The sequence below is a fragment of the Aquimarina sp. AU119 genome, assembly GCF_900312735.1.
Taxonomy (GTDB): Bacteria; Bacteroidota; Bacteroidia; order Flavobacteriales; family Flavobacteriaceae; genus Aquimarina; species Aquimarina algiphila.
Genome location: NZ_OMPF01000014.1, coordinates 346,028 through 461,370 on the forward strand (window position 1 = coordinate 346,028; position 115,343 = coordinate 461,370).

A 115,343-nucleotide genomic window follows, 5' to 3' on the forward strand; every position below is an offset into this window, starting at 1 on the left:
AAATTTAATCTGCCTAGACAGAAAAAAACTAGCTATAATTGCAAAATTGATAAGGTTAAAGTAGCCTATTACCAACCCATAATTTTCCCAGCTTTGATAAGGAATTAATACATAATCAAACACCAAACCCTGTTTAAAAACTATACTACCAAACAAGAAATTTAGATTTATATATGATACAGCTATAAAAGATGGAGAAAGAAGAAAAATATTTCGTTTTTCTTCTTTTAGACAAAAAAGAATACCAAAAATTAATATCTGGATCGTAGCGTAGTTATAAAAAGAATAGGAAAGTGCAAAACTATGACTTAAAAACAAAGGCACAATACTTACCAAAAGATAAATCCCTAATAAACTTAAAACGTTTTTATTTAATAAGTATGTTTTCAAATTTGTTTTTTTCTTAAATATAGTATCATCTACATTAATGTCGGTTACTACTATTGTAGCATAATTTAGTCAAATGTTTTATTAAAATTAACATCTTTAATAACCAAATATTTTAAATCATTTGTTGTTTGATTGTGAATCTCAATTTTAATAGTTTTAAAAGAGTTCATCTTAGTTTTTAAAGAACGTAATGCAATATAAATATTATTCCCAGATGACATTGGTATACTGTGATCCCCTATGGATGTGTATTTCCTTTTTAAGTCTTTCTTCGTTTCTAAAAATTGAACATGACTATCAATAGGATAAAAATAATATCCTATCCCAAATTCAGAAATCAAATCAGGATTTAATCCTTTATTCATTTTTACAACTACAGAATACTCATCCTTTCTAATATTAAAAACTTTAACCTCTTTTATTTTTAAACTATCATTAATCAAAAAATTTCCTTTGAAAATGGTTTGTCCTTGATTTGCAATAGCATTTGAATATATGTAATCCTCTGGCTCATTATATTTAGTAATTGTTTTCTCACCCGTTATACCTTTATTTTTAAGATCTTTAACCAGCGATTCAGACACCTTTGTAGCCCCCTTGTAATTAAGATGTTTTGGATCCCAAAAACATGTCATGTCTAAACCTAAATCATCAAACTTCTGATTGTAATCAATATAAATTAGATCATTTGCCTTACAAACTTCATTTGTATTCTTATATGCTTGTAAATAATAATCTTTGTTATATTTATAGAAAAGCGTAGGAGCTCTTGTAACAATTATTCTTATTTTGTTAAGCTTACATAACTCTACAAATTTCTTGAAATACTTTAAATTTTCATCGTCAAAAGAATGTGTTAAAGGAAGTCTTTTTATTCCTTCTTTTACTTCTTCTGAAGTTACTTTTGTTTTCACAAGCTTATACCCTAAAAACCTATTTTTGATATGAGTATATTCTAGATTTTTTTCTATTAATTCTATATTACCCCAATTATTATGATTTCTTACGAAAGGAAGCAATGCATTTATTTTATTCTTAAAAGATTTAAATTGTTGATTGGTAGCTTTTAGTTTTCCTAAAGATAGTTTTTGACCATCTAGATTTTCAAATTTAAACCCCAATCTATTTTCTTCAGACAAATCAGGTATGTCTAAAGTATATGCTTCTAAAACAATAGTCTTTGGGGATTGATATTTCAAGATTTCTAATAAATTATAATAACTTTGTTTAATGTTCTGTAACGCAGTTGCAAGATTATATGACTTTATTTTTAAAGAACCGTTTATTACTAATGGATTAAAACTACTGTAACTTAAAGAACTTCCCATAAAAACGAGATCTAAAGTGTTTTTAGGTTCTTTATAAAAATCATTCCACACTCCAACTCCTCTTCTGGTTTCAGAAAAAATTGGTCCTAAATGATTTGCGAAAAAACAAATGATAATCGTAAAGAAAACACACTTAAAAAAGATTTTTCTTATCATACTCAAAATTGAAAATAAATAAACTGAGAGTCATCATATTCTCCATAAACGCCAAAAATCAAAATTGCTAAAACAGCAAGAATATATGTTCCCCACCTAAAGACAAACCCTTGTTTTTGTAATACTTTATATAAATTCTTTCTATTATGTATGAATTCAATAATTACCAATATGAAAATACAGATAAAAGTCGTTTTTATATTAAAAAAATCGATCTCAGAATTTTTAAAATCGAAACTATATTCTTTAATAATTAATGCCTTCTTAAAAATTAACAATGCATCATTAAAGGAATTAGCTCTAAAAAAAACCCAAGAAACACAAACAATAAAAAAAGTAACAAATACAAAAAATAGTTTATTAGCAAAGTTCATAACTCCAAGTCCTAATTTCAGAAAAAAGATTTTTCTGAAATTGGAAGATAGTTTTTCTAAGACTATAATTACTCCATGGATAATTCCCCAAGAAACAAAGGTCCATGCAGCGCCATGCCATATTCCACTAATTAAAAACACCAGAAAAAGGTTAAAATACATTCTTTTATTACCTTTTTTACTCCCTCCTAAAGGAATATATACATAATCTCTGAACCACGTGGATAATGATATATGCCAACGCCTCCAAAATTCTGTGAGCGATTTGGAAAAATATGGTGTCTTAAAATTCTTCATTAAATCAAAGCCCATTGTCCTAGATATACCAATTGCAATGTCAGAATATGCAGAAAAATCGCAATAAATCTGAAAAGCAAAAAGTATTGTGGCATATACATAATAAAGACTATTATAGTTTTCAACGTTATTATATACTTCATTTACAACTATTGCAGCTCTATCCGCAATAATCATCTTCTTTATTAAACCCCAACAAATAAGTAATAAACCACTTTTGAATTTACTGTAATCAAAGTAATGCTTTTCTGAAAATTGAGGAAGTAAATTAGAAGCTCTTTCAATTGGACCAGCTACTAATTGCGGAAAAAAAGAAACAAAGGCAAAAAAGTTTATTACATTTTTTGTGGGTTTTATTTTATCTCGATAAATATCAATTGTATAACTTAAAGTTTGAAATGTATAAAAACTAATTCCAACCGGTAGAACGATATGTAAAGTAGAAACTTCAAGATTTGTCCCAAAAAGCTTAAAGGCGTCTACAAAAGATATTACAAAAAAATTAAAATACTTAAAAAAAAACAAAAACCCTAGATTAACAAATATACTAGTCGAAACTAATATTTTTTTCTGCTTTTCTAGCTTAGTTTTTGAAATAGCAAGGCCCAAAATATAATCTATTAAAGAACTAAAAACTATAAGTCCAAGAAATCTCCAATCCCACCAAGCATAGAAAAAATAACTAGAAAACAATAAAAATAGGTTTCTAACTTTTAAGTTAGATGAAAGTGTCCAATAAGTAATAATAACTATCGGGAAAAAAATTGCAAAATCTAACGAATTAAAGAGCATATTTTTAGTAAAATTTTAAAGAAGCTTTACTATATAATCAGTTCTAACTATTATTGATTTATATTAGGCTACTTTATAATTCCACAAAAATCCAATACGACTTTACTTTTGTCAGACGTTATTGTTTTAAACTCTTTATGGGCCACTAAGTATACTATAATATCAGCATTTTCTGCTGCTTCCATATAATTTGTTAGCTTAAAAACCTTATGTTCAGAGATATTAGGTTCAACAATAAAATATTCTTCATTATTAGCATTCTGTAATACTTTTTGCGCTATATATTTTGCAGGTGATTCTCTTAAATCATCAATATTTGGTTTAAATGCTAACCCCATCAATGCGATACTTGGTTTTCGTCCATGCTCAATCTCAAACTCGAGTTTAGCCGTTTTTACTTTTTCTGCACACCAAAATGACTTATAATTATTTATTTCTCTAGCTTTTCCTATAATCTGAGACTCCATTGGGTAGTCTGCTACTATAAAATATGGATCAACCGCTATACAATGTCCTCCTACTCCACATCCAGGTTGTAAAATATTTACTCTGGGATGCTTATTTGCTAATTCTATCAATTCCCAAACATTAATGTCTGCTTTGTCACAAATAAGCGATAATTCATTTGCAAATGCAATCTGAACATCTCTGGAAGAATTCTCTACCAACTTACACATTTCTGCAGTTCTTGCATTGGTTTCGTGTAAATCTCCTTGAATAAACTGTCTATAAAAGGCTAATGCTTTTGTAGTTGATTTCTCATCAACACCTCCAATAACCCTATCATTATGCACTAACTCATACATCACATTTCCTGGAAGAACACGCTCTGGGCAATATGCTATATTTAATTTACCTTTTAAATCCGGACGCTCTTCATAAATCAAATTCATCATTTTCTCAGTAGTACCAATAGGAGAGGTAGATTCGATAATATATAAATCATCATCTTTTAATAATGGAATTACTCCTCTGGTAGCGGCTTCCACAAACGAAATATCAGGTTCGTTTTTTCCTTTAAACGGAGTTGGAACTACGATTAAATATGTATCAGCAACAACTGGAGATGTTGCTGCTTTCAAATATCCTTCTTTTACAGCATTTGCAACCGCTTCATCCAGATCAGGCTCTACAATGTGAATCTTACCTTCGTTTATAGTTTCTACAACTTTAGGATTAATGTCAACCCCATGAACATATGTATTATTTTTTGCAATTAACGCAGCTGTTGGGAGACCAATATACCCCAAACCAATCATCACTACACTTGGTTTATTATCCATTATTAATTTTTTGAAATATATTCTACTATTCTTTTACATGCTTTTCCATCTCCATATGGGTTATGAAGTTTACTCATACCTTCATATGAATTTTTATCCTGTAAAAGCTTCTTTGCTTCTGATATTATGCTATTCTTATTTGTTCCTACTAAAATTACCGTTCCCGCTTCAACTGCTTCTGGTCTTTCAGTAGTGTCTCTCATAACTAAAACCGGTTTTCCCAAACTTGGAGCCTCTTCCTGTACGCCTCCACTGTCAGTAATAATTAAATATGATTGATTCATCAACCATACAAACGCCGGGTAAGAAAGTGGTGCAATTAATTTAATGTTATCCACTTTATCCAAAAGTTCATATACTGGCTTTTGAACATTTGGATTTAAATGTACAGGGTAAATAATTTGTGTTTCTGGATGATCCGCGGCAATTTGTTTTAAAGCTTCACAAATATTAATAAATCCTTGACCATGATTTTCTCTTCTATGCCCTGTAACGAGAATCAGTTTTTTATCAACCTCAACAATCTTTTTAAGTTGTTCTACTTCCTTATCTTCAAATCTATCTTTATTAACCTTCTCAACACTAAATTTTAGTGCATCTATAACTGTATTACCCGTTATCAATATTGAATCAGAAGATTTATTCTCATTAATCAAATTCTGTCTTGACGTTTCTGTAGGAGAAAAATGAATATCAGAAACTACTCCCGTAACACACCTATTCATTTCTTCTGGAAATGGAGATTTCATATTAAACGTTCTTAAGCCAGCTTCAACATGACAAACTTTAGCACCAGAATAAAAGGCGGCTAAGCTAGAAGCCATCGTGGTTGTTGTGTCTCCATGAACATATACATAATCAGGTTGAAACTCTTCAAGAATTGGTTTCAGATCAATAATAATGTCTGCAGTGAGTGTATACAAGTTCTGGTTAGGTTTCATCAAATTAAGATCATAATCAGGAGTGATCTCAAAAAATGATAACACTTGATCTAACATTTCCCGATGTTGTGCCGTAATACAGACTCTTGTTTCAAAAATATCTGAATGTTTTTGAAACTCTTTAACTAATGGAGCCATCTTGATAGCTTCGGGTCTTGTTCCAAAAACAATTAAGTTTTTTTTCATCGAATACTTGAATATAAATTTATTAAAGAATTCTTCCAATCCAGAATATCTAAATCAAAAGCGCTATTTAATTTTTGCTTACTCAAAATACTATATTTTGGTCTTCGTGCAAAAGTAGGGTAATTATCGGTTTTTTTAAGTATTATAGTATCAAGTTTCCCTGATACTCTTAAAATTTCCTTAGCAAAATCATACCAAGTAGCTTCACTAAGGTTACTGAAATGATAAATACCATACTTTTGATTGTTATTAATAATCAAATCCAGGACAAACTTAGCAAGATCATTTGCATTCGTTGGCGTTCCCATCTCTGAAGTAACAATAGTTAATTGTTTTTCTGTTTCAGATTTTTTCAAAATCGTTTTAAAAAAATTATGCCCAAATTCAGAATACAACCACGAGGTTCTAATAATAAAATACTTTTCTGCAATTTGTTGAATGCTTTGTTCTCCTGCCAATTTTGATTTTCCATATTCATTAATAGGATTCGGAATATCCTCCTCTGTATATGGCATTTTTTTCTCACCATCAAAAATATAATCCGTAGATATGTGAATCAGAGTACTTTTTTTTTCTTCACATATAAAAGCCAAGTTTTTTACCCCTTCTGCATTTACTAAGAATGCTTTATCAGGTTCCTTTTCTGCCTGTTCAACATTGGTATAGGCAGCACAATTAATTACAAAATCAAATGATTTATCCTCAAAGAAATCACTAACCCTATCTTTTTTTGTAATATCTAATATGGTAGAGTTAGCAAAAAACAATGTTAATTTTGGGTATTCATTTTTAATTTTATCTATACATTGCCCTAGTTGACCTCCAGATCCAGTTACTAAAACATTAATTATATTAGATGATGTATTCATTTATTATCCCTGTAATTGTGTTTTTATTATTTATCATAATTCATCAAATATTTATTTAATGAAATCATAACCAATGTCAAAAATAAAACACTCACTAATAAGATTGGTGTCAAAACAATTTTTTTACTAAAAAAGTCACTTACCAATGCTCCTTTGTTAGGGAATTCAGAAATGATATTAACAGTATTCTTTGTATTTGCTTTCTCCTTATTTAATTTAATTTTTTCATTCTTCAATTTTTGTGCTTGATTAAGCAATTCAATTTCTGAAGATTGATAAGGTTTATTTTCAGCCAAGTTAATACTTGTTGCACCATCAGGCTTTTTAGCTTCTAAAATTTTTATCTTTTTATAGAATTCTTGTAAATCATCAATCTCTTTTTTTTGTTGTTCTATAATTGAGTCTCCAAGAGCAATATTGTAATCATTAATCTCCTTCTGAAGTTTGAAATATTCATTGTTTTCTATAGATGTAACAATTGCTTTTTGACATTTTTTTGCAATTTCTGGGGATGTCGTTTCTATTTCAATCTTATGAAATTTAGCATTGATGTCATTAAAGTTTTTTAAATAATATTCATAATCCACTTGTTGTTGAGATATTGAATCTAATTCGCCAATAAATTCACTGAATTGTTTTATTCTCTGTGTTTCGTCAGAAAATGATTCTATAGTCACTTTATTAATATATAATGCTTCTTTTTCATCAATATGAAAAGCTTCTGCCAAAGCTTTATTTTCTTGCTGTATTGCCAATTGATTGTAAAATTCAATATTATTGTATAATTGTTGAACACTATTAAAATTAGGTTCTATAATCATCGAAGATCTATATGTTGGTTGAGCAATATGATCTAAATATCCTCCTATTGCTAAGCCTATAAATCCAACCGTAATAAATTTTAAAAAATGTCCTCTTATAAATTTGAGGAACAAAATTGATAGGTGAAAAATACTTTTAAATATGTCTCCAATAAGCTTAAAGAATCTATTAATCATAGTTCCTATAAGGTGAAATAATTGCCCCAAATCAATTTCTTCCGAAGTATGTTCTTTCATCGTCGTAGGTTAACTTTATTTTAGGAATTAAACCATTCCTTAATTGATAAATTTTTAAAAACCAAAACTGAAAATCCAATAGATTCAAAATACACAGAGATACTCTAAAAAGAGTTCTTAGCTTTTGAGAATTAATTGAAAAAAGTGACGATAGGGTAGGAAAAACGTCAACTATAAAATACAATTACTTGTATCTATTTTAACTGTTATTTAGTCTGTTTCTTTTCACTTAAAAAAGAAAGCGGCGGCAATTTAATGAAAGAAAAATGGTTCTGAAACGTTTTTATAAAACTTAACATTTCACTAACAAATACCAATTATTCTCTTAATAATTTAAGATTATGCATTTTTTAAATCTGTTAAAAACGGTAGACAACCATCTTTTTCTGACAATTGAATTATTGAGGAATCTAATCTCCAATCAATATTAAGATCCGGGTCATTATACATAATCCCAGATTCTGAAGATTTATGATAGTAATTATCACATTTATAAGCAAATATTGCACTTTCACTCAATGTTACAAATCCGTGAGCAAATCCTCTTGGAACAAATAATTGAAAATTATTTTGATCATTTAATAGGATTGCAAAGTGTTTTTTATAGGTTTTGGAATCTGGTCTTAGGTCCACAGCAACATCCAACACTTCACCCCTGATCACTCTAACCAATTTTGCCTGTGCATAGGCACCTGTCTGAAAATGTAATCCTCTAAGAGTTCCTTTTCTAGAAATCGACTGATTATCCTGAACAAAATTTACATTATATCCAGAGATTTCCTCGAATTTTTTTTTATTAAAGCTTTCAAAAAAAGACCCTCTGCTGTCCTCAAAAACATTAGGTTTAATTACAAAACACCCCTCAATAAAAGTTGATTGAATTTCCATATTTAATCTAATTGTAATAGGTATTTACCATAACCGCTTTTGATAAGAGGTTTTGCCAAACGATGAAGTTGTTCTTTATCAATAAAACCTTTTTTGTACGCAATTTCTTCTATAGCTCCAATTTTAAGGCCTTGTCTTTCTTCTATTACCTGAACAAATTGACTGGCTTGCATAAGAGAGTTAAATGTTCCTGTATCCAGCCATGCTGTACCTTTATCCAGGATACTTACTTTTAACTTCCCTTTCTGCAAATATGCATTGTTAATATCTGTAATTTCTAGTTCACCACGAGAACTAGGAGTTATAGCTTTGGCAATTTTTACAACTTCATTATCATAGAAATAAATTCCTGGCACTGCATAATTAGATTTTGGAGCTTCAGGTTTTTCTTCTATAGAAGTGGCATTACCTTGGGCATCAAAATCAACAACACCATATCGTTCTGGATCTTGTACGTGATATGCATATATAATTCCTCCATCCGGATCATTATTTCTTTCTAATAATGCTTCTAAACCAGAACCATAGAATATATTGTCTCCCAGTATTAGAGCAACTTTATCCTGACCTATAAATTTTTCCCCAATAATAAAAGCTTCAGCTAATCCATTGGGGTGTTCTTGTATTGCATATTCGAATCGACATCCATAAGTAGTACCATCTCCTAATAATTTTTCGAATAACGGTAAATCTTGTGGAGTGGATATAATTAATATTTCTCTAATTCCTGCCGAAATTAATGTAGAGACCGGATAATAAATCATCGGCTTATCATAAACGGGCATCAACTGTTTACTAATTGCCAATGTAAGTGGATGTAAACGCGTTCCTGAACCTCCTGCTAGTATTATTCCTTTCATTATTGTATTTATTATCCTAAATGGATTTCTGTCTTCAATAAAAGTTGAAAGTCCAAAATAGTATTAGTTTTTATACTTTTTTAAATACCACTTAATAGTTTTCTCAATCCCCGTTTCAAAATTCTCCTCTGCTGCCCACTTTAATTCGTTTTCGATTTTAGATGCATCAATTGCGTACCTAAAGTCATGACCTGGACGATCGGTAACAAAAGTAATAAGATCTTTATAAGATGTTCCTTTACTTCTTGGTACGACTCTATCCAAAATTTTACAAATTGTAGTGGCTATATATAGATTTTCTCTTTCGTTTTTGCCTCCAATATTATAGGTTTCTCCTAATTTTCCAGTCTTTAATACCAAGTCTATGCCTTTACAATGATCTAAAACATATAACCAATCTCGTACATTTTTACCATCACCATAAATAGGAATATTTTCTTCATTAACTGCTTTTCTGATAATAGTTGGGATTAATTTTTCATCATGTTGTCTCGGTCCATAGTTGTTTGAACAGTTTGTCGTAACCACAGGCAATCCATAGGTATGAAAATAGCTTCTAACCAGCATATCTGAAGATGCTTTTGAAGCACTATATGGACTGTTAGGTGCATAGGGTGTGTTCTCATTAAAAAGACCCGTTTCACCTAATGTTCCATATACCTCATCTGTAGAAACATGCAAAAAACGAGCATGTTTATATTCTGGATCAAATTCATTTGGTGATTTCATCCAGGTTTGATAAGCGGCCTGCAATAGATTAAATGTTCCTACAATATTAGTTTCGATAAACGCTTTTGGACCAGTGATAGAATTATCAACATGGGATTCTGCGGCAAAATGGACAACGGTATCAATTTGATATTCCTTAAAAATTGTCTTAACTGTATCCCAGTCACAGATATCTCCTTCAATAAAAGCATAATCTGCCTCTTTTTTAATCTCAATATTTTTAAGATCTGCAGCATATGTTAGTTTATCAAGATTAACGATTTTTGATGTTGTATCTTTTGCGATAAGGTTTATATAATTTGACCCTATAAATCCTGCACCACCTGTTATTAAGATATTCCTCTTCATGTTATATTTAGATATACACTTCTAACAATTTCATTTCATTATTATCGCTTTCTATAGATATATTTTCAATCGTGCGAGGAATGAGTATTGTTTCACCAAATGAAATTTTTTCAGAATAGTCTATAGTACTTATTGTCCCGCTTCCTTCTACGCACATTAAAATTTTAAATGAATCTAAGCCATTATACTCTCTTTTTAGAGTGCCATCCACCTCTATTGCACCTGTCGTAAAATAAGTTCCAGAAATAAGATTATTCACCTTATTTTTATCCTTATCATACTCTAATTTAAAAGACCGATCTCCTTTAAAATCTAAGGCGTCCAATGCTAGATCAGTATGTAATTCTCTTTCATTTCCTTCACTGTCTTTTCGATCCCAATCATAAACTCTATAAGTAATATCAGATGTTTGTTGAATCTCTGCAATCAAAGATCCACCTCCTATGGCATGTATTCTTCCTGCTTTTATAAAATAGCTATCTCCTTTTGTAATAGTTTCGAAATTGAGTAATTCTGTAATTTTTCCATCTTTTAGAAACGTTTCATACTCTTCTTTGTTAGTGTCTTTGTTAAATCCAACAATTAACTTAGCATCAGCATCGGCCTGAACTACATACCACATTTCTGTTTTACCAAAAGAATCATGTCTTTTTTTTGCTAATGTATCATCTGGATGGAGTTGGATCGATAAGTCTTCTCTAGCGTCGATAAACTTAATTAATAATGGAAATTGATCTCCAAACTCTTTATATACCTTTTCTCCTAATAGTTGCGTTGGATACTCTTTGATAAGATCATCTAATCTTCTCCCTGCATATATTCCATTTGAGATCACTGAAACATTGTCATTTACAGTAGAAATCTCCCAGCTTTCACCAATATTATCGTCTATTGCAGGCTTATTAAGAATTGTTTTTAGTTTATTTCCCCCCCAAATTTTTTCTTTTAGAATAGGGTGAAATTTTAACGGGTATAGCATAAATATATTTTTTACAAAACTGTAATTATTCTTCTTCCTCAACAAAATTCTTTATAGTTCTTGATAGATATTTTAAAAAGAAAAATAACGAAACTAATAGAAAGAATAGTACTGGAACAGTAAATAACATATTATTTACCAATTTTTTCTTCCTTGAAATCACATCTCCATAATCTACAAATGAGAATATTTCCTTATCCAAAACCAAAGCCTGTTCTTGCTCGTTAATCAACTCCATTAAAAGTTCTTTCTTCTGTAATAACGAAGCAACAGAAAGCATAGGGATTTCTTGACTTGGAGAATATAAAACAACAGCTTCTCTTTCTACTTTCAAAGGAGTTTTTTTAATATTTTCCAGATAGGTATCAATAAATTCTAATGATGTTTTGTTTCTTTCTAGATCAATTTTATTTTGCTTAATAAAGAGGTTTGACACATCCCTATAATATTGATTTGATTTGATATACTTCAAAATAGAGGATACTAATTTCTCATTCTCAACGCTAACACTATTAAATTCAATACTTATTTTATGGTGTTTATAAAAATCTCTGAATTTCTCTTCTTCTATCTGATCCTCATCATATGCATTCATTATATCTTTAAAAAATTCTCTATTCTCATATCTTTTTTCAAGATTATCTAATACATCTGTTCCTTTTATAATAGGCTCTATTTTAATGTTTTTAATGTTTTTGGCATTATCAACAGTAATTCCCAATTTATCAACAAAAACATCATCTCTTAAATTGATTTTTAACTCATCGATAAAATCATATATGTATTTTGTACTATTATATTTAGGTTCAATTATTATCTCTTGTACAATATCAAATTTTGCATCTTTCCTTTGCTCTAAAAAATATCCAGCAATACCTCCCAAAATCAACAAAACTAGAAATAAAATTGCTTTTTTCTTATAAAATGTAATTACCGAAATGATCAACCTAAGAAAGTTCCTAAAACCTCCTTTTATCATGCTAAAAATCTGCATCATATCTATTTCGTCACTGTAATTTTCATTACTCATAATTGTTATCCTTCTTTAAATATTTGTTCTATTATTTTTTCAGTAATGAGGTATGTAGGTTTTACACCTGTTGTTCCTAATCCTCCTGAAGCTAATGTACTTCCTGTTTCTAATGGATTATCAGAGGCATAATATGCATATCTCACTTTAACTTTTGGGCTTATACTTCCTCTAAGTTTTGAAGCAGATTGTATTGCTTTTTGATAATGAGCTCCTTCCATTTCTAATCCGATCACATTCCAGGTTGAGTCATGAAAAAACTTTAATATATCTCTGTTCTGTAATGATGTTCCTAAAACGGTAATCATAGCTCCATCATAAATATCAATACCATGACCTTCTAATTCTTTCTTTTTTAGCTGATTTTTAAACGGGTAATTATCTGCTGTCCCTTCAAAAACGTGAGCAGAAGGTATCATAATATCTCCTTTTCCTCCCTCAAGAATACCAGCTTTACCCATAATAGAAACAGACTTGACATCCAGATGTACTTTATCACCTTCAATATTTATATAAGGTTTTAATAATTCATCCATAGTTTCATACGCTTGTTCTCCAAACGCATAGTCCATAACAACAATTACAGGTTTATTCTCATTTTCTAAATCAGCAATATGGTTTTTGTATTCACCTTCCGGGGATTGAATAGTATCAAAAATCTGAACATTAATATTTGCTCCACTTTGATCTTCGATATATGTCATTCCTTTCTGTAAAGCTAATTTCTCTACTCTAGCTCTTAATTTATCATTTTTGCTTTCGCTTAATGATTCATAAATATCAAATGTACTCTTGTTTTTTAATTCGGTCTTTAGAGCAATTGGTGCATACAATGCATTCATTACACTGTGCATGTTTGCACTTATAACATGAATCGGACGTTGAAGTAATTTAAGTTCTTCTAATTTCTTTTTTATTGAATTGGCCCAAATCTCTCCATGAATATGGTGTCCTAGCCTTTCTCTTAATACTGGACTAAAAGTGACTATTCGCTTATTGTCTTCTATCGATTCTTCTATCGCTAATTTACCTAACCAGTAAATAATCTCTAAAAAACGTTCTTTGCTTTCAGGACAAGAAAAATCATTATAAACAGAAGAAACTTCTTCAAAAGTTCTTCCTAAAATATTTGCTGTATGTGTAAGTGCTACTTCTCTTTCGGCTTTAGTTAAGTCTTTTTTTGATAGCACCGCTTTTTCTAACTTTTGCCAATCTCTGGTTACTTTTCCTTGTTCATTAATCACGACTCGATTCATAATCTTATGTGACTCTATAAACAGGAATGTAAGATGCGTAAGTATATCATAAATTTCAGACCTTCCTCTGGTAATTTCAATATTCATCTGCTCCTCATCAATACGATAGCAATTTCTTCTTCTTTTTGGAGGAACAATTGCCTTAAAATGAGAGTTTTTATACCCTTCTTCACTAGTAAGATTAATATATCGACATTCTTCAATACCAAAGGGTAAACGATCTATTACATAAAGAAGTCCATTAAGTTCTACTTTTTCTTCTGCTACAGAACCATAAATTTCGGGGCGTAGAATAAGAAGTGCTTCTCTTAATGTATCTCCAGAAACACCCATAGGCTTATAGAAACCTCTATTAAAAAGATGACGCATAGTAATGTACATGCGTTCGATCGCGCTTGAGCTTTCCTGAGCCCTTGTCCTACCTTGTAATATTAGATTTGCCATAAATTTTTCCTAGCAAATATAAGTATACTAACCGAACATTGAAATGTCATGTATAATTATGTTTCTTTTTCGTTCAAATAATGATTTAAACTATTTATCAATCATAGCGGTAAGTTTGTCTGCAATATTTCTATCATTAGACAATCTGGGAAGCTTATTTTGTCCTCCTAATTTACCAACTGATCTCATGTAGTCTTTAAAACCATCTTTAGGGACTGGGGTTATTTTTAGAGTTCTTAATATCTTCCCTTCGATCAAATCATCATAGTACGAGTTTTGCCTTCTTAGTGAATTTTCTATTTCTAATGCCAGTGCCTCGATATCAACTGGAGTTTCTTTAAACTCTATAAACCATTCATGGTATGGTAATTCAGAATTATCTGGATTAACCTGTGGTGCAACGGTAAAGTCATTAATCATTGCTCCTATGGTGTCTGCACCTTCTTTAAGGGCTTGATCTACTTCTTTTCCGATTACATGCTCTCCAAAAGCCGAAATAAAATGTTTTATTCTTCCAGAAACGATTAGCCTGTAGGGTGTCGTACAGGTAAACATTACAGTATCTCCAATATTATAAGACCATAATCCTGCAGTAGTAGAAACAAGCATTACATAATTAACACCTTTTTCGACCTCACCAATAGTTAATCTTTTAGGTTTCTCTTCAAAAAACTCTTCTGCCTTTACAAATTCATAAAACATCCCAGAATCTAACTGCAGTAGCATACCTTTTTCATTTTGCTTATCCTGAAAAGCAAAGAATCCTTCTGATGCAGGGTATAGTTCGATACCTGCAACTTTTCTTCCTATCAATTTTTCAAATGTAGCTTTATAGGGTTCAAAATTAACTCCGCCATATATGAATAATTCAAATCCTTTAAACAGGTCTCCTATAGTTTTATTCGTTTTCTGCTGTAGTTTTTCAAAATACATTTGTACCCATGGTGGTATACCACTAATCACAGTCATATTTTGATGTATTGTTTCTTCAACAATTGCATCTACCTTTTCTTCCCAATCTTCGATACAATTTGTTTCCCAGCTTGGCAATCTATTTTTTTGTAAGTACTTAGGTACATAATGTGCCACGATCCCAGAAAGTCTACCCAGCATTACTCCATTTTTTTCTTCCATCTCTGGGCTTCCCTGAAGAAATATCATTTTACCATCAACAAAATCAACTTTTCCGGTCTCTTCTATATAGCATAAAATTGCATTACGTGCTGCTCTAATATGAGTAGGCATCGAATCTTTGGTTAATGGAATATACTTGGCTCCACTTGTAGTTCCTGATGTTTTTGCAAAATATAAAGGTTTCCCCGGCCAAAGCACATCTTTTTCTCCATCTACAACTCGATTAACATATGATTTTAATTGCTCATAATCTCGTATAGGAACATTCTTTACAAAATCCGAATGTGTTTTAATATTCTGAAAATTATGATCCTTACCAAACGCAGTATTCCCAGCCACTTTTATTAAATCTTTAAAAACCTTCTCTTGGGTTTTTATCGGATTTGATGACCATTTATTAATTTTCTTGCGAATGCGCTTAGCAAATATTTTAGCTCCTAATGATTTTAAGGACATAGATAATTATTGTTCAAAATCAATAAAATTAGACGGATCAGTAGGGTATCCATCTCTCCATAATTCAAAATGTAAGTGAGGCCCTGTTGATAGTTCTCCTGTAGAACCAGCAGTAGCAATTACTTCACCGGCTTTAACTTGTTCTCCTTGTTGTTTTGTCAACGAGGCGTTATGCTTATATACTGTAAGCAAATTGTTACCGTGCTTAAGTATAATCACATGGCCCGTTTCTGCCGTCCATTCAGCAAAAATTACAGTACCAGAAGATGCTGCTTTTACTGGAGTATCTTTTAGAACTGCAACATCCACTCCATAGTGTTTTTCTGTCGCATTATACTCAGAAGTGATATTACCTTTTACCGGCGGAAATAGTGAAAAGTCTAAACTCGATTTTTCACTTTCGAACAGGCTATATCTATCTTCTTTAGATACTTCTTCACGAAGTTTAATATCTTGCTCAGAAGGTTTTAAATCAATTTCTTGTGGGTTTATTTTTTGAGACTGTATTGCAGAATCAATATCAAATTCTACTGTTTTTACATCTCCAGTCAATACTTTTTTAATTGATTTATAGTATTCTTGATTTATCATAATTCTGGATTCCAAAGAATCGGTGGTAGCAACTAATTGAGTTGCTCTTAAGTTTAATGAAGTAGAAGAATACCCGGGAATATATTCTCGAAGTGGTGTAAAAGCGATTAAAAAAGTTGTTCCTGCTACCAGAACTATCGACGTTATGGTAACCATTACAAAAACATTAAGTCTGTTAAGCTTAAAAGATATACGTTCCTCAAAAGTATCCTCATTAAGGATAACTAAGCGATACTTATTAAGCAGCTTTTTAGTAATCTTCTTCTGTTCTTTGTTCTTTTTTGCCATGGATTACATCTTCCGTAAAGAATGTTATCAAATAGGTATTATTCGCAAATATACATAATCTACAAATATCAAAATATAAGCTTTTTGATATATAAATGTTTCTTAAATAACGTATCATCAAGAACGTTTTCTCTGCTCCAAAAATTATCTAAAACACAATACAATTTAAGGAATCATCATTCTTTAATGGTTAAAGATTATATAAATTGCATCAGTTTCATCATTTCTTGCTAACTTTGTCATCTAATAGTTAAGATCATGATATTATCTAGTATAGTTTTAGGAATGATAGGTCCATGGCAAATTGCTTTAATCGTAGGAATTGTACTCCTTTTATTTGGAGGAAAAAAAATTCCCGAATTAATGAGAGGCCTAGGGAGTGGTATAAAAGAATTTAAGGATGCTTCGAAAGAAGAAGAGGAAGAAGATCCAAAAATTGATGAGAAAAAATAATTTTTCTCATCATCAAATACATACAAAAAAACCAACTCTTTTTGAGTTGGTTTTTTTGTACACACTAATCATTATCATTTATGCAACGTTGAAAAACATAAAGTCCTTATTATAGCTACATGCCAATAAATTAAGTGTTTACAAATAATTTTATATGTTTGTATCTAACACTAAACAACAATCGAATGAAAAAAATAGGTTCGTACATAGCTATTGCAGGAGCTATATCAATTCTTTTAAATTTTTTTAATTACAATCTTAAAATTCTCATATGGATTGATTCCTGGGGACTAACAACAGGATGGATAATCAGAGTTGGAATACTTGTTTTGGGATTGATTTTATTTTTTATGGGCTCTAAACAAACGAGCGAAGAACAACCTGAATAAAATATCAAGCCTTATAGATATTAGATATTTCTATAAGGCTTTTTTTTAATCCACAAGAGATAACTGTATCCTCTTTCTATTCATATCTACATCTACTACAGTAACCATTAGATGTTGATGTAATTGCACAACGGCATTTACATCGCTTATATATTCATTCGCCAGTTTTGAAATATGAATTAATCCACTTTCTTTAACTCCTATATCTACAAAACATCCAAAATTCGTAATATTATTTACAATTCCTGGTAGTTTCATTCCTGCTTTTATATCTGCTATAGTTTTTACGTTTGGATCAAATTCAAAAACTGTAACTTTCTTTCTGGGATCTACACCAGGTTTCTCTAATTCTTTAACAATATCGGTTAACGTAGGAAGCCCCACTTCGTCGGTGATATAACCCTGAAGTTTGATTTTTGAAATAGCTTCTTTATTTCCTATTAACTCAGTTACAGGAACCCCAGCGTCCTTAGCCATTTTAGAAACCAATTGATATCGTTCGGGATGAACTGCAGAGTTATCTAGTGGGTTTTTAGGACTTGTAATTCTTAAGAATGCAGCAGCTTGTTCATAAGCTTTTCCTCCTAATCTAGGCACTTTTTTTAATTCTTCGCGAGACTGTAATGCGCCATTTTCTGATCGATAAGCCACAATATTTTCTGCTAGTTTTTCTCCAATCCCTGAAACATAACTTAATAATGGAACACTAGCTGTATTTACATTAATTCCTACACTATTCACACAACTCATTACTACAGTGTCCAATTCATTTTTAAGCTTGGTTTGATCTACATCGTGCTGGTATTGTCCCACTCCAATAGATTTTGCATCAATTTTCACTAATTCTGCTAGTGGGTCTGCCAGTCGTCTGCCAATAGAAACCGCTCCACGTACAGTCACATCATAATTAGGAAATTCTGCTCGTGCTATTTTGGAGGCAGAGTATATAGAGGCGCCACTTTCATTTACCATAAAAACTTGTATAGGGTTTTCGAATGGTATTTTTTTAATAAAAGCTTCAGTTTCTCTTGCGGCAGTACCATTTCCTATTGCAATTGCTTCTATCTTATACGCATTTACAAGGGATCGTATCTTTTTAATTGCTCCTGTGACTTCTCTTTGTGGAGGATGAGGATAGATATTCTCGTTATGTAATAAATCTCCTTGCTTGTCAAGACAAACGAGTTTACAACCTGATTTAAAACCAGGGTCTAATGCTAATATCTTCTTCTGCCCTAAAGGTGATGCCAGTAATAACTGTTTTAAGTTTTGTGCAAAAACTTTAATCGCATTATCATCTGCTTTTTCTTTTGATTGATTTAATATTTCTGTAGAAATTGCAGGAGCTAATAGACGTTTATACGCATCAGAAATTGCTAAAAATACATGATCGGTACAAGCTTCAACATTGGTTCTAATCATCACATCATCTATAATATCCAATGCATCATTTTCGGGAACGGTAATTTTTACTCTTACAATTTTTTCGTTTTCAGCCCTTAGAATTGCCAGTAATCGATGTGACGGACATTTATGAAGTGGTTCCTCCCAATCAAAATACTGTTGATATTTCTGAGCTTCGTCGTCGTCTTTTTTTGCCTTGATCACGGTAGAAGCTATGGTCGCTTTACGTTGGTATAATCTTCGTAATCTATTTCGAATTTTTTCGTCCTCATTAATCCATTCTGCAATAATATCCCTAGCTCCCTGTAGTGCCAATTCTTCTGTAGAAATTTCATCGTTTAAGTATTGTGATGCTACAAAAAGAATTTCTTCTTCTTTCTGTTCTATAACAATCTTTGCTAACGGTTCTAATCCTTGTTCTTTGGCAACAGAAGCTTTAGTTTTTCTTTTTTTCTTATACGGTAAATACAGATCTTCTACTTGAGTAAGTGTATCTGCTAATAGAATTCTCTTCTCTAATTCTGGAGTTAAAGCCTCTTGTTCCCGAATTGCGGTAAGGACACTTTCTTTTCTTTTTTGAAGTACTTCAAAAGCCGTTTTATATTTTACTATTTCGCCAATAGCTACTTCATCCAGATCACCTGTCATTTCCTTACGATATCTGGAAATGAAGGGAATGGTAGCTCCATCATCTAAAAGAGAAATGGTTTTGGCAATTTGTTTTTCTGAAATAGGGATTTGTTTAGCAACAAAAGAAACAACACTCATAAAAATCATTTTTTAGCATCGCTAAATATATTATAAACCACAAAGAATTCAAAGGTGAATTAAATTCTTACCCTTACTCCTTATAAGCACTTAATTTGCATCAGGATAGAGGCCAAATTTATTCTAGTTCTATCATTTCCATTTTGGAAATCAAACTTCCATCAGTACCCATTCCTTCAATAAAAAGTCTAATGTTTTTTGTAAATGTATCTGGTATTTTAAGCGTAGCAACTCCTTTTGAGTCGAAATTTATATATGGTTGCCAATGAATTGTACCAAAATCTCTAAAAAAAGGATCCTGATAACTGGTATAGATGGGGTTGTAAAACTCTTTAATCGGTTGAAATCCTTTTTTAGTAGTATACTCAGAAAGTTTTGTTGCTAGTCCACTTGATACAGAGTTCGTATTTGAAAATGTTTTTTTACTATAAATTCTAATCACACCGTTACCGCCAACACCTCCTCCTATTCCTGAACCAAATCTATCGTAATATACATTTTCTACATCTCTGGTACGAATACTAAGTAAAACACTAATGTCTATAAGTTGTATATCATCTACATACACTACAGGTGCATTTGGATTTGAAGGAATTCCTGAAAACTCATCTGGTGGTAATCCCGAGGTTGTTCTTGTATCTGTATTAAGATTTAATCTTATTCCCACAACCTGAGTTAAATAATCTGTTATGTTGATGAAAATATCCCTTTCTTTTTCACTAATTTGTATGGGTTTTCCTTTTAAGAAATCAAAATCAACTTCTTCTTGCCTTTTTCTCCCTTGTATAATTACCTCATCTAATAATTCTGCATCATCAAAAAAATATTCTGGAATCAAAACATCTAATGCTCCTCTTTCGTTTATATTTATATTAGAAGCAGTTAAAATCAGTGGTTTTTTTAATCGATTAGATTGTATTTGAATATATGTTCCTTCCTTTACAAATTTGCCATTAGATTTTACTGCAGAAATACTAATCACTTCACCCTTCTCAGGATAAAAGTTTTTAATTGTAAATGCCCCTTCGCTGTCAACATCAATTAATCTGGAAGTATTTTTTTTGGTTGGATACAGATATACTTGTTTGATATCTTTATTCTTTGTGTTCTGAAGTTTTCCTTTTAATGTCAAGCCATTATTAAAATCATACATTTTCTTTGGCTTTTGATTAAAAATCGTATTCCAATTATACCTGCTCCACCCCTGGGTAATCAATAACAAATCCAAATCATATGCTTTTCTCCTGGTACTGTTATTAGGAAAATAATATTTTGGGTTTTCAACAAATCCTTTAATGTATGGATTAAGCAACATGGCTGAGTGTATATTATCCTGATGCATATATGATTTTGTTCCTCCCGGCAATACAGAAACACTTAGATTATATGCGATATTATCTCTTTGAGGAGCTTTTATATTAAGTAACAATGAATCATTGATGGTTTTAAGGTACGTCACTTTTATATCTGTATATGTTTCATCGATACGATTAAAAAGCAAACGCTCTAAAACAGGAGTGTTATCTTCAAAAAGCGTAACCGTATTTATACCTGAATATAATTCTTCTCTTTGTATGGATATGGCTTTACTTATTTGACCAGGAGAGAAGTTGATTGCTATCCTTTTTGAAGCATTGTTCTTATGAATCAATAAATAATAATTGTTATCTTTTAATGCATCTACCGTATTTGCATTTGTATTAAATTCTATGATTACATTATCTTTATAAAGATTATTAATACGTATTGCTATCCCTTTACTCTCTGCTTGAGGGAAAGGTACTTTTATTTCACTTTTATTATCTAATACTAAAACAGCAGTATATTTTATACCAGAGCGTGGTTTAAACTTAAATTTACCGATACCAAATTGATTAGATTTAAAAGATCCAACAACAATACCTTGGTCATCAAGTATACTACCATTATCAAAAGAAACTCCATACCCTCGATTATTAATCAATTTGAAGCCTATAGTATTTTCTGTATCAGAAACCATATACCCCCCTTCTGGTAGTAATTGAAAATCATATCCTTCTTCTTGCTGATTTGTGGTTTCATTTATAGACTTATTTACAATACTTATTTTTTGAACATAAGAGTCATCCTCTATAAAATTATTCATCCAATTTGTAGAAGCTCTTAAGTAATAGTTTCCGCTTGCCCAGGTAGAATCTATTTTTATATTTCCTTGTGTACTGCCATAATATCCCAAAAACAAACCGCTATATACTTCGTTTCCTTTATCGTCAAAGAGTTCTACATTTAGGTTTGTTGTAAATCGTGACGGAAGGTTATTTTTTCGATCATATGTATATTCTTTAAACCATATTTCTTCTCCATGAAGATATGTGCTTTTATTAAGGTGAACGTATACCGTTTCTCTTGGAATATCAAAGTATTGTGCGTTAGCTTCTTCTGGAGAAATCTGAAGGGTTTCTTGTGCTGACAATGATACTACAAACAAGAAAGAGATTACGGTAAACAACTGTCTCTTCATAATGATGATTGTGTGAAATAAACGGTACTTATTACCCAATAAGTATCAATTATCCTTTAAACCAACCGATCCAATATAATCTTAACAACACAATCTGTTTTGTTGAAATAAACAGTCACAAATTTTGACAACATATATGATGTATCCGGCATTCTAAATTCAAACAAGATACTTTAAGGGTTTACTCAAACTTTATAGATTTCATTATAGCCTCCAACTCAAACATATTGTCTCTTTTATTGATTGAAGGAGCAAATACGAAGCCTTCTAATACTACTAATCTATTATTTACTTTATCTTCTATTGCATAATTAACAAATGGGCCCGCCATAAACCTATCCTTAATCTCCCATGTTCCTTTGGTTTCAAAAGTGAATCTACCATCCAGGGTTGTCTCATATAAATATGGAGCATATGCTTCTTCCGTAATAAAATGACCCACCTCTGAAGTTGGTATTTTTATGGCGCCTATAGAATCTCTCATTTTTATAATACTAGAAACGGTGTTCGAATCTTTAGTTACAATTCCTAATGGAAGTTCGTATAGCATTAAATTCATACTTCCATTAGTCAAATCTTTACGTATCCAGAAAAAATCTTCTTCTTCTATTGCAATACGATAAGCTGTAGGAATCTTAAGTGTAATTCCTAGTTTTTCCTTTAATTGAGGGATTTTCTCAAGTGATTTCTGTATTCTACTCTGTTTTTCTAGAGTTTCTGTGGATTTAAATCTTGAAACGATCGTTTCTTGATGTTCTCTAATCAATGAAATAATATCAGCATCACTCGAACCAGAAATCACAACACCCAGTTGAGGAGTTGCAAATTTATTGTTCAATACTCCGTACTTTCTTTCTTCTCCTTTTCCTTTTTTGATCCATAAAAAGGTACGATTTTTTCTTGCTAAACCAGAAAATGCAGCCATTGGCATTTGTCTCATCGAAAATAAAGGTTCCTGTTGAGGTAATCCAGGTACTTCTGCACCCAAATATTTACGTATTGTATCCCCAACATTACTTTTCCATAAATCATTCTCAATAACAACAGAGAGTTCATTTATTTTTCCTACAGAGTGAGCCATGGCTCCCTGATTCTTTGTTTTTTTGTCTTTTTTGGTCTCTGTACAACTAATGATACAAAGCAGGCAAATAATTGCAAGCGATAATTTCCTCATAAAGTGATGATATTTGCGGTTATGATTTCGAAAGTTTCAATGTCATACCTGGTTTTATACCACTACCGCTAATATCGTTCCAATTTTTAAGATTTTCTACAGAAATACCTTTAAATTTTTGTGAAATACTCCATAAGGTATCTCCAGTCTTTACCGTATAAGATGCCGAACTGCTACTTACTGCCCTGGTTGTGGGCTTAGAAGTTGTTGTTTTGGTTCGACTTACAACTGGTCTTCGAGGGTAAACAGTAAGACGTTGCCCAATTCTTAGATTATTGCTACGTAAACCATTCCATTTTTTTAACTGACTTACTCTAACTCCGTATCTCCTTGCAATTTTTCCTAAATAATCACCACTACGAACTCTGTATCGAATTCTATCACTAGCTTCAGAGTATTTTGGAAGCGGTTTTTCACGTTTATCAAAGTCAGCTTTGGCTAATGCATAGATTTGATCTTCATTAGATACAAAAGGGCCTATTTTATCCAAAGGTAAACGTAATACATAATCTTCATCTTTGATATACGGAATAATGTCCAACTTATATGAAGGGTTTAAAAACTGTAATTCTTCGATATCAATATTTACATATTCAGAAACCTGATCCAGGGTAATCATATGTTTTACTTTAATTGTATCGGTTTCAAAATAGGTTACTTCTGGTTTTCTTGGTTTAAAACCGTGTTTGTCTGCATATTCAAAAATATACATGGTAGCTAAAAAGGCCGGTAGGTAACCTGCGGTCTCTCTAGGAAGGTTATGTCTAATATTCCAGTAATTTTTATATCCTCCACTACGTCTAATTGCTTTGGTAACATTACCTGGTCCAGAGTTATATGATGCTAAAGCAAGATCCCAATCTCCAAAAACTTTATATAGATTAGCAAGATATTTACATGCAGCTTTGGTCGACATAATAGGGTCCATACGTTCATCTACATAAGAGCTAACTTCTAAACCAAACATTTTACCTGTACCAAACATAAATTGCCATAAACCTGTTGCTCCAACTCTCGATTTTGCTCTTGGTTTTAAAGCCGATTCTACAATAGCCAGGTATTTTATTTCTAATGGAATATTTTGATTGTCTAATTCCTGTTCAAAAAGAGGAAAATAAAATTCGCTCAAGGCCATTAAACGTCCTAAATGCTCATGACGGTTTTTTAAATATCTTTTAATTACACTTTCTAAAGAAGGATTATATTCTACATTAAAAGGGGTCCTGGCATTTAATTCTGCCAATCTCGCTTTTAATGTATCTGTAGGCAGGTCTACATATTCTACTGGCTCATATGCTAACTCTGTAACTGATTTATAAATAGTATCAAAAAGACTTGAGTTATACAATTCTTGTTTCCAGATAGAATCCAACTCTGACATTCTGGGGTGATCCTTCGCTGCGTAGATTACACTATCCTTTGCACTGGTCGATGTTAGGGTAGTTATTTGCATCTCTCCACTCGTTTTGATCACTTTGGTGGTATCTACCACTCTAATTGTATCTTGTTTCAAAGTCAGATTTTCTTTCAGCAAAATCTCCTTAGCATTTTCAGATTTTGACTGTTCCTGAGGTGGTGTTTCTTGTCCAAATATTGAAACTGAAACCAATAGAAAAGAAAGAAATAATGTGCGATAGTTGTTCATTTTACAAATTCGTTTATTGAAATTGTTTAAAGTTTATAGTTCTTAGAAATTTTGGGGCTATCAATATTGTTACTCATCTTAATTAATGACTATAATAAACATTAATTAACATGTTATCAACAATTACTGCAGCGAAAATCGTATTTTTTTTCTAAACCGCAAAAAATCAGAGCGTTAAAAACACAAAAAAACCGGTTAAAATGTCCGGTTTTTCATAATTTTTTCAAAAAATAAGTGTTTTCTTACACGTTTAGTGGATTTTTCTTATTTTTCTATTGCAGCTATTCCTGGCAATGTTTTTCCTTCTAAACTTTCTAACATTGCTCCTCCTCCTGTAGAAACATAGCTTACTTTATCGCCAAAACCAAACTGTTTTACAGCAGCAACAGAATCACCACCTCCTACAAGAGAGAATGCTCCTTTTTCTGTAGCTTCTGCTATAGAATGTCCTAAGGCAATCGTTCCCTTGGCAAAATTTTCCATCTCAAAAACACCTAATGGTCCATTCCATAAAATAGTTTTCGATTGTAATATTACCTCATGAAAATTCTTCATCGTTTCTGGACCTGCATCAAGCCCTTGCCATCCGTTAGGTATCATATCCACATCCATTACTGCAGTATTTGCATTGTTGTCAAAGGCATCTGCTCCTAATACATCTACGGGTAAATGAATCTGAACTCCTTTTTCTTTTGCTTTTTTTAGAATTTCTAGAGCAAGCTCTTGCTTATCATCCTCACATATAGAATCTCCTATTTGCCCTCCTTTTGCTTTAATAAATGTATATGTCATTCCACCGCCAACGATAAGGTGATCTACTTTATCGAGGATATTTTCGATAATTGTAATCTTTGAAGATACTTTTGACCCTCCTAGAACAGCAGTTACCGGTTTTTCTCCACTTCTTAACACTTTATCAATACTTTCTATCTCTTTTGCCAATAAGCTACCAAAGCATTTGTTTTCTGGAAAAAACTGTGCTACGATAGTAGTTGACGCATGTGCTCTATGAGCAGTCCCAAACGCATCATTAACATAAATATCACCTAACTTAGATAATTGTTCTGCAAAACCAACATCTCCTTGTGTTTCGTTTGGATGAAATCTTAAATTTTCTAGCAATAATACTTCTCCAGAGTTTAGTGCAGCAACTGCATCCTCTGCTTCTTGTCCAACACAATTCGCTACGTACTTAACCTGAACCCCTAAAACATCTGCTACCTCATCTACGATATGTCGCAAAGAAAATTCGTCTTGTACTCCTTTAGGTCTCCCCAGATGAGACATAAGAATTGCGCTACCACCATCTTCCAATACTTTAATTATTGTAGGTTTTGCTGCTTGAATCCTTGTATCGTCTGTTACTTCAAATTTTTCATTAAGGGGTACATTAAAATCTACTCGAATTAATGCTTTTTTATCTTCAAAATTAAAATCGTTGATTGTCTTCATCTTACTGGATTGGTATTAAGCAAACGAAAATAATTCTATTTCGTTAAAAACATCAAAATCTAACAGAAAAATTACGCTAAACCGAATACAAACTTTCACTTTTATCATTTTTTTACAAAAAGGGCTTTTTAAATAAAAAAATCGTATTGTTTTTGGCTATTAAACTTAAAGCAGATTTGAAAACTCTACTTATTGAAAAACTACAATGTTGAGAATAGTTATTTTATTTCAAATGCTGAAGATATCTTAATATTTCCAGCATTTGAAACTTTGTTAAAACCTCAAACTACTTATTTTCAGTTTACATTCTTTTTAAACATGTTCTAATTTTGAATTCATACTTGTCAAATCGTACTTCTTTTTTTCTTATCCACTATATTTGCCTATGCTTTTCTCTAAAATATTAGGATTAAAACATGTCAAAAGCTATTTGACTACAAGTGCTGATCGCAGCAGGATTCCTCATGCACAGCTTTTTGTAGGCCCTAATGGCAGTGGCACTCTACCCATGGCTATTGCATATGCACAATATGTATTATGTCAAAATCAGAATGGAGAAAATACAGAGGGTAACCCTGCATGTAATATAAAATTTGATCATCTTGCACACCCAGATCTTCATTTTGTATATCCAGTAGCTGTAAATGATAAGGTAAAAAAGCACCCCGTATCAGATCATTTTGCCGAAGAATGGAGAAGTTTTGTAAACGAGAATCCTTATGGAAGTATTTTTGATTGGTATCTTTCTTTGGGAATAGAAAAAAAGCAAGGGCAAATAGGTGTTGATGAAGCTTTGGAAGTTGTAAAGAAACTTTCGCTAAAAAGCTACGAAGGAGGATATAAGATTATGCTTATCTGGATGGCGGATAAAATGAATATTGCTGCTTCTAATAAACTCCTTAAATTAATAGAGGAGCCTCCAGAAAAAACAATATTTATTCTCATTACCGAAGATGAAGAACAACTGATACAGACCATTCGATCAAGATGTCAGGTAGTACACTTTCCTCCTTTGGGAGAACAAGTGATCAAAGATGCTCTTCTGGAAAATGAAAATATCTCTGATAGTGATGCTCTAAAAATCGCACACCAAGCTAATGGAGACTATAGTAAAGCATTACATCTACTACATCACGATGGTGGAGATGATCAGTTTGAAGAGTGGTTTATACAATGGGTTCGTACTGCTTTTAAAGCCAAAGGAAACAAATCTGCAGTTAATGACCTCATCACTTGGAGTGAGTCTATCGCAGGAACCGGAAGAGAAACACAAAAGAAATTTCTGAAGTATTGTATTGATTTTTTTAGGCAAGCTATGCTTTTAAATTATGGTGCAGAAGATCTTGTATTCTTAGAACCCAATACCAGCGGTTTTAAATTAAAGAATTTTGCTCCTTTTATACATGGATCAAATATAATGGATATCTGTAATGAGTTACAGGATGCTGCATATCATATAGAGCGAAATGGGAATGCAAAAATTATTCTCACAGACCTCTCTATAAAACTTACTCGATTGCTTCACAAAAAAGCTAGCTAACACAAATAATGTAAAGTATTAAACATGGATAATTTTGTTTCGAATATTGTTGCTATAACTATTTTATTATTTCTATTGATCACTTTTTTACAATCTGGAGTGGATAAAATTCTGGATTGGAAAGGAAATTTAGGTTGGTTAAAAGAACATTTTGCAAAAACATTTATGGGCAATATGGTTCCTCTTCTATTATCTGTTGTTTTAGTTATTGAAGTTGTGACTGCACTTTGTTGTATTATAGGAATTTATTATCTCGTTGCTGATAACGAGAATTGTTTTGCTCTTTTGGCTATGTTTTTAGCCTGCATAACGCTTTTAATGCTTCTTTTTGGACAAAGGGTAGCAAAAGACTACGCTGGAGCTTTAACCATCACTTGTTACTTTATAGTAGCTGTTTTTGGGTTGTATATTGTTTCTTTATAAAAAGAATTGTCTTAAAAAATCCGTCAAATTGAATGGTTTTTTGAAGTAACCTCTCGACTCCGCTCGAGGTGACAGAAGAAAAATTGTATCGAAATTAGGCTTTTTGAGTCGAAAACAACTATTCTCGATACAATCTTCCTTTGTCGGATCACTCGAATTAATATAGTTTTCTAACATTGAATTCACGTTAAAAAACTATATTGAATTACTTTATAATTTCGAAAGCCAAAATGGCTTTTATACTTAACTTCGATCCTTTACCCGCGGTAAGACTATTTTGATTATTGTCATTTACTTGTACCAGGTCGCTATTATTAGCTTTTAATGTAAACTGTATGTCTCCTATCTTTTGCCAAGTAAATTTCTCCCAATCTTTAGGTTCTCCTTTATGAGATGCAATAACAGGAATCCCATCTTGATTTAATCGTGCAGAAAAAAGTTTGTTTGTAGCCATTGATTTGATAGCTACTATATTCTCTCTGACACTCAATATTGCAAAACGTTCTTGCTCTCCCACGGTATCTGCAGATGCTGTTATATTTTCTCCTTGAACAGAAAGATACTTTCCTACACCAGATTTTATGGCTACAATTTGCCCTAATGGCACACCTATTTTTTTTCCTTTAGCAATATCTCTTAAACGTCTTGCTCGATCTTTAGGGGTTTCTATATTTCCAGAAGGCGTTGATGTATTAACACTCTTTACTTTTTCTAAAGGATGTGGCTTTTTACTAGAAGAAACATGATCACTAGAGAAACGAAGCCAATTAAGGTTATATAAGTTTTTACCATTTCCTTTAAAAAGACAATATATATCTTTTATTCCTTTAGTTTTTCCTGTAATTGGAGCAGAAACTACTTTCCAACTTTTCCATCCACCTGTATTTGGTATTTTAATACTTGTTAATACTGGACCTGTCAGAGAGTCTATACGTATTTCTAATATTCCTTCTTGAGATGCTGCACTACTCACCATAGCTTTCATGGTTTTTAATTTTCCTTTTCCGAAATCAACACCTTCATACTTTAGCCACCCACCATCATTAATATATCCTACTTGGTTTCCAGGAGGTTGATCTCCTTCTGTTGGGGTAATACGTGCATTATCAATACCACTATGTTTATCAATTTGAATAATGTCACCAGCTTTAACAATCGAGTTTTCTTTTGTATTGGAAACTGCAATATTCTTTGGTTTTTTTTGTGGACTATCAACAATAGTATATCCTTTTTCTAATGGGTGTTCTTTAAGACTATTAGGTACTGAACTTGAGGTGATCCGAATCCAATTTACATTATATAAATTAGCACCATCTCCTTTGAATGTGCAAACAATATTCTTTACTCCTTTGGTTTGCTTACTAAATGGAACACTCATTAATTTCCATTTATTCCAACCTCCGGTGTTTTGAATATCTATAGAAGCCAAAATAGGACCGTCTTTAGTATCTAGACGTAGCTCTAGAGTTCCTCCGCGTTCTCCTGCTGATACCATGGCTTTAAAATCCTTTAAGTTACCTTCTCCAAAATCTACACGATCATATTTAATCCACCCTTTATCGTTAATATGTCCAACTTGAAATCCTTTTGGTTGTGGTTTTTGTGTTGGGCTTATTCGTGCTTTTTCTATACCATTATGCTCATCAATCTGAATGATACCCCCAATTTTAGTAATTCCTTCTCCACGCTTTTTAGGAACTTTTGCCAAATCTTCGGCTGAAAGTTTATTTTTTACTGATGGTGCTGGCGCTTCTTCTGTCTCATAGGCTAATATTTTATCACTTTCTGGCACATCCTTGGCTGAGAACTTGATCCAATTTACATTAAAGAGATAAGGGTCTTTTCCTTTAAAAACACAAACAATATCTTTAATACCTTTGGTTGTTCCGGTAAACTTGGCAGCAAATGTTTTCCATGTTTTCCAACTACCCGTGTTTTCTATGGTCACCGTAGCAAGCAACGGACCGTCTTGAGTACCTGTTCTAAGCTCTAGGGTACCACCATTACTACCACTGGCAGCACGTACTTTTAGTTCTTGTAAGGTTCCATCACCAAAATTAACTCTATCAAATTTTACCCATGCATTATTTTCTATATAATGAAGTTGAAATCCCCGCGGTTGATTTCCTTCAACGCTACTAACTTTTGCTTTTTCGATACCACTATGCCTGTCTATCTGGATAATATCTCCTGCTTTAGGAGTTCCTATACCTCGCAATGTTGGTTTTACCTGAATAATAGTTCCATCTTCGTTAAATTCCATCTTATCCGCGCACATAGAACGTAATCGATTATTACCACTAACCGACCAATCATGATAAAACAGATACCACTCGCCTTTATACTCTACAAAAGAATGATGATTTGTGCCATTTCCAATATTCTCCATAGCAATCCCTTTATATTCAAAAGGTCCCATAGGATTATCAGCGGTTGCATACTCTATTTGGTAATTATTTTTACCGATTCTAGCGTATGTAAAATAATAAGTATCATTACGTTTAAATAGAAAAGAAGCTTCTCTATATCCTTCATATATAATACCTTCTACATCTTTTGGTTGGCCTTTAATTTCAACCATGTTATCTTTAAGTTCTACTACTTTAAGAGCACCTTTACCATTACCTCCTCCATAGTACAAATACGCCTTACCATCATCATCAATAAACAACCCCGGGTCAATCCCCTGTATACCCTTAATATAATGGTCTACTTGTTTAAAAGGACCTGTAGGATTTTTAGAAGTCGCTACTCCTATTCGTCTAAACGCACTTTTATCTGCCGGGACACCTGGATAGTAGTAGTAATACGTGCCATCTTTATAAATACAATCAGGAGCCCACATCCCATATTGATCTTTTGCTCCCCAAGGCACTTCATTTTGATCCATAATCACTCCATGGTCTTTCCAATTTACCATATCTTCTGTAGAAAACATATGATAGTCTGGCATACAAAACCCATTAGAACCTTGCAATTCATTACAAACATCAACATCATGAGAAGGGTATACATAAAGTCTTCCATCAAAAACACGGGCAGTAGGGTCTGCAGTGTATATATGAGTTACAATTGGATTTTGTCCTAATGCCAAATTACAATAGATGAAAAAACATAATGTAATATGCAGCATTTTAAAAAAGGATAATTTCATAATGCATTTTTTTATAAAAATAATATCTTTCGAAACGTCTGTTTAAAATGAATATGCTAATCTATATAATAAATGGTTAATTGAACATCTATCAATGCAGTGGTTAGTATTGGATAAGAGCAGTTTAAAAATATATAAGCAAACCTTGTTGAAGTTATATTTTTTGATTTGGTATAAAAACAATGTTTTTCAAGAATGAAGCACTTCTTAAATTGATATAAATGATTTTGTAAAGTAGTTTCCACCAAAAATTAAAAAGAGCACCAAAAAAAGGTGCTCTTCTCGTTTTTAATATGATTGATTTTATTTTTTAACCACTCTAACAATAACTTCTTTATTGTCTTTGGTTTCAATCTTTGCAAAATAGATTCCATTGCGAAGATTAGAAATACTGTATGAATTCTGAGTAGTTTCTAAAACAAGCTTACCCATCACATCAAAAACTCTTATGTTTTTGACATCAGCATTTACATTTACTATATCTTCTGATGGATTAGGATACATCATAAAACTATCTGCAATATTGGGCAGGTTATTTTCTGCTTTAAAATAGTAGATTTCTGTATTGTTTGTTGTTCTATTTGCAAATGTGATCACAATACGATACTCTCCTTCTTCTTTAACATTGAATTTTCCTCCAGTATTGATATCAAACCAACCAGAGCTACAACTAGAATCTGTTGTAGGGCAATCATTCTCTAGCGTAATGGCACATGAAATATCATCTAGTTTCTGCCAAACAATAGACGCTCCTTCATTAAACGAAACTTCTAATGCTTCTCCATTTTGATCTTCTATAGAAATAACAGGATAGCTTCGTCCCGTAATTGCACAAAAAAGAATTTCATCTGCATATTCTAAAAGAGGCACCTCTTCTATTGCTTCAATAGTGACCTCTTGTGTCACTTCACAACCATTACTGTCTCCTACAATAACAGAATAATTACCTGGAATCAAATTTGTAAAAACATTAGTTGACACGGGCGAAGCATTATTTATAGAATAGCTATACGGTGGTACTCCTCCTATGGTGTTTATTGCAATTTCACCCAAATCCTGATGGCTTGTTGGTTGTGTAACAGTAATATCGACTATGAGCTCATCTGCCTCTTCTAAAACTATACTTGTCTGGAAAACACATAATGTTGGTAAACCTCCTGCTTTGCGTGCATTTACGGTGTACGTTCCTGCTTCAGTTAATCCTGTAAATTCTGGTGAAGCCTGATATGGTAAAGCAACTCCGCTTCCAGGAACTAATTGATATTCGTACTGATTTGAAGCATTTTCTACTCTTAGAGTTCCTGGATTACCACATGCTATTTGCTCAACCACGACAAGATTTACATCAAAGTTGTTTTGAAATACATTAAAATAAAATGGAGAGGTACAGCCACTATCAAAAGTAGCTCTAATTCTATATTCACCAGCTTGCTCTACTGTATAATTGCCAATATCTGTACTTACCTGTATCCAATCTCCTTCACAAGCACCAAAGTCAACAACTGGTGTAGGACAATTAGGGTCTCTCGTTACAGAAGGACATGCAGCTGGATCTAATCGTTCCCAAATCACTGTTGTACCAGCTGGGAAATTTATTGGGATATTAAGCGTAGTACCTGCACCGCATAAAACTATCTCAGGTAATGGGTCACCTGTAATAGGGCAAGTTCGTATGTTACCATTAACAATAGGGTTAGATCCCAAACTAGATATTAAACCTACCACTGGGTTGATAACAGTAGTAAAACCATCTACAACAAAAATTTGTTGAGCATCCTGACAACCTGGAGCTCCAGTTTTCAAAACAGTATACGTTCCCGGAAGGGTTACTGTAATAGTTTGAGTATTTGGAAACACAACTGATGGATCTTCTTCATAGGTCCAGGTATAATTGGTAAAACCATTATCAGCTATAAGGTCTAAGGAGCCAGTGCAAATAAAAGCTACTTCGCTATCTGTAAAGCAAACACCTTCATTAATCAAAGTATTAACAGAACTACTAATATCAAATCCGCAAGCATCTTGATCCAAAATACTTTCTCCTATATTTGTAACACCAGAATCAATACCTGTATATGTGTATGTAGCTAAGTTGTTAATTTCATTAGAGCATGCATCTCTTAAATCTGCACATGTAGGGACAACCTGCACTCCAAAACGAACTGTATGAACTCCTCCATTTTGAACTAAAAGGTTATCAGCAACTGTAATATTGATTTCTCGACTCGTTCCGTTAAAAGTAGCAACAATACCCGGGTTGCTCGTAGTAATGCTACCTATTGTAAAATCTACATTATCAGGAAGTACATCTCGAACTGTAGTTGCAGTAATATCTTCATTACCTCTATTTTCTATCATTAACTCATAAAATAACTGATCTGCAAAATTTACAGATTCCCCTGTGATATCAATTCCATTAGCATCCAATACGCGTTCGGTTACTATAAGTTCTGGTTCTATAACTTCTACCTGGATAGAATTAAAAAATATACTATATCCATCTCCGGCCGATGAAGTAAAAAAAGTTGAAGAGGTTTGATTATTGCCTATAACAGTATTATTTGGGTTGGGAATATCAAAAATATCAAGGTCAAAGCCTAAAGTATTCTCAGAACTAGGAGTTCGATTGGTTACATAGCTACCATCCACAGATATTGAGCTATCAAAAAAGTTTCCATTTGGATTTGCAGGAGCAGTAAATATATCTTGTCTTATCAAATCTGGTCTTTCTATTTGAAATATATCTCCGGCAAACGGTCTATCTCCTTCTAAAGTTGCAACTGCATATCTTGCACGTACGGGACTTGGAGCAGGTGCTGTCTGAAAACCACTATATGTAAAGCTTTTTAAGCATCCAGGGTCTACTATACTACAAGGTTGATTATTAATATATCCTTGCTGACTACTTATGTATTTTTTGGATAATGAATTATCTTCATATGCAATTACCAAAACCCATCCTCCTGATATACCATTAGTATTAAAACCAGAAAAACCAGTTGAGGCCCTTATATTAGCAACTGTATAGGTCCCGTCTGGTGTAGGTAAATCTTTTATAATATTAGTTACATCGGTATAACATACATATGGAATATCAAATACTGCTGTATTACTAGGGTTGGTAGGAGTATTACGATATCCATCAAAGATTACCTGTGTATCGGCAGATGGGATATCAATATAATCAACAACTCCTGGCGGCTTAAATTTTAATGTTCTAAAATCAGGCCTATTATCAGGGAAAGGCAAGTTATCATATAATACATTGTCACTATTAGTAGCACTTCGATCTACAAAATAAGTAGCTGCCCAATACAGACCAGCATAAGCAACTTTTGCACAAGACCCACTGCTAGTAAATACTGCACTACTGGAGCTAAAAGTACTTTGATCATTATCAACATCGATATAATCAAATATTTTCTGATTGTTTGATGTATTTCCGTTGTAATTATCACTTGGTGTATATATAACACCGTCTAATACTTGGTTAAGACCAACAATAGTGTTTCCTATCGTTTTTAATTCTCCGTTTATCGTTATTGTGCTATTTTGAACCGGTGAAAAAGGTACTTGGGAGAAAGATTGAATACAGAAAAAAATAAAGGCAGCCCATATGACTCCTTTAAAATGTAAAGGTTTTTTCATTTGTGTGTTTGATTAAATTGGTTAATATTGATTATGCTTTATTACCAATAAATATAGGATAAAAACACTATGTAAATCCCTAAAGCAGGTCACAAAAATTAGTTAATTTTTTCTACCAAATTGATTAGGTTTTACACTTTGTTTTCTGATAAATACAAGCTTAGTTCGATGTAAGAAAATTATGTCAAAAAAATTACATTTTTAATAAGAAGAAGAGATTGGTTTATATGATGTAATCAAAAAAGTCCCGCTCAAAAATTGAGCGGGACTTTTTTGATTATACTTATTTTATGCGTTTCTACTAGTAAGTACATCCACACTTACTTTGTCTACATCCAAAATCAAACCCTAAGGTGATCATATGAGATCCTGCTGCTGTAGTAGGCTCTAAGACCTCATTAACGTTTACCTGGTATCCATAAGCCACATAAAAATTAGCCTTTTTAATTCCCAACATAGGAGATACAGAAAGCGGTTTAAAATCCTGATCTACTAAAGATCTAACACTCACCCCCACCCAGTAATAATCTCCTCTATGCAGTTTACGAACTTTCAAATTAAGATCGGTAGTAGAACGACCATCTCCAGAAAAGTTTTGATACAAAACAGAAGGTTCTATCTCTATATCGCTAAATCTATGATAAAAGGTATACCCAGAATATAGATAATAGTTTTGTATCTGCGAAGGTTCTGTTGGATTGAAATCATCGATCTCTTTCTGTAACAAATTAACTGCATTCGCACTCAAAAAGAACCTCCCTATACGATATAACAATCCTATGTCAAAGTTAGAATCGTTAACTGATATATCTGCTAAACCTGGATTAAATGGGTTATCAGGGTTTCCGTTATTGAACTCAGAAGTATCAATACCAAACTGAGTAAACTTATAACTAATACCAAATGAAAGATATTGGTTGTTATATTCACTTAATGTTAAATGGTGGGCAAAAGATAATTGAACTCCTTTTTGTGTCGTAAATCCATTTTGATCATTGAAAAGAATTGCTCCTACTCCAGAACGATCAGATATCCTACCATCTATGGATAGGGATTGTGTTCCGGGAGAATCTTCAATACTCACCCATTGCTCAAAACCAGAAGCTCTGATCTGCCAACAATCTCCAATACCCGCATACGCAGAGGATATCAAATATGGGTTATCTGCGATGTACTGGTTTTGAACAGGAGCCGAAAACTCCTGGGCAAAAATGCAATAACTTGCAAATAGACTAAATATTACAATATACTTCTTCATCTAACATTAAAAATTACAGATCGTTAACTTTTTTCTCTTTCTATTTCCTTTGGTTCTATCCATATGGTCTTATAACTCACTTACCTTCTATATATTATCTATATAGTGTAAAGTGACCCGTAAACTCTCTATTGTCTACATCGTTCAAGATGATAGTGTACCAATAATCACCAGATGGAAGCATCTTCCCTTGATACGTTCCAGACCATCCTTGTTGATCTCCTTTAAACTCTTTTAACATACGACCGTATCTATCAAATATGGTTACTTCCATGTTTTCAAAGAAGAATGGGTCATCTATATTAGGAGTAATTTGTCTAGGGTACCAAAAACGTTCTTCTATAGAAGTATTTGGATTATTTGGTGTAAAGTAATTTGGAATACGAATATTGATATATGTCAAATTCACAACTACACGCACTTCACAACCATCTGCATCTACAACTCTTAAAACATAATCTGCAGTCTCACGAATTACAAAGATATTTCCATCTAACTCAGTAAAGTCGGAAGGTTCTAATTCCTCTAAAGTTGTTCCTTCATCTAACATAGTGAAAGAGAACGCGTAGAATGGATCGTTTTCAAATTGTCTTCCTCCAGATGCCAAAATTCTATATTCATTAGGATCCTGAGGGTTATTGGTCATCTCAGCAACAGGTATCGCTAATGGTGTATACTCAATAATCTCTATCGTTCCGATAGTTCTTGTACATAATTGAGATTCCATCACACCTTCATACTCTCCAGGAGCTACTTCAAAAGTTCCTGTCAAATTCGAGTTACTAGGAGGGTTAGGTGTACCATTTATACCATTTAAGGTATAAATAATATCTAATCCTTCTGACTCGGCAATGATATTAAAGTCAATAAAGTATTGCTCTTCACTAGTCATAACAGGATTCATTGGATCGGTATAATCATAGATAGGACATACTAATCTTGGCTCTAACGTTGCGTCAAGGTTAACCCCAGGCACAATATCAATAGCCACTGCACCCTGGCAATTAGGATTGTTCTGCGAATCTCTAATAAACACAGTACTCACTCCTCCAGGAAGATTATCAACAAATAACGCGGTTGGATCTGGTACTGGTAGATATGTTACTCCATCAATACTCCAGAAATACACCGGACTTGCAGGTGGAACTGGTTGTAAACCTCCGGTAATAGATATCGTCGCTGTACCGTTCATATCTCCAGCACATTCTTCGGGTGTTTGTGCAGTTACAGTACCTAGAATCGGATCTGGCTCGATAATTAAAATATCTATAACTTCTCTTGGACATCCATTATTATCTTCTACCTCTACTCTATATGTATCTGCTGGTAAATCTGTAAATGTATGTTCTCCTATTGGTAATTCAGAATCATCTTCTATAAAGGTAAATACAGCATCTCCAGCACTATTATATAATGAGAAGAAATATTGAGGAGAAGTACCTCCTACAGCTGTTACTCGTATCGTACCATCAGTTTCTCCATTACACGAAATTGGCGTTTCAAAAGCTTCTACTATAAACTCATCAGGTTGAATAATTGTAAACGGTCGAACAACATCAACACAATCTCCACTAGTTACCGTATAAGTATACGTTCCTGCAAGTAAGTCTCCAAAGAAACTTGTCGTCTGCGTATCAGTAGCTGTAGGTCCTGGTAAGTTTACAGGATTCCCTAAATAATCCGTACCATTAACTCTATATCCATAATTACCTAATCCTCCTGTTGCCACAGCATCTACAGAACCTGTTGGCTCTCCAAAACAAACAATATTAAAATTGTTCATATCTAATGTAGCATCCAATGGATCAGGGTTTCTAACCTGAATTCTGGTAGAGGCAGGAGATTCACATAAATTACCATCACGGACATAGAAATCATAATCACCTTCTGGTAAATTAAGGAAAGTATCACCAGCCTGATACACTATTGGAGCTGCTACGCCAGTAGTTATATTAGTGAAAATATAACCATACGTATAGCCTCCAACTCCGCCACCACCTGTAACTAGTATATTGTTAGGATTAGCCGTTAAACAACTTATTCCTGTAGGAGTTACATCAACTGTAACTGCAGGGGGAGCAGTAATCACTACTGGATTCTGAATTGCCTCACAAGTCAAGTTATCAGAAACCGTAACAATATAGTTTCCTGGCTTTAGATCTATCCACTGGAACGTATCTGTACCATTATTTACTCTTGCAGATACCGATCCATCAGGTAATGTTAAGGAGAAGAAATATGTACCTACTCCCTGACCACCTGTTGCTGTAGCTGTAATTACACCATCTTCGCTATCTGCACAATCTAATGTGGTCGGCGCGATTGGGTTGAGTACAAGTGGCACCGGTGGCTGAATATTAATGGTATCCGTTTGCTCACATCCTCTGGAGTCTCTAACTCTTACTACATAATCTATTCCAGCAGGAGCAACGCCTCCATCCAATCCGAAATCTCCGAATCTTGGATCACTACCAAAGGCAACTAATATACCTCCTACTGCATCTTCTAACTGATACTCTAAGGTTCCTGTACCTCCACTAGCAACAGCTTCTATTAAAGCATCATCACCTCCCGGAGCAGGTGGATTACAACTCTCGTTTCGTATTTGATTTGCTGTCACCAAAATAGCAGGGGGTTGTGTAATTGCTACTACATTCGAAGTAGCATCACAGAATGGGGTATTTGTTGCTGTAACCACAACTGTTATGTCTCCTGCTAGTAATCCTGGGATATTTAACCCCGTAGCTGGATCTGTCGTGGTATTACCACTTCCAGAAACCGTAGTCACCGGTACTGTACTACTATTGGTAGCAACATATGTATATGGACCTGTGTATCCAGTAACAATTAGGTTAACTGAACCATCTGGTGGACTCGTATTAAAACATGTAATATCATTTCCTAAGGTTATCGCAGCCTCTATTGTATCAAATTGAGCAATAGGATAAGCTGGAGTATCTATAGTACATGTAGTCGTCTGATCTGAAATCTGAAATACATAATTACCAACACTTGGTAATGTAAATACTGCTCTGGTTTCTATCTCTGGTGTACCTACATCATCTAATGTTCCTGCAGCTACAACTATTGGTGGTGCAGGTAAAATACCAGTTCCACTTAGGGCTGTAAAGGTAAATGGACCTGTTCCTCCTGTAATCGATACAATCACAGTCTCTGGATTAGTACATGAAATGACTCCATTATTAACAGCACTCGTATCTCTAGTAATCGTTGGATCTGTCATGATCGCAAATGGTGGAACAATAACATCAAAAGTCGTGAACACACAATTATTCTCATCTGTCACAGTAATACTATAGGTACCAGCAACAGGAGCAGTAATATCATATTGAACATCGGCTGCCACTGCATCAGCATCAGCAACATCAGTCTCTGATCCTGACGATGATGGACCAGTATAAGCAACATCATATGGTGCTGTACCTCCACTAATCGTTAAGGTAATCACTGGGAAAACATCATCATTTGTCGCATTACACGCATATGGTGTTTGTGAAGGAACTACATTTAAAGCAGCCGTAGGACCCACAATAGTAATAGGCTCCAACGTCACAGGACAACCTCTTGATGAAGTTACTACAACTTCATATTGACCCGCAGTAATAGGAGCAATCGTATTATTAAATAATGGACTCGCCTGAGGACCAGCTACTGAAGCTCCCGCTGCTGTAGGTGATGGATCATATACAAATAGTTCATATGTATATGGAGTGTCATCATCTGCAGAAGGATCTAAACTTATTAAAATACTACCATCATTGCCTCCAAAACAAGATACCGGAGTAACTGCCGCTGAAGGTATTGGATCTACAAAAGTAGGAACCGTAATATCAAAAGTGTCCGTACAACCAGGTGCCACATTAATAGCACTATCGGTAACCTCTACTCGATAATCTCCAGGGAAAATACCATCCGTACCAGGGGTAGTACTACTAAACGTTATCTGATTAGCTCCCGGACCTGGTGTCTGAGTAACGCCCGGTATAGTAACACTCGTACCAGCATTAACTAAATCAAAAGTAAAATTACCCGGATTAGCCGTAATGTCAGAACCTCCTGTAACCGTAGCTACAATAGTCGCATCGTTTGCCCTACATGTAGGATCAGTAAAGACAGCTGTAACTTGTAACTCTGGAAATACCTCAATAGTTCGTGGTAAAGATGGACATCCATTCTCATCAAAAGCAACAACTGAATATGTGCCAGGACCACTTAATGGAAAATCTATCGTAGCCGTATTAGGACCTGTAGCTGTACCAGCAACTCGAGCGCCGCCATCTAAAGAGAACGTTAACGCTCCCGTTCCTGGTGGAATAGGAACATTACTCGTCGCCGTTACTGTAAAAGTATAAGCATTATCAAAGGTACAGGCATCATCAACAAAAGCATCAATAGTATCAATTACTGGTGCAGGAGTAACTGGAGGGATTGCAATTTGCCTTGGTGTAATACAACCATTGGCATCTCTTACAAAAATTACCCAGTTTAAACTTGTTGCCGGATCTAAAGTAAATGTATCTGTTAGTGGGAATACTGCCGGATCTGCCGGTACTTGTGGTGGACCAGCAACCAATATTCCTGCAACCGCTGCATACTCATAAGGACCATTACCTCCATCAGCGTCCATCACTACAGTAGACATTTCCATATTACTACAATTAGGTGCAGTAGCACTTACTATATCCAAAGTCAATGGATCTGGTTCAGTAATCGTAACTACATTAGAAGTATCATCACAGAACGGTGTTTGAGTTGCTGTAACTAAAACAGTTATATCTCCTGCTTCTAATCCACTTATCGTTATTGGTCCTGTAGCGGTATCATCAGAACCACTAACCGTAGTCACCGGTACTGTACTACTATTCGTAGCAACATAATTATAAGTACCTGTATATCCTGTAACTGTTAAAGTAATTTCTCCTGTATCATCTCCAGCACATAAAACATTTGTTAATGGAGTTATTGTTGCTTCTATTGTATCAAATTGAGCAATAGGATAAGCTGGAGTATCTATAGTACATGTAGTCGTCTGATCTGAAATCTGAAATACATAATTACCAACACTTGGTAATGTAAATACTGCTCTGGTTTCTATCTCTGGTGTACCTACATCATCTAATGTTCCTGCAGCTACAACTATTGGTGGTGCAGGTAAAATACCAGTTCCACTTAGGGCTGTAAAGGTAAATGGACCTGTTCCTCCTGTAATCGATACAATCACAGTCTCTGGATTAGTACATGAAATGACTCCATTATTAACAGCACTCGTATCTCTAGTAATCGTTGGATCTGTCATGATCGCAAATGGTGGAACAATAACATCAAAAGTCGTGAACACACAATTATTCTCATCTGTCACAGTAATACTATAGGTACCAGCAACAGGAGCAGTAATATCATATTGAACATCGGCTGCCACTGCATCAGCATCAGCAACATCAGTCTCTGATCCTGACGATGATGGACCAGTATAAGCAACATCATATGGTGCTGTACCTCCACTAATCGTTAAGGTAATCACTGGGAAAACATCATCATTTGTCGCATTACACGCATATGGTGTTTGTGAAGGAACTACATTTAAAGCAGCCGTAGGACCCACAATAGTAATAGGCTCCAACGTCACAGGACAACCTCTTGATGAAGTTACTACAACTTCATATTGACCCGCAGTAATAGGAGCAATCGTATTATTAAATAATGGACTCGCCTGAGGACCAGCTACTGAAGCTCCCGCTGCTGTAGGTGATGGATCATATACAAATAGTTCATATGTATATGGAGTGTCATCATCTGCAGAAGGATCTAAACTTATTAAAATACTACCATCATTGCCTCCAAAACAAGATACCGGAGTAACTGCCGCTGAAGGTATTGGATCTACAAAAGTAGGAACCGTAATATCAAAAGTGTCCGTACAACCAGGTGCCACATTAATAGCACTATCGGTAACCTCTACTCGATAATCTCCAGGGAAAATACCATCCGTACCAGGGGTAGTACTACTAAACGTTATCTGATTAGCTCCCGGACCTGGTGTCTGAGTAACGCCCGGTATAGTAACACTCGTACCAGCATTAACTAAATCAAAAGTAAAATTACCCGGATTAGCCGTAATGTCAGAACCTCCTGTAACCGTAGCTACAATAGTCGCATCGTTTGCCCTACATGTAGGATCAGTAAAGACAGCTGTAACTTGTAACTCTGGAAATACCTCAATAGTTCGTGGTAAAGATGGACATCCATTCTCATCAAAAGCAACAACTGAATATGTGCCAGGACCACTTAATGGAAAATCTATCGTAGCCGTATTAGGACCTGTAGCTGTACCAGCAACTCGAGCGCCGCCATCTAAAGAGAACGTTAACGCTCCCGTTCCTGGTGGAATAGGAACATTACTCGTCGCCGTTACTGTAAAAGTATAAGCATTATCAAAGGTACAGGCATCATCAACAAAAGCATCAATAGTATCAATTACTGGCGCAGGAGTAAACGGTGGTATTGTTATTTCTCTTGGGACAATACAATTATTGGCATCTCTTACAAAAATTACCCAAGCCGTACTCGTTGTAGGATCTAAAGTAAATGTATTTGTTAATGGGAACGCTATAGGGTCAGGTTGAGGAAGTGTCCCTGCAACCGCAGCAAACTCATAAGGACCAACACCACCATTGGCATCCATAGTAACTGTAGATAATGCAGTATTACAATCCGTAGGGGTTGCACTTACAAATGCTAAAGTTAATGGACTTGCTGGTTGAGTAATTGTAAATGGTGCGGCATCAGTACATGGTATTGCAGCACCAGCAGTTTCTACAACTCTAACAAAGTAATTTCCTTCTCCTAAACCTCCAGCGGTATCTGTAAATGTTGGTGATGTCAATGTTCCTGTAATACCTGTTGTGAGTCCTGTATCAGCATCAAACACTTCCCAATCTACTGTAGTAGCTAAAGTAGTGACAGTAAAGGTTACTGTACCGTTAGTATCTCCAAAACAATCTGCAGGATCTGTACTATCAATCACAACATCAAATCCTGGGGGATCTACTACTGGAACAGCTTCAAAATATCTACATCCAGAAGAGGTGTCAATAATTTCAAATACATAAGGAGTACCATAATCTAAACCTATAAATTCATGTCGTGTTTCATTTCCAAAAGCATTTGGCAATGGAGTATTTACTCCACCTAAATTTCCATTTAAAGTTTCGTATGGCGGTATTGTAGATATGGGAGGGGTAGTTCTAAATTCATTAATTAAAAATGGCCCTTCTCCTCCTGTTACTGTGATTTGATACGTTGCACCAGAAGAACAATCTGTTGGAACTGGAGTAACATCAAAATTCAAATCAAAAGGTGGTTGTGTTACCACAAATGGCCCTACACGATTACTACATCCATCAGAACCTATAATATCAACAAAATATGAATCTGGATCAAGAAGATCAAATGTTGGCCCGACTCCTACCAATAAATTTTGGGGATTAGTCGTTGTTCTTGTATTTTGAGTTAAATCACTATTCAATAACACATAAGTATAATCTGTTATACCTGCAGAACCTCCTGTAGCAGGATTCAATACAATGGTTCCTGTTACGTTCGTAGAACAATCTATATTGGTAATCGTGTTAATTGTAGCCGTTATTTCTGGTGACTCTGTTATCGTAACCGGTATATTGGCACTAACACATTCTTTTGAATCTCTGATTTCAAAAACATAATTTCCAGCAGCCAAACCAGTAAAGGTAAGATCCGGCCCAAATACTCCTGCAGGTCCTGGAGAGAGTATTCTTGCTTCAAAAGGACCTTCACCAGCTGTTGGAGTAATCGTAACAGCTCCTGTAGATTCACCAAAACAAAGCACTGGAACAGTAGCTGTAGTGGCAGTTGGGGTAACCGTAGGATTAACAATGATATCTGCTGAAGTAGCTACACAACCAAGACCATCAGTTACTCTAATCTGATATGTTCCTGCCGTATTTACTGATGCCGGAGAAGTAACTCCCGTCTGTGCATCTGGACCTAGAACATCAAAGGTATAGGTAGTATCTCCACCTGTAGCTGTAAATGCTATCGTAGCGTCAGCGGTTGGAGCGCAAGTTAAATCTTTAGTTAAGTTAGCTGTAATAGTCAACTCTGGATTAATCGTGAAGTTAACCGTGTTAGATGAACAAGTACTTCCCGTATTCGTTACTGTAACCGTATGAGCACCTGGTGCCAAATTAGGAATCTCAAAAGTATTCGCCGGTGCCGGACCTGGTAAAAAAGTAACCGCTAAAGGACCACCACCATCTAAACTATACGTAAATGGACCTATTGGTAATGGAACTCCTAGCGTAATAGTAACCCACTGGGTAGCAGGATCTGCAGGGGTATAACACGCATCTCCGCCTGTAGCCAAAGCAATACTTGGAACAACCGTAACCGGAACAATTACCGGCTGACTAACCTCACATGCTAAGGTAGGATCACTATCGTCTCTTACAAAAACAGTATACGTCGCAGCTGCTAAACCACTAAATACATTACTCGATTGATATGCTGTAATAGCAGGAAGAGTACCTGCAGCATTTCGTAATTCATATTGATATCCTCCTCGTCCGCCAACTGCATTCACAGTAATCGTTCCCGTTGGATTACCACAGTCCGCAGCATCTACAACAGGAGTGAAACTTAAGGCAACCGCTGGCTCTGTAATCTCAACAGTAGTACTCGTAGAACAATTTACAGAAGGTGCAGTAAGATTCGTGTCTGTAACCGTAATCGTATATGTACCTGCAGCTAGTGAATTAATAGTTACTGGAGTAACTCCTGCTCCCGCTCCTGGGGGAACAGCTGTAGGACCACCGGTAACAGTATATGTATATGAAGCACTATTACCAACAGTGAAAGATAAAATACCATCACTAGCACCAACACAATTTACAGGTTTATCCTGGGTAGCACTCGTAATCTGTATTTCTGGAATAGTAACTCCTGTAAAGTTACCTGTATTTATACATTGTGTATCACTTCTTCTTGCTCTAACCGTATATGATACTCCATTAGTAAAGGTATAATTTGTCGCTACATCAAAAGCTACCGTACCTGTACCAGCTGCTCCACTAGCAGGGTCTGGGGTAACCTCAAACTCATAAAAAGCAGCGCCTGGAAGAGGAAAAGGTGAAGCCGAAAGTACAACATCAACCGTTTGGTTAGAACAATCCTGGTCTCCAGGAGTAATCGTAACACTATCAACCTCTAATAATGGATCGATAACTATTGGGAAACTCTCAACACAACTATCTGTAGGGGGAGTAACCTGATTTCTTATATAAATCGTATACGAACCTGCAGCTGCAAAATCAACCTCAAAAGGAGTAAACGGAACAGTAGTCACAATTGGTGTAAAAGGACCCGCTGGATTTAAACTCCACTCATACGTACCTGAACCACCAGTAATATCAGTAACCTGGGCCTGAGCACCAGGAGTAGCTGTACAACTCAATAATCGAAAATCATCATTGATCGTAGCAACAATTGGATTAGGTGGGGTTAATGTTAATGGACCTAATACTAAATCACAACCAAACTGATCTTCGACAGTAATATTATGCGGTACTGAAGGAGTAACTCCATTAAAAGTATGCGTTACACCTGCAATAGGTCCAAAAATAACTTCTGATGCAGTTCCCTGATCTAATATGTAAGTAAATGGACCTTCTCCTGCTGTCAAAGTAACTGTAATTCCACCATTATCAGATGGACACTCTGGAGCTATTGGGGTTAAGCCTCCAGCTAATGCCTCATAAGGAGTCACTATTATATCTGCTGAAGTAGCTACACAACCAAGACCATCAGTTACTCTAATCTGATATGTTCCTGCCGTATTTACTGATGCCGGAGAAGTAACTCCCGTCTGTGCATCTGGACCTAGAACATCAAAGGTATAGGTAGTATCTCCACCTGTAGCCGTAAATTCTATCGTAGCGTCAGCGGTTGGAGCGCAAGTTAAATCTTTAGTTAAGTTAGCTGTAATAGTCAACTCTGGATTAATCGTGAAGTTAACCGTGTTAGATGAACAAGTACTTCCCGTATTCGTTACTGTAACCGTATGAGCACCTGGTGCCAAATTAGGAATCTCAAAAGTATTCGCCGGTGCCGGACCTGGTAAAAAAGTAACCGCTAAAGGACCACCACCATCTAAACTATACGTAAATGGACCTATTGGTAATGGAACTCCTAGCGTAATAGTAACCCACTGGGTAGCAGGATCTGCAGGGGTATAACACGCATCTCCGCCTGTAGCCAAAGCAATACTTGGAACAACCGTAACCGGAACAATTACCGGCTGACTAACCTCACATGCTAAGGTAGGATCACTATCGTCTCTTACAAAAACAGTATACGTCGCAGCTGCTAAACCACTAAATACATTACTCGATTGATATGCTGTAATAGCAGGAAGAGTACCTGCAGCATTTCGTAATTCATATTGATATCCTCCTCGTCCGCCAACTGCATTCACAGTAATCGTTCCCGTTGGATTACCACAGTCCGCAGCATCTACAACAGGAGTGAAACTTAAGGCAACCGCTGGCTCTGTAATCTCAACAGTAGTACTCGTAGAACAATTTACAGAAGGTGCAGTAAGATTCGTGTCTGTAACCGTAATCGTATATGTACCTGCAGCTAGTGAATTAATAGTTACTGGAGTAACTCCTGCTCCCGCTCCTGGGGGAACAGCTGTAGGACCACCGGTAACAGTATATGTATATGAAGCACTATTACCAACAGTGAAAGATAAAATACCATCACTAGCACCAACACAATTTACAGGTTTATCCTGGGTAGCACTCGTAATCTGTATTTCTGGAATAGTAACTCCTGTAAAGTTACCTGTATTTATACATTGTGTATCACTTCTTCTTGCTCTAACCGTATATGATACTCCATTAGTAAAGGTATAATTTGTCGCTACATCAAAAGCTACCGTACCTGTACCAGCTGCTCCACTAGCAGGGTCTGGGGTAACCTCAAACTCATAAAAAGCAGCGCCTGGAAGAGGAAAAGGTGAAGCCGAAAGTACAACATCAACCGTTTGGTTAGAACAATCCTGGTCTCCAGGAGTAATCGTAACACTATCAACCTCTAATAATGGATCGATAACTATTGGGAAACTCTCAACACAACTATCTGTAGGGGGAGTAACCTGATTTCTTATATAAATCGTATACGAACCTGCAGCTGCAAAATCAACCTCAAAAGGAGTAAACGGAACAGTAGTCACAATTGGTGTAAAAGGACCCGCTGGATTTAAACTCCACTCATACGTACCTGAACCACCAGTAATATCAGTAACCTGGGCCTGAGCACCAGGAGTAGCTGTACAACTCAATAATCGAAAATCATCATTGATCGTAGCTGTGATACCAGCTGGTGAAGTAAAAGTAATATCTGGGGTAATGACAAAATCACAACCAAACTGATCTTCGACGGTAACCGTATGGGAAACCGTTGGATCTACATTATTAAATCTTTCTGTAGTATTATTACTTGGACCAATTCTTACTTCTGAGGCTGTACCTGCATCCAAAATATAAGTAAATGGATTCTCTGCAAGACCTGCCGTAATGGTAACGTCAATTGCTCCTAAACTACCACTACAATCTGGGTTGATTGGTGTAGCCGTAGCCTCAATTGCTTCATATGGTGTTACATCAACGCTACCTGCGCTAATCGTACAACTATTATCTAAATCATTAACAAAAACAGGATAATTACCCGGAGCTGTAGCTCTAAACTGGTATGTTGTTCCTGTTAACGGTACTAGTGTCGTGCCTAAGAAATCTAATTGATTATTAAATGCCAAATTAGTAGACCCTCCTGTTACCGTAACCTCATAAATCGCTATTAATTCATCTGGATCGAATGGCAATGCCGTTGGATCATAATTAGGATGTGATGGATCATTAAGCGTTGGATCTGGTTGATATGCTGGGTTACAATGCAAATCTTCAAGTAATACCACCGTAGCTGTAAATGGTGCCGCAGGCGCTACGACTCTTGTAAACGTTTCTGAACAACTTCCATCAGCAGATAATACCTGTACCTCATATGTATCAGGAACCAAACCTGTAAATGTATGACTCGGTGTTGTAGTAGGCCCTTCAGAATCTGTAAAAGCCGTTGTTGTGCTATTAATCGTATATGTATAATTAATCTGAGAATCTGTAACTGAAATCGAGATTGTTCCTCTACCATCCGGACAAGTAGGTGATGTTACATCAACCACTTCATTCGCATCTAATTCATCTAAAAATACAGAATCCTGAAAAACACAAGCTGTAGGCAGACCTCCTGTTTGACGAACATTTACTGTATAGTTACCTACTGTAGTTAATCCTGAAAATTCAGGAGAAGTCTGGTATGCTGTTGTTGCACCTCCAGGAGCTACTAATTGATATTCATATTCTAGAGAAGAGTTCTGAACACGTAATGTTCCAGGAGTACCACATATAATTTGACGAACGACAACAAGATCGGGATCAAAATTATTTTGAAATACATTAAAATAAAATGGAATCGTACAACTACTATCAAAAGTAGCTCTTATTCTATATTCACCTGCTTGAGTAACCGTATAACTACCAATATCTGTACTTACCTGTACCCAGTCGCCATCACAACCACCAGAGTCAATAACAGGAGTTGGACAGTTAGGATCTCTTGTTACTGTAGGACAAGCTGAAGGGTCCAATCGCTCCCAAACTACTGTTGTACCAGCAGGGAAATTTATTGGAATATTTAGTGTTGTACCTGCACCACATAAAAATATCTCAGGCAAAGGATCTCCTGTAATAGGACAGGTTCTCACATTACCATTTACATTAGGATTAGACCCTAAGTTGTTAGCTATATCCACCACTGGATTTGTAACTGTAGTAAAACCATCCACAACAAAAGTTTGTTGAGAATCCTGACATCCTGGAGCACCAGTATTTAAAACAGTATATGTTCCTGGAAGGGTTACTGTAATAGTTTGAGAGTTTGGAAATACAACCGTTGGGTCATCTACATAGGTCCAGTCATAATTGGTAAAACCATTACCTGCAGTAAGCTCTAAAGAACCTGTACAAATAAAAGCGGGAGTGCTTTCTGTAAAACATATCCCATCATTAATCAAAACGTTGGATGAACCTACAATATCAAATCGACAGGCATCCTGTTCTAAAATACTGGTTTCACCTGTACGAGTAGTCCCTGAATCAACTCCTGTATATGTCGAGATAGCAACATTATTAATCTGATTAGAACATGCATCCCGTAAATCAGCACAGGTCGCAACAACCTGAACTCCAAAACGGACTGTATGCACTCCTCCGCCACGAACAATAAGGTCATCCGTAATCGTAATATCGATTTCTCGATTTGTTCCATTAGGAGTTGCAACTATGCCGGGATTACTAGTAGTAATACTACCTATAGTAAAATCTACATTGTCGGGAAGTACATCTCTAATTGTAGCCGCAGTAATATCTTCATTTCCCTGATTTTCTATAGTTAACTCATAAAACAACTGATCTGCAAAATTTACCGGATCACCAGTAATGTCCGTTCCAATATCATCTAGTACTCTTTTGGTAACAGTAAGCCTTGGTTCTATAATTTCAATTTGAAATGAATTAAAAAATACACTATAAGCATCACCAGAAGAAGTTGTGGCAAATTCGGCATTAGTTTGATTATTCCCTATAATTGTATTTCCTGGGTTATCAATATTAAATATGTCTGCATCAAAACCGAGAGTATTTTGTGAAGCCGGGGTTCTATTTGTTACATAATTACCATCTATGGTTATAGAACTATCAAAAAAGTTTCCTGAGGGGTTTGCCGGAGTTGTAAAAACGTCTCGAAATGTTCCCCCTGTATCTCGTACCTGGAATATATCTCCTGCAAAAGGTCTGTCTCCTTCTAGAGTAGCAACTGCATATCGAGCACGCACTGGAAGAGGTGCTGGTAACGTTTCAAAGTTTGTATAATTAAACGTTTGAAGTGGGTCACCAGGTGCAATTACTAAATATCCTTGTCTTGTACTTATAAATTTAGCTGATAATGTTGGATCTTCATAAGCCACTACTAATACCCAACCACCAGATATACCATTAGAATTAAAACCTGCAAAACCAGTAGATGCGCGCATGTCAGCAATGGTATATGTTCCGTTAGCGTTTCCTGCTCCAAGTCCTTGTACAAAACTTGTAACATCAGCATAACATACGTAAGGAATATCAATTACCGCAGCATCACTTGGATTCCCAGCTGTATTACGATATCCATCATATATCACCTGTGTTTGTGCTGGTGTAATGGTTGTGTAACCGGCCTGACTTTGATGCCTAATTTTAATACTCCTAAACTCTGGTCTATTATCAGGAAACGGTAATCCTGTATATTGTACATTATTACCACTAGGTGTTCTATCAACAAAATATGAGGCCGCCCAATATAGCCCAGCATAGGCTATTCGTTCACAACCAGAAGTCAGATCCAGGTCTGCTGAACTGGAACTAAATGTACTCCCGTCACCATCTATATCAATATATCCAAATGTTCTTTGGTTGTTAAATGTGGTTCCATTATAATTATCATTAGGAGTAAACGTAGTACCTCCCAACGTCTGATTTAATCCGACTATGGCATTACCAATGATTTTTAGTTCTCCATTAATTCTCAGGGTACTTCCAGGAACCTCTCCAAAAGGAACCTGAGCAAATAATTGCGAGCCTATCATTAAAAAAACTAAAATGATGGCAGATTTCAGTCTAAGTTTCATAAGCAGTGTTGTGTTTGTGTTGGGGTATTTAGTCATCATAGTCTCTTCTTACATTTATTGAATTTTCAATATATAAAGATCTCCACCATACGAGTTGTTTACATTAGAGAACAGACTTTGTTTTGCATCATCAAGATTGTCATATCTCTTTAAGTATACGTATATATAGTTATCTTTTGGGTTCCTGAAATATTGAGGCTCCAATCCTTGAGATCGAAGTTTCGCCATTCCTCTCTCGAAATAATTTTCTCTTTTGAAAATATTCGTAATCAAGTAATATCCATTTTCGATATTATGTCCTCCAATAAAGGATAAACTTTCTGTTAATACCGTGTCATCCTTGACTGTATCTTTTATTAATCTTGTTTCTTGTAATAGTTTCTTATAGGATTCTACTCTACTCTTTGCAATATGTAATATCCACATATCTCCAAAGAATCTATTATCTATACTACTTAAGTATTTCTCTACCGCTTCATCTTTATCAGTATAACTTTCGATAGCAACATATTGGAATTGATTTTCAGGATTAAGAATAATCGTTGAGTTATCAAATCCTAAGTCTTTAAGGGTACTTGAGAATTTCTCTGCATATGCACCACCCTTAAACACATTACCAATTAAGTAATATCCTTCAGCATATCCTGGTATAAACTTAGTAGCAATCTGAGCTTCTGGTCTTGAAGTTTCAGCAAATTTTACAAATCTATTGTTTGCCGTAAGTCTTTTTGAACTAGCTGGGTTATTTTTAGCCTCACCTGCATCATCATCCATATTTACAAGAGATTCTAAAAGTTTATTAAACTCACGCTTATCTACATTTAGACTTGTAGTTAATAATGAATCTCTACGTGCATATATTTTGCTTGTAATTCGACTACTATTATCTAATTCTTTCTTAATCTCATCTAAACCTTCTTCATTTTGATTTTGAGCTGCCGCTGCTGCTGCATCTGCCAATCGCTTCTCTTCTGCTAATCGTGCTGCCTCTGCTGCTGCTTCATCTGCCAATCGCTTCTCTTCTGCTAATCGTGCTGCTTCTGCTGCTGCTTCATCTGCCAATCGCTTCTCTTCTGCTAATCGTGCTGCCTCTGCTGCTGCCTCATCTGCCAATCGCTTCTCTTCTGCTAATCGTGCTGCTGCTGCTGCCTCATCTGCCAATCGTTTCTCTTCTGCTAATCGTGCTGCTTCTGCTGCTGCCTCATCTGCCAATCGTTTCTCTTCTGCTAATCGTGCCGCCTCTGCTGCTGCTTCATCTGCCAATCGCTTCTCTTCTGCTAATCGTGCCGCCTCTGCTGCTGCTTCATCTGCCAATCGCTTCTCTTCTGCTAATCGTGCCGCTTCTGCTGCTGCTTCATCTGCCAATCGCTTCTCTTCTGCTAATCGTGCCGCCTCTGCCGCTGCTTCATCTGCCAATCGCTTCTCTTCTGCTAATCGTGCCGCTTCTGCTGCTGCTTCATCTGCTAATCGCTTCTCTTCTGCTAATCGTGCCGCCTCTGCTGCTGCTTCATCTGCCAATCGCTTCTCTTCTGCTAATCGTACTGCTTCTACACGTTCAATTTCTCTTTGTGCAGCTAATCGCTCTTCCTCTTCTTTTTCCTCTGCCACTACACGCTCAATTTCTTTTTGTGCCGCTAATCGCTCTTCTTCAGCTTTCTGTTCTGCTTCTACACGTTCAATTTCTCTTTGCGCAGCTAATCGCTCTTCTTCAGCTTTCTGTTCTGCTTCTACACGTTCAATTTCTCTTTGCGCAGCTAATCGCTCTTCCTCGGCTTTCCGTTCTGCTTCTACGCGTTCAGTTTCTCTTTGTGCAGCTAATCGCTCTTCCTCGGCTTTCTGTTCTGCCTCTTCTATTTCTAACTGCTTCGCTGCAGCAAGGCGTTCTTCTTCTTCTTCTTGTTTAGCAGCTTCTGCTTCTCTTGCAGCTTCTTCTGCTGCTATTCTTTCTTCTTCTGCTCTTTCGGCAGAAACTTCGCGTTCTACTTCTCTTTGTGCCGCTAATCGTTCTTCTTCGGCTTTCTGTTGTGCCTCTTCTCTTTCTAATCTTCTTTCTGCTGCTAGACGTTCTTCTTCTTCTGCCTTCTTCTTATTAAGTAGTTTTACCTCTTCTTCTCTCTGTAATTCTAATTGTCTTGCTGCTTCAGCTTCTTTTTCCCGAGCTTCTGCAATCGATCTTTCAAGTTCATTCATCGCCTTTTGCTCCTGACTTCGGGAATCGCCTTTTTGCTCTTGTAGTTCTCTTATTAATTTATTTTGTTCTAAAATTTCTTTTTTCAATCTTCTTATCTCAGAATCCCTTGCTTCATATGCTTTTTGAGTACCTGTTTTAGATCGACTATTTCTTCTTCTTGGTTTTTCTCTTTCAAAATTATAAGCCAGACCTACTTCATGAGTAGCTCCAAAATTACTTGTGTCACCAAAACCTGTTTCATAAGTATATCCTACAGAAACATTTGAAGTGATATTACCTCCAATTCCAACTGAGGCGCCATAAAAACTATTATATCCCGCTTGAGCCCATCCTAATGCCGGTAATTCTACAATCACATTACCTCCATACCTTAAATTCGAATCTCCACCCGTATCAGACAGCATATTAACATACCCCATCCCTCTTATAAGCTTATCTGATCTTCTTTCTAAAGGTCTTGTATACATAACATGACCTCTAATAGCCATATTGTCTGTAAGTAGTTCACTAGATGTAAGATTGTATGCAACAAGATTCGCTGCAGAAACTCCAACATCAAAGTCTAAGTAATTAAAGTTAACACCTGGAGTCAATTGAAAAACAGAGCTGTTTTCAAAATTAAGAATGACAGGATCACTCACTTGGACACCATTATTTAATATTGTACTGGTAGCAGAATCAATATTAGATTTAATCCCGCTTTGAGAAAAACCGAGATTCATACCAAAAGTAAGATTCATATCTCTATCTAACTCTACATTATACGCAAAGTTGGCAATACCTCCAAAGTATCTATAAATACCTTCATTTTGCTGATGTAATCCAATAGAAACTCCTATTCTTTCATCAAAATTTGCGGTATAATTGATAAGATATGTTTGTGGGTTATCATTAAATGATGCCCATTGTGTCTTGTTATATATATTTATTGATTTTTTATTTTCACGCACCAAAGAAAAGGTAGGGTTAAAATAAAATCGATTATATTTCACGAGATTATTGGTAGGAATATCTGTAGGAAGTACACCGTAGGTAATAGTATTTTCATCCTGTCCTTTAAGAAGATTAAAGGATATACATATAATTATTAAAAGTAATTTTCTGACCATAAAACTATCTCATTACCGTTATTGATCCTTTTCTGACTACGGAATTATTTTTTGTTATTATATAATAATAAATAGGATCTTGACCTGAGGATTTTGAATTTTCTGCCGGCCAGTTATTCTGATAACTTACCGAATTAAAATCAACCTCTCCTCTAGAACTATAAATAATAACTTCTACATCTTGTTGATTAAAAAGTGAACTTGGTAATAACCAATTATCGTTAATACCATCACTGTTTGGGGTAACTATATTGGGTATGATCTCTGAACTACCCGCTACATCAGAAATTGTAATTATCTCAGAATCTATAACACAATCTAACAATGTAATTCTCACAAAATATTGTCCTCTGATATCTGTTACTATTTCACTGGTTCCTTGTCCAGTTATAGTCCCGTCACTTGTAGTACCATCTATTATTGACTGATTTTCTCCATCCACAACTCTAAACCATTCATACATATAGTTATTACTTTGCTGCACACTCAATGTAGTTGTTTCACCAAAAGGAATAAATGCCGGTGAAGCATCAATTACAACTACATCTGACAAGAATTCTACTGTTAGTTCATTTGATCGAGCTGTATCAAAAGAAGTACCTCTTAGTGTTGCTTCTAATGCATATACTTCTCCAATGTTATCTTGGTCTACTGTTAGCGTTGTTTCAGTTACTCCTGTTGATTGAGTTCCTAAGAACCATTCAAAGTCAAATAGAGCATATTGTTCTGTAGTAATAGGAACTTCTAATCCTGTAGCAGTAATACCAAATAAATTTTCTAATCCTAAAGTACCCGTGTCTGCATCACAATCTAACAAAGTTGAAATCTGAGTTCGAAAACCAACTGGTTCGAAAACCTCGGTGGTGGCATCCAAAGTATCCATACAAACATCATTTGCAAATACGCTAGCAACATAAACTCCTGGATTAGTTACATCAATAGACAAAGCTCCCGGATCTGTAATCGGAAGCGTGGGTTGAAAAACAATTCCATTCCTAAACCATTGGACTGTACTACCTGCATCTGGAGCATTAGTTGTAATCGACAACGTTAGCGTAGGTTGTGTAGGCAATAACATGATCAAGGGAGGCGGTTGGGTCAAAATATCCGAACCTAAATTAATTACTTCGACAGGATCTGTAGTTACCGAACACGTTTCTGTACCAATTACATTAACTGTATATATACCTGCAAAATTACTCTGCGGTAAATTCAATAAAAAATTATCACTATTAGGAATCAAAACGCCGTCTTTAAACCATTCATAGGTAAATCCGGGATCAGTTACACTTGTACTTAATACCTTAACATCACTAGGGCAGAATTCTTGCGGCGAAGTTTCATTAATTCTAACCGTTGTAGTATTAAAATCTATAACTTCTACAGTGGCAGTATCAAAATTAAAAGCAGGATTACAACTTCCAAAATTTACTTGCACCATGTAGGTACCTGTTTGGGTTACGTTTTCTAAATTTGGCCCTGATTCTCCAGCAATTACAGAACCATTAAACGTCCAAATATATTCTGGAAAATCATTTGGTAATGTAGTTAGAGTAGCAGATTCGCCATCACACAAAGCAACCGTATTAGCTTCAATATTAGAGCCAGTCAAGGTAACTCCTACAGAAAAATCAAAATAATAAATAGGAATATTTTCTCTAACCGCACTCAATGTACCTGTTGCTGGTACGCTAACTCTTAAACTATAATTCTCTCCTCTAGATTCTGTTGGAATTGGAAATGAAGGAAATTCAATATCTCCACCAGGGGGAATACCAATAGGGGTAGTGAATCTAGCCAAAACTGCAGCTGGATCTGCAAAAACACCATCTTCATCAGATAATTCTAATACAAATTCGGTCCCAGCATTAAATAAAATATTGGCTTGCGCCACCGCTTCTCGATTGGGTGTATTTTGATTAACACAAAGTATATTTGCCGTAGCTCCACTAATTGAAAATAAGGGTGCAGAGATATCCTGAGCGTCAGCTTTCAGTGAAGAAAATAGAAAGCTGGTCACAATAGCAATTACTGATATTAGGTTAAGTTTTTTTTTCATGACATCACACTTATAATTTAAGGTGAATATGCAATATTAACTTTGCGATTTGGGGCGCTTGTTAATAATATTGTTAATATATTTTTTACCAAGACATAAAATTATAAATTAAATGTTTATATCAAACTAAAATTTCATTTTTTTTTGTAATAATTTTCTGACCTTTAGATTGTTGCTTAATATTACCCAAAGTTAACATCATCTTAAAAGACACTTCAATATACATAAAAAATTGTTAATCAAAGCATTGGGTCAATATAAAAAATCGTTTTGTAGCGATAGAAAAGGTTAAAATATCCCCTCTTTTGGGGTTAAAAAACAGCAAAAATTCAAAAATAATGAGACAAATTCCCGTTGTTTTGATACATTTTACACAAATAAAATACACCGAAAAAGGCAACTTTTTTCGATGAAGTGTAAAAAAACTATTGAAGTTGATTTGTTAAAAAGACGTCATATTCCCTTAAAAAAAGATTTATAATTCAAGGAAAAACAATATCATTTTAACACTTTATATCCCCATAATTTCACATATAAAAATTTATCTCATTACGGTTATCGATCCTTTTCTGACTACGGTTTTATTTTTTGTAATCATGAAATAATAAATAGGATTCTGACCCAAAGAACTCGAGTTTTCTGATGGCCAGTTATTCTGATAATTCTTTGAAGTAAAATCAACTTGTCCTTTTAAATTATAAATAATAACTTCAACATCTTGTTGGTTAAAAAGTGAGCTTGGTAATAACCAATTATCATTAATGCCATCCCCATTAGGGGTCACTATGTTGGGTATAATTTCAGACGTTCCTCTCTCATTAGAAATTATCATTGGTCTAGAGTCTATTACACAATCCGACAGTGTTATTCTTACAAAATACTCTCCTGTAGTATTAATTTCTATAGAATTTGTCCCCTGTCCACTTACAATATTGTCGCCATTAACTACTATTTGATTTTCTCCATCAATAATAATAAACCATTCGTAAATATAAGAGGTACTTTGTGGGGCGCTTAAAGTAATTGTACTTCCGGGAGGAAGAAATGACATTGAAGGTGTAATTTCAACAACTTCGGATAAAAATTCTACTATCAATTCATTTGATCTTGCTGTATCAAAAGAAGTCCCTGTTAGAGTAGCTTCTAGTGCGTATATCTCTCCTATATTGTCTTGATTAACACTTAACGTCGTTTCTGTAATTCCCGTGCTCTGGACGTCTAAAAACCACTCAAAATCAAAAAAAGGATATTGTTGTATAGTAATAGGAACTTCTAATCCTGTAGCAGTTATACCAAACAAGTTTTCTAAACTTAATATTCCTGTATTATCATCACAATCCAACAAGGTCGAAATTTCTGTTCGAAAACCAACAGGCTCAAAAACTTCTGTAGTTGCTGTAAGTATGTCTCCACAAAAATCGTTTGCAAATACCTCTGCAAAATAGACTCCAGGATCACTCACATCAATAGACAAAGCTCCGGGATCAGTAATTGGAAGCTTTGCTGTAATCGGAACCCTTCCTGCACCAACCATTCTAAACCATTCTATAGTACTACCGATGGAAGGTGCATTAGTTGTTATTGATAAGGTTAATATTGGTTGCGTGGGTAATAACATGATCAAAGGTGGTGGTTGAGTCAAAATATCTGAACCTAAATTAACCACCTCTACAGGTTCTGTAGTTATAGAACAAACATCAGAACCTATTACTTCTACTGTATACATTCCTCCAAAATTACTTTGTGGCAAACTTAATATATAACTATCTTCATCAGGAATTAAAACCCCATCTTTAAACCATTTATATATAAAATTAGGATCATCTATATTCACTTCTAACATTCTAGGAGCACTTGGACAAAATTCCTGCAAAGCAGGTCCTTTAATTTTTATCTCAGTTGTATCAAAATCAAAAACCCTTATACTGCTACCCGAATTAAAGGCAAAAGAACTTGTACAACTACCAAAATCGATACGTACAAAATATAAACCTTCTTCTGTTATGTTATCCAATATTGGTCCAGATTCTCCTGGGATAATATCTGCATTATCAATATTATCACTATCTGGATTCGCATTAAAATACCAAATATATTTAGGTAAATCATTAGGTATAGCTTGTAAACCAATAGATCCTCCATCACATAGTACATTAGAATCTATTTTGTTCACCACAACACTGTTAGGTGTGTCAAAAAAATAAATAACAATATTTTCTTGTACAGTTCCTATTATATTATCCGCGGGTACACTCACTCTCAAACTATAGTTTTCACCACCCAAGTCTATTGGGATAGAAAATAAAGGGAATTCTATATCACCTTCAAGAAGAATATCAATAGGTGTGGTAAATCTTGACAATACTCGAGGGGGATCAGAAAAAACACCATCTCCATCTGATAGTTCTAATACGAACTCTGTACCAGCAGTAAAAAACATTCCCGCTTTTGCAATTGCACCGCGATCTGGTTGTCTATCTGTAATACAAAGCTTTTGAATAGAAATAGGTGTTCCATCGGTACCTATAAAAATAGGTTTCTCGATTTTTTCTTGAGCCATAACTTTAAATGAAGAAGATATAAAGCAGGTCATGATAATAAATACCATTAGGTTTTTAGAGTATTTCATATTAGAAGGTTATTCCTACAAATTTAAACTCTAAGGTACTTTTAAGGCAGGGTGCTTTGTTAATGTTTTGTTATTTAACACAATACACAACTAATTGATTATCAGATATTTAAATGTTATAAAGAATCAAAAACAGGAAAGATACAGGAAAGATACATATCGATAAAACAGTATAATTAATGGACATAAAAATTAAAAAACCGTAAATAAAATATATAAAAAGATGAATTATATATAATAAGAAACAAAAAACCCTCACTGAGATTTCAGTGAGGGTTACATTATAATATTCTATTGAAACTACTCTTTAGCCTCAGTCTTTGTTTCTACAGCAGTACTATCTTTCTCTTTCTCTTCTATACTTTCTCCACCATTTAATTCCTCAAGAATCTTATCTGTAAGATCTAATTCTTCTTTACCATAAAGAATAACCTTGCTAGCATCTGTATTTCCATAAATATAGGTATATCCATTTTTCTTACCATACTCTTCTACATAATCCATCACTTTATTAATGATAGAATCTATTTCAACCTGACTACCTTGTTGAATCTGCTGCATTTTGGCTTGTTGTTCTTGTTGCAGGCCTTGTTGTTTAGCCATTAGTTCTTGCTCTTTTTTCTCTCTATTAGCCTTGGTCATAGATTTCTGGATCATCTGGTATCCTTGTACTTCAATCTGAAACTGTTTAGCTTTTTCCTCAAGTTCTGCTCGAACTTCATTATTACGTTTTGTCCATTTTTCCTGAGCTACTTTCATTTCTTTAAAATCAGAAACAACTTTAGTGTTATTAACAAAACCTGTTTTCTCTATTTGTTGATTACAAGAAGCAAAAATTAATACCGCCCCCGCAATCCATAAAAATTTTTTCATTTTTCAAAAATTTAGTTCTGAGCAAAAATATCAAAGTTCGAGTGATGTTATTCATTATATCTCCTCAAAAAAATACTATATAAGAAAAAACAATAGTGTGTATGATTTCAATCCAGAAAATCTATTAAAAACCAACAAAAATAAGACGTTTTAAAGCGTTTTTGAAAAAAAACAATACAAATACATGTTGTTTGTCTCAAAAAAGCAGAAAAAACACTTAAAATAGAAATTACATATTTTTTAGCACATAAATATGGGAAGAATATTCGCCTGATCGATTTCCTTTACCGTTTGAACGTAATCCCAACCAAAAGGCTTTGAAAAAATTCATTTTACCATTTTTATATTTTTCTGATAGCAACGCAACATAAAAAGAGTCAAATTTCATCGGCAGCGTTTTTTCAAGCATTAAATCGTTCTCTTCAAAAAGTTTCTGTATTGCTGTTTTAGAAAAATGCCAAAGATGTCTTGGCACATCATAGGCAGCCCAAAAGGATTTATAATAGGTTGCATCGTACGATTTGAAATTAGGGACAGCAATTAGAATAGCACCATTAGGTTTTAGAAGACGCTTTAATTCTATAATTTGAGCTTTTAGATCAGGTATGTGTTCAAGAACATGCCACATAGTAATTACATCAAAACTCTGTGGTTCTAAGTTTGTAGTATTTGATCTTAATTCAATTCCCTTTTTTCTTGCTAACTTCTTTGCTTGATCATTTGGTTCTACTCCCTCAACCTTCCAGTTCTTTTTTTTAGCTGTATTTAAAAAATCTCCTGTTCCTGCTCCAATATCCAAAAGCATTCCAGATTCTTTACTTAGCTTATTAATAAGGTTTACTTTTTTGTTTAGAGAATAGGTTTTAACAATATGATATAATCTCTCAAAGAGAGATCGTTTAGCATCTGTATGAGAAATGTAATCTTCACTTTCATAATATTTATGTAAATTATTTTCATTTGGTTTTGGAGATGTAATCAACATATCATATTCTCGATCATAAAGTAATTGGAATTTTTCTCCAGAAACTGTGTGATCCTTACACTCGATAAAAAAATCTAACACTTTTTGTTTATTCATTTATAATAATAATGAAAATTTAAAATCAATTCTAGTTTTGTTTAAAATTTACTCTTTTGACGTATCATAAACTTCAACTTGTAAAAGCCCTCCTAAATCATTAGCGATTTTTAAAGCTTTGTTATAGTCATCTAATTTCAAAACTGTAAAGTGAGTATTGTCTTTAAAAAATCTGACAACCCATTTTTTAAATCTAGTTTCATCTCCATCTATTTCTTCACGATGAACAAATGAGGCATTAAAAACAGAAATGTAATCTGGAAATTTTAACTCTAGTTTAGATTTCCAAATAATCAATCCAAAAAACAGATATAACTCTTCATTCATGAAATCTTTAGTAATCTTAAATGCTTTTGTATATCCCAACCAAATCAACCCCATACAGAAAAATAAAACAGTTGTAAGTAAAGAAGATTTTTCAAACCAAAAAGAAAGAATAGCAAAAATCATTATAAAGATCGAAAACAATTTATTAGGTATTGTTTTGGGCTCTTTGCAAATTATACTATTCATTATCTATTTTTCTTTGTTGTATGCGTTGTCATAAAAATGTTCCACGTGGAACTATTTTTTAATCGTATCATATATTTCTACTTCCAAAAGTTCACTTAACTCATGAGCTACCTTTAAAGCCTTCTCATATCTTTCTGTTTTATAAAGAGTAAAATTTTTGTTTTTGGTAAAAAAACGAACTACAATTTTACTATGCCTTTCTTTCGTTCCAATTGCACTAACCGCACCCCATTCATTATCCAAACTAAAAGAGGCAGAGAAAACAGAAATATAATCTGGAAAATCCAAATTGAGTTTTGTTTTTAAAACAGGAAAACCAAAAACTGAGAAAAGTTTTTGATTATTAAAATCCTTATTGATTTTATAAGAAACAGAATATCCAAACACAATTAATGAAAAAAAGAAAAAGACTAATCTAGATAAAATTGATTCTTCTGTATAGAAAAGAAATGCAATAGAAACCAGCAAAACTAAGACAGAAAGAATTCTTCCTTTTATAGGTTTTTCTTGTTTACAAAATACACTCTTCATTATCTACCCATATAAACCAAAAGCACAGAAATATCACTCGGAGAAACTCCACTTATTCGAGATGCTTGAGAAACCGTTGCAGGTTTTATCCTTGACATTTTTTCTTTTGCTTCAAAAGACAAAGATTTTAATTTAGAATAATCAAAGTCCTTTGGGATTTTTAAATCTTCTAAACGGTTAAGTTTATCTGCATTATTTTTTTCCTTCTCGATATACCCAGAATACTTAACCTGAATTTCTGTTTGTTCCAGAATCTCTTTATCCAAATCATTCTCTTTAATATACTTTGTTATCGTATCAAAATGTTTTATATCTTCTAAAGTAATTTGTGGTCTAGAAAACAACTTAAACAATTTTCCACTCTGGTGTATCGGAGAGGATTTCTTTTCTTCTAAAACCGGATTTGCTACTTCTGGAGAAACACTAGTATCTTTAAAAAACTGAACAAAATCATTTGCTTTTTTCTCCTTTTCCTCCATTCTCCTCATTCTTGAATCCGAAGCCAAACCTATTTGATGAGATTTTGGTGTTAGTCTAAAATCAGCATTATCTTGTCTCAGAAGAGTTCTATATTCTGCACGAGAAGTAAACATTCGATATGGTTCTTCTGTTCCTTTAGTAATTAAATCATCTATTAAAACACCAATATAAGCTTCACTTCTTTTTAAAATAAAAGATTCCTCCTCTTTAACTTTTAGTGCTGCGTTTATCCCTGCCATTAATCCTTGAGAAGCCGCCTCTTCATATCCTGTAGTTCCATTTATTTGTCCGGCAAAAAATAACCCTGAAACTAATTTTGTCTCCAACGTATGCGTTAACTGTGTTGGTGGAAAATAATCATACTCTATAGCATAACCTGGTCTAAAAAACTTTACATTTTCAAAACCAACTACAGATTTTAAAGCTTTGAACTGAACATCCTCTGGTAAAGAAGTTGAAAATCCATTTACATATACTTCAACTGTATTCCAACCTTCTGGTTCTACAAATAATTGATGTCTATCTTTATCCGCAAAACGATTAATTTTATCCTCTATAGAGGGGCAATATCTCGGGCCTATACTTTTTATTCTCCCATTAAACATTGGAGATCGGTCAAAACCTTCTCTAAGCAAATCATGAACTTCTAAAGAAGTATATGTCATATGACATGATCTCTGCTCTGTTAATGGCTTAGTTAAATCTGTATAACTAAATTTTTCTGGATTATCATCTCCAGGCTGTTCTATCATTTTGGAATAATCCAAAGATCTTCCATCGACCCTTGGAGGTGTACCTGTTTTCATTCTTCCAGAATCAAAACCTAAATCAATCAATTGTTCTGTTATTCCAGTCGCTGCTCTTTCACCTGCTCTACCTCCTCCAAATTGTTTTTCACCAATATGAATTAATCCATTCAAAAAGGTTCCATTAGTAAGGACAACAGTCTTTGCTTTTACTTCAATTCCGAGAGAAGTTCTCACTCCTTTTATCTCACCATTTTCTACCAAAAGACCGCTAACCATTTCCTGATAAAAATCTAAATTAGGCGTCTGCTCTAACATCAATCTCCAATCTTCAGCAAAGCGCATTCTATCACTTTGTACCCTTGGACTCCACATTGCAGGTCCTTTTGATTTGTTCAACATCTTAAACTGGATTGCCGTACGATCACTTATGATTCCACTATATCCACCAAGCGCATCAATCTCTCTTACAATTTGTCCTTTTGCAATTCCTCCCATAGCAGGGTTACAACTCATCTGCGCAATATTCTGTAAATTCATTGTAATTAACAATGTACTACAACCTAAATTTGCGGCTGACGCCGCAGCTTCACTTCCTGCATGACCCGCTCCAACTACTATAACATCATACTCCTTATCAAACATAATTTCTATTAATTTGTTCCACGTGGAACACAATTTTTACTCATTTAAATCACATGTTCCATGTGGAACATTTCTTAAAATATTATTCAAAAACTATTAATGTTCCACGTGGAACATTAATAGTTTTTCATTTTCTTTTTGTCTCATAACAGCTTTCTCTTCCTCTGTTTTATCCTTATATCCGCAAAAATGTAAAACCCCATGAATTAATACACGTCTCATTTCTTCATCAAAAGAAACACCAAAATCAACAGCATTCTCCTTTACCCTTTCTACAGAAACAAAAATATCTCCGTTCAACTGATTACCCATTCTATTATCAAAACTAATAATATCAGTATAGGTGTCATGGTTTAAAAAATCCTGATTAATTTTTAGTAGATATTCATCATCACATAAGATAAAATTAATCTCACCTTCTGATTTATTTTCGGATGAAATCACCTGACCAATCCATAAGGAAAGAGTTTCTTGGTAATTAAGTTTAAAGTCTGTTTCGTAAAAGAAATTAATCATTGTCTTTATTAAAATACTCTTGTACCTTCTGTTTATAATTTTGCCGCAAAGGTAATACTTGTCTATTTAATATTTCAGTAGTATTAAAATATTGTTTAGCCTTCTCTAATTGACTAGCTTCTTGGTTACCAAACTGAACCTGATTCGTTTTACTTTCTCTCTTTTCTTCTTCTCCCTGTTCTAATGTAGCATCTTCTAACTTTAATAATTCATGTTTAAGATCCAACATTTTTCCAAGGGTTTTTTCATTAAAACCTTTCTCTAATAACTCCTGTTCGACTTGCTCCATTTTCTTAAGTAAGGCACTTCCTTTCTTATCTCCTATTCCTTCCTCCTTAATTTTATCCTGCAAAGCATTTCTTAATTCTTGTTGTTGTTTATAAATCTCATATAATTCTCCATTCAAATCCTCTCTTAATTGTTCAGATTCTCCCTCTCCATTCTCACCATTACCATTCTTCTTTTTTCCGTTTTCTCCTTGTTTATTACCGTTTCCTTCTCCCTTGTTTTGTTCTCCATTTTCTCCCTTTCCTTCTTTTCCTTCACCCTTTTTTCCTTCACCTTTTTCCTCACCCTTCTTTTCACCTTCCTTCTTACCTTTCTCAGTTCCTTCACCCATTTTCTCATTAAGCTCTTGTTGCTTTTTTATAATATCTGGTAACTGAAATTCGTTCTTACCACTTTTACCTTTACTTCCTGAGGCAGACATACTGTTCTGCATCTGGTCCAAAGTTCTACTTAATAAATAAGCTAAATCATTAGACCCTGTTACCGTGTACTGCTGATTAGCGGAACCTTGTACAACTTGATTTTCTGCTAAACGCTCCAACGATTTATCTATATTAAATTCTATGTCTGTAAGCTTTTGGGTTACGCTTTCTGTGATCTGTGGTGTACGTAAAGCCAAGGCATAAAGACTATCATCAACATGAATAAAGTTTTCTCTCAAAACACTTTGTCTTCTTAGCTTTGTAGAATAACTAGGGTTATCCATATTTATCCCTTTAAATTCCTTCATCAACCCTTCCTGTGCAATAGAGAAATCAACAAGATTATCTAAGATTTGTCTAAGCATTTCCATATCTTCCTGTTGTTGCTCTCCTCCCGCCATATTCATCTGCATTTTCATCCCATTACTCATTTGCTTCATTTTCTGAGCAGCACTTTTCTGATTATTCTTAGCTTCAGGTTTATTTTGTTTCTCTAGATTATCGCTCGCTTTTTGTTGTTCTTCTTTTATATCATTTTCATCCTCTTTCTTCTGATCTAGATTCATTGGTTTCTTTAATCCTTCATTTTCCTTTCTTAGTTCATCCATCTGTTTTTGGAATTCCTCAAACTCTTTATTTATTTCTTCTTGTTTTTCCTTTGTATTTTCTTCATCCTTTTTTTCTGATAATTCTTCCTGCTTTTTAGACAACTCGTTCAATTCATTAGTCAATTTTTCATGCTTTTCTATTACGTAATATCGCTTTGTTAACTCTAAAAGCTGCTCCAAATTTTTCTTTAGATTTTTATTCTCCTTTCCAAGTTCCTCTAATTTTTTTGTCAATTCCTCTTTCTGAATTTTATCTGCTAACCTCTCTATTTCTTCCAGAAGTTTTTCATTCTTTTTAAGCTTTTCTTCATTACGTTCTAGTCTTTCCTTAAGCGCATCCTTGAAAGGTTCTTCCTCTTCTTTTTTCTCAAACTGTTCAAGGTTATCTTTGAGTTTCTTAGAAAAATCCTGCATCATCTTCTCCTGTTGTTTTTGTCTTTTTAGAAAATCCTCAAGTTTTTTCTTATCATTAAAATCTAATCTTTTCTTTTCTTTCTGAGTTTTACTAAGACTTTTTAACACCTTTTCTTGTTCTTTAAACTTGTCGAGAGATTTATTTAATCCAGAAATCGCTTCATTTTGTTTTTGTAAAAGTGAGTTTTCCTTTTCATCTTTTGTGAGTTGTCTAAAATTAAATACCTGGCTTTTTGTGCTTTTATAATTATGTATAGCATCATTATCAAAAACTTCAAAATAAAACTCATAATTGACTCCTTCTTTCAAATCAATCTCAGCTGGAAAAGCGTATATAAATTCATCAAAAACCGATTGGTTAATATCTAAATTTTTAATTTTTTTATCAGTAGCATTTTCTGCATCATAGTATACCATTCTCAGTTTACTTAAACCGTAATCATCACTTATTCTACCAAAAAAATAGATCGTTTGATTATCTACAGTATCTTTTTCCGATTTTAAATTCAACTCAGGATATTGATCTTTTACCACATTAAGATTGAAAGCCAAATTATCATAATGTTCCACGTTTTGATTTGAGGTAGTGATCTCATAATCCAAGTTAGCATATATTCTTTTTTGATAAGAAAAACTAGTCCCTTCCTTCAAAAGAGAAACTATAGAATCTTTAGTTTTTAACTCTACCCTGTTGGTGTTTCTAGTATGTACAATCCAATCCACTTTGGTTCCTTCTGGTATAGTTGCATTACCAGAGCTTTTTAGAATTTCATCTTTTTTTCTTGTATATCCAGGATAATCTAATTTCATTTCAAAATTCAATAACGCAGGAATAGGAACAACAGAAAGATTATATGGAATCGAATTTACATCATTAGCACTTATCACAAATTCTAAAGATTGCTTAGGCTGAATGAAAGTATATTCAAATTCACCTACGCCAGTATTTTTAAGAAAATATACTTCATCATTATATGTGATTGTAGCATTATCAGGAATAACATCTCCTGTTGTTCTTACTCTAACAACAAAATCCTTGTTTTCGAAAGCATTTAAGTCATTATTTACAATAAAAAATCTAAAAGGAGCTGGCGGCTCATACGCAACTTGATAATTTACCACTCTATCGTAACTATCTGAAATCCAGCTAGTTTTATTAAAAGCAAACAATATTAAAAAAATCACTACCGGTATGGCAGCATATCTCAAGTATTTGATGTTTTTCTTAAAATTAATAGCCAATTTAAATGGAATTGGTCTTAATTCACTAGATTTTTGTTCAATACTCGCCAACAGTAACGACGATGAAGATTCATTCTCACTAAGCTGAAGAAGATTAAGAAGTCTATCACTAACCTCTGGAAAATGATCACCTATTATTCCCGATGCTTTTTCATAATCTATCCCTTTAGTCAATCTAAATAATCTAGCCAATGGTACAAGTATAAACCTAACAAATAAGCTAAGCTCTACCCCTACAAATAGCCAAAATAATATGGTCCTGCCCAAACTGCTTAACCATAAAAAGTTCTCTATCAATAGAGTCATTAAAAAATAAAGAACACCTATTGAGAAAAAAAGGATAATACCTCGTATCAGTTCATTAACATAATATTTCTTTATAAACCTTTCTAATTTTTCTCTTATGAATTGAAAATTCTCCATATTTTAAGCCTTCATTATGCATTAACCTCTAAATCTACAATTTTATTTTCAATAGAATTGTTATATTTATGATAATTCAACCTCCTAGAATATAAGTTGTTATGAAGGATCTTAAATACATGTGTGCCTATACCATACCACTTATGGCAATACTTGGTCTTTGGCTACAAGGTATTTATACTTATTTAACTCCTATCTATGCCTTTGGATTTATCCCCTTACTAGAATTATTTACGCATTCATCCACTAAAAACTTAGATCAAAAAACTAAAACATCCACTCTCAAAAAAAAGATTTTTGATTGGATGCTTTATCTTAATCTTCCCATCGTTTATTCTATTTTAGGAATCACGTTATATGTAACATCAAAAACGTCATTTGAAACTTATGAAATCATGGGAATAATTATTTCTACCGGTATAGTTTTTGGTACAAATGGTATAAATGTAGGACATGAATTAGGACATCGATTTACCAAGGAACGTTTTCTCGGTAAAGCCCTTTTATTACCTTCTCTATATATGCATTTTTATATAGAACATAATTTTGGTCATCATCAAAAAGTGGCAACAATAGATGATCCTGCCACCGCAAAATATAATCACCCTGTTTATCTATTTTGGATAACATCTGCAATTGGTCAATATATTGGAGCCTGGAAGATACAATTAGATCAATTGAAAAAAAATAAACGATCTTTCTTTTCTACCAAAAATGATATGTTTTGGTATCTAATTATAACTTCTATCTATCTTGCACTTATATTTTATTTTTTCAAAAGCTTTGGTTTACAAATTGCAATACTAAGTGGGATTGTTGGGTTTCTGCTTTTAGAAACTATCAACTATATAGAACACTATGGTTTAAAACGGATTAAAACATCTTCTGGTCGTTATGAGAGAGTTAGAGAAATTCACTCGTGGAACTCTAATCATACTTTAGGTAGAATTATGTTATATGAACTTACACGTCATAGTGATCACCATCACAGAGCATCCAAAAAATATCAAACCCTAGATCATCATAATCAAAGTCCACAATTACCTTTTGGATATCCCACATCTATGGTTTTGTCACTACTCCCTCCCATATGGTTTTTGATTATGAATAAACGTGTTCCACGTGAAATGAAAACTATTAGAAAGTAAGTAATAAAACAAATATCTACTTATCACAAAATTCATTTTAATAGCCTATTTAAGATCGTATCTTTGTAGTTTTAAAACACATCATCATGACACAAGATATTAGGGTACGTTTTGCACCAAGTCCAACCGGACCCTTACATATAGGAGGTGTAAGAACCGCACTGTTTAACTACCTTTTTGCAAAACAAAATAAAGGAACATTTATACTTAGAATTGAAGATACAGATCAAAACCGATATGTTCCTGGTGCAGAAGAATATATTAAAAATGCACTTGATTGGTGTAATATTCCATTTGATGAAGGACCAGGAAAAGACGGAGGGTTTGGGCCTTATAAACAAAGTGAGCGCAAAGATTTATATAGACAATACGCAGATGAATTAATAAAAAATGGATCTGCATATTATGCTTTTGACACTACCGAAACTTTAGACGCTCATAGAAAAGATCATGAAGCCAAAGGAAAAACATTTATCTATAACTGGCATAATCGAGAAAAACTAAACAATTCATTGTCTCTTACACCAGATGAAGTTAATTCGAAACTAAATTCTGGTAATCCTTTTGTTATAAGATTTAAATCACCACAAGATGAGACACTTCATCTTACCGATGAGATCCGTGGCGACATAAAAATTGACACAAATATCCTTGACGATAAAATACTTTTTAAAAGTGACGGCATGCCCACCTATCACCTTGCTAATATCGTTGATGATCATTTAATGAAAATCAGTCATGTTATACGTGGTGAAGAATGGCTACCCTCTATGGCATTGCATGTATTATTATATAGAGCTCTTGGGTGGAATGCTCCAAAATTTGCTCATCTACCTTTAATACTAAAACCCATAGGTAAAGGAAAGCTGAGTAAACGAGATGGAGATAAATTAGGTTTCCCAGTATTTCCATTACAATGGGAAGATCCAAAAACACAAGACATTTCTTCAGGATACAAAGAAGATGGATATTTACCGGAAGCTGTAGTAAACATGTTAGCCTTTTTAGGTTGGAATCCAGGAACAGAGCAAGAACTATTTTCTTTAGAAGAACTAGTTGAAAAGTTTGATTTAAAACGTGTGAATAAAGCAGGAGCCAAATTTGATCCAGAAAAAACAAAATGGTTCCAACAACAACATTTACAAAAAATGGATAACACCATCCTATCCAAACAATTTGAAACTCTGCTCTCTGATAAAAATATAACCACAGCATTAGATTTAAATACTATCATTACCACTGTAAAAGAACGCGCTACATTTATCAATGATTTATGGAGTTTGACTCAATTTTACTTTTTGTCTCCAAGTGAATATGATGAAAAAGCCGTTAAAAAAGCTTGGAAAGAAGACACTCCTATCCTTATGCACGAGCTAACAAGAATCCTTAATGATATTACAGATTTTTCTGAAAATAATATTTCTTCTATTGTAAAAGGATGGATTACAGGCAAAGAAATAGGTTTTGGAAAGATTATGATGCCTTTACGAATTGCACTAGTCGGTTCACTACAAGGGCCAGACTTATTTCAGATTGCTGCACTTATTGGTAAAACAGAAACTATCAAACGTATAGAAAATGCTATAGAAATAAATTAAAAATCTATATAAAAATTTTAAAAAACACCATTATTACAGTTAGTAATAATGGTGTTTTTCATTATACAGGGTGTAACATATTCATAAAAAAAGCTACACATTAATAAGCACTATTTTAATTTATAAACTATGGGGAAACAATTTAAAGTAATTAAGGTATCTGAAACCTGGTCAATAGAGAAATTAAGAAAAAAAGTCGAAGATGCTTTAAACAAATCTTCTAAAGAAGGTTGGGAAATCATTGATATAACATATGTTGCTAATTTATATACAGCCATGATAACTATATCAAAATAAAAAACATTCATCTATTATTTATTAGTAACTTGATTAGCAATTAACTTTTAACACTTAAACATAAAATAATGAGTCTATATTTAATTCCATTGGTGATTTTCGGATTTATCATTCTGATATCCGGTATTTTTACCGTGAAACAGCAAACTTCAGCAGTTGTAGAGAGATTTGGTAAATTCTTGAGTTTTAGAAACTCAGGATTACATTTTAAAATCCCAGTCTTTGATCGTATTGCGGGACGTATTAATCTTAAAATTCAACAACTAGATGTATTAGTAGAAACCAAAACCAAAGATGATGTATTTGTTCGTCTTAAAATTTCTGTACAATTTCAGGTAATCAAAGAAAAGGTTTACGATGCATTTTATAAATTAGAAAACCCACATGACCAAATTACTTCCTACGTATTTGATGTTGTACGTGCAGAAGTACCTAAAATGAAACTTGATGATGTTTTTGAACGCAAAGATGATATTGCAATTGCAGTAAAACAAGAACTAAATGAAGCTATGGTTAATTATGGTTATGACATCATAAAAACTCTAGTAACCGATATAGACCCTGATCTACAGGTAAAAGAAGCTATGAACAGAATTAACGCTGCCGAAAGAGAGAAAGTAGCCGCAGAATATGAAGCAGAAGCAGAAAGAATCAAAATTGTTGCCAAGGCACGAGCAGAAGCAGAAAGTAAAAGATTACAAGGTCAAGGTATTGCAGACCAAAGAAGAGAAATAGCTCGTGGTTTAGAAGAAAGTGTTGATGTTTTAAATAATGTGGGTATCAATTCCCAAGAAGCATCTGCTTTAATTGTAGTAACACAACATTATGATACATTACAATCAATAGGTGAAGAAACAAATAGTAATTTAATTCTTCTTCCAAATTCTCCACAGGCAGGTAGTGATATGTTAAATAATATGATTGCATCATTCACAGCATCAAATCAAATTGGTGAAGAGATGAAAAAACAAAATGCAAAAAAAGGTATTAGGAAAAAACCTGATAACGAATAATTGAAATACAAATTGAATCTTATAACCCGATCATATTTTTTGATTGGGTTATTTTTTATCTAGAAACTTAAAATTTTAGTGTATTCTATAAAAAACTCAAAATAAAGCGTTCTAAGAATGTTTCTACAACAAAACAGTAATCTTATATTACTATTGTTTTATTTGCTTTTATATCCTTTTATATAAACTCATTTTTAATAGTTATCATTTATTAAAAATACAATATTTATAATAATTTCTTATATATAAAAATTAACACAATTCTATATCAATAAATGAAAAATTATTTAACACGTTTATCCTTTATCATCATTTCTTATAGAATCGATAAATACCATCAATATTATAAATTACACATTTGTTATACATAATAGATAATTCATTCTACATTACAAAACATCAGAAATAGAACAAATATCATATTATCAGTAATTTTAATTTATAACATAAAACATCCCGTTTTGAAAAAAATTACTTTAGTAATAACACTTCTATTTATACATTTCTTGTCATTTGCTCAACCTCCTATCCCACCCAGTGGTTATCGATGGGTATTGTTTGATCAATATTCTGACGAATTTAATGGTAACACCCTAAATATGTCTAAATGGAGGGATTCATTCGAGGGATGGCAAGGACGAATTCCAGCAAAATTTGATCCTTCAACAATTTCACTACAAGATGGGAATATGCAAATCAGAAACAAAAAACTAACAGTACCAGATGGACAATATACTATCGCAGGAGGTGCTGTTCAATCTCTGCAACAAACTGCACATTTCGGTTATTATGAATGCAAGTTTAAAGCTTCAAAAATTCCTATGTCTACTACTTTTTGGATGTCTAATGACAAAAAAAATATTCTAGAATCTACCAAACTTACTCCAGATTGCGAAAAGGATAAATGGAGCCAGGAATTAGATATTATCGAAAGCGTTGGAGGTGATTTCAATCAACCCTGGGCTTCAGGATTTAGAACCAAAATGAATTTTAATACACACTATCGTTATGTAGACTGTAATGGAGCTCCTGAAGAATTTTACTCTGCAGGAAACAATGCCATAGAAGGAAATGGTATGCAAGCTAATGCAAATCTTGTAGGTGGAGAATCATGGGAAGATTTTCATACTTATGGCTGTTATTGGAAAGATGCTAAAACATTTGACTTCTATGTAGATAGTGCATACGCCGGGACTGTCATTGCAAGAACAGACGTGGTAGACACACCATTTTCTGAGCCAATGGGCATTAATATGGTTACTGAAACCTATACTTTTGCTCAACCATATCCTTCTGATGCACAACTAGCAGATAATTCTATCAATACTTCATATTATGATTGGATACGTTCATATCGATTATTTCCTATAGATCAAGCAGAACCCTTGCCTTCAAATAATATCATAGAAAATAACGGGGGTTTTGAAAAAGGTAATTTAATTGAATGGAGTGGTTGGAGTGAAGCAATTAGAGAAGTTGTTAGCACAAATACATTTGAAGGAAAATACGCTGCGCATATCAAAGGTACTGGCGCTTATGAACGTGTAGTTTCTCTAAAACCAAATACCAATTATACCCTTACGGCTCAAGCTAAAGTAATTAGCGGATCTATAAACTTTGGAATTAAAGAAAATGCGGCTAGTAATGTAGCCATTGCTAGTAAAAATCTAACTAATACAGAATATACCAAAAGCTCATTAGAATTTAATACAGGAAACAAAACTAACTTAAAATTTTTTTTCTATGCTCCGTCAGACGTTGACGAAGCTTTTGCAGACAACTTTAAACTAATTGAAAACACAGTAAATACAACAGAAATCGTAGAAGTATTTGAAGAAAGCTTACAATTTCTTAAAGATCCCGTATTAGATAATCAAAAAAAAGAAATTACCATTTCATATCTTTATAAAGCTAATCAAAACAGAGAATTCAAATTTCGGATCTTAAATGATACAGCAACAGAAGTTTTTGTTACAGATCTAGTCCTTCTAGAAGGGTATGGTCAAAATCAAGTCACTATATCTTTAAATAATCAATTACCAAAAGGATCATATCAAGTTGTTGCTGATATTCGACCTATTGGGGGATACAATGATCAAATTATTACACAAACAAATACTGTAATATTGCTCTAGAAACTCCCACAGATATCCAAATAGTAGAGGATATTATTGATGTAAAAATGTATCCAAATCCAGCTGGATTAGAAGCAAGTTTTATAACCAAAGGATTGGATGACCCTACCTATATAAATATTTATGATATTCAGGGTAAACTTCAATATACAAACCAGATTCAAAATCAAGAAATGACCCTGAATACAGGTAGTATTCTATCAAGCAGAATATATCTTGTTGTCTTCCAAAATGGTACCTATAAAAATTCAAAAAAACTAACTATAAAATAACAATTTATAAGTCCATTCGTTCTAAAATTAGTGTACCTTAAGTTTTTAATACTTAAAAGAATAGTACCTTTGTTAACAAAATATATCTAATATATTTATATAAACACCTTATAATAAGTAAAATAAGTATATTATTAATTTTGAAGTATAACTATAAAAAAGAACAGATGAAACATTATATTATTATTTTCCTTTTTGTTACAGGAAGTGTTTTTTCTCAAAACATAGATACCTTAAAGGAATTTGCTTTAAGAGATGCAAAAGCTACCTCCCAGGCTTCACTTGATCGCAATTTAAGTAACATCCTAAAACATACTCATCCAAAGATTCTAAAAACGTATGGCCAGGAAAATCTTATGGAAACTATGGATGAAATTTTTAAAACCATGGATGCTCAAAAAATAAAAATAGTTAGTTCTGAAGCAGATGAAATAACTGATATCAAAAAAGAAAATAACGAATATAGATGTTTGGTAAAAAATACTATTAAAATGGATTTTAATGGAAGGTTTGTAACCTTAAAAAGTTCATTATTTGGGTTTTATGATAAAAAGAAATCACAATGGTATTTTGTAGAATCTAACAAGCTTCTGGATGATCCTGAAACCAAAAAATTGTTCCCGAGATTTAAAACCGATATTGAAATTCCATTAGATGAACATATCGCAGATAATTAATCCAGCGATTACTTCTTAATTCATAAATACCCCTTATTAAATAGATTATTTAATAAGGGGTATTTTATTAGGGCTGTATTTTATATTTGGTAGCTAATTGTTGACTTTCTATTTGCAAAAGTTCATTTTTATCATCTACAGCTTTAATAATAAAATCTTTAGCCAATTGATCAGGCTCAAGTTCATTATTTTCTAAAACTATATGTAACGCAATCATAACTGCTATACGAGTCCCAGCCTTTTTCACAGCAGTTTCATAAAGCGGGACTAGTTCCTCTAGTGTTACCGATTTTGCAGCTTCTTCAATTCTCTTTTTAAGAGCCGCTCTTTTATCTTCTGGTAGATTAGTATACTTCTTACCCGCTCTTTTTATTTCTTCAATTGCAGGTACCTCTCTTTGCTTATTTTGAGAATTATTCTGCGTGTTCTGTTGTGTAGATGCAGGTTTAGTCTTCGCCCAGGTATCTCGTAAGCCAACAGTTTTATTAAAAACTAAAGTATTTGATTTACTATCATTATCAACATTAAAATATCCTAATCTCTGAAATTGGAACTGGTCTAAGTGATTTGCTTCTGCAAGACTTGGTTCTAAATGTCCTGTGATTACTTTTAGAGAATCTGGATTTAAAAATTCCATAAAGTCTTTATCCTTATGTCCATCAGGTGCTTCATCATTAAATAATCGATCATAAATTCTAATTTCTGCAGGAATAGCGTGTTGTATAGAAACCCAATGTAATGTGCCTTTTACATTACGCTTAGACTCCTCGGTACCACTACCCGACTTACTTTTTGGATCATATGTACAATGAATTTCTGTAATATTTCCTTCATCATCCTTAACTACACCTTCTCCTTTTATAATGTATGCATTCTTAAGTCGTACTTCTTTTCCTAACGTTAGTCTAAAGAATTTTCGTCCTGCTTCTTCTTTAAAATCCTCTCTTTCGATAAATAATTCTCTAGAAAAAGGTACTTTTCTAGAACCTGCAGCCTCATCTTCAGGATTGTTCTCTGCATCTAACCATTCTTCTTCTCCTTTCGGATAATTTGTAATCACCAATTTTACTGGATCTAAAACAGCCATTACACGTTTTGCTGTTTTGTTGAGATCTTCTCTTACACAAAACTCTAATAAGGATACATCTATTACATTTTCTCGCTTTGCTACCCCTACAGTTTCCACAAACTTTCGGATTGATGCTGGAGTATATCCACGCCTTCGTAATGCCGAAATTGTTGGCATTCTAGGATCATCCCATCCAGATACAACTCTTTCCTCAACCAATCTAAGCAGCTTACGTTTACTCATAATAGTATAGCTCAAATTAAGTCTTGCAAATTCTCTCTGTTTTGGTCTTATATTCTCATCATATACCTGATCCAAAAACCAATCATATAGCTTTCTATGCGGTTTAAATTCAAGAGAGCATAATGAATGCGAAATATTTTCTATATAATCACTTTCACCATGTGTCCAATCATACATAGGATAAATACACCAATCGTCACCTGTTCTATGATGAGATTTTTTAAGAATTCTATACATTAAAGGATCTCTCATCAACATATTGGGATCAGCCATATCGATTTTGGCCCTTACCACATGCTCACCTTCATCAAATTTACCTTCTTTCATCTTTTGAAAAAGGTCTAAGTTTTCCTCAACAGAACGATCTCTATATGGACTATTGGTACCAGCTTCTGTTGTGGTTCCTTTTTGAGAAGCAATAGTTTCTGCAGATTGAGAATCTACATAGGCTTTTCCTTCTTTTATCAATAAAATTGTCCAATCATATAATTGTTGAAAATAATCAGATGAGTAACATTCTTTATCCCATTGATATCCTAACCAACTAATATCCTCTTTGATAGCATCTACATATTCCTGCTCTTCTTTGGCTGGATTAGTATCATCAAAACGTAAGTTTACAGGGGCATTATATTTAAGTCCAAGTCCAAAACTTATACCTATTGCTTTAGTATGACCAATGTGTAAATACCCATTAGGTTCTGGAGGAAAACGAAAACGTAAATTTTCTTTACTCATTCCTGTAGTAAGATCTTCCTCTATAATATGCTCAATAAAATTAAGCGGTTTTTTCTCTTCTGACATTTGTAATTCTAATAAAACACAAAACTACAAATTCTAATGTTCTTCAGCTATTCTATGAAAATCTTTAATACAATTATTCTGTTTATATCATAATTGATTTGAAAAGGGGGTATTCTACCCTTCTATTAATGAAGATTCTTTTTACCTTTGTATAAAAACCCAGTGGGATTAATAAAACTAAAAAATATCAAGGTATATGCTTATCATGGATGCCTTGTGGAAGAAAAAAAAATAGGATCTGATTATAGAGTAGATCTAAAAATTAAAGCTAATTTATCAAAATCTGCATTATCTGATCGTTTATCAGAAACTGTAGATTATGTTCATCTTAATCATATTGTAAAGGAAGAAATGGCTATTCGTTCTAAATTATTAGAACATGCAGCCGAACGAATTTTGGTTAGAATATTTGATGAATTACCATTAGTTGACAAAGCAATTGTTGATGTTTCTAAAATTAACCCACCAATTGGCGGTAATGTAGAGATGGTAACCATTACCAGAAGTAAAAATCGTTAACTTTAATATGTTAAATTTATACGAATATCGTTTTAATGTAAAATCATTTAAGAAGTAATCATAAATTTTTTTACATTTGCCTTCCAAGCAAAAATTGGGTGTCGTGGCCGAGTGGCTAGGCAGTGGTCTGCAACACCATCTACAGCGGTTCGAATCCGCTCGACACCTCAAAAAAAACCTATACAGCTGTATAGGTTTTTTTATTTAAATCTACTTTCTGGAGTTATTTTTTCGATTTCATCCTGTATTCGTTTCTCCATTGTATCAGGAAGGACACCTTTTAAAATAAGAAATACACCAAATACGATCATGATTATACTAATGATTCTCTTGATAGTATATGTTCTTTTTGGGGTTAATTTTCTTTTTAATCTCTTAGCAAGCAACATTTTAAAAAAATCAATAAAAAGATAAGTTCCCAATACCATTGCAAAGAAATATAAAATCCTATTAGTATTCATATCCAATTGTGGTCCGATCACAATGATAACACTTAACCAAAAACCTAACACTCCGATATTAATAAAGTTAAGAAGAAACCCTTTTATAAACAGCATAATATAATTATGCTTATTGATAATTTCTACAGATGTATCTCTAACTTTATTATAATTTTTTCGTTCCTGAATAAAAGAAATTACTCCATAAGTTGATAACAACATTCCACCAAAGATAAATAAGGCAGGATCATCTTTTATTTTTTCTAAAATTTGATTAGTACTAAAATATGCAATAAGAATAAATACAATATCAGCAAAGATAACACCAAAGTCTACAGCCAATGCCGCTCTAAATCCCTTTATAGCTGCTGTTTCTAGTAGTACAAAAAAAACAGGCCCTATTAAAAAGGCTAATAAAAAACCTAATGGTATTGCTGCTTGAGCATCTTGAAGCATAGGGTCTAAGCGTATTTACTACAAAGTTAAAAACTACTTAGTTAACTTCAACAATTTTTCCACCTAAAAGTTTTTGAGTATCCATTTGTTTTGGATTTCCAAAAATCCTTATCCTTCCACCAGCATTAGTATTGGCTTTTATATAATTTTTAGCATTTACTTCTGCTATTCCTCCAGCACTAATTTTTACCTGAGTATCATTTGTTCTAAGGTCTCTTCCATAGTATTGCCCTCCTGAAGTAATACTTACCTCTTGCTCTTTTGCATTACCCCTAAGTTCTATTTCACCACCTGTAATTGCCTTGGCGTATATGAAACCAGCATCTATTTTTGCCATCATACTAGCTCCTTCCTGCGCTCTAAGATCTAAAGTTTCTGCAGTAATTAAACCATCGACTTCTACTCTCGATCCTTCATTAACATCAATCTTATTAATTTGTTTATAATATACAGTTACTTTAGTATTATTATTATCCCACAAATTATCCAATCGCATTCTCACTTTAAGAAGATTACCATTTTGAACAATATCTACATCTCTTCTTTTAATACCAGTTATCTCAATTTTGTTCTCTTTTCCCTCAATTAAAGTGAGTTGTATCTTATCAAAAACTTTTAATTCGTTAAAGTCTCCTACATTTTTTGTTATGATATCTTGTGCCTGTCCTAACGTCACTAACAACATAACTAACAGAAATGCTAATTTTTTCATCGCCCTATTTTTTAAGATTTATATTATATTTTTATTTCTATAAAAAACGACACTTATCCCTAAATTATTCTACATCTTCTTTACTTCCTAACAAGGTAAAATCCAAATGTCTTTTTATAAGATCAGCGTTTTTTACTTTCACATACACCTCATCTCCTAACTGATATACTTTTTTAGTATGTTCTCCAATCACCGCATATTCGTCTTGATCAAAAACATAGTGATCACCACTCATATCCTTAAGGCGGATCATGCCCTCACATTTATTAGAAATTATTTCTACATAAATACCCCATTCGGTCACTCCAGAAATTACTCCTAAAAACTGTTCATCTTCATGATCTTTCATAAACTTTATCTGCATAAACTTGATAGAATCACGTTCTGCACTGGCTGCAAGGTTTTCCATGCTACTGCTATGATTACATTTTTCTTCATATTCATCTTCAGAAGCAGATTTTCCTTTATCCAGATAATGTTGCAACAAACGGTGTGCCATAACATCGGGATACCTTCGTATTGGGGATGTAAAATGAGAGTAATACTCAAAAGCCAAACCATAATGTCCAATATTATGAGTAGTATATTCTGCTTTACTCATACTACGAATTGCTAATGTATCTACTAAATTTTGTTCTTTTTTACCTTGAACATCTTTTAATAATCCATTTAATGATTTTGTTGTTGTTTTTCTATCTCTAAGATCAAGTTTATATCCAAATCTACCTATGATATTTTGTAAAGCTGCTAACTTCTCATCATTTGGCTCATCATGCACTCTATAAATAAATGTTTTCTTAGGAGATTGTTTTCCTATAAACTCTGCAACCTTTTTATTAGCAAGTAACATAAACTCTTCAATAAGTTTATTAGCATCCTTAGAAGTCTTAAAAAACACTCCTACAGGTTCATTATTTTCATTTAGAGTAAACTTTACTTCTACTTTATCAAAAGAAATAGCTCCAGCTCCCATTCGTTTTGCTCTCATAATTTTAGCAAGATCATCCATTTTTAAGACAGCATCGGCTATTTTTTGATCGGTCTTATACTCTTTTCCTGTAAGCGAAATTTCTGCTGGAATCACATTTTTACCAGTTTCAATAATATGCTGCGCTTCTTCATATGCAAATCTAGCATCAGAATAAGTCGCAGTTCTACCGAACCATTGGTTTTTAATTTCTGCTTTATCATTTAATTCAAATACAGCAGAAAATGTATATTTCTCTTCATTTGGTCTTAGAGAACATGCATTATTAGATAAAACTTCTGGTAGCATAGGTACTACTCGATCTACCAAATACACCGATGTTGCTCTTTCATATGCTTCATCATCTAATATTGTTCCTGGTTTAACATAATGAGATACATCTGCAATATGAATTCCGATCTCATAATTACCATTATCCAAAACTTCAAATGATAATGCATCATCAAAATCTTTAGCATCTTTAGGATCGATAGTAAACGTGAGTATTTTTCGCATATCCCTACGATTCTTCACTTCAGACTCCTGAATAGAAGTATCTAATGTATTGGCATATTCTTCTACCTCTTCAGGAAATTCATATGGTAATCCATACTGTGCTAAAATAGAATGGATTTCGGTGTTATGTTCTCCTGGTTTACCAAGTACTTTAACTACTTTACCAAACGGAGAATCAGCTTTTTCAGGCCAATCTTCAAGGCTCACCAGTACTTTATCTCCATGTTCTGCTTTTCCTATTTTGTTTTTAGGAATGAAAATATCAGTATACATTTTAGCATCCTGCATATTTACAAAAGCATAATTTTTCTGAATTTCAATTACACCAACAAATTCATTTTTCTTACGTGAAATAATTCTAGAAATCTCTCCTTCACTCTTTCCTCTTCTTTTTCTACGATAAATATATACCTCTACTTCATCACCATGTAAAGCTTTATTCAAATTATTGTTAGGTACAAAAATATCATCCTCTAAATCTTTAACGATAACATATCCTGTACCTTTTGAAGTTATCTCAAGAATACCAGTATATGTATTTATATTCGGAGTTATTTTAAATTTTCCTCTTTCAACTTCTTCAATCTGTTTTTTTGCAGCTAACTGTGTTAATTTCTTAATAATCTGATTTCTACTACTGGCATCATCCACTCCAAATTTTGCGGCAATTTGCTTATAATTAAAACTTTTATTGGATTCTGACTTTAATATTTTGAGTATTCCTTGGGTAATATTCTCTATTTTTGGGGACTTCTTTCTTCTTCTACTCTTTCTTTTCATTAATATCTGTTCTATTATTTATGATAAAAGTACAGCTTATCTTTTAACATTAATAGTTTTAGGATTAAACTTTTATTAATCCTTAAAAGGATATAACTGTTTATACCCAATAAATTACATTATCTCTAAATCAAACGGTTACATTATTATTTTTTAAACAAAAATGGTTTTTTTTCTTAAAATTTACTTAATTTTAATACACTAGGATTACCTTTTGTTCGTTAAGTATTTATTTAGATATGAATAAAATCAAAAAAATACATAAAATTATAGTGTTTTTTGTTCTGATATTTTTATTGGGTATTTACTCTTTTACCCTATATATAAATAATACTATTGATCAGAAAAAAGATACTTTGGATGAATCTGAAATAAATAGCTCAGTTAAAATTGATCGTGAAGCCACTCAAATTAACTAGTTTTTACCTTTCTATATTCTATTTTAATCACTTATTTATCTTATTACCAATTTAATAGTTCTATCATATTTTGTATATTGTAAATAGACTACAATCAAGGAAAAAACTATTGAATGAAAGATTTTGTTATCGTTAAAACGTATACTTATCCTTTTGAGTATACAGTATTAAAACACCTTCTTGATCAGGAAGGAATTTCTTATTTTTTTGAAAACGAAACAATGATAGGAGTTTTTCCTTTCTACTCCAATGCCTTAGGAGGAATAAACCTCAAAATCCATAAGAGGGACAAACAAAGAGTACTTCAAATCATAAATGATCTTAATACCAATTCTCATCTCACAATTGTATAAATTTAGAATCTATAGTCTATGTTACAATTAAAAACAGTTGTCAACATATATTATAAATATCTTTTTCTTTTTTTAAAATTTAAAATTAATAATGATTATTATTATGTAGTGTGGATAGCGGTATAACTTTTCTAAATTTTATTTGCTTTTTAAGTAATATCAAATTTTCAGAAACATATAAACAGGATATCAATATACTAATTGCTTGAAAATCTTCTAAAAGTAAAATTTAATTAACAGTTGTTAATAGATTATAAACACATAAAATTTTTAATATTATTACGGTAAAACCGTAGTTCATAACATTGAGTTAATACCTGAAAACTTATCTAAAAAAAGACAAGTTAAAATTTTGATTTGTTGTTGAGTTGCTTGTATTCTAATAAAAATTTAGATTACCAAAAAAAGTTTCTGAATTTTAAGAACTATTTATGCACATCGTATGTTAACAGAAGGTTATGAGTTATTAACATTGAGGTAATATTGATTTAAATTATTGATTTTTTGGAGTTTACTTTTTTTGGATTGAATTATCTTTGTTCAAATAACGAAATCAACAAAAAAATGAAAATAGCTATTGGAAACGATCACGCAGGAACTGAATATAAATTTGCAATTGCGTCATATTTAGAATCTGAAGGTATAGAAGTTACAAATTATGGAACCGATGATAATTCTAGTGTAGATTATCCTGATTTTGTTCATCCTGTAGCAAAGGATGTTGATAGTGAGAAAGTTAATTTAGGAATTTTAATTTGCGGAAGTGGAAATGGAGTTGCAATGACAGCTAATAAATATACTAATGTTCGAGCAGGACTTTGTTGGACAAAGGAGATTACAGAATTGACAAGATTACACAATAATGCCAATATCGTATGTATACCTGCAAGATTTACATCACAACCACAAGCTATTGAAATAGTAAAGACGTTTTTAGAAACAAAATTTGAAGGGGGTAGACATTTAAACAGGGTAAATAAAATACCAATGTGCATCTAATATATGATAGAAAATCACGCTCATAATCATTCACATTCTGATCATGAACTCACTGGGCGTAGTTTATTATTTTCTATTTTTTTAAATATAGGCATTACCATTGCACAGGTCATAGGTGGTTTGCTATCAGGAAGTCTTTCTCTGTTATCAGATGCTCTACATAATTTTAGTGATGTAATTTCATTAATCGTTAGCTTTTTTGCTAATAGATTAGCAAAGAGGGAAGCGTCTATAAAAAGAACATTTGGTTTTAAAAGAGCAGAAATTATGGCAGCATTTATAAATGCTGCTTCATTAGTTGTTATAGCAATAATACTTGTTTTTGAAGCAATAGAAAGGTTACAAAACCCTCACAAAATAAGTGCAAATATTGTCATTATACTTTCTGTAGTAGCAATCTTAGGTAATGGATTAAGTGTGCTACTTCTAAAACAAGATAGTAAAGTAAATATGAATATGCGATCAGCATATTTACACCTTATTACAGATTTAATGGCATCTGTAGCGGTTTTGATAGGAGGATTGTTAATGAAATATTATCGACTGTTTTGGGTAGATAGCGTGCTTACTTTTGCAATTGCAATTTATCTAATTATAGTGGGCTATGATTTATTAAAAAGATCTTTCAAAGTGTTGATGTTGTACACTCCTGATACTATAGAAGTAAAGGAAATCGTAAACACAATTAATGCATTACCAAAAATTAAAAGTATCCATCATATACATGTATGGCAACTTAATGAAGAAGAAACACATTTAGAAGCTCATATAGATTTTAATAGTGATATACAGGTTTCAGAGTTTGGAGAAGTATTACATACTATTGAAGATGTTCTTCAGAAAAAATTTGGTATTAACCATGTTACACTTCAACCCGAATATGGTAAAGAAGATAATAAAGATATTATTGTACAAGACTAAGAAGATATGAATATTAAGTTTGAAGTTAAGCGATTTGATGAGCTATCGACAATAGAAATGTATAAAATTTTGCGCTTGCGCGCAGAAGTTTTTGTGGTAGAGCAAGATTGTGTATATCAAGATATTGATAATAAAGATCAAAAAGCACTTCATGTTATCGGATGGAAAAACGAAAATATAGTTGCATATACCAGATTATTTGATGCTGGAGATTATTTTGAAAAAGCAAGTATAGGAAGAGTTGTAGTTTCCAAAAATGAAAGACAATTTGGATATGGTCATGATTTAATAAAGACAAGTATTAATGCAATAGAAACCTATTACAAAACAAAACAAATTAAAATATCTGCTCAAACCTACTTAAAAAAATTCTATGAAACTCATAATTTTAAAAAGATAGGTGATGAATATCTTGAAGACGGAATCCCTCATATTGCCATGATAATTTAATTGATAGATACCTTACTACTTTTTTAAAATGTAGTATAAATATCGTATATTAGTTGACTTAGTCAACTAATAATTGTTATGAATAAAAAATACATTAGTAAAATAAGAGCTTTTAATAGATTTTATACCAATATAATAGGGCTTTTAGACACTCATATTTTAGACAGTAAATATTCTTTGCCTGAGGCTAGGATTATATTTGAAATTTATCATAATCCGGGGTTTACAGCATCAGATATTATTGAACTTTTGGATATTGATAAAGGGTATTTAAGCCGTATTTTAAAACGTTTTGAAAAACAAAAAATAATTTCAAAAACTGTTTCACTAACTGACAAACGAGTTTTTATGTTGCAATTAACCAAGTTAGGAGAAAAGGAATTCCTGAAACTTAATACCAATTCAGAGCATCAATTAAAAAGAGTATTTGCACATTTATCTCCTTTGGAGTCGCAAACACTTCTACAAAATATGGAGTCCATAAAAACATTGTCTAACAAGTCAAAGATCGCACTTGATGATATAAAAATAAGAACATATTTAAAACCAGGAGACTTAGGTTTTATTATATATAGACATGGAAAGTTATATGCTGAAGAATTTCAATATGGTATTTCTTTTGAAACTTATGTAGCTCGTGGTATCCACGAATTTTATCAATCTTATAACCCAGATAAAGAACGTGTTTGGGTTTGTGAACATAATGGTCAAATAATTGGATTTCTTTTACTTATGAAAAGAGAAAATAACAGTGCTCAGTTGCGTTATTTTTATATAGAAAAAAGATACAGAGGTATTGGTTTGGGTCGAAAATTAATGCAACTGTATATGGATTTTTTCCACTCCTGTGGATATACATCATGTTATTTATTGACAGCAGATGAACTAGAGACTGCAGCTTCTTTATACCTTAATCACGGATTTGAGTTAACAAAGGAAATAGAATCAACAACCTTTGGTAAACCAGTAACAGAGAGAAGGTATGATCTAAATGTTTTAAAAAATAAAAATTCTATCAAAAAATGATAAGACTACTTACTTCAAAATTTCGTTGTATTTCTTAGTGTTGTTAAGGATTTCTTGACTTTTAGCTACTTCGGGATTATGGGTTACATAATAATCATATAATCCCTCACGATAGAAGTAACGTTTGATAATCTCATCGGTAAGTAAATTAACGATCTCATTTTTGTGTTTATCTAATGCAGTCTGTTTAGAAGCATTTACAGAAGCAATTAAGGCATCATAAGAAGTATTTATACCTTGATCTAATTTTTCGCGTTCAGCTATTTTAAGTGCTTTTTCAAACGCTTTTTCGGTTTCTGTCTCAAAGTTAAAATCACTTTGTTTCACAAACTTTTTAAACTCTTCATAATCACTATCGGTAAATTTAAAATCGCCTGATTTTTCTAATTTATGAGCATAATAATACTTTGTTGCATACCCAAAAATAGCGTCTGATTTTAATAAAGCAGTAGTTATTTTACTGAATTTAGAGGTTTCTAATTCTATATCTGGTTGTATACCACCACCGTCATATACTGTTCTTCCATTTTTAGTTTTAAAAGCTTTAAAATCTTGCTCGTCAATACGAACAGCATTGTTGTTTTTGTCTCGATTCCAATAATCCAGAGCCTGAATACATCTGCCGCTTGGGGTATAATAGCGAGAAATAGTAATTTTTAACTGAGTACCATAAGTTAATTTTTTTGGTCTTTGTACCAATCCTTTTCCAAAACTTCTGGCACCAATAACTACTCCTCTATCTAAATCCTGTATACTACCAGCTACAATTTCACTGGCAGAAGCACTACGACCATTTACTAACACAACTAAGGGTATCTGAATATCAACAGGTTCTCGTTTAGTGAAATATTCCTTATTATACTTTTTTACTACTGATTTTGTTGTAGTGATAAGTTCTCCTTTAGGAACAAAGATATTAGTAACATTTATAGCTTCACTTAATAAACCACCAGGGTTACCTCTTAAATCAAGAACTACCTTATTTGCTCCTTTTGCCTTTAAATCATTTAGGGCATCAATGGTTTCACTAGAAGCCTTATTATTAAATTTTGACAAAACAATATATCCAGTATTATCGTCAAGTAAAGTATAAAAAGGAACAGCATCTACTTCTATTTCTTCTCTTGTAAGTACGGTGGCTTTACTTTGTCCTTGTCTGGTATAGATGATATCGACTTTGGTACCACTAGCTCCTTTTAGAAGTTCTCCAGCATCTTCTTTAAAATCTGCTACCTTGATATCTCCAATTTGTGTGATTTCATCTCCGGCTTTTAAACCGGCTTTATCTGCAGGATAATTTTTATATGGCTCTACAATAATGATTTTATCTTTTATTGTCTTTACAGAAGCTCCAATACCTGTATATTCTCCAGCGTTACGAATTTTTGAAGCCTCGACGTCTTGTTCATTCCAATATTTGGTATACGGATCTAGATCGTCTAACATAGCCTTAATAGCTGTATCCATTAATTCGGCTGGATTTGTTTCATCTACGTAGTTCATGTTTAATTCTTTAAACATTGTAGTGAAAATTTCGATCTGTTTTGCAATTTCAAAAAAATCAGATTTAAAACTAACCGTAGATAGTAAAACAACGACAGCAATAGCAGGATAGATGATTCTCTTCTTCATAGGTATTTTTTTAATGGATAAGTTTTGCAAACCATATAATGGTAATCATTATTTTGATGTGATCTCCTGTTCAACAAATTTTTGTAAAATTCCTTTTATTTTAAATTCAACTAATGAATATTCGGGTATTTCTTTACCTGAATATAAAAACATAAAAGTGAATTGATGAGTAGTGTTGGGTACAATATACTTATTTTTTCTATAACTTTCGCGTAATAAACGCTTTATAAGATTGCGATCCACAGCATTTTTAAAATGTCTCTTACTTACCGATACGCCTGCTTTTATTGTTACATTCTGTTCAAAAAGGGATTTTCTGTATACTAACCTAATAGGGTATTTTGAGATAGATTTTCCTTCAGAAAAAAGCAATTCTATCTCTTTTTTACTTTTTAATTTCTCTTTTTTATTAAAAGTAGCCTTCATGGGGCATTAAATGTAGTGATTATACTAATACTGATAAAAAAACCGGCTCTAAAGCCGGTTTCTTCTATAAAAATTCTTTTATAAATTATTCAGAAAAACTATTGTTACTAGGGTTTATATCAGCTAGTGTATTACTAATGTCTATAGTTATTGATTTGATTTCAGACTTTGATTTTGAAAGATCCAAGTAATAATTTGGATTAGTCCATGGCCAATCTGCTAAAACTGTACGTTTCATTGATGGAATTGGATTTGCTTTTTCTGCACGCATCATTCTTAAAGGTATATAAAATGACTCTATCGTACTGTCTTTGTATTCTACATAAACATCTAAAGGCATAGGCATTTGCCCAATTCGTTCTAAAACGACCTGAGTTCTATTATTATTTTCTGTTATTTCTTTAATACCATAATCAATAGTATTGGTAGTTTGAGTCCAATCGGTTAAATACCAATCTAATTGCATTCCTGATACTTTTTCTGCTACCCTCTTAAAATCATTAGGAGTAGGGTGTTTAAATTTCCAATCATCAAAATATCTTTTAATTGTTTTAGCAAGATTATCTTCTCCTATGATATACCCTAGTTGAGATAAGAAAACAGCTCCTTTAGAATATGCAGAAGCGCCATATGCGGCATTATGCATATAACGATCAGCTTGTGTAGTTTGTGGCTGTTCTATACCAGAAGTTGCTAGTTGATAATATCCGCCGTAAATTCCACGTAATGAATTAGGATTATTTTGCTTCATAACTTCATTCATAGCAAGTGTAGAAATATAACTAGTGAATCCCTCATCCATCCATTCATGTTTGGATTCGTTAGTTGCTAGAATATGTTGAAACCAGGAATGTGCCATTTCATGTGCAGTAACGCCAACCAAACTACCAAAGCTTCTTTCACCAGTAATTAATGTACACATTGCATACTCCATACCACCGTCACCACCTTGGAGGACAGAATATTGTTCGTAAGGGTATTTTCCTATTTTTTCACTGAAATAATTCATGAGTTCAACCGTTTTTGGTTGAAGATCTTTCCATTTATCAATAATTTCTTTATTATTCTTGTATAAAAAATGAAGCGTAGGTCCATTAGGAACTTTTACCACATCATGCAGATATTCTGGATCAGCGGTCCAAGCAAAATCATGAACTTTTGGAGCTTTAAAATGCCAAGAAAGTTTTTTTCCTTTTTTAGTAACTTTAGTACCCGGCTTTTCATAACCATGTCCAATCTCTTGTGGGTTTTGCAAATACCCCGTACCTCCTAGAACATATTTTTTATCAATGTTTATCGTTACATCAAAGTTACCCCAAACACCATGAAATTCTCTTGCTATATAGGGGTGAGCATGCCAACCCTCGAAATCATATTCTGCCATTTTTGGATACCATTGGGTCATCGACAATGCAATTCCTTCTTTATTGTTTCTACCAGAACGACGTATTTGTAAAGGAACCTGACCATTAAATTTCATTGAAAAAGTTGCTTTTTCACCAGGTAAAACGGGTTTATCTAATTTAACTTCGAGAACGGTACCAGAAGTTTCATAAGTAATAGGTTTTCCGTTTTGTGTTAAAGAAGAAACTTTGAGATACCCTATTTCATCAGGTTTAAGCTTACTTATTCTATTTCCAACCCTAGGGTCTGGATCAGGAAAATTAAGAGATCTAATATCCATTTCACTTCCCGGTTGAAATGCGTTAAAATACAAATGATAGAAGACCTGATATAAGGTATCTGGAGAATTATTAGAATAGATTAATTCTTGTGTTCCCTGATATTGAAAGTTTTCAACATTCATGTCCACTTTCATAGTATAGTCTACTTCTTGTTGCCAATATGAAGTATTATTTTGCGCAACTATAGTGTAGATTCCTATAAAAAAGATAAAAGCAATTTTTTTAATCATCATACTAAAAATTATTTAGACAATTTATCTGCCATAATAAAAGCATTATACAGATTCACCATTTTACCAGACTTGGATAAGTTTGAAAAACTTCCAACATTGGTTTGTTCACCACCAATAACCACAGAGGTTTTTGTATTTAATCCACTATCCATAAGTATTTGTTTTACTTGTGCTGCTTTAAGAGACGGAAAATAAGATCTAATTAATGCTGCAACACCAGCGACAGCAGGAGCAGCCATAGAGGTTCCTTGTAAATATTCGTAAGAATTGTTAGGAGTAGTAGACCAGATTTTAACTCCTGGAGCAAATGCATCTACATTGCTTTTTCCATAATTAGAAAAATCTGCGACAAGATTTGATCCGTACACATAATTTAAAGCACCAATAGTAATAAAGTTATCCGCTATTTCTGTGTTATTATCAGTTTGATCATTAGGGTATACTGCTTTTTGATCTAAGTCTGTTCCTTCATTTCCAGCAGCATTAACAATAAGCACATCCTTGGATGCAGCATAACGAATTGCTTCTCTAACCCATTCTGGATGTGTACTATAATATTTACCAAAACTAGTATTAATCACTTTTGCACCGTTATCTACTGCATATCGTAATGCTAGAGCTATATCTTTATCATACTCATCACCATTAGGAACTGCTCTGATAGCCATTATTTCTACATTTTGAGCTACGCCATTCATCCCTTTACCATTATTTCTTTTTGCAGCAATAATACCTGCCACATGGGTTCCGTGTTTTAGTCCTTCTTTTTTAGGATCAGGCCCCATCACATTACTGTTACCATATTTGGTATCTGTTATATCATCAACATTATCACCAACCACGGTTCTTCCATCAAACTCTGCGTTTAAATTATAATTTAGCTGTTCTGTAAAATGATCTATACCTTCTTTAATACTTTTTATAAAATCTGGTATGGTATCTCCTGGATCCATGAATCCAAACATTTGAGCCAAAAAAGCAACGTATTGTTGCATTTCTGCTGTTTTAGCTTCGGTTTTTAAAAGCTCTTCTTTAGAATAATCCTCTTTTCCTAGAGCAGCCGAAATAGCTTTATGAGAAGCTTCTGAAAGTTGTAGAATTTGTTCGTATTGTATTTTTTGTCCCGAATTTTCTTGATATTCCTTTTCGAATTCGGCTTTTGCCTCAATATAATTTTGATATTCACCTCGATCAACTTCTGCAACAGAAGCTAAAGTTTTACCAGTATATTTTGGTTTAAGCTTTTTCATAATTCTTACAAACTCCAGATTTTCATCTTCAGAATCACCTAAGAAGTTCCATCCGTGGATATCATCTACATATCCATTATTATCATCATCTTTTCCGTTTCCTTTGATTTCCTTTGGATTGGTCCAAACAACTTCTTTAAGATCTTCATGTTCTATATCAACACCACTATCGATAACACCAACGATTACCTTTTGTCCTTTTTTATTCTGAATAAGTTCAGTGTATGCTTTATTTACACTCATTCCCGGAATTGTATCAGATACTAAATCAAAAGAATTCCAATTCTTCAATTGATTTTCAGTAAGATCCATGTTTTTTAAAGGAATAGAATCAATATTTTCTATAGGAACAGAAATAATAGAGGGGCTACCACAACTTGCAAGAATCATTGATGAAGCAATAGTAACAAAAACTTTATTTGATGATAAAATCATTTGATTTTTTCTTTTAATTAAATATTTCATAGCAGGTAAAAACTTCTTTAAGACGTACACCTTTTTCTGTATGTCGTACGGTTATTATTTCATTATGAGCATCATGCTCCAGGAATAAATACCAACCATTTGTTGCGGCATTTTCAAGAAATAGCTTCTTTTCATCTAAGGTCAACAATGGCCTGGTATCATATCCCATCACATAAGGTAGGGGTATATGCCCGACTGTAGGCAGAAGATCTGCCATAAACACAATCGTTTTACCTTTGTACTCTATATGTGGGATCATTTGCTTTTCTGTATGTCCATTAACAAATAGTACGCCAAAACCTAATTCAGAGTTTTTTTGAAACGAAGTATCTGTTCTGGATATAAAGTTTAATTGACCACTTTCTTGAATTGGGATGATATTTTCTTTAAGGAATGATGCTTTTTCTCTAGCATTGGGTTCTACTGCCCATTGCCAGTGCTCTTCGTTACTCCATATTTTAGCATTTTTAAAAGCCAATTCATATCCAGTTCGAGCATTATTCCATTGTACCACACCGCCACAATGATCAAAGTGTAGATGCGTGATAAAAACATCAGTAATATCATCTCTGTGAAACCCTTTTTCTTTTAGAGAAGCGTCTAGACTATCATTGCCCCATAGCGAATAATGGCTAAAGAATTTTTCTGATTGTTTATCTCCCATTCCAGAATCAATAAGAGTTAACTTTTCACCATCTTCTATAAGCAAGCATCTTGCAGCAATATCTATAAGGTTATTTTGATCTGCAGGATTTGTTTTATTCCATAGTACTTTAGGAACGACTCCAAACATGGCGCCTCCATCAAGTTTAAAATTTCCTGCTTTTATTGGGTATAAGTTCATAATCAACTAAAAATCTTTGCAAAATAGAAAAAATGATAAGGATCAGGATTTAATTTTTGGACTTTTTAACACTATTTCGTTAGATTGTATACTAGATATAACTTTTTCTAAACGAGTTCCATAGTCTAGAAGTGCTTTAATCTCTTTAATACTTGCCAGGCGTTCTTTTCGCATTACTAATAAATAAATACCGTTACATTCTATATGATAATACGGGTTACTTTCAAAAAACAGGACTAGTTCATCTTTAAAAAATGATCTAATTTGCTCGGGATGTTCTCCCAAAAGATAAAATCGTTTAGAAAAATCAGGATGCCCCTGTATGTTAATGTCTTTGAAACCAGCAAATTTATATACAAATTCTAACAAACCTTCTTTGTCAAGTGTAAATTTAGGAATCTCAACTTTCAAGTTTATAGTTAAAACAGTTGTTCTGACAAGTGTTCTGGCGATAAACTCTCCTTCAGAAAACTCAATGTCTGAAATTTTGAAAATTGACTGAGTGTCGTAAATAGAATTGTTTATATAGTTAATTTTTTTGGTTTTAAAAAACACAAAATCTTGTACACTAGAAATATCAATATTTTTTTTTGGATCATACTGCCAAGAAAAATTAGATGCAATATGTTGTAGATCAACTTGTCTTTTGGTAAAATTAGATGTTGCGCTGATTTTAATTTTTTTGGAGAAAGGAATTAAACTTCTTACTGCGAGAGGATGTTCTGAAGAAGTGCCGTGAATATCAAGTCCAGTAATTTCAAAAGACCCTCCTTTTCGTTTAAAAGTTTCTTGATATCCTATTAAGCTTTCCTGTACTGTATAGTCTACAAAATCACAAAGCGAAAAATCTATAATTGCATCTTGAGTCTCAGGGATGGTATCAAGTCTTCTTTTTAGTTGTGAATAATTCATAAAGTTTGAAAAATTCTTAACACTCACAAAATAATTACCATTGATTTCTTCTTTAAACATAAGTACATTAGGCTTAAAAAGGTTTCTGGCAAAAAACATAACACTTTTATTTAAAATAAAATGTATGATAATAGTTGCTAAAATTCCGATTAGAATTCCTGTGATTAGATTGGTAGTTATTGTAGCAATAATAGTGGCAAAGAAAATAAGAAGCTGTTCTTTACCTATTTTTGCCACATCTTTCAGGTTTCTGGGAGCGGCTAGTTTATAACCTGTGTAGACTAAAATTGCTGCTAATGCTGTAAGTGGGATTCTTCTAAGTTGATCCTGAAACAAAACGACAAATAGAATCAGGAAAATAGAATGGAAGAAATTTGAAGTTCTGTTTGTCCCTCCATTGTTCACATTGACAGAGCTTCTGGCAATTACTGTAACTACATTGAGACCACCAATAAAACCACTAACAATTGATGCAATCCCTAATGCTGTTAGATCTTTATTTACATTAGATCTTCTTTTTACCGTATCTAACTTATCTACAGCTTTTATACTCAATAATGATTCAATACTTGATATTAATGTAATGGCAAGTACTACACTTATAAATTTTAAGTCAAAAAGCAAAGAGAAATCAGGAGAAGGAAAATTAGAAAAAACGTCATCAGGCATCTGAACCAAAAGTGAAGTATCTATGGGATAAGGCTGACTAGAAAAAATTTCATAATAATAACTTAAACCAATGGCCAAAAGAACAATCCACATAGGTGCAGGAACTAATTGAAAATATTTGTTCCTGATCTTGCCATAAAAAACCATTATAAGAAAGCTTATAATTCCAACCAGTGCTGCAATAGCAACAGCTCGGTATTCTGGGTTAAAGAGCACTAAAATACTATCTGGAATACTAGCCAATAAGGAAATGGTATCACCTTTTATACTTGTATTAGCAAGCATAACATGAAACTGTTTTGCGAAAATACTTATTCCTATGGCTGCTAACATACCCTGTATAGCAGAAGAAGGAAAATAATCACTTAAAATGCCTAATCGTAATTGACCTATTATAATCATTAATGCACCAGAACAAATAATAGCGGCTAAAGTAAAAAGATACCCTTGAAAGACATCACCATTTGCAAGGGTGGTAATAGCGCCAAGCAAAACAACCACTAATCCATTCCCCGGGCCCGTTATGGTAACATTAGAACCTCCAAAAATACTTACAATAATCCCTCCGGCAACAGCTGCAATTATTCCAGAAATAGGAGGCGCTTCTGAAGCTAATGCCAAACCTAATCCCAAAGGCAGAGCAATTAATGAAACCACAAAACCAGAAAAGATGTTTTTTGGCAACTGCGATATAAAACCAGATGTTGTAGTGTTCGTCTTTTCCATTTATCTCATTATTAGAACATCTGTTGGTAATTCTGATAGAATATGTTCGATATCATGAACAAAAATACGGTCCAAAAACGTAGTTCTATCTGGAGCGTTCATAATGAGTAAATCTGCCGCAACGACTTTTGCATAATGCCCAATTGAATATCCTCTCTTTCCAAAAATGGATTGCGTTTTAATTAAAATACCACTTTTAATATCTTCAGGTACATCATTAAGAATATGCTGTACTCTAATATCTTCTTTTTTTGCTAATTGTTCTTTTATTAGCGTGTCTTTAAGTAAAGATTGGTCATCTTCTACTACGATTTTAACTTCTTGATGAGAAATTTCTTCTATGATTGTGAGTTTTTGTGCACCCAAATTTTGTGCAACTTCAAAAGAATCAATGATGGTTTGCTTTGTTTTTTTATCCTTAAGACCATTGACCACAATGTGATTACAAGGCCTCAAATCTTCTGAAGGTTTTATAATTAAGAGTACAGAGCAATGTGCATTTCTAGTAATTTTTCGAGCAATTGATCCTATGTAGAATTTAAGAAAATCCTCTCTAGGGATAGCCCCAAGCATAATAAGATTTGCTTTATGTTGTGTAGCAGTATCAATAATAACGGTTACAGGATCACCTTGTTTCCAAATAATAGTTACTTTTTCATCATCTTCAGAAAACCCTGAAATTAATTCTTTAATTTTTTCTTCTTTTTCCTGTGTTTTCTCTCCAACATGGACTATAATCAATTTTGAATCAAAAAAATCGACCATCCGCATGGCTTCAAAAATATTGTTTTTTAGATTAGGAGAAAAGGCTACGCCAATAAGAATAGTATTAAATTTATGATTGAATAATTCGTTCAAGACCGTTTTTAAATTTTTAAATTTTAAGTGGGGTAGAATATAGACTTAATTTTTGAAACCTGAAAATAGCATTTATTTCTACTGTGTTTTAAAAAATAATGATCTTTCTTGTATATATTTGGGTAAAGACAAATCATGTTAGAACTAGCAGGAATAATTATTTTAGGGATTTTGGCACAATGGGTGGCTTGGAAATTTAAAATCCCAGCAATTTTACCATTGATTTTAATCGGACTTTTGGTAGGTCCTTTTGCCACGTTATATACAAGTGATGGGACCAAACTGATACAACCAATCTGGAATGGTACCAAAGGTTTGTTTCCTGGAGAAAGCTTGTTTTATTTTGTGTCTCTCGCTATAAGTATTATTCTTTTTGAAGGTGGACTTACCCTTAGGAGAAGTGAAATTTTTAATGTAGGGCCAGTGATTATAAAATTAATTACAGTTGCTGTGGTCGTTACATTTTTTGGAGCAGGATTAGCTGCACACTTTATTTTTGAACTCTCATGGCCCATTTCATTCTTATTTTCTTCATTAATTATTGTAACAGGTCCTACTGTTATAACACCAATTTTAAGAAATATACCTCTTAAGAAAGATGTATCTGCAGTACTGAAATGGGAAGGGATTTTAATTGATCCTATAGGGGCCTTAGTAGCAGTTTTAGTTTTTGAGTTTATCAGAGTAGGAGGAGGCGAAGAATTTACGTTTACAGCATTAATAGAATTTGGTAAAATAGTATTATTTGGTTTTACCTTTGGTTTTACTTTTGCACACGGACTTGCTTTTTCTCTAAAAAGGAAGATTGTTCCTCATTATTTGTTAAATGTAGTTACATTAGCCACAGTATTAGGTGTATTTGTATTGTCTGATGTTTTTGCTCATGAATCGGGACTACTTTCTGTGGTAGTCATGGGAATGGTGCTGGGAAACATTAATCTTCCTCATATAGATGAGATTTTATATTTTAAAGAATCACTTAGTGTTCTTTTAATTTCAATATTATTTATTCTTTTGTCTGCAAATATTAATATTGAAGATTTACAACTAATATATAACTGGGAAGCAGGTTTACTTTTTATCATTGTCGTTTTTCTGGTTAGGCCATTGGGAGTATTTCTAAGTTCAATAAATTCGGGACTCAAAATCAAAGAGAAACTTTTTATTAGTTGGGTAGGTCCAAGAGGTATTGTTGCTGCGGGGATTGCTTCATTATTTGGGTTAAAACTGTATAAAGTAGGTGTGCCAGGAGCAGAGTATATTACTCCTTTAGTATTTATGATCGTACTTGGAACCGTTTTACTTAATGCTACAACAGCACGTCTTTTTGCTAAATTAGTTGGGGTTTTTCTTAAAAAATCAGATGGGATTCTAATCATTGGCGCCTCCAAAGTTTCTAGACTTATTGCAGTATATATCAAAAAAAATAATCGTCATGTAGTATTGGTAGATAGCAATAGGGATAATATAAAGAAAGCAAAAGATCTTGGTCTAGAAGCAGTGGAAGGAAATATTTATGGAGATCAACTTAAGGATAACATCGAATTAAATGACATAGGATATCTTATGGCACTTACCGGAAATAGTGATATTAATAAGTATGCAATAGATAAATTTAGAGACCAATTTGGGGAACATGGATCATTTAGATTAATTACTACAGAAGAGATGAAAGACCCAAAAAACAACCCTCAGGAGGGATTATTTTCTCATACAGATGATTATTATAAACTTATTGAGCTTGCCGAAAAATATCCTGGAATTCAGGAAATACAAATCAAAGATAAAAATCATTACAAGGTCATCATAGAACTAACCAAAGAAGACCCAGAAATTATCCCTTTATTCATTAAAGATAACGTTAAAAATATTAGAATTATATCATCGCACAGTGAAGAAATAGAGAGAGTAGAAGATGGTAGTTTTTTAGCATATATAGGTAAACCTATTGATATAGAAGTAGTAAAATAAAAATATTGATTTTTGATATCCCGCTCTAATATACTGTCTTTCAAAACATGAAAGATATCCCTTTATAAAACCCTGTTATATAGGCTTTTTGTAGAATCCGGTTTAATTTTCTTACTTTTGAAGCTACTTAACCTAAAACTAAAAAGTAAGATGAGAAAACTTATGTATGCTGTTGCATATGTCCTTACCCTTGGATTTGCAGCATGTGGGAGTGATGACGATGTAGATTGTGGCGAAGCAAATGTAGCCTTATCAGAGGCTGCAGTGGCATATGGCGAAAATCAAACGTCTACAGATGTTTGTAATGCTTATAGGACGGCATTAGAAACTGTAGTAATTAATGGTTGTTTTGCCGATGATGAGGCAAAAGAAGCTTTAGAGGAAGAATTAAAAAGAATAGGTGATTGTACCTTTTCTGGGAGAACATGTTTAAGTTGTACTAACAGCGGAATAACACAGACGATATGTAGAGGTGAAAATGGAAATGCTTTTATTGTTGATGGCGATGAAGATACTGAAGATAAAGACACCGGGATTCCATATAGCAGATATATAGAACTTTCTGATTGTGAGTAATGCTTACTTACTTTATAGAGAAGATTAAATAATATACATAAAAGAGACCTTTTCGAGTCTCTTTTTTTTATAAACTTAAATATTTGTTAATCAACATTCTTGCTTCTATATTCGTGATCAGAATTTAACCTAATACCAAAATTATGAAAAATCTTATGTATGTTGCAGTATGTATCCTTGTACTAAGCCTTACTGCATGTGGTAGTGATGATGATGGAAATGGAAATTGCAGAACATGTTCGAATGGGCCAGTAAGTATTGAAGTTTGTGATAACGGAGACGGAACTTTTAGTGTAGAAGGAGGCGCAGCTCAGGATATTCCAGATGGCTCGACTTTTGATGAACAATTTAATGCTGCATGTGCTCAAATCGGGGCAAACTGAATTTAAGAAATATGTTTTTAGAAAAAAGGGATCATTTTGATCCCTTTTTTTGTTTGATGAGATATACATAAACAGGAAAATGGTCACTATATCCACCTGTATAAGAACCACCAGCAAAACTACGAAATGGATATCCTTTATACTTACCTTTAGAAGTAACTAAATATTCTGGATTAAATATACCCGCTTTGTAATATCGATAACTAGAATAGTCTGTGAATAAGAGGCTTGCAGAAACAATAATTTGATCAAATAAATTCCATCGATCTCCCCAGGCTAGAGAACCCATCCCCTTTTTGGCCATAGCATACATTGGATTGTATACTTCTTTTAAAAAAACCTCTTTTTTATGCTGTTTTGCTCCTAGAACCTTTTTAACACTTACATTATTAGGATTATCATTAAGATCACCCATGGTAATAATTTTTGCGTAGGGGTCAATAGCAAATAATGAATCCATTATTTTTTTATTTAATACTGCCGCTTTTTTTCTTTTGTATTGACTCCTGGCTTCACCACCCCTTCTTGAGGGCCAATGATTTACAATAATATGAATTAGATCACCATCAAGATACCCACTTACCAGCAATTGATCCCTTGTATATACTCGTTTATTGGTGTTTGTGTCATAAAGTATGAGTTCGTGAGTACTAGTGTTTTTAGGTTTAAATAACCTTTTTTGATATAATAAAGCAACATCAATACCCCTTCGGTCAGGAGAATCAAAATGAACAATGCCATAGTCTTTAGCTATCAGACTAGAATCATTAACAAGGTCTTCTAAAACCTTTCTATTTTCTATTTCGGCGACACCCAAAATAGCAGGAGCATTTTTTGTTATGGTTATACCCAACTCAGAAATTGTAGTTGCCATGTTTTTAACCTTCTGGTTATAAATTTGATATGTCCAATGGTCCTTTCCATTTGGAGTTCTATCATCATCAAATGTTATTGGGTCATCTTCAGGGTCAAAAAGATTTTCCAAATTGTAAAATGCAATGGTATGAATATTATACTCCTTCTTTTCCTGAGAAAAAAGAGATGAGGATAATAAAAAAATCAAAAATATAGTGGTGCTTCTTAAGATCATAAAATTGTTTTAGAGTTAGAAATCAGATGCAAATATTATTTTTTCCAGTGTCGAAAAATGAAACTGGGATATTTTATAATTGCCATTAATTAACACAAACAAGATTTATGGTGTATCACTTTTTTAATCCAAAACAGATTGTATTGATCTTCTTTTTTGGGATTTCTTTTCTACATGCTCAACAAACAGAGTTAAAAGGAAAAATTATAGATGCAATATCAGGAAAAGGCCTTGAAGAAGTATCTATACAAACCTTAGAATCAAATGTTTCTATACTAACAAATGCTAATGGTGAGTTTGATTTTGGTCATGTGGTACTTCCTTTAGGAGAGGAAATACTTGTCATTTCAAAAAAAGGATTTATAACCAAGCGTTTTCCTATTATTATTAATGAAAATACAGCCTTGGACCTGGGTGACATAGATTTACAATATGATTTTAATGATGAGCAACTGCAAATAGGAACTATTAGTCTTTCTGATAATGAATTGGATGAAGACCATGATATCTCCTTTAATGCGGCAGCTTTACTTCAGTCTACTAGAGATGTATTTCTTAATGCGGCTGCTTTTGATTTTAGTTCGACATTTTTTCGCCCAAGAGGTTTAGGAAATGAGAACGGAAAGGTTTTAATCAATGGTATAGAAATGAATAAACTCTTTAATGGAAGACCACAGTGGAGTAACTGGGGAGGACTAAATGATATGCAACGTAATCGTGAGTTTTCTCAAGGGATTTCAGAAAACGACTATACTTTCGGAGGTCTTTCAGGAACTTCCAATATCATTATGCGTGCTTCCAAATATCGTAAGGGAGGAAGAATCTCTTATGCCTCCTCTAATCGTACGTATCTAGGGAGAATAATGGGAACGTATAATTCTGGTGTGATGACCAATGGATGGGCTTTTTCTGTATCACTAGCCAGAAGGTTTGGTAATGAAGGTTTTGTTGATGGTACATTATATGATGCAAACTCATTCTTTATTTCAATTGAAAAAAAACTAGGGAAAACACATAGCCTTAATCTAACTGGGTTTTATACTCCAAATCGCAGAGGGAGATCGACTGCAATTACAGAAGAAGTATTTAATCTAAAAGGAAATACATATAACCCTAATTGGGGATATCAAGATGGAAAATTAAGAAACTCCAGGGAGCGAAAAATTGAAGAACCTATTGTGATGCTTAACCATTATTGGAATATCACTCCGAATACCTTAATAAATACAAATATTGCGTTTCAAACAGGTAGTATAGGAAACAGTAGAATTGATAATGGAGGGAGTGATTTAATACAAGGACCAAATGGACAACAAACTTATATCGGAGGAGGAAGGAGTGCAGACACAAATCCAGTGCATCCAGATAATTTACCTAGTTCTTTTTTGAAAAACCCAAACCCTAGTCCGTTGGATTATCAAAATGCTTTTTTAGCACAACAAAACTTAATTGATCGTGGTCAGTTACTTTGGGATGATTTAATTCGAACCAATCAACAAAACACACAACAAGGAGGTAATGCTACGTATATTTTATACGAGGATAAAACCAAAGATATGCAACTTAGTAGTAATGTTATAGTAAACAGTAAACTCAGCTCAAATATCACGTTAAACTCTGTGATTAATTATAGAAGCTTAAAAAGTCAAAATTTTGCTGAGGTAACCGATCTTTTAGGTGGAGTAGGGTTTTTGGATGTAGATGTATTTGCTTTATCAACAAGCGGATTGACTTCTCAAGAATTAGTAAATAGAGCACAAAGTGATTTGCGTAACCCTAATCGTATTGTTGGAGTCGGTGACCGTTATGATTATAACTATGAGATTGATGCTTCAATACTTGATGGGTTTATTCAAGGGCAATTCAAATTTAATAGAATAGATTTCTTTTTAGGAGGTACAGTTTCAAAGACATCTTATCAAAGAAATGGGATATTTGAAAATGGATATTTTCCGGGAAATGCATCTTTTGGAAAAAGTGAACCCATAGATTTTACGAATTATGGAGTAAAAGGAGGAGGAACTTTTGCTATCAATGGACATAATTTCATTACGTTTCAGGGTGCATATTTTAATAAAGCGCCCACAATTCGTAATGCGTTTGCGAATGCAAGACAAAATAATAATACTATAGCAACATTGATTGGAGGAACTCAGGAAAGTGAAAAAATTCAATCTGCAGATGCAAGTTATATATTTCGTTCTCCAAAAATCAAAGCCAAAGTAACAGGATATTATACAGGTATACAGGATGCAACTAATATTTCTTTCTTTTTTACTGAAGCGATATCTGGATCTAATGTTGGTTTTGTACAAGAGATTCTTACTGATATTGACAAGCTTCATATAGGAGGTGAGTTAGGGGTCGAATACCAAATCACACCTTCAATAAAACTTAAAGGTGCGGCTGCATTAGGAAGCTATACATATGTTAATAACCCGGATTTGATATTAACCAGCACGAGTGATGCCTTTTTGGAAGTTCAGGGAACACGGGATTTTGGAAAATCTTTTTTAGAAGGATATCATATTGCAGGAGGCCCACAGCGTGCGGCTCAATTGGGTTTTGAATATCGTGATCCCGATTTTTGGTGGTTTGGAGCGACAACGAATTATTTTTCTAATGCATATATAAACATTAGCCCTTTTGCAAGAACTTCAAATTTTTATCAGGATACAGATGGTTTGCCATTCAATAATTATGATGAAACTATTGCTCAAACTCTTTTAGAACAGGAGCAATTTGAGGATTACTTCCTAGTAAATGTGATTGGAGGTAAATCCTGGAGAATCAAGAAGTATTATATAGGTTTTTTTGCATCGATTAATAATATTCTGAATCAGGAATATAGAACAGGAGGATTTGAACAAGCCAGAAATGCAAATTATCGATTAGCACTAGAAGAATCTCAGCGCGACACACCCGTTTTTGGTTCTAAATATTTCTTTGGATACGGTACCTCGTACTACTTAAACGTATATGTAAGATTTTAAAACCAGACCTCACAGGTCTTTAAGACCTGTGAGGTCTATCCATATAATTGAGTAAATAATAATTTCATGCTAACAAAAACATCTAAAAATGTATATAACCAACATAAAGAAAATTTTTATAGTCCTTATTGCGACTTGTATTTTTACAACTTGTTCATCAGAAGAGGAGTTTAAAACTCCAGAATTGGTAGTTGATGAACCCCAAATTGAAGGAACTATAGTTACCATTGATGCGATACTAGGAGTTCTTGGTCAGGAATTAGAAAAAGAAGGAGAAAACGCCAAAGTCGTTTTTGAAAACACAAACAATATAATAGAAGGCTATGTGGTGTCAAGTGACAAAGCCAGTAATTTTTTTAAAGAATTAGTACTTCAGAATACGCACACGAATCCATCTTCTGGCGTACGGGTATTAATTGATGATAATCCATTATTTACAACCTATGAGTTTGGCCGTAAAGTTTATATTAAATTGGATGGTTTATCTCTGGGTATCAAAAATGGGATTCCAACTTTAGGAGTTTCAGAAGGAAATGATATTAGTGCGATTCCGTCATTTTCTATAGACAAAGTTGTTATTAGGTCTGCAGAAATAGCGACAATTATACCTTTAGAAATTACTTTAGAAGATTTTACAGATAAATTGCTTAATCTGTATATTAAAATTGGTAACATTCAGTTTAACAAAAACCTCGTTCTAAAAGATAATGCCTTTACGTTTGCAGCAGAAACTAATGACAAATTTGATGGTGAACGTATCGTCGAAAGCTGTATAACAGGAAGAACAACAGTATTGAGCACGAGTACATTTTCAGACTTTAAAGGTCTTACCTTACCATCAGGTCAAGGGAGTTTTGAAGGAATCTTAACCAAGAATTTTTTGGGAAACAGGTATAATCTAGTACTTAATAATCCAATGGGATTAGTTTTTGATACAGAAACGAGGTGTGACCCAGCTGTTTTAGAATGTACAATTGATTCAGAAAGTACTACGGTGTTATTTGAAGAGGATTTTACAGATCTTAAAATTAAAGATTTGGTAAATTCTGGATGGATTAATATCAATACAAATAATGGAAAATTGGATTATGAAATAGGAGATTTTGATAACAATCAATATGCGCAGATAACAGGATTTAGATCCAAAGAAAGTCTATACGAGGTGTGGCTCATTACACCAGATATTAACCTGGACATATCAACAAACGAATTCTTAAATTTTGATATACAAGCTGGATATGATAATGGTAACATTATGGAGGTTTTTGTTACTAATAATTTTACAGGGGATCCTGTAACCACAATATGGACAAAACTCGACGCAACAGTACCAAGAGGCCCTCTAAATGCTTTTGGCAATTTTGGTTCAACGGGACCAATACGTCTATCTTGTGTTGAGGGTGTCGTTAGAATAGGTTTTAGATACATAGGAGGGGACCCAAGAGCTACAACACGATATCATATTGATAATATTAAGGTTAGCGGTAAGTAAGAAAAATATTTTTGTTTAGTTTTAAAAAACGATAAAATAAATGGCATACGAATATGAAAACACAATTATGATTATTAGTTTTTCAATGACAGGCATTATTTCTGTATTTGGTTTTATGAAGAAATTACGTAATAACAAATTATTATTAATTCTGCTTTTGATTACTCTTTTAATTGGATTATTTGGCTACATATCTAGTAACTATTACATAGCTGTTTTGTCAGGGAAATTATCATATAGTTTATTTGGCCCCTTTATCTATGTTTTATCTTATGGTTTATTAAGAATAGCATATAAGAAAACTTTCAATAAGGAACCAAGTTATGAAAGGTATTCATGGTATGATTATGAAGATGGTCGAAAATTAAATGTTTTTGACCTTTTAGTTCATATTATCCCGATGTTATTAGGGTTTATACTTCCTATATTATTGTTTAAATAGTAGGTTTCAAAATAGAAAAAAGTAAGCTCAAAATAACACAATTATCGAATGGGAAAAGGAGGAAGGCCTATAAAAGTTGCACCAGAACTTGAATACTTAGATCATTATATTAAGGATAATGATATTCAAGGAATAACAAATTTGATAAACGAGTTTGGTGTAGATTGCTTTGATACGTATAAAAGGACGTTGCTTATTAATGCAGCGGCAAAAGGAAATGTTGAGATCTTAAAATTATTGATTGATAAGGAGGCAGATATTAATTTTCAAGATAAAATAGGATATACAGCTTTACATTTTGCGGCTCAAAATAAAAATATAGAAATTGCTTCAACTCTAGTAGAGCACGGAGCTGATATAAATAGTAAAGACAATTATGGTAATCCTCCTATTTGGACAGCTATCTTTAATGCCAAAGGAGACTATAATATTGTAGAATTGCTATTAAAGACTGGAGCAGACATAGACACTAAAAATAAAAACGAGAAATCTCCCAGAGAAATGGGAGAGTTAATGCTCGGTGATACATTTGTTCAATTATTAAAAGTTAACTAAGAATGGAAAAATCAGAATCAGGTTCTCCGATCTACAGATATGAGAATAAAACCCCTAAAGAATTCGAGCCAGCATTTGGAGATGATGATACTATTGAAGATATATCAAATCATATAGAAAAGTATATCGGACCGATACATATGGTTTTTCATGAAATTATCTCTGATAAGGTTCATATAGATGTACATTGGGTACAACCTACAGAAGAAAAACCATTTCATACTTTAATTACTTCGGGGATGAGTGATAAAGCAATGAATACACCAGAAGGGGTAGACAATGCTGCATATGCAGAATTATGCATATGCTTACCCGAGGAATGGAAAATATCACAAGAAGATTTTGAAGATGATAGTAACTATTGGCCGATATACTGGCTTAAATTTTTAGCAAGATTTCCTCATGAATATGATACCTGGTTAGGTTTCGGACATACAATACCTAATGGGGATCCTCCAGCACCATTTACAGAAAATACAGGATTAAATACCATGCTATTACTTCCTTCGATTGTACTAGGAGAGGAGTTTATGTCTTTAGAACTAGAGAATAAAACAGTAAACTTTTTTGCATTAATACCATTGTATACAGAAGAAGTAGCGCTTAAGATGAAAAAAGGAGTAGATAGTTTGTTTGATGGATTTGATAAACATAAAGTAACCGACATTCTTGATCTTAATAGACCTAATACAGCTAAGAGAAAAAAGATCTTTGGATTATTTTAAAGATTAAGATTCTAAAATAATATAAGAAAGCTGCCATTTGACAGCTTTCTAAAAGAGAAGAGAACTTATTTAAAAAGCACTTTTTTAGTGAAAGGTTGATTACCAATATATCCCTTTAAAAGATAAACTCCTTTAAGATTTTTGGTAGACCTCCATTCAAATTCTCCATTTCCATTAAGAACTTTTGTATTGATTAAGGGTTCAATTAATTTACCTGTTAAACTATACATATTAATACTTATTTGACTTTTTGCCTCAAGAGAATAAGCTATAATCAACTTATTATCTAAAGAAGGGTTTGGAGTAATAGTCAAAGTTGTTGAGTTTTCAGAAGCTAGAGGCATCTCATCGTTAATTTTAGATCTTGTTTTTCTGTTTGCAGTCACATCAACCACGTAGGTTCTACTATTATTTCCATCATAATCACCTGTTTTGATGTGACTTGGAGAGAAGGTATAATCTGGGTGTTCAAAAAATATTGCACGGTTATCGTTTGATCTTGCCGGGAATGAATAGAATAAGTTCCACTCTGCTCTTCTACCTTTATGTTCGTTGTTTTTAATTTTTCTCCAGGCACCATTTTTAAATTCTGCCAGATATGTTTTTACACCTTTTACATGTTTATTAGCATCTTTATTATCTATAAACCTACCTCTAACCTCATTTATTTTATTAATATCATCAATTTGATTCATAGGTTTATTGCCATTCGATAAGTTATAGTAATCTACAGCTATTGATGGTTTATGTCCAAACATATACCAGGCAGTAACTGCTTTTGCCCACACATCTTTATTAGCATCTTTGGATTTATTTACATCACCATTATATGTTGGAGCATCACCTGCAAAATGGTTTACAGTTAGAATAGTTTTATGATCGATACCTCTATCTACAACAAATTTATCGGCATTAAATAGTTGGTTTACTTGTCCTGCTCTATAGGGGTTTTGAGCAGTGTGTAAGAATTCATATCTATAGAGATCACTATTATAATTTCGTTCTGTAAAAATTACAAGTTGCTTTTTTTGGTTTAACATTTCTTCGACTTTTGGATAAACGTCTGATCCTGATCCTTTTGGTCTGTTTACACTTACAAAAGTCTTATGGTTATAGATAAAGCCAGATATATTCTTGTACCCTGATCTTCTTCCGAAGAAAATATCATCTAACCCAGACTTACCTAAGTTCGGTCCGGCTTCAATATGTAGGGTGATTATATCTAGAGGGTGTGTCTCTAGCCAATTGGCAATAATATTGTTGAAATTTTTAGCATCCATCATACACATGTTTGGACTTCCGTGTTTCAATCTAAGTTCTCCGTTAACACGATAGATGTCTACCATAAAACTTCGTACTCCGTCTCGTAGTTGTTTTTGAATTCCTTCACTTTGATTTCCTCCCCCCAAGCATCCAAAAAACCCAGCTGGGCCATCAGTTCTATTATTATATGCGTTATGGGTGATTAACCAGGAAACCTCGTCATACCTACGTTGTCTGTTAATTTTATGAGCATACTGAGCATATGTTTCAGTAATACAAAATAAAGCAATGAACGTTGCAAGAATTAGCGTTTTGTTGAGTTGATTTTTCATTTTTTTGGTTTTAGAGGTTTTACAATTACGATTATTTTTCGGTTTTTATCTTAATGGATTTTGCTTGATATTTTAAGGCTTTTCTATTCTGAAATTCTCCTTTTTCATTTATATATCGATATACAATAGAGGCATGATCTCCTTGTATTTCTCCTATTACAAAACCATAAGATTGGGATTGATCTAAAGGTTGTATTGTATATGGGTTATTGTACCCATCATAATTGGGAGTAATGCTTTTTCCAGCACCGGCTGTGCCTACCACTACTTGATATATTGATTCTCTTTTGTCATTATTGATTTCTGCTAATGCATAACCGTGGTCATGACCACAGAAATAAACTTTAGAACCAGCTTCTTTGATGCTTTTCCAAAATTGATTTCTATACTTTGTATAGTCTAATCCATAACTATCATCTCCATGCATACAGTCGTGATGATCCACTTTAAAAGCTGGTTCATGAGTAAAAGCAAAAACATGAGGTTTTTTATTGGTATTTAGAATTTGATTGAGCCACTTTTGGTCAACTCTTTTAGTAGAAGGTTTGGGTATACTACCATTTTTATTTACTAGGCTATCTCTAGAAGTATAAAGGTCAAGACCAACTATTAGAGCATTTTTATGATTGACAAAAAATGTTACATTCTTTTCTTGTTCTGGACCATTTTGGGGCATACTATATTTACCACTAAAGACGTTATCCCATATTTCCTTAGTTTTTGGCCATATTGGTCTATGATTTGCTGTTCCTGGCAAATCAGGGTATCTTTGAGTTGTTTCGTGGTTACCTCTCACGATATAAACTTTTATATTATTATCATAAAGAGGTTCGATTGTATTTCTAAATAGTAACATTTGTTTTTTTAAATCAATTAAAGCTCCCTCATCTCCAAGTTCTTTGCGATTTGCATGCCCATAACAAATATCTCCGGTAAACATTACTAAGTCGACGTTTTGTTTTATGATTTCGTTTACTAGTTTTTGTAAAACAGAAACATTAACAGGATCATCAGAGCTATGTCCTCTGCAATCACCAAATGCCACAAATCTCCATATTTCAGATTGTGATATTGGATTTTGTTTATCAGGTTTGATCGATTCCTTTTCCTTCTTAGGTTTAATTTGATTGTTTTGGCAAGCTCCTATTACGATTGCTAGTAAAAGGAGTAGTGTATATTTAAATATTAGTTTTTGAAAAAATATCATATTATAAGGGTTAGTTTTTAAACCTGACAGGCTAGATTTCAAAGCATTATTAAATCAACCTGCCAGGTATAAGGGGGTAAACAAGTAATAAAAAGATCTTAAGTTAGATTTTTGACAAGCATTTCAATTGAGATTATAGCTCGTATGATCAAAAAACGGAAAACCAATTTCGTGTTTTCCATTTGTATTATTTTGATTTTACTCTGTGTCCCACCAAACTTTTTGAAAAGTGGTATTTACTCCATTTAATGGTGAACGATTAATTGCTTCATCTGCATTAACCTGGTTTTTATCTGTAGTCTTACTAGAGTAAAAATATCGAGTAGGAATTTCGGTGGCTACAGCGTCTCTTCCCGGAGCAAGGACAGGAAAGTTTAACCTTCTCCAAACGCTATAACCTTCGAATCCATTATTGACCTGATCCATCCAACGCTGAATTGCGATTTGTTTTATTTCGTTACCCGGAAAATTATCACTGATACTTGTAAGGTAATTCATGCTTTCTGTTGAAGAAGGATCAATCCCATATCGATTAAGTGATGCTCTTACTCCATCTATAAGAGGGATATTTGCATTACCTGACAAAAACCCTCGATGTATTGCTTCTGCCTTTATAAAAAGAAGTTCGGCATAGGTAATTAGCCAGAATTTGTTCAGGTTTTGAAAATTAGAGTTAAGTAAAGATCTATTTTCATTTTCTTCTATATCAGAAGCGATCCCTACAGGTTGTCCGATGAATTCAGGTGTCCCTGCGGTTATAGAATTTGCTGTTGGTGCTATTAAGAAAGACAATCTAGGGTCTTGTTCATCTGCTATTTTGTTGACTCCTCCTTCTCCTTTCATGATATCTACCATAGTAGCAGATAATCGCACATCATCAATGTTAGCTCTATCAGAATTGAAAGGCCACTCGGTCAATGTTTCATATAAAAACACGGGTTCATCTTCAATACTTTCTAAAATAGGATATATTGTTGGATTGCTAAATATCTTATTAACAAGAACACTTACATTTTGAACATTAGATATTCGCATTAATAACCTTAATTGTAAGGTATTTGCAAATTTTCTCCATAACATCTTATCTCCCTCAAACAAAAGATCTCGTGATTCATCTATAGTTTGATTATCTGGAGAATTACTTAGTAAATCATTTGCTATTTCTAAGTCATTAATCATCGACTCATATATTGTCGTTTGAGCATCATATTTTGGAAAGATGAAACGTTCCTCAAATCGAAAACCTTGTGCTGCGTCGATATAAGGAACATCCCCAAAAAGATCAGTGGTATAGCTAAGTATATATACTTTGTATATTAACCCAATAGCTTCATATACTTGGTTTTCCTGATTTTTTGCTTCAAAAGTGAGAAAACTTGCATTTCTTAATGCACCATTGTTTTCTGAATATACAATCTCCCAAAATCTTCTACTAATTGCATCTTCATCGTGTGTTAAGATACCTACTTCAGAATTTTTGACTGCAAATTGCTGAGATAATTGCCCTGGAGTATTATATGAAGATATTAATTGCCCTACGAAGCCGGGTAATATAGAACCAAATAACAAATCAACACTAGGGTTTTCTACGGATTGATTGGGATTTACATTAATTTCCTCGAGGCTATCACTACAACTACTTATCAATAATAGGTTAAATATTATTATGTATTTACATGAAAACGTTTTGATTTTTTTCATCGTTGATGGTTTTTAAAATTTGACATTAAGAGACATTCCAATACTTCTCGCAGAAGGAATTGCAAAAAATTCTCCTCCTGGTAACTCTCCACTATATCCTGCTACTTCAGGATCGATATGAGGAACATTATCCCATATCAATAAGTTCCTTCCAAATAGCGAAATACTGACATCTTGAAGCTTTGCTTTCTCCAAAAAAGGTTTAGGTAAACTATATGTGAGTTTGAGCTCTCTAAGTTTTACAAAACTTCTATCAAATGTTCCTACAGCATCATTATCAAAATATCTTTTATAAAAATTAGAGGTACGGGCGTAGATAGTTGTGGGGGTAGTTTCTCCGGTATCTCGATTCAATAATGCACCTTGTAGTTCGACCCATTGTTCTCCTGGTACTACAGTATTACCTTCATTAATTGCTCCTTGAGTTGCTGAAGGATCATCTCGTCTTTGCAATGTTGTAGATTCTTCTAATGAACCTAGCTGATTTCCTACCACATATGTTCTAGAGTGTACTTCTCCTCCTTTATTAATATCAAATAAAAAACTTAGGTTAATATTTTTATAAGTAAAAGAGTTCTGGATTCCTCCTATCCAATCTGGAGTAGCATTCCCTAATAAAGGTTTTGCCTCATCCACTAGACTTCCTACATCATCAGATTCTTCAGATCTTCCATCAGGTCGAAATATTTGAACACCTTCTCTGCCTAAATTTCCATTATCGTCTACTCTTAAAAGGTAATCCCCGTAGAAATCCCCAAAACTACCATTATTAGTAATGTCAAGGTTTATCCATCTTTCTGCTAATGTAATTCTTTCTCCTTCATCCAAAATATTAAGATCAGTGACTTTGTTTTCATTTTTGGCCCAGTTTAATGTTACATCCCAAGTAAAAGAAGATGTTTTAATAGGAACAACATTTAGAGAAAGTTCTAATCCTTTATTTGAAATTTTAGCTGGGACATTAATTACCTGGTTTAAAAAACCAGACTCTGTTGCTAGAGGAATAGTAGCAATCTGTTGTTTATTATCAATTTGGTAATATGTAAAATCAAAACCAAGTCTACCTTTAAAGAAGCCAGCTTCTAATCCAAATTCTTTTGAAACTATATTCTCTGGAACTAAGTCTTTATTTCCTAAAGTACTAGAAAGAGAATTAATAGAAATTCCTTGTGCAGAGCCTCCGTTAAAAGTTAGAGGATTAGTTTGATAGGGGTCTGTATCGTTTCCTACCTCTGCATAACTGGCTCTGGCTTTTAAATAATCAGTGCGTAGAGAGGAAAGGTCGAACATTTCTGAAATCAAGGCACTTACCGATGCAGAAGGATAAAAATAAGAGTTATTATCTGCTGGGAGCGTACTAGACCAATCATTTCTGGCTGTAAGATCTAGAAACAGATAATCTTTGTATCCAATGGTCGCTCCCCCATAAAGACTATTTATTCTTTTTCGGGAAACAAAATTTTGGGCTGTAGGTATAGTGGCACTGTTAGAAAGATTAAAGAATCCGGGAGTCACTAATCCATCAAAACCACTATTTCCTCTAAGTTCTTCGATTTTTTGATTAAAATGGTTCCCGCCGCCAATTAACGTAATAGAAAAATCTGAACTTAATTTGTTAGCATATGTTAATAAAAAATCTGAATTATCCTCTTTAAAAAACACGCTGGCTTCTCCATAAAAACCGTTTTGATAAGGGATATGAGAAAATGCCTTTGTGGTTGTTCGTTTGTCACTATAAAAATCTCTACCTGTTTTTATATCAAGCGATAGATGATCCGTTATTTTATAATTAAAACGAATATTTCCAAATACTCGATCTCTTCTATTACCGTTGAGGTTTTCATTTACTAAAAAATATGGGTTATTAACGCTCGCATCAGATGTTGCCTGTTGCACATCTGTTTTAAAGGGTTCCCAATAGTTTCTTCTTAATTCATCCAAACTTTCGTTACCACCCAATTTTAATAATGTGAAAATGATATTGGATTCACTTTTGGCTCCAATATTGGGTCTGTTATCACTACCACTGTTAATATAATTGACAGATGCTCCAACGGTAAATTTTGGAGTAGCATTATATGTTGCATTGAAGCCAATAGTATTACGTTCTAAATCTGTATTAGGAACCATTCCTTTTTGATCAAATCTGGTATATGACAATCTAAAACTTCCTTTTTCATGACCATTTGTTATTGAAAACCCATTAATCATTGTAGTTCCAGCTTCTAAAAAATCTCCGATAGGATCTTTACCTAACCTATTTACCCATGGTTTATTAATAGGAGTACCTGGGTTATTTGGATTGTACTGAGGGATAAGTTGACCATTAAATCTTGGACCAAAATTTCTACCGATATCAGCATTTAGATCTGGATACTCATAAAGGCCATTATTACCTTTTCCAAAATCTGTTTGAAATTTTGGGGTTTTTAGAGGGGTTTGCATCGATATACTAGATGTAATCGTAACCCCTAATCCTTTTTGGCCTTTACCACTACGAGTTGTAATAAGTATTACTCCATTTGCTGCTCTAGATCCATATAAAGCGGCAGCATTAGCGCCCTTAAGGACCTGAACACTTTCTATATCAGCAGGATTGATTTCGCCAGCTGCATTTCCATAGTCAACTTGTTGTTCTCCACCACCAATGCCTTCACCTAAAAATCCACTTTGATTAGGATTCGATGGACCTCCAAAAACACGAGAAGTCTGATGAACCTCATTACTAATAGGTACACCATCAATTACAAACAGAGGTTGATTTTTCCCGGAAATAGAATTATTGCCTCTAAGAACAATTGATGATGAAGCCCCAATTGCACCGCTGGAGTTGGTGATCTGAACCCCTGCAATTTTACCAGTTAATGTATTAACCAGGTTTGTTTCATTAGATTCTTTCATTTCTACGCCACCAATTTGTTGTGTGGCGTACCCAATAGTTTTTTCTGCTCTTTTAATATTTAATGCAGTAACAACAACCTCATTTAATGCATTAGAACTCTCTTCGAGAGCAATTTTTAAAATAATATCAGAAGTAACCAGTACTTCTTGATTTTCATATCCTAAGTAAGAAAATACGAGAGTTGTATTTTCTAATACTCTAAGAGAAAACTTACCATCAAAATCAGTTGAAGTACCTTCATTTTTATCTTTTACCTGTATGGTAGCTCCCATTAGGGCTTCTCCTGTTTTTCTATCAGTAATTGTTCCCTCTACATTTATTTTATCTTGTATTGTTTCTTCGATGATGGACGTATTTGATGTATTTTGGGGCTTAACAATAATTCTATTATTTACCCTTTTAAATTTGAGGTTTAATGCCCCAGAGATTTCCATAAGAATATATTCTAGGCTTCTTTGTTGTACTTGAATTGTAATTTTTTTACTGAGTGGAATACTAGATTCTAAATAAGCAAATTGAAACTGCGTCTCATCTTCAATCTTTTCAAAGACTTCTTTTAGTTTAACACTCTTAACATCAAGATCCAAATAGATGTTTTTGATGCTTTGTGCATGTGAACTGTTTGCGAATACAGTGCTTATAAATAGTATTTGTAAAATAAAAATGTACAAAGCATATTTTGACATGACGACTAATGCTTTAAATAAGTTTTTTTTCATATTTTTAGTATGTTTTAGTAATTATTTATTGGAACACAACAGTTTGGGATTTTAGAAGTATCTGACCATACTTTTAAAATAAAACCCCTTACTGTCACTGATTAATGAAGTGTCATTTTTTGGCACTTCTTTTTTTAATAAAACTCTTTTACATTGGCATTCTGTTTTTAATAGTTAACATCCGTTACCACTGATTTGAACAACGCCCTTTGAAAAAGTATACTCGTAATCTCCCGCATATTTTATAGTATTAAGGACATTGATCAATGATTCGTTCTCGAATCGGGCTTTTAGTTTACATTTTTTTATAGATTCATTCTTTAGGATAATCTCGACCCCATACCACTTGTTAAGAACAACAGCAATCTCTTCTAAGGTTTCATTTTCAAAGATTAAAATATTGTCTTTCCAAGAAATAACTTTTTTTGTATCAAATGGTTGTTTAGTTTTTTCTCTGGAAATCTTATTAAATATTAGCTCTTCTGATGGATTTAGGAATTGTGATTCACCATTCTTTGTATCCAATACTTCTACTTTTCCTTCCACTAAGGAAATTTTAATATTCTGATCATCCAGAAATGCTTTAGTATTAAAGGAAGTTCCTAATACTTTAGTAATAATATTATCAGTTTTTATTAGAAAAGGTCTTTCAGTATCTTTTGTGACTTCAAAAAAAGCCTCCCCTTCTAGAACAACTTCTCTTTTTTTCTGGTCGAAAACTTTTGGATAGATAAGTTTACTGCCAGAGTTTAACTTTACTTTAGTCCCATCAGATAACGTTAAGGTAAGTTTCTGTCCTAATTCTGTAGACTTTGTAATTTGGTTTTGGGCAATTTGATTTTTGGTTTTTCTCTGTGTATAATATATGCTGAGAGGAATAATCAATATTAAAATAACAGCAGCAATTTTAAGAAGAGGTTTTACTTTATCTGATCTTTTCCTAGAAGTACGTTGTTCTCTTTTGGTATTGTCGTATTCATTTATTCGACTATTAAGTTCTTTTAGAATTCTAAATTTTTCAGAATGAATAGATTCTGATGATGGAGATTTTTTCCAAATATCACTTAGTTGAGCGAATAATTGTCTGAAATCCTCATTTTTTAAAAGGTATTTAATAGTATTTTCTTCGCTTTTGGAAGCTTCACCTTTTAAATATTTTAGGATGAGGTTATATTTTTCATGCTCTTTCATATACCTCTTAAGACACAAATATAGGATCTTGCTATGACAAGGAATTTATGATTTAACAATAAGAAAACATTCTTAACATAATGGAAATAATGAGGTAAAGCCGTAATTCTTTGATAACCAAAAGCAGAGAATTTTAAAACCAATAGATTGAAAACTGAAATGAAAATTATAATCTAAATTTTATAACGATTATTTA

At 33.3% G+C, this 115,343-nt stretch carries 76 protein-coding genes and 1 tRNA gene (1 of these 77 cut by a window edge); 26 read left to right on the forward strand and 51 right to left on the reverse strand.

The features are described from left to right. The 15 genes from DK442_RS12450 to DK442_RS12520 form a co-directional block, all read right to left on the reverse strand. Positions 1 to 390, reverse strand: partial view of a hypothetical protein gene (locus DK442_RS12450; protein WP_109436207.1) — the start only. The gene continues 999 nt to the left of window position 1, outside the view; 390 of the gene's 1,389 nt are visible here — the first part of the coding sequence; it begins with the start codon at positions 388 to 390; its stop codon lies off the left edge, out of view. A gap of 65 nt (positions 391 to 455) precedes the next feature. Continuing rightward, complete coding sequence (locus DK442_RS12455) at positions 456 to 1,874, reverse strand: hypothetical protein (protein WP_109436208.1); 1,419 nt, start codon at positions 1,872 to 1,874, stop codon at positions 456 to 458. A 2-nt stretch (positions 1,875 to 1,876) separates the two neighbouring features. After that, positions 1,877 to 3,337: an MBOAT family protein gene (locus DK442_RS12460; protein ID WP_109436209.1), complete on the reverse strand. Its 1,461-nt coding sequence runs from the start codon at positions 3,335 to 3,337 to the stop codon at positions 1,877 to 1,879. Positions 3,338 to 3,405: 68 nt separating this feature from the next. Next, a complete protein-coding gene (gene wecC, locus DK442_RS12465; RefSeq protein WP_109436210.1) occupies positions 3,406 to 4,620 on the reverse strand; it encodes a UDP-N-acetyl-D-mannosamine dehydrogenase in 1,215 nt (404 codons plus the stop codon). 2 nt (positions 4,621 to 4,622) lie between these two features. Further along, the gene (gene wecB / locus DK442_RS12470) at positions 4,623 to 5,747 is read right to left on the reverse strand and encodes a non-hydrolyzing UDP-N-acetylglucosamine 2-epimerase (RefSeq protein ID WP_109436211.1); all 1,125 of its coding nucleotides are present in this window, start codon (positions 5,745 to 5,747) and stop codon (positions 4,623 to 4,625) included. Continuing rightward, entirely contained in the window at positions 5,744 to 6,616 is an 873-nt protein-coding gene (gene rfbD, locus DK442_RS12475; RefSeq protein ID WP_200825109.1) for a dTDP-4-dehydrorhamnose reductase, read from the reverse strand. The genes wecB and rfbD overlap by 4 nt, the downstream gene beginning before the upstream one ends. Positions 6,617 to 6,642: 26 nt before the next feature. Beyond that, a complete protein-coding gene (locus DK442_RS12480; RefSeq protein ID WP_109436212.1) occupies positions 6,643 to 7,674 on the reverse strand; it encodes a hypothetical protein in 1,032 nt (343 codons plus the stop codon). A gap of 339 nt (positions 7,675 to 8,013) precedes the next feature. Next, the gene (gene rfbC / locus DK442_RS12485; RefSeq protein WP_109436213.1) at positions 8,014 to 8,562 is read right to left on the reverse strand and encodes a dTDP-4-dehydrorhamnose 3,5-epimerase; all 549 of its coding nucleotides are present in this window, start codon (positions 8,560 to 8,562) and stop codon (positions 8,014 to 8,016) included. 2 nt (positions 8,563 to 8,564) lie between these two features. Continuing rightward, a complete protein-coding gene (gene rfbA, locus DK442_RS12490) occupies positions 8,565 to 9,422 on the reverse strand; it encodes a glucose-1-phosphate thymidylyltransferase RfbA (protein ID WP_109436214.1) in 858 nt (285 codons plus the stop codon). Positions 9,423 to 9,485: 63 nt separating this feature from the next. Continuing rightward, complete coding sequence (rfbB, locus tag DK442_RS12495) at positions 9,486 to 10,499, reverse strand: dTDP-glucose 4,6-dehydratase (RefSeq protein WP_109436215.1); 1,014 nt, start codon at positions 10,497 to 10,499, stop codon at positions 9,486 to 9,488. A 7-nt stretch (positions 10,500 to 10,506) separates the two neighbouring features. Then, complete coding sequence (locus tag DK442_RS12500; RefSeq protein WP_109436216.1) at positions 10,507 to 11,478, reverse strand: type I phosphomannose isomerase catalytic subunit; 972 nt, start codon at positions 11,476 to 11,478, stop codon at positions 10,507 to 10,509. A 25-nt stretch (positions 11,479 to 11,503) separates the two neighbouring features. Further along, positions 11,504 to 12,508, reverse strand: a complete 1,005-nt coding sequence (locus DK442_RS12505) for a hypothetical protein (RefSeq protein ID WP_109436217.1) — start codon at positions 12,506 to 12,508, stop codon at positions 11,504 to 11,506. Positions 12,509 to 12,513: 5 nt separating this feature from the next. Beyond that, positions 12,514 to 14,208, reverse strand: coding sequence for a hypothetical protein (locus DK442_RS12510; protein ID WP_109436218.1), 1,695 nt, complete (start codon positions 14,206 to 14,208; stop codon positions 12,514 to 12,516). 90 nt (positions 14,209 to 14,298) lie between these two features. Further along, complete coding sequence (locus tag DK442_RS12515; protein WP_109436219.1) at positions 14,299 to 15,798, reverse strand: GH3 auxin-responsive promoter family protein; 1,500 nt, start codon at positions 15,796 to 15,798, stop codon at positions 14,299 to 14,301. A gap of 6 nt (positions 15,799 to 15,804) precedes the next feature. Next, entirely contained in the window at positions 15,805 to 16,677 is an 873-nt protein-coding gene (locus tag DK442_RS12520) for a M23 family metallopeptidase (RefSeq protein ID WP_109436220.1), read from the reverse strand. 258 nt (positions 16,678 to 16,935) lie between these two features. Between DK442_RS12520 and DK442_RS12525 the strand changes: the two genes are divergently transcribed. After that, entirely contained in the window at positions 16,936 to 17,130 is a 195-nt protein-coding gene (locus DK442_RS12525; protein WP_109436221.1) for a twin-arginine translocase TatA/TatE family subunit, read from the forward strand. A 185-nt stretch (positions 17,131 to 17,315) separates the two neighbouring features. Next, the gene (locus tag DK442_RS12530) at positions 17,316 to 17,519 is read left to right on the forward strand and encodes a hypothetical protein (protein ID WP_109436222.1); all 204 of its coding nucleotides are present in this window, start codon (positions 17,316 to 17,318) and stop codon (positions 17,517 to 17,519) included. Between the two features lie 45 nt (positions 17,520 to 17,564). Here the strand turns inward: DK442_RS12530 and DK442_RS12535 are convergent, their stop codons facing one another. The 5 genes from DK442_RS12535 to pgk form a co-directional block, all read right to left on the reverse strand. After that, entirely contained in the window at positions 17,565 to 19,691 is a 2,127-nt protein-coding gene (locus tag DK442_RS12535) for a Tex family protein (RefSeq protein WP_109436454.1), read from the reverse strand. A gap of 118 nt (positions 19,692 to 19,809) precedes the next feature. Beyond that, positions 19,810 to 22,191: a hypothetical protein gene (locus tag DK442_RS12540; RefSeq protein WP_109436223.1), complete on the reverse strand. Its 2,382-nt coding sequence runs from the start codon at positions 22,189 to 22,191 to the stop codon at positions 19,810 to 19,812. Between the two features lie 181 nt (positions 22,192 to 22,372). Then, positions 22,373 to 23,365: a DUF4837 family protein gene (locus tag DK442_RS12545; protein ID WP_109436224.1), complete on the reverse strand. Its 993-nt coding sequence runs from the start codon at positions 23,363 to 23,365 to the stop codon at positions 22,373 to 22,375. Positions 23,366 to 23,384: 19 nt separating this feature from the next. Beyond that, the gene (locus tag DK442_RS12550; RefSeq protein WP_109436225.1) at positions 23,385 to 25,010 is read right to left on the reverse strand and encodes a LysM peptidoglycan-binding domain-containing protein; all 1,626 of its coding nucleotides are present in this window, start codon (positions 25,008 to 25,010) and stop codon (positions 23,385 to 23,387) included. 264 nt (positions 25,011 to 25,274) lie between these two features. After that, positions 25,275 to 26,462: a phosphoglycerate kinase gene (gene pgk / locus DK442_RS12555; RefSeq protein ID WP_109436226.1), complete on the reverse strand. Its 1,188-nt coding sequence runs from the start codon at positions 26,460 to 26,462 to the stop codon at positions 25,275 to 25,277. A gap of 385 nt (positions 26,463 to 26,847) precedes the next feature. Between pgk and DK442_RS12560 the strand changes: the two genes are divergently transcribed. Both DK442_RS12560 and DK442_RS12565 read left to right on the forward strand, forming a co-directional pair. Further along, on the forward strand, positions 26,848 to 28,002 hold the full coding sequence (locus DK442_RS12560) for a DNA polymerase III subunit (protein WP_109436227.1): 1,155 nt from the start codon (positions 26,848 to 26,850) through the stop codon (positions 28,000 to 28,002). A 24-nt stretch (positions 28,003 to 28,026) separates the two neighbouring features. Further along, positions 28,027 to 28,425 carry a DoxX family protein gene (locus DK442_RS12565; protein WP_109436228.1) on the forward strand — a complete coding sequence of 133 codons (399 nt, stop codon included), beginning with the start codon at positions 28,027 to 28,029 and terminating at the stop codon, positions 28,423 to 28,425. Positions 28,426 to 28,630: 205 nt separating this feature from the next. On the opposite strand, the gene DK442_RS12570 is transcribed toward DK442_RS12565, so the two are convergent. From DK442_RS12570 to DK442_RS12635, 14 genes are all read right to left on the reverse strand, one after another. Next, entirely contained in the window at positions 28,631 to 31,579 is a 2,949-nt protein-coding gene (locus DK442_RS12570; RefSeq protein ID WP_160114154.1) for a carbohydrate-binding protein, read from the reverse strand. A gap of 303 nt (positions 31,580 to 31,882) precedes the next feature. After that, positions 31,883 to 35,227, reverse strand: a complete 3,345-nt coding sequence (locus DK442_RS12575; RefSeq protein ID WP_109436230.1) for a T9SS type A sorting domain-containing protein — start codon at positions 35,225 to 35,227, stop codon at positions 31,883 to 31,885. Positions 35,228 to 35,528: 301 nt separating this feature from the next. Then, a complete protein-coding gene (locus DK442_RS12580) occupies positions 35,529 to 36,485 on the reverse strand; it encodes a type IX secretion system membrane protein PorP/SprF (protein WP_109436231.1) in 957 nt (318 codons plus the stop codon). A gap of 94 nt (positions 36,486 to 36,579) precedes the next feature. Further along, complete coding sequence (locus tag DK442_RS12585) at positions 36,580 to 51,321, reverse strand: T9SS type B sorting domain-containing protein (protein ID WP_160114155.1); 14,742 nt, start codon at positions 51,319 to 51,321, stop codon at positions 36,580 to 36,582. 54 nt (positions 51,322 to 51,375) lie between these two features. Continuing rightward, positions 51,376 to 54,621: a PorP/SprF family type IX secretion system membrane protein gene (locus tag DK442_RS12590; protein WP_109436233.1), complete on the reverse strand. Its 3,246-nt coding sequence runs from the start codon at positions 54,619 to 54,621 to the stop codon at positions 51,376 to 51,378. A gap of 4 nt (positions 54,622 to 54,625) precedes the next feature. After that, positions 54,626 to 56,680 (reverse strand): gliding motility-associated C-terminal domain-containing protein, encoded by a 2,055-nt coding sequence (locus DK442_RS12595; protein ID WP_109436234.1) that lies wholly within the window; start codon positions 56,678 to 56,680, stop codon positions 54,626 to 54,628. A 541-nt stretch (positions 56,681 to 57,221) separates the two neighbouring features. Next, a complete protein-coding gene (locus tag DK442_RS12600; protein WP_109436235.1) occupies positions 57,222 to 59,309 on the reverse strand; it encodes a gliding motility-associated C-terminal domain-containing protein in 2,088 nt (695 codons plus the stop codon). Between the two features lie 300 nt (positions 59,310 to 59,609). Next, the gene (locus DK442_RS12605; RefSeq protein WP_109436236.1) at positions 59,610 to 60,182 is read right to left on the reverse strand and encodes an OmpH family outer membrane protein; all 573 of its coding nucleotides are present in this window, start codon (positions 60,180 to 60,182) and stop codon (positions 59,610 to 59,612) included. Positions 60,183 to 60,411: 229 nt separating this feature from the next. Continuing rightward, on the reverse strand, positions 60,412 to 61,263 hold the full coding sequence (locus DK442_RS12610) for a bifunctional 2-polyprenyl-6-hydroxyphenol methylase/3-demethylubiquinol 3-O-methyltransferase UbiG (protein WP_109436237.1): 852 nt from the start codon (positions 61,261 to 61,263) through the stop codon (positions 60,412 to 60,414). Positions 61,264 to 61,311: 48 nt separating this feature from the next. Then, entirely contained in the window at positions 61,312 to 61,776 is a 465-nt protein-coding gene (locus DK442_RS12615) for a hypothetical protein (protein ID WP_109436238.1), read from the reverse strand. A gap of 51 nt (positions 61,777 to 61,827) precedes the next feature. Continuing rightward, the gene (locus DK442_RS12620) at positions 61,828 to 62,307 is read right to left on the reverse strand and encodes a hypothetical protein (protein WP_109436239.1); all 480 of its coding nucleotides are present in this window, start codon (positions 62,305 to 62,307) and stop codon (positions 61,828 to 61,830) included. Continuing rightward, positions 62,307 to 64,178: a tRNA uridine-5-carboxymethylaminomethyl(34) synthesis enzyme MnmG gene (gene mnmG, locus DK442_RS12625; protein WP_109436240.1), complete on the reverse strand. Its 1,872-nt coding sequence runs from the start codon at positions 64,176 to 64,178 to the stop codon at positions 62,307 to 62,309. Before mnmG ends, DK442_RS12620 begins: the two co-directional genes overlap by 1 nt. Positions 64,179 to 64,274: 96 nt before the next feature. Beyond that, complete coding sequence (ybeY, locus tag DK442_RS12630; RefSeq protein WP_109436241.1) at positions 64,275 to 64,694, reverse strand: rRNA maturation RNase YbeY; 420 nt, start codon at positions 64,692 to 64,694, stop codon at positions 64,275 to 64,277. Beyond that, the gene (locus DK442_RS12635) at positions 64,687 to 68,091 is read right to left on the reverse strand and encodes a DUF4175 family protein (protein ID WP_109436242.1); all 3,405 of its coding nucleotides are present in this window, start codon (positions 68,089 to 68,091) and stop codon (positions 64,687 to 64,689) included. The genes ybeY and DK442_RS12635 overlap by 8 nt, the downstream gene beginning before the upstream one ends. A gap of 101 nt (positions 68,092 to 68,192) precedes the next feature. Here DK442_RS12635 and DK442_RS12640 point away from each other — a divergent pair, with 101 nt between their 5' ends. From DK442_RS12640 to DK442_RS12670, 7 genes are all read left to right on the forward strand, one after another. Continuing rightward, positions 68,193 to 69,239, forward strand: coding sequence for an alkane 1-monooxygenase (locus tag DK442_RS12640; protein ID WP_109436243.1), 1,047 nt, complete (start codon positions 68,193 to 68,195; stop codon positions 69,237 to 69,239). 86 nt (positions 69,240 to 69,325) lie between these two features. Then, positions 69,326 to 70,837 (forward strand): glutamate--tRNA ligase, encoded by a 1,512-nt coding sequence (gltX, locus tag DK442_RS12645; RefSeq protein WP_109436244.1) that lies wholly within the window; start codon positions 69,326 to 69,328, stop codon positions 70,835 to 70,837. Between the two features lie 129 nt (positions 70,838 to 70,966). Continuing rightward, positions 70,967 to 71,134, forward strand: coding sequence for a DUF4177 domain-containing protein (locus DK442_RS12650; RefSeq protein WP_109436245.1), 168 nt, complete (start codon positions 70,967 to 70,969; stop codon positions 71,132 to 71,134). A gap of 68 nt (positions 71,135 to 71,202) precedes the next feature. Then, positions 71,203 to 72,147 (forward strand): SPFH domain-containing protein, encoded by a 945-nt coding sequence (locus DK442_RS12655; RefSeq protein WP_109436246.1) that lies wholly within the window; start codon positions 71,203 to 71,205, stop codon positions 72,145 to 72,147. A 461-nt stretch (positions 72,148 to 72,608) separates the two neighbouring features. After that, complete coding sequence (locus DK442_RS28230) at positions 72,609 to 74,282, forward strand: carbohydrate binding domain-containing protein (RefSeq protein ID WP_160114156.1); 1,674 nt, start codon at positions 72,609 to 72,611, stop codon at positions 74,280 to 74,282. Between the two features lie 47 nt (positions 74,283 to 74,329). Then, the gene (locus DK442_RS12665) at positions 74,330 to 74,554 is read left to right on the forward strand and encodes a T9SS type A sorting domain-containing protein (RefSeq protein ID WP_109436247.1); all 225 of its coding nucleotides are present in this window, start codon (positions 74,330 to 74,332) and stop codon (positions 74,552 to 74,554) included. 167 nt (positions 74,555 to 74,721) lie between these two features. Further along, positions 74,722 to 75,231, forward strand: a complete 510-nt coding sequence (locus DK442_RS12670) for a hypothetical protein (RefSeq protein WP_109436248.1) — start codon at positions 74,722 to 74,724, stop codon at positions 75,229 to 75,231. Between the two features lie 67 nt (positions 75,232 to 75,298). Here DK442_RS12670 and DK442_RS12675 read toward each other — a convergent pair whose 3' ends face one another. Further along, a complete protein-coding gene (locus tag DK442_RS12675) occupies positions 75,299 to 77,347 on the reverse strand; it encodes a glutamine--tRNA ligase/YqeY domain fusion protein (protein WP_109436249.1) in 2,049 nt (682 codons plus the stop codon). 162 nt (positions 77,348 to 77,509) lie between these two features. Between DK442_RS12675 and folB the strand changes: the two genes are divergently transcribed. Together folB and DK442_RS12685 are read left to right on the forward strand one after the other, a co-directional pair. Then, a complete protein-coding gene (gene folB, locus DK442_RS12680; protein ID WP_109436455.1) occupies positions 77,510 to 77,866 on the forward strand; it encodes a dihydroneopterin aldolase in 357 nt (118 codons plus the stop codon). Positions 77,867 to 77,963: 97 nt separating this feature from the next. Next, a tRNA-Cys gene (locus DK442_RS12685) sits at positions 77,964 to 78,034 on the forward strand. A 32-nt stretch (positions 78,035 to 78,066) separates the two neighbouring features. Here DK442_RS12685 and DK442_RS12690 read toward each other — a convergent pair. The 3 genes from DK442_RS12690 to rnr form a co-directional block, all read right to left on the reverse strand. Beyond that, complete coding sequence (locus tag DK442_RS12690; RefSeq protein WP_109436250.1) at positions 78,067 to 78,762, reverse strand: LysE family translocator; 696 nt, start codon at positions 78,760 to 78,762, stop codon at positions 78,067 to 78,069. A gap of 37 nt (positions 78,763 to 78,799) precedes the next feature. Beyond that, positions 78,800 to 79,474, reverse strand: coding sequence for a head GIN domain-containing protein (locus DK442_RS12695; protein ID WP_109436251.1), 675 nt, complete (start codon positions 79,472 to 79,474; stop codon positions 78,800 to 78,802). A 64-nt stretch (positions 79,475 to 79,538) separates the two neighbouring features. Beyond that, positions 79,539 to 81,737: a ribonuclease R gene (gene rnr, locus DK442_RS12700; RefSeq protein WP_109436252.1), complete on the reverse strand. Its 2,199-nt coding sequence runs from the start codon at positions 81,735 to 81,737 to the stop codon at positions 79,539 to 79,541. Between the two features lie 532 nt (positions 81,738 to 82,269). On the opposite strand from rnr, the gene DK442_RS12710 reads away from it, so the two are divergent. The 5 genes from DK442_RS12710 to DK442_RS12730 all read left to right on the forward strand — a co-directional run bounded on the left by DK442_RS12710 (position 82,270) and on the right by DK442_RS12730 (position 85,905). After that, the gene (locus DK442_RS12710; protein WP_109436254.1) at positions 82,270 to 82,509 is read left to right on the forward strand and encodes a hypothetical protein; all 240 of its coding nucleotides are present in this window, start codon (positions 82,270 to 82,272) and stop codon (positions 82,507 to 82,509) included. Between the two features lie 564 nt (positions 82,510 to 83,073). Then, entirely contained in the window at positions 83,074 to 83,508 is a 435-nt protein-coding gene (rpiB, locus tag DK442_RS12715; RefSeq protein WP_109436255.1) for a ribose 5-phosphate isomerase B, read from the forward strand. Between the two features lie 3 nt (positions 83,509 to 83,511). Continuing rightward, a complete protein-coding gene (locus DK442_RS12720) occupies positions 83,512 to 84,429 on the forward strand; it encodes a cation diffusion facilitator family transporter (protein ID WP_109436256.1) in 918 nt (305 codons plus the stop codon). Between the two features lie 6 nt (positions 84,430 to 84,435). Continuing rightward, positions 84,436 to 84,879 (forward strand): GNAT family N-acetyltransferase, encoded by a 444-nt coding sequence (locus DK442_RS12725; RefSeq protein ID WP_200825110.1) that lies wholly within the window; start codon positions 84,436 to 84,438, stop codon positions 84,877 to 84,879. Positions 84,880 to 84,957: 78 nt separating this feature from the next. Continuing rightward, the gene (locus tag DK442_RS12730) at positions 84,958 to 85,905 is read left to right on the forward strand and encodes a bifunctional helix-turn-helix transcriptional regulator/GNAT family N-acetyltransferase (protein ID WP_109436257.1); all 948 of its coding nucleotides are present in this window, start codon (positions 84,958 to 84,960) and stop codon (positions 85,903 to 85,905) included. A 9-nt stretch (positions 85,906 to 85,914) separates the two neighbouring features. On the opposite strand, the gene DK442_RS12735 is transcribed toward DK442_RS12730, so the two are convergent. The 7 genes from DK442_RS12735 to DK442_RS12765 form a co-directional block, all read right to left on the reverse strand. Beyond that, a complete protein-coding gene (locus DK442_RS12735) occupies positions 85,915 to 87,537 on the reverse strand; it encodes a S41 family peptidase (RefSeq protein WP_109436258.1) in 1,623 nt (540 codons plus the stop codon). Between the two features lie 48 nt (positions 87,538 to 87,585). Beyond that, complete coding sequence (rnpA, locus tag DK442_RS12740; protein WP_109436259.1) at positions 87,586 to 87,963, reverse strand: ribonuclease P protein component; 378 nt, start codon at positions 87,961 to 87,963, stop codon at positions 87,586 to 87,588. An 85-nt stretch (positions 87,964 to 88,048) separates the two neighbouring features. Continuing rightward, entirely contained in the window at positions 88,049 to 89,881 is a 1,833-nt protein-coding gene (locus DK442_RS12745; protein ID WP_109436260.1) for a M1 family metallopeptidase, read from the reverse strand. Between the two features lie 8 nt (positions 89,882 to 89,889). Continuing rightward, positions 89,890 to 91,596 carry a S8 family serine peptidase gene (locus DK442_RS12750; RefSeq protein WP_370444660.1) on the reverse strand — a complete coding sequence of 569 codons (1,707 nt, stop codon included), beginning with the start codon at positions 91,594 to 91,596 and terminating at the stop codon, positions 89,890 to 89,892. Next, on the reverse strand, positions 91,580 to 92,440 hold the full coding sequence (locus DK442_RS12755; protein ID WP_109436261.1) for an MBL fold metallo-hydrolase: 861 nt from the start codon (positions 92,438 to 92,440) through the stop codon (positions 91,580 to 91,582). Before DK442_RS12755 ends, DK442_RS12750 begins: the two co-directional genes overlap by 17 nt. A 42-nt stretch (positions 92,441 to 92,482) precedes the next feature. Further along, positions 92,483 to 94,747: a SulP family inorganic anion transporter gene (locus tag DK442_RS12760; protein WP_109436262.1), complete on the reverse strand. Its 2,265-nt coding sequence runs from the start codon at positions 94,745 to 94,747 to the stop codon at positions 92,483 to 92,485. Then, on the reverse strand, positions 94,748 to 95,605 hold the full coding sequence (locus DK442_RS12765) for a universal stress protein (protein ID WP_235010952.1): 858 nt from the start codon (positions 95,603 to 95,605) through the stop codon (positions 94,748 to 94,750). 135 nt (positions 95,606 to 95,740) lie between these two features. Between DK442_RS12765 and DK442_RS12770 the strand changes: the two genes are divergently transcribed. The 3 genes from DK442_RS12770 to DK442_RS12780 all read left to right on the forward strand — a co-directional run bounded on the left by DK442_RS12770 (position 95,741) and on the right by DK442_RS12780 (position 98,535). Continuing rightward, positions 95,741 to 97,576: a sodium:proton antiporter gene (locus tag DK442_RS12770; RefSeq protein WP_109436263.1), complete on the forward strand. Its 1,836-nt coding sequence runs from the start codon at positions 95,741 to 95,743 to the stop codon at positions 97,574 to 97,576. Positions 97,577 to 97,726: 150 nt separating this feature from the next. After that, complete coding sequence (locus DK442_RS12775; RefSeq protein WP_109436264.1) at positions 97,727 to 98,152, forward strand: hypothetical protein; 426 nt, start codon at positions 97,727 to 97,729, stop codon at positions 98,150 to 98,152. 143 nt (positions 98,153 to 98,295) lie between these two features. Then, positions 98,296 to 98,535: a hypothetical protein gene (locus tag DK442_RS12780; protein WP_109436265.1), complete on the forward strand. Its 240-nt coding sequence runs from the start codon at positions 98,296 to 98,298 to the stop codon at positions 98,533 to 98,535. Between the two features lie 31 nt (positions 98,536 to 98,566). Here DK442_RS12780 and DK442_RS12785 read toward each other — a convergent pair whose 3' ends face one another. Further along, positions 98,567 to 99,625, reverse strand: a complete 1,059-nt coding sequence (locus DK442_RS12785) for an endonuclease (protein WP_109436266.1) — start codon at positions 99,623 to 99,625, stop codon at positions 98,567 to 98,569. Positions 99,626 to 99,732: 107 nt separating this feature from the next. On the opposite strand from DK442_RS12785, the gene DK442_RS12790 reads away from it, so the two are divergent. The 5 genes from DK442_RS12790 (at position 99,733) to DK442_RS12810 (ending at position 105,832) form a co-directional block, all read left to right on the forward strand. Then, positions 99,733 to 102,618 carry a TonB-dependent receptor gene (locus DK442_RS12790; RefSeq protein WP_109436267.1) on the forward strand — a complete coding sequence of 962 codons (2,886 nt, stop codon included), beginning with the start codon at positions 99,733 to 99,735 and terminating at the stop codon, positions 102,616 to 102,618. Between the two features lie 88 nt (positions 102,619 to 102,706). Beyond that, positions 102,707 to 104,110: a DUF5689 domain-containing protein gene (locus tag DK442_RS12795; protein WP_109436268.1), complete on the forward strand. Its 1,404-nt coding sequence runs from the start codon at positions 102,707 to 102,709 to the stop codon at positions 104,108 to 104,110. A gap of 40 nt (positions 104,111 to 104,150) precedes the next feature. Continuing rightward, a complete protein-coding gene (locus DK442_RS12800; RefSeq protein WP_109436269.1) occupies positions 104,151 to 104,552 on the forward strand; it encodes a hypothetical protein in 402 nt (133 codons plus the stop codon). A 48-nt stretch (positions 104,553 to 104,600) separates the two neighbouring features. After that, positions 104,601 to 105,107 (forward strand): ankyrin repeat domain-containing protein, encoded by a 507-nt coding sequence (locus DK442_RS12805; RefSeq protein ID WP_109436270.1) that lies wholly within the window; start codon positions 104,601 to 104,603, stop codon positions 105,105 to 105,107. A 2-nt stretch (positions 105,108 to 105,109) separates the two neighbouring features. Further along, a complete protein-coding gene (locus tag DK442_RS12810) occupies positions 105,110 to 105,832 on the forward strand; it encodes a suppressor of fused domain protein (protein ID WP_109436271.1) in 723 nt (240 codons plus the stop codon). 65 nt (positions 105,833 to 105,897) lie between these two features. Here the strand turns inward: DK442_RS12810 and DK442_RS12815 are convergent, their stop codons facing one another. The 5 genes from DK442_RS12815 to DK442_RS12835 all read right to left on the reverse strand — a co-directional run bounded on the left by DK442_RS12815 (position 105,898) and on the right by DK442_RS12835 (position 115,147). Then, a complete protein-coding gene (locus DK442_RS12815; protein ID WP_109436272.1) occupies positions 105,898 to 107,427 on the reverse strand; it encodes a T9SS type A sorting domain-containing protein in 1,530 nt (509 codons plus the stop codon). 31 nt (positions 107,428 to 107,458) lie between these two features. After that, positions 107,459 to 108,634: a metallophosphoesterase gene (locus tag DK442_RS12820; protein ID WP_109436273.1), complete on the reverse strand. Its 1,176-nt coding sequence runs from the start codon at positions 108,632 to 108,634 to the stop codon at positions 107,459 to 107,461. A 198-nt stretch (positions 108,635 to 108,832) separates the two neighbouring features. Beyond that, positions 108,833 to 110,335 carry a SusD/RagB family nutrient-binding outer membrane lipoprotein gene (locus DK442_RS12825; RefSeq protein WP_109436274.1) on the reverse strand — a complete coding sequence of 501 codons (1,503 nt, stop codon included), beginning with the start codon at positions 110,333 to 110,335 and terminating at the stop codon, positions 108,833 to 108,835. A gap of 12 nt (positions 110,336 to 110,347) precedes the next feature. Then, positions 110,348 to 113,956, reverse strand: coding sequence for a SusC/RagA family TonB-linked outer membrane protein (locus DK442_RS12830; RefSeq protein ID WP_109436275.1), 3,609 nt, complete (start codon positions 113,954 to 113,956; stop codon positions 110,348 to 110,350). A gap of 174 nt (positions 113,957 to 114,130) precedes the next feature. Then, the gene (locus tag DK442_RS12835) at positions 114,131 to 115,147 is read right to left on the reverse strand and encodes a FecR family protein (protein ID WP_109436276.1); all 1,017 of its coding nucleotides are present in this window, start codon (positions 115,145 to 115,147) and stop codon (positions 114,131 to 114,133) included. Positions 115,148 to 115,343: the final 196 nt, after the last annotated feature.

Excerpts from the sequence above, each read along its gene's own strand:
- ybeY (WP_109436241.1), bottom strand. The coding sequence starts at position 64,694 with ATGATTAATTTCTTTTACGAAACAGACTTTAAACTTAATTACCAAGAA.
- DK442_RS12655 (WP_109436246.1), top strand. The coding sequence starts at position 71,203 with ATGAGTCTATATTTAATTCCATTGGTGATTTTCGGATTTATCATTCTG.
- DK442_RS12480 (WP_109436212.1), bottom strand. The coding sequence starts at position 7,674 with ATGAAAGAACATACTTCGGAAGAAATTGATTTGGGGCAATTATTTCAC.
- DK442_RS12835 (WP_109436276.1), bottom strand. The coding sequence starts at position 115,147 with ATGAAAGAGCATGAAAAATATAACCTCATCCTAAAATATTTAAAAGGT.
- DK442_RS12815 (WP_109436272.1), bottom strand. The coding sequence starts at position 107,427 with ATGAAAAATCAACTCAACAAAACGCTAATTCTTGCAACGTTCATTGCT.
- DK442_RS12510 (WP_109436218.1), bottom strand. The coding sequence starts at position 14,208 with ATGGCAAATCTAATATTACAAGGTAGGACAAGGGCTCAGGAAAGCTCA.
- DK442_RS12830 (WP_109436275.1), bottom strand. The coding sequence starts at position 113,956 with ATGAAAAAAAACTTATTTAAAGCATTAGTCGTCATGTCAAAATATGCT.
- DK442_RS12520 (WP_109436220.1), bottom strand. The coding sequence starts at position 16,677 with ATGGCAAAAAAGAACAAAGAACAGAAGAAGATTACTAAAAAGCTGCTT.
- DK442_RS12620 (WP_109436239.1), bottom strand. The coding sequence starts at position 62,307 with ATGAAGAGTGTATTTTGTAAACAAGAAAAACCTATAAAAGGAAGAATT.
- DK442_RS12580 (WP_109436231.1), bottom strand. The coding sequence starts at position 36,485 with ATGAAGAAGTATATTGTAATATTTAGTCTATTTGCAAGTTATTGCATT.
- DK442_RS12825 (WP_109436274.1), bottom strand. The coding sequence starts at position 110,335 with ATGAAAAAAATCAAAACGTTTTCATGTAAATACATAATAATATTTAAC.
- DK442_RS12515 (WP_109436219.1), bottom strand. The coding sequence starts at position 15,798 with ATGTCCTTAAAATCATTAGGAGCTAAAATATTTGCTAAGCGCATTCGC.
- rfbC (WP_109436213.1), bottom strand. The coding sequence starts at position 8,562 with ATGGAAATTCAATCAACTTTTATTGAGGGGTGTTTTGTAATTAAACCT.
- DK442_RS12725 (WP_200825110.1), top strand. The coding sequence starts at position 84,436 with ATGAATATTAAGTTTGAAGTTAAGCGATTTGATGAGCTATCGACAATA.
- DK442_RS12505 (WP_109436217.1), bottom strand. The coding sequence starts at position 12,508 with ATGAGTAATGAAAATTACAGTGACGAAATAGATATGATGCAGATTTTT.
- DK442_RS12530 (WP_109436222.1), top strand. The coding sequence starts at position 17,316 with ATGAAAAAAATAGGTTCGTACATAGCTATTGCAGGAGCTATATCAATT.
- rfbA (WP_109436214.1), bottom strand. The coding sequence starts at position 9,422 with ATGAAAGGAATAATACTAGCAGGAGGTTCAGGAACGCGTTTACATCCA.
- DK442_RS12575 (WP_109436230.1), bottom strand. The coding sequence starts at position 35,227 with ATGAAAAAACCTTTACATTTTAAAGGAGTCATATGGGCTGCCTTTATT.
- DK442_RS12795 (WP_109436268.1), top strand. The coding sequence starts at position 102,707 with ATGTATATAACCAACATAAAGAAAATTTTTATAGTCCTTATTGCGACT.
- DK442_RS12545 (WP_109436224.1), bottom strand. The coding sequence starts at position 23,365 with ATGAGGAAATTATCGCTTGCAATTATTTGCCTGCTTTGTATCATTAGT.
- DK442_RS12780 (WP_109436265.1), top strand. The coding sequence starts at position 98,296 with ATGAAAAATCTTATGTATGTTGCAGTATGTATCCTTGTACTAAGCCTT.
- DK442_RS12615 (WP_109436238.1), bottom strand. The coding sequence starts at position 61,776 with ATGAATAGTATAATTTGCAAAGAGCCCAAAACAATACCTAATAAATTG.
- DK442_RS12730 (WP_109436257.1), top strand. The coding sequence starts at position 84,958 with ATGAATAAAAAATACATTAGTAAAATAAGAGCTTTTAATAGATTTTAT.
- DK442_RS12675 (WP_109436249.1), bottom strand. The coding sequence starts at position 77,347 with ATGTCAGAAGAGAAAAAACCGCTTAATTTTATTGAGCATATTATAGAG.
- DK442_RS12500 (WP_109436216.1), bottom strand. The coding sequence starts at position 11,478 with ATGCTATACCCGTTAAAATTTCACCCTATTCTAAAAGAAAAAATTTGG.
- DK442_RS12650 (WP_109436245.1), top strand. The coding sequence starts at position 70,967 with ATGGGGAAACAATTTAAAGTAATTAAGGTATCTGAAACCTGGTCAATA.
- DK442_RS12810 (WP_109436271.1), top strand. The coding sequence starts at position 105,110 with ATGGAAAAATCAGAATCAGGTTCTCCGATCTACAGATATGAGAATAAA.
- DK442_RS12605 (WP_109436236.1), bottom strand. The coding sequence starts at position 60,182 with ATGAAAAAATTTTTATGGATTGCGGGGGCGGTATTAATTTTTGCTTCT.
- DK442_RS12610 (WP_109436237.1), bottom strand. The coding sequence starts at position 61,263 with ATGAATAAACAAAAAGTGTTAGATTTTTTTATCGAGTGTAAGGATCAC.
- DK442_RS12745 (WP_109436260.1), bottom strand. The coding sequence starts at position 89,881 with ATGATGATTAAAAAAATTGCTTTTATCTTTTTTATAGGAATCTACACT.
- DK442_RS12690 (WP_109436250.1), bottom strand. The coding sequence starts at position 78,762 with ATGCTTCAAGATGCTCAAGCAGCAATACCATTAGGTTTTTTATTAGCC.
- DK442_RS12590 (WP_109436233.1), bottom strand. The coding sequence starts at position 54,621 with ATGGTCAGAAAATTACTTTTAATAATTATATGTATATCCTTTAATCTT.
- DK442_RS12635 (WP_109436242.1), bottom strand. The coding sequence starts at position 68,091 with ATGGAGAATTTTCAATTCATAAGAGAAAAATTAGAAAGGTTTATAAAG.
- DK442_RS12540 (WP_109436223.1), bottom strand. The coding sequence starts at position 22,191 with ATGAAGAGACAGTTGTTTACCGTAATCTCTTTCTTGTTTGTAGTATCA.
- DK442_RS12550 (WP_109436225.1), bottom strand. The coding sequence starts at position 25,010 with ATGAACAACTATCGCACATTATTTCTTTCTTTTCTATTGGTTTCAGTT.
- rnpA (WP_109436259.1), bottom strand. The coding sequence starts at position 87,963 with ATGAAGGCTACTTTTAATAAAAAAGAGAAATTAAAAAGTAAAAAAGAG.
- DK442_RS12665 (WP_109436247.1), top strand. The coding sequence starts at position 74,330 with ATGTATCCAAATCCAGCTGGATTAGAAGCAAGTTTTATAACCAAAGGA.
- rfbD (WP_200825109.1), bottom strand. The coding sequence starts at position 6,616 with ATGAATACATCATCTAATATAATTAATGTTTTAGTAACTGGATCTGGA.
- DK442_RS12805 (WP_109436270.1), top strand. The coding sequence starts at position 104,601 with ATGGGAAAAGGAGGAAGGCCTATAAAAGTTGCACCAGAACTTGAATAC.
- wecB (WP_109436211.1), bottom strand. The coding sequence starts at position 5,747 with ATGAAAAAAAACTTAATTGTTTTTGGAACAAGACCCGAAGCTATCAAG.
- pgk (WP_109436226.1), bottom strand. The coding sequence starts at position 26,462 with ATGAAGACAATCAACGATTTTAATTTTGAAGATAAAAAAGCATTAATT.
- rpiB (WP_109436255.1), top strand. The coding sequence starts at position 83,074 with ATGAAAATAGCTATTGGAAACGATCACGCAGGAACTGAATATAAATTT.
- DK442_RS12455 (WP_109436208.1), bottom strand. The coding sequence starts at position 1,874 with ATGATAAGAAAAATCTTTTTTAAGTGTGTTTTCTTTACGATTATCATT.
- mnmG (WP_109436240.1), bottom strand. The coding sequence starts at position 64,178 with ATGTTTGATAAGGAGTATGATGTTATAGTAGTTGGAGCGGGTCATGCA.
- DK442_RS12640 (WP_109436243.1), top strand. The coding sequence starts at position 68,193 with ATGAAGGATCTTAAATACATGTGTGCCTATACCATACCACTTATGGCA.
- DK442_RS12790 (WP_109436267.1), top strand. The coding sequence starts at position 99,733 with ATGGTGTATCACTTTTTTAATCCAAAACAGATTGTATTGATCTTCTTT.
- DK442_RS12710 (WP_109436254.1), top strand. The coding sequence starts at position 82,270 with ATGAAAGATTTTGTTATCGTTAAAACGTATACTTATCCTTTTGAGTAT.
- DK442_RS12565 (WP_109436228.1), top strand. The coding sequence starts at position 28,027 with ATGGATAATTTTGTTTCGAATATTGTTGCTATAACTATTTTATTATTT.
- DK442_RS12755 (WP_109436261.1), bottom strand. The coding sequence starts at position 92,440 with ATGAACTTATACCCAATAAAAGCAGGAAATTTTAAACTTGATGGAGGC.
- rfbB (WP_109436215.1), bottom strand. The coding sequence starts at position 10,499 with ATGAAGAGGAATATCTTAATAACAGGTGGTGCAGGATTTATAGGGTCA.
- DK442_RS12800 (WP_109436269.1), top strand. The coding sequence starts at position 104,151 with ATGGCATACGAATATGAAAACACAATTATGATTATTAGTTTTTCAATG.
- DK442_RS12695 (WP_109436251.1), bottom strand. The coding sequence starts at position 79,474 with ATGAAAAAATTAGCATTTCTGTTAGTTATGTTGTTAGTGACGTTAGGA.
- rnr (WP_109436252.1), bottom strand. The coding sequence starts at position 81,737 with ATGAAAAGAAAGAGTAGAAGAAGAAAGAAGTCCCCAAAAATAGAGAAT.
- DK442_RS12770 (WP_109436263.1), top strand. The coding sequence starts at position 95,741 with ATGTTAGAACTAGCAGGAATAATTATTTTAGGGATTTTGGCACAATGG.
- DK442_RS12460 (WP_109436209.1), bottom strand. The coding sequence starts at position 3,337 with ATGCTCTTTAATTCGTTAGATTTTGCAATTTTTTTCCCGATAGTTATT.
- DK442_RS12560 (WP_109436227.1), top strand. The coding sequence starts at position 26,848 with ATGCTTTTCTCTAAAATATTAGGATTAAAACATGTCAAAAGCTATTTG.
- DK442_RS12820 (WP_109436273.1), bottom strand. The coding sequence starts at position 108,634 with ATGATATTTTTTCAAAAACTAATATTTAAATATACACTACTCCTTTTA.
- gltX (WP_109436244.1), top strand. The coding sequence starts at position 69,326 with ATGACACAAGATATTAGGGTACGTTTTGCACCAAGTCCAACCGGACCC.
- DK442_RS12670 (WP_109436248.1), top strand. The coding sequence starts at position 74,722 with ATGAAACATTATATTATTATTTTCCTTTTTGTTACAGGAAGTGTTTTT.
- DK442_RS12735 (WP_109436258.1), bottom strand. The coding sequence starts at position 87,537 with ATGAAGAAGAGAATCATCTATCCTGCTATTGCTGTCGTTGTTTTACTA.
- DK442_RS12785 (WP_109436266.1), bottom strand. The coding sequence starts at position 99,625 with ATGATCTTAAGAAGCACCACTATATTTTTGATTTTTTTATTATCCTCA.
- DK442_RS12775 (WP_109436264.1), top strand. The coding sequence starts at position 97,727 with ATGAGAAAACTTATGTATGCTGTTGCATATGTCCTTACCCTTGGATTT.
- DK442_RS12535 (WP_109436454.1), bottom strand. The coding sequence starts at position 19,691 with ATGAGTGTTGTTTCTTTTGTTGCTAAACAAATCCCTATTTCAGAAAAA.
- DK442_RS12750 (WP_370444660.1), bottom strand. The coding sequence starts at position 91,596 with ATGAAATATTTAATTAAAAGAAAAAATCAAATGATTTTATCATCAAAT.
- DK442_RS12570 (WP_160114154.1), bottom strand. The coding sequence starts at position 31,579 with ATGAAATTATCCTTTTTTAAAATGCTGCATATTACATTATGTTTTTTC.
- DK442_RS12760 (WP_109436262.1), bottom strand. The coding sequence starts at position 94,747 with ATGGAAAAGACGAACACTACAACATCTGGTTTTATATCGCAGTTGCCA.
- DK442_RS12525 (WP_109436221.1), top strand. The coding sequence starts at position 16,936 with ATGATATTATCTAGTATAGTTTTAGGAATGATAGGTCCATGGCAAATT.
- DK442_RS12585 (WP_160114155.1), bottom strand. The coding sequence starts at position 51,321 with ATGAAACTTAGACTGAAATCTGCCATCATTTTAGTTTTTTTAATGATA.
- DK442_RS12720 (WP_109436256.1), top strand. The coding sequence starts at position 83,512 with ATGATAGAAAATCACGCTCATAATCATTCACATTCTGATCATGAACTC.
- DK442_RS12600 (WP_109436235.1), bottom strand. The coding sequence starts at position 59,309 with ATGAAATACTCTAAAAACCTAATGGTATTTATTATCATGACCTGCTTT.
- wecC (WP_109436210.1), bottom strand. The coding sequence starts at position 4,620 with ATGGATAATAAACCAAGTGTAGTGATGATTGGTTTGGGGTATATTGGT.
- DK442_RS12595 (WP_109436234.1), bottom strand. The coding sequence starts at position 56,680 with ATGAAAAAAAAACTTAACCTAATATCAGTAATTGCTATTGTGACCAGC.